This window comes from Variovorax sp. 05N34, assembly GCF_056397405.1.
This window is the reverse complement of sequence record NZ_JBFTNI010000006.1, coordinates 286,050-398,801: the sequence shown is the minus strand read 5'-3', so window position 1 is coordinate 398,801 and position 112,752 is coordinate 286,050. Positions and strand designations below refer to the sequence as shown.

The window sequence follows — 112,752 nt, the reverse complement described above, 5'->3', positions numbered from 1 at the left end:
GTAGAACAGCGCGACCAGCATGCCGAGCTGCTTGAGCGAGCCGATGCCGTACTGCCCGACCGTGAAGGCTATAGCGCCCAGCACGCCCAGCGGCGCCAGCTTGATGATGATGCCCATGATCTTGAACAACACCAGCGAGAGGGCATCGACCACGGCAGAGACCGGCCTGCCGCGTTCGCCGAGCAGCGAAAGCGCGCAGCCGAAGAGCACCGCGAAGAGCAGCACCTGGAGCACGTCGCCCGTCGCGAAGGCGTTGACCACCGTTGTCGGGATCAGCTTCATGATGAACTCGACCGTGCCGCCGCTGGTGAGCTTGTCGGCTGTGGAGGTGTAGGCGCTCATGGCCGCGGCGTCGAGCTTGGACGGGTCGACATTCATGCCGACGCCCGGCTTGAATACGAAGGCCAGCAGCAGCCCCAGCCCGAGCGCGATGGTCGTCAGCACTTCAAAGTAGACGAGCGCCTTGACGCCGACGCGTCCCACGCGCTTCAGGTCGCCCGCACCGGAGATGCCGTGCACCACGACACAGAACACCAGCACGGGGATGATCATCTTGATCAGCTTGATGAAGCCGTCGCCCAAGGGCTTGAGCTTGACGGCGAAGTCGGGAAAGAAGAGTCCGGCCACGACGCCGAGTACCAGCGCAATGACGACCTGACCGAAGAGGGATTTGGCGAAGCGGGGCATGGAAGGTCTCCCAGGGTGGGTAGGTTTGCATGCAAGGCGTCCGCTGTCTTGCATACAAGCAATGTAGGCAAGATTTGAGATTTTGGTTTGCGGGTATTCCCGGGTCCTGCAGCTGCTTCAAACCGGTTGTTCTAGGTAAATAAATGCGTAAACAAGCCAATAGATGCGCAAACAGCCTCCTAGGGACGGAAGGGCATATTCGCCAGCTTCATGGCGTGCAGGGGAGGGGCGGCGGGGTGTCGCGTGCTGCAAACGGACCGCCTGAAGCCACCCTCTGGAGCGGAAACGAACAGCCGCTTCGGAGCAAGCTGTACAGCCGTTCAGGGCCCTGAACAGACGTTCGCCTGAGCCACAAGCGGAAGTTGCCCGCTCTGTGCCAGTCACTCGTGAACGTTGTTGTGCGATCCCCAACCCCAGCTCAGGCAGGAAAGGATGTCGCCTTCAAGACGTCCGCGAACACGCTGTATTGCGTACGGAAGGCCCGCGGGCTGTAGTCTTGGTAGTAGCCCGCCGTGACGACGACTACCAAATCGAGTTCGGGGACGATGCGGATCGCCTGGCCACCCCGGCCGAGCGCACCGATCCAACCTACGGTGCGCCCATGCGCTGCCGAGCGGCCAGTCCACCACAGATAGCCATAGCCCTGGTCATCCGTCGCTTGAACCAGGGGCGCGGTCGAACCATCGATCCACGCTTTGGACACGATCTGGCGACCATTCCACCGCCCGCCATCGAGGACGAGCTGCCCGATCCGGGCCATGTCGCGCGGGCGCAGGCGCAGCCCGCCGCCGGCGTCGGTGTCGCGGCCGAAGCGGTCCCACTGCTCGCCCGCGATGCCGAGTGGTGCAAGGAGGGTCGCCCGTGCGAATTCATCGAGTGGCTGCCCGGTCGCCTTGTGCATGATCGCCGAGACGAGGGCCAGCGCCCCGGTGCTGTAGAAGAACTGCTGCCCGGGCGGGGCGACGGCCGGGCGGCTGAGCACGTAGCGGCAGGCATCACCCGAAAGGTACATGCGCATCTCGTCGTTGGCGGTGCCGGTCGCCGGTGTCGCTTCGATCCATTGGAGACCCATCGTCATGCCGAGCGCATGGCGCAGGAGGAGGCTATCCCTCTCCGGCGTGCGCATGTCTGCCAACTCTGGAAAGAAACCGAGGATCGGCTCGTCGACGCCGTGTATCAGGCCCCGGTCGATCGCGATGCCGACGGCCAGCGACGCGACGCTCTTCGAGACTGATTTCTGCGCGTGGAGCATGTAGGCGTCGAAAGCGACGTTCGCGACGCGGGTGCCAAAAAAGCTGAGCGGGACTTCGTCCTTGCCCGCGAAGTAGCGCTCGAACACCAGGCTACCGCGATGAACGACGAGGACGGAATGGATGTTGGCGCCCGATGCCACGAGCTGGTCCGTCATCGTCCGCAAGGCACCGCTATCGACCAGCCTGTCGCCATCGGCGGCCGGCACCGCCCAGCCGTCGTCGCGGGTCTGCTGCGTTGCGCAACCCGATACGGAGGCGGCGGACCCGGCGAGTGGCCCCAGTACCGTGCCTCCGAGGAGCGAGGTGAACCTGCGTCGTCTCAAGGTCTTTCCCTGGCTGCGTTCACGAATGTCGGCTATTGGCCGGATTCTGCCTCAGCGCTGAGTGACTGCTTCTGGCCGCATTCTGCCTGTCGCTACGGCCGGCAAGCGGCGTAGATGAAGCAGTCACGGGGCTGAGCTGAGATGTTCGGATGGACCGTGTGGCGGGCGAGCCGCCCCTCCAATAGAAAGCCGCTTTTCTCCAACGCCCGGGCGGACGGGCGGTTGTCGACATCGCAGGTCGCTTCAACGCGAAACACCGCTGGCAGATGAAGCGCCAGGGCTGTAAGCGCCTGAATGGCTTCAACCATCAAGCCTTGGCCCCAGTGCTGGCGTGCGAGCACATACCCAATATTGACAATTTGGGCGCTTGGACGAGCTTCGAGCATGCCGATGAGTTCGCCGCTCGACTTCAGGGTGATGATGTACGGGTAAGCCGAGCCGGCGTTCCACTGAGCAACGCAGCCAGTGATGAAATCGCAGGTGGCCTCCAACGAGGCATGCGGTTGCCAAACCATGTACCGCGCGACGTCCGCATCTTGGGTGTACGAGGCGAACATTCCCTCAGCGTCTGAGAGTTTCGGAGCGCGCAGCGCGAGGCGCGGGGTCTCAATGAAGCCGGGAAATGCCGGGGAGGTCTGGTCCATGAGAGGTTACGTCGGAAGGTCTGGTTGTTGACGACTGCCGTCCATCATGGGAGTAACGCTTCATGCACCGTCGAGCGTCGGGGCATGACACGCGACGCACAGCTTGTTCCCGTCCGGGTCGCGAAAGTACGCGCCGTAGTAGTTGTCGTGGTACTGCGGGCGAAGGCCTGGCGGCTCCTCACAGGTTCCGCCATGGTCCAAGGCGGTTTGGTAGGACGCTCGGACGGCCTCCCTGGAGGACCATTTGCCCGTTTCCAGGGTGGTGCAACTGTCCGTCGTAGGGCTTGCAGATAACGAAGAAGGGGCGCGCCCCGTCGGTGCTGTGCCAGCCGGCCCATGGCTTCTCGCGGACCCGCTAACGGCGTCAGCCAGCAAGGCGCGCTGCAAGCTGCCGGGCGGTTCGCGCGCTGGCGCCCTTGCCGGTAATCGCCAGCGCCGGGGGGTTGGCCAGCATCCGCTCGAAGACCGCCCGCACTTCTTCCGCTCCGATGTCGTCGATCACCGCAATCGCTTCGCTCATCGGCGTCACGGTCCCGCTGGCAAAGAGCTCTTCGACGGCATGCTCCATCGTTGCGTAGGTCCGCTCCTCTGCGCGCACGCGGGACACGGTCAACTGATTCTTCGCCCGCTCCAGGTGCACCGGATCGACGGTGGTGGCCTGCGCACGCAGCAGGCCGCCCGTCGCCGTCATCAGCGCATCCAGCTTGTCCGGGGTACTGACCGCATGCACCACGAAGTTGGCCCAGACGTCCCCGCTGTCCATTGTGGAATGCGCCGTGTAGGCCAGGCCGAGCTGTTCACGGACTGTGTCAACCAGGGGCGCCGACATCCCGCCTCCAAACAGGTTGGCCGCAAGCGTTGCCGCAAGGCGCCAGCGCTGCTGCGACATCTCCTCCTGCAGCGCGGGCGCCAGCGGATAGGCAATGTTCAGGAACACCTGCGACACCTGCGTGAAGCGCCGGGCCATGGCATGACCGATGTACTTCGCGGGCACCGGCTGCCGCGACACGAGTAGGTCGGCCGACGGGGGCATCGCTGCAAAGAGTTCCCCTGCGACCGCGACCCAGGCTTCGACGTCGAAATTCCCGGCCGCAGCGACGACGGTCTTTTCCGCGACGTAGTGGGACTGCACGTGGCGGATCAGGTCGTGCCTTGTAAAGCTTTCAATGTTGCCGATGGTGCCGATCACAGGCATGCCCATTGGGTCATCGCCCCAGATCGCGCGGTCGAGCAACTCGTTGGAGCAATCCTGTGGATCCTCCTCGTACTCGATGGCCTCCTGGCGAATCACTTCCAGCTCGCGCTGCAGTTCACTCTCGGGAAATGTGCTGTTCAAAACGATGTCTGCCGTCATGCGCAGCAGCTGCTCCGCGTGCCGTCCCAGGCCGGTCATGAAGTAGCCGGTGGTGTCCTTGCCAGTGAACGCGTTGACATCTGCTCCGAGCCGCTCCGCATCCAGGTTGATGGCCTGAACGGAGCGGGTGGTGGTCCCCTTGAACGCCATGTGCTCCAGGACGTGCCCGATGCCGTTGGTGACCTGCGTCTCGTCCCGGGAGCCGACACGCAGGAACACACCCACACTCGCGCTCTGCACGTGGGGAATGTGAGTGGCGAGCAGCCTCACCCCGTTTGGAAGCGTGTGGAGGACCGTGGTGGTGCGCTCCGCGTTCAGCCGGACCATGGCTCAGCGGCCTTCCGGCTGCTGCAGCCTGATGCCGATGCCGTAGAGCGCGAGCAGGCCCAGCGCGTGCCCGATGGCCACGCCGGGCTCACCCGCTTCAATGCGGCCGATGGTTTGGACATGCACACCAAGGCGCGCGGCCGCGGCTGCCTGGCCCTCGCCGGCCGCCGATCGGGCCAGCCTTGCCGCTGCCCCCAATTCCCGGATTGCATGCAAGGCGTCGTCGCCGATGTCTGCCGATATGCGCTTTCCTTTGGCCATCGGTGCATTGTCGCTGCGCCTTGTCGTGTTTCGTCATTCGAACCTGACCAGGTCCTTGAAGATCAGCCGACCCCAGGTGTTCCCGCGCGCCTGCACAAGCAATCCACCTTCAGATAGTCCGCCAAGGTTGATCGGCGCGAAACCGAGATTCGCCGCCAGCGCACCAACCTCCGTCGCTGCATCGTCATCGTCGCTTGCCAGGAACACGACGCGCCTGCCACCGTGTGCCGCCGGTTCTTGGCCAAGGGCGGCAGCGGCCAAGTGGTTGAAGCCTTTGACCAGTCTTCCACCGCTGAAGGCCTGCGCGACGGCCTTGGATGAAGGTTGTCCTTGCAGGTCCTCCGGAGACACGCCATAGGCATTGGTCACATCGATGATGATCTTCCCTTTCCATGTCGGCAGTGCCTTTGCGACATCTCGGTGCGAGTCGAAACGAACGGCCAAAAAGAGGATGTCCGCCTTGACTGCTTCGGCCAGCGTCTTGGGAATGACTTCGGGACCGATCGCGGCCGCGTCGGCTGCAAAGCTCTTTGGATCGCGCGTCGTTGCAACAGATACTTCGAGCCCGTTGCGGGCAAATGCCTTGGCCAGAGCCTGGCCAATACTGCCGAAACCAATGATTGCGTAGCTCATTCTTGCTTCCTTTGGTCAGAGTTGCGCCAAGCCACCGTCGACGGCGACCTCGCTGGCGGTCATGAAGCTGCTGTCCGACGAGGCGAGGAAGGCGGCCACCGCTCCGATTTCTGCCGGATCGGCCATGCGTTGAAGCGGAGTCATCGCAGCGAAGGCCTTCTGGCCCTCCTCACCCAGCGCTTCCTTCGCGAGGTCGGTCGCCGTCGCTCCGGGCGAGAGCACATTGACTCGGATGCCGCTGCCCTTCAAATCCTCTGCCCAGGTCCGCGCGAGGTTGCGCACTGCCGCCTTGCTCGCGCTGTAGGCACTCATCCCCGCAGCGCCCGTGGTGCCGGCGCTCGATCCGGTCAGGATGATCGACGCGCCCTGGCTCATCAGCGGCAACGCCTTCTGAACTGTGAAGATCGCACCTTTCACGTTGGTGTCGAAGGTCTCGTCGATGTGCTCGGAGGTGATCTTTCCGAGCGCGAGCTGGCTTCCCGCCCCGGCATTGGCGAAGACGATGTCGAGGGTTCCGCGCTCTGCCTTCACAGCCGCGTAGAGTCTGTCGAGGTCTGCCAAATCGGACACCGAGCCCTTTACCGAGCGGGCATTGGGGCCGAGAACGGCCACAGCGGCGTCGAGCGCTTCCTGCCGACGGCCGAAGATGAAAACGAAGGCGCCTTCATCGATAAAGCGCTTTGCCGCGGCGCGGCCGATGCCGGTCGCGCCACCGGTGATCACGGCCGTCTTTCCATTCAGTCTGGTCATGTGATGAATCCTTGCTTGTACATGGCCGAATCTTGAAACGGGCGCTCGGATCTGAGAAGCCGGTATATTGAGATGCAACCCATCTGGCTCAAAGATGGAAGGAGCATTCATGTTGGACGGCGTGTCTCTCGATCAACTTCGAACTTTCGTGGCCGCCGTGGATGAGGGGAGCTTCTCGGCTGCTGCGCGGCGACTCCATCGCGTGCAGTCCGCAGTCAGCAGTTGGGTCGGAAGTCTGGAGGCCCAGATCGGCGTCAAGCTCTTCGATCGGTCGGGCCGCTATCCGAAGCTCACACCCGAAGGCGTCATCCTGTTGGCGGACGCTCGCACGGTTGTTTCGGGAGTCGAAACGCTCAAGGCTCGCGCCAGGCTGTTGTCGGCTGGGCTCGAGGCCGAACTCTCGGTTGTGGTCGATGTGTTCTTCCCGACTGCCGTCTTCAGTGCTGCGGCGAAAGCGTTTGCGAGCCAGTTCCCGCTGACGCCGCTGCGCGTGTTCGTGGAAGGGCTCGGAGCCGGCTATGAACCGGTGATCGATGGTCGCTGCGGCTTGGGCATCCTGGCGCCGCTGTCCCTCGAATTTCCTTCGCTCGTCAGCGAAAGCATCGGTCCGCTGTCCCTGGTGACGGTCGCCGCGCCCGGCCACCCGCTGGCGCGTCTCAAACACCGCATTCCGAAAGCGGTGCTGGCCGATCAGGTGCAACTGGTGCTCACGGACCGCTCCGAACTGAGCGCGGGCCGCGACTATGGGGTGAAGTCGGCTTCGACGTGGCGCCTTGCAGACCTCTCGACAAAGCACGCGTTTCTGCGCGATGGTGTCGGGTGGGGCAACATGCCGCTGCACATGGTGAGCGGCGACCTTGCAGACGGCACGCTGGTGTCAATCGATGTCGAAGACATGCTGCCGAAGGGCTACTCGATGACGATCGCTGCGTTTCACCGGGCATCGCAGCCGCTCGGACCCGCAGCCCGGTGGCTGATCGATGACCTCAAAGTACGCTACGCCGAAGAAGGGCATTCGCAGCCAACCGGCCGGTAAGCCATATCAGTTCGACGAGTGAATAGAGATCCAACTCCTCGACCTCACCTCGACCTCAATGTGTCATGCACTCCAAAGCCCGTATGGAGAGGGCGGTGCGCCCGACTTTCAGGGCCACGACCGGCTTGCCCGCGGCACGCATCGCGGCCACGGCAGCGGCGAGGCGCTCCGGATGGCGAATAGCTTCCAGGAACAGGCATGCCATGCGCGTGTTCGGATCGGCAGCGAACCATATGCGTTCTCAATGCGAGAACGCTTCAGCCGGCGCGGGCTCGCAGCACCTGCTTCGCGAAGTCGATGAAGGCGCGCAGCTTGGGCTGCTGCTGGCTGCGCATCGGAAAGTACAGGTGCAAGCCCGGCCCGCTGATGCAATACGCCGACAGCACGGCGCGCAGGCGCTTGGATTCGATCTCTGGCGCCGCCACCAGGTCGGCCGTGTAGACGAGGCCGGCGCCGGCCTTGGCCAACGCAATCATCGTCAGGTGATCGTTGACGATGATGCCGCCCGCGACGTCGACCGATAGCGGCCGCCCCTTGTTCTGGAACTGCCAACGGTAGACCATCTTGGCGGTCGGAAATCGATAGCCGATGCACTGGTGCTGAAACAGGTCTTCGGGTTTCCTGGGCACGCCGTGTTGCGCCAGGTAGGCCGGTGTGCCGAGCACGCGCCAGCGAAAGCCCGGCAGCACGGGCAGCGCCACCAGATCGAGTGCGATGCGCGGCACCGAAAGGCGCAACACGCCGCTGGGCCGCTGGCGCAGCGCATCGATATCGCCCAGCGCCTCGACGATCTCGCCGGTGGCCGAGCGCAGGCGCCGGTGCAGCTGTGCACCGGCCTCGGTGAGTGCCACGCTGCGTGTGGTGCGCAGGAACAGAGGCATGCCCACTCGTACTTCGAGCACTCTCACGGCTTGGCTTACGGCCGCGGGCGACACGCGCAGTTGCGCAGCCGCAGAGCGAAAGCTGCCCTGGTCGGCCACGGCCATGAACTCGGTCAGGCCAGAGAAGACATCGATGCGTGCCATGTGAGCGCGTCGTCATCCGATGGCGCTATTGCTGGGGTGACGACGACACCCAAACCATCCGCGGCATCAATCTGATGCGGGTCCGCGGCGGGCAAATCGTCGAAGCGATGGGCTACGTCAAAGGGTAGGGGATTGGCACAGCCCTGTACCGGTTGGTCGGGCTGGAGTCTCTTCTGGTAGATAAGGATGGCAGCATCATCACTGACAACCACTTCACAGAGGACTCTCGAGATGACCATCACCATCACCGCCTTTGAACGGTCGCCCGACGGAGGCAGGGGGCTGGCACGCGACACGCGCGTCCGCTGGGCACTGGAAGAAGCCGGCCTGCCCTACGAGGTGCGCCTGGTGTCCTTTCGCTCGATGAAGGAGCCCGCGCATCTGGCGCTGCATCCCTTCGGGCAGATACCCACTTACGAGGAGGGCGACCTCGCGCTGTTTGAGACCGGCTCCATCGTGCTGCATATCGCCGAGCACCATCCCGGCTTGTTTCCCGCCGATGCCAATGCACGGGCGCGTGCCATCACGTGGATGTTCGCGGCGCTCAATACCGTCGAGCCTCCCATCCTCGAACTCGTCACAGCCAGGGTGGTGGAAGGCAGCAGGCCTTGGTCAGCCGAGCGGCTGCCCCTCGTGGAGGACCGCGTGCGCGCCCGTTCGAACCAGTTGGCCGTGCGCCTGGGCAATGGTGACTGGTTGGACGGCGATTTCAGCGCGGGCGACCTGCTGATGGTGTCGGTGCTGCTTCGGCTGAGACCGTCTGGCCTTCTGAACGAGTTTCCCAGCCTCGCCGCCTATGTCTCTCGCGGCGAAGCGCGGCCTGCTTACCAGCGGGCATTCGCAGCGCAGCTGGCAATCAACGCTGGCCCTCTCTGATCTAGGCAATCAGGCCTTTGGCCCGTACCGCCATGGTTCGGTGTTGACCCACGACGAAGTGGTCAATTTGAAGTGGAACCGGTCATTCGTCCGTCCGCTTAGAGGCTCGCGATAAGCCGCGTGGCCACTTGCTCAGTCGGACCGCAGTGCAAGACGCGCCTTCACGGCCTCCACCAGCGGATCGATCGACGAAGGCGGGAAGGGCGAGACGCTGCTGACGTTGACCTCGCAGAGCACGAAGCGTTCGGGATGACCGTCGGCCGGCTCGCCCAACATGAAGTCGCAGTCCCACAGCATCGGCAACTGCGCGCGCGTCAAGCCGAGGCGTTGTTGCAGTTGCGCTATCCATTGCGTTTCGAGCAGACGCTTCAGCGTCTGGAATTGCGGCAGATCGGCGCTGTGATAGTGACGTGGCCCGGGCGTGGGCGCCTCTTCGCCCGCACGTGCCGGGTACAGGGCATTGATGGCCTGGTGGCCGAACCCGGTCACGCGGTCCTCGACCATGTAGGCGCGCACGATGCTGTCGACCAGACGCGGTTGCCAAGCCTGGTCGATCATGTGACCGCCGTTGACAGGTTCAAAATACGGCGCCATGCGCTGGAGCAATATCGGCAGCTCGATGCGCTCTTCCTCGCTGCCGCGTTGCGCATGCCGCACGCGCAGCAGCGGCGAGTCTTCGATACCCTCGACCCGCCACACGCCGATGCCGCTATGCCCTCGATATTGCTTGAGCACGCGCGCTCCGTGGCGCAGGCGATCGGGCAGCCCGGCTGCAAGCTCGTCGAGGGTGTCGACGCGGACCGCATCGCTGCCGAAGGGCAGGTCACGTACGTCAACCAGCACATCTTTTGTGCCCAGGCGCAGGATGGTGTCGGGATGAGTACTGACGAAGACGCCTGCCTGCGCTGCTTCACGCAACACAGCGTCGAGCCGGTCGCGGCGGCGGCCGCCCTCGACCGGATTGCACCAGACGAGCACGGCGTCGACGCGCCGCAGCTGCGCGGCAACCTCATCGGCAAATTCGTCGTGATAGACAGCCGGTTCCGCAGCCACGCCGGCCCTCGCGAAGGCTGCGTACACGGCCGCGAAGCGGCTTTCGGCCGGATCGCTGCGCTCGCGTATCGGGCGATCGCCTGGGTAGAGCAAGGCCACAGATGGCGGGCGAGTAGTTGGCATGATGTTCATCCGCGCGGCTTCAGCCATCTGATAGGAGTGCTCGGCCGACCACGCCACGGGCCGGCCTTTGTGAAACTGCGAAGCTTGCTGAGACTCCGGGGCCGAGTCGTTCTGAGGCTATTCGATGCCCTTTCCCGTTGCTTCGTGCAGGTCGTAGTCGCGCAACATCACCGGCTCGACGGAACCGCCCGAGACGCGCCTGCGCACAGCCGCATCGATTTCCTGCGCGTGATGCTGGTAGGTCGCCAGCGGCTCGTCGTCACTGGCGGTCGGCCGATAGCAGTAATGCAGAGTCTCCTTGCCAATGCTCGCGCCCACCAGCGCGCCATCGATGGGAACCCAAAAGTGGACGGAGCCCGAGGCCTCATGAAAGAAAGGAGGGTACGACATGGGAGGTTCTGGGATTGCTTCTTCGGTCATCGATCCAGAGCGACGCTCTTGCTTCGATGGCATGGATGGCATCGCTGCCATGGGCGAATTGCCTGCACGAGATGATGTGGCACTGGCACGCGTCTTTGAAGTACAGCATCGCGCCTGCGGCCACCGTGCCGCCCAAGGAAACACTGCTGAGGTGGCTGCTTATCTCCCAGCCTTGATAAGAAAGGCGCGTCGAGTCGCGGTCGTATTCCATGGTGCCTTGCTTGAGCAGGGGCTGAGCCCGATGGTCCCTTCTACGCCACGCACGGCCGGTCGTCAGTTCGGTAGCGCACAGACACAATGCATCGGCCGGCGGCTTGGCCGCTCAAGTCGACGCCTATCCTCTGCTTTGATCTTCGAGTCGCGTCGCGGTTACTGTGCGGCACCGCACACAGGCAAGCAGCGACCCCTATACTGGCTTTGTCGGGTGCGCGAGGGGCGCCGCTCCGACTGATCCTAGGTGTCTTCTTTGCTGCGGAGTTTGCGCGATGCCCAAGTCCCCCGACCCGTTGAAGAACCATCTGCTTGCCGCGCTGGCGGACCCCGAGCGGGAGCGCTGGTTCCCAGAACTTGAGGCTGTCGACATGCCGTTGGGGCAGGTACTCTATGAATCGGGCAGAACGCTGAGTCACGTGTACTTTCCGACCACGTCGATCGTGTCGTTGCTGTACGTGATGGAGAACGGCGCCTCGGCCGAGATCGCGGTGGTGGGCAATGAGGGCATCGTCGGCATTTCGCTCTTCATGGGTGGCGAATCGACGCCCAGCCGTGCGGTGGTGCAGAGCGCCGGCCGGGGGTTCCGATTGCAGGCCGATCTCATGAAAGAGGAGTTCAACCGGGCAGGTCCTGTGCTGCACCTGCTGCTGCGCTACACCCAGGCATTGATTACGCAGATGGCCCAGACGGCTGTGTGCAACCGGCACCATTCGCTGGACCAGCAACTGTGTCGCTGGCTCTTGCTGAGCCTCGACCGCCTGCAGGGTAGCGAGCTCGTGATGACGCAGGAGTTGATTGCCAACATGCTCGGTGTTCGGCGCGAAGGCGTGACCGAGGGTGCGCTCAAGCTGCAGCAGGCCGGCCTGATCCGCTATGCGCGCGGCCACATCTCGGTGCTGGATCGCGCGGGGCTGGAGAAGCGCACCTGCGAGTGCTATGCGGTCGTCAAGTCCGAGTACGACCGGCTGCTTCCGGCCGACATTGCGACCTGAGCGTTCGTGCGTGAGCGAGGCGCTGCCGATCACTTGCCGCTGTGTGCGTTGGCAGACAGTCAGGGTGCGCGGCGGCGGGCAGACTATGGCGCCTTACCCTTCGAAAGCGTCAGTTGGCCCCAGAAAACCATCTCATCCAATTGCTGCCCCGCGCAGATCGCAAGCGTTTGCTTGCTGTTTGCCAGCCGGTTCAATTGGTGCTGGGGGATGTGGTGTACGAGTGCGCAGCGCACACCCGCTTTGCCTGGTTTCCGGTCGACGGATTCATTTCACTAGTCGCCCGTATCGATAGCCATCCGGGCCTGGAGGTCGGCATGGTCGGCCGCGAAGGCATGCTCGGAGCGCATCTGGCACTTGGCGTTTCGACCACGCCGTTACGCGCGGTGGTGCAGGGCCCTGGCACCGCCTGGCGCCTCACCGCTGCCAACTTCCGGCGCGAGCTTGAGCATAGCTCCGCGCTGCGGCGCGCAATGGCCCGCTATACGCATGTCCTCATGATGCAGTTGGCCGCGTCCGCTGCATGCCTGCGCTTTCATCTGATCGGGCCGCGCCTGGCGCGCTGGTTGCTGATGAGCCAGGACCGCGCGCATGCCGACAGCTTCGCCATGACGCAGGAATTTCTGGCCTACATGCTAGGCGTGCGTCGTGTTGGCATCACGGCAGCCGCTGGTGCCCTTCAGCGGAAGGAGCTGATCGAGTACCGTCGCGGCACCCTGACAGTACTGGATCGCGAGGGGCTCGAAGCGGTGGCCTGCGCGTGCTACGGCGCAGACCGGAGGGCATATCATGAATTGCTGTGACGTCACGCAAGCCTTCGTCTACTGCCAAGAGTTAAATTCCACACGCGGGGAAATGGCCAAGAAAATCCAGCTCAACGATGCACAGTGGAATAGGTTGCAAAGCCTGGCAAATGAAAATGGGAGGAGCCGGCCCGCCGAAACGACTGGCGTATCACATCGCTTGAGGTCCAATGGCTTGGTGGCATCCGACCCAAGAGGCTGCGAATACCTGACTGATCAAGGGGCGCGTCGATTGAGTCAGGGCCGGTAGCAGTGTGGGCTGCAGACGCTCTGAAAGTCGCCGCCAGCGCCCCGGCTCGGTCCCGAATGGTTCGCGGGCTCGCTGTTGTCGCAGCTTTCTCGCTCTGCCTCCATCACTGAACGAAAGCGCTGCAGGTGGCATTGGTCGTTGTCAAAGGCATACCCGCGCGCAAGCATCACGCTGGGTCCACCTGAACCACCGCTCCTTCCGGCAACGCCGCCCATGCGATCCATTCGCCCACGGCGATGCGGTGCGTCGCTTCGTCCGATTCGACATGGCCGTATCGCAGCACGAACCCGCGTTCCGCCAATTTCAGCGTCAACTCGAAACCCGGCCAGTCCGCCGGCACCCTGGGCGTGACCGAAAGTCGGTCCCCTCGCACCGTCAGCCCCAGCAGGGTCTCGACGGCGGCCCGATGCAACCATCCCGCCGAGCCGGTGTACCAGCTCCAGCCTCCGCGACCGGCGTAGGGGGCCCCGCCGTAGACGTCTCCAGCCATCACGTAGGGCTCGAGCTCATACAGTGGTCCCCTTTGCGGATGTCGCGCGCGATGTGCGGGGCTCAGGCCCTCGAATGTGAGCCAGGCCGCTTCGACATCGCCCTCCAGTGCTTGCGCCATCAGTGCCCACACGGCCGCGTGCGAGTACTGCCCGCCGTTCTCTCGCACGCCGGGGGGATAGGCCTGGATGTATCCGGGGTTGTTCGTCGATTGCACCAGGGGCGGGTGCAGCAAGCGCATCAAGCCGTGGGGCACGTCATGCAGGAGTTCTTTCATCGATGACAGCGCTCTCGACGTGTGTTCCTTGTCCGAGGCACGCGAGATCGTCGCCCACGCTTGGGCGATCAGGTCAATGCGGCATTCCTCATCGCTCGATGAGCCCAGCGGCGCGCCGTTGTCGAAGACGGCGCGCCGGAACCACGCGCCATCCCAGCCCGATGCATGCAAGGCCTCGACCCAGCCCCGCCGAGCCGTCTGCCATCGCTGCGCTCGAACTCGATCGCCGCGCGATTCCGCAAACGGCGCGAAGCGCTCAACCACATCGCAGAGGAACCATGCCAGCCAGACCGACTCCCCGCGGCCCTCATGGCCGACGCGGTTCATACCGTCGTTCCAGTCGCCCGTGCCCATCAGCGGCAATCCGTGTATGCCGGTCGCGAGACTGCGATCGATGGCGCGCGCGCCATGTTCGTACATGCTGGCCGCCCGGGTGCCGATCTGCGGCGCGTAGTACGCGTCCTCGGCCCCAAGTGCAACTTCCGGCCCTTCGATGAAGGGCGCTGTCTCATCGAGCACAGAGCGATCCGCCGTCACGTCGATGTAGTGCGAAACAGCATAGGGCAGCCACAAGAGATCGTCTGAGAAATGCGTGCGCACGCCTGCGCCGCCTGGCATGTGCCACCAGTGCTGTACGTCGCCTTCGGGAAACTGACGCGCCGCATTGATCAGTATCTGGTCGCGAAGACGCGCCGGATCAGTCAGTGCAAAGGCCATTGCATCCTGCAGCTGGTCGCGAAAGCCGAAGGCGCCGCCGGCCTGGTAGAAGCCGGCCTTGGACCAGAGCCTGCATGACAGCGTTTGGTACATCAGCCAACGGTTCACCATCGCATCGAAGAGCGGGTCTGGCGTGCGCACCTGCAGCCGACCCAGCAGTTCGTCCCAGAATGCGCGCGCCTGCGACAACGCTTCGGCACCGCTGCGTTGCTGCCAGCGGCGGGCCATCTGCATAGCGGCCTCCGGATCGTCCGCGTGTCCCAGCATGAAGGTGAAGCTGACGCTCTCGCTGGCCGGCAGGCTGAACTCGCCCGCGATGGCCGCGCAGCTATCGAGGCCGCTGCCGCCGCGCGCGTTCAGTGTCTGAGGCAGTTCGATCGCGCCTTGGCCGCCTGAGAAGAATTCGCCGCGGTCACAGGTCCACTGTGCCGCTGCGTTGAGCCCTGCAAGTTGCACGAAGGCGGTGCTGCCGCCGAAGCCTGCACTCGATTCGCGCTGCTGGCCGAACACCGCTGGCAGATCATTGGCCTTCCACGTATGCACGGTGCGGCGCTCCCCGCGCGCCGCCCCGAGTTGCCACTCCACCATGGCAAGCGCACGTAGCCGGCGCGCACTTGCACCGTCGTTGCGTACTTCGACGTGCACAAGCTTCATCCGCTCGTCACGGTCAACGAAGAATGTCGTTTCCATCATCACGCCGCGGTGCAGGCACTCGAAGACGGTGTAGCCCTGGCCATGGCGCACGCGGTGCGTTGTGGCGGTGGCGGTACTTGATCCCCCAGGCGTCAGCGGTAGCAATTCGCGAGTGTCAAGATCTTCCAGCAGGTAGTGTTCAAACGTCGGGTCGCAGACAGGATCGTTGGACCAGGGTGTGATCTGGTGGAGCCGGCTGTTCACGGCCCATGTGTAGCCGGCGCCCGATTCCGAGACCTGAAAGCCGAACGACGCATTGGCGATGACGTTGATCCAGGGCCGCATCGGGCGACGGTGCATGTCGATATCGAAGCGGAACTCGCCGCTCTCGGGGTCGAAGTCGCCTTGCAACGAGTTCGCTGCTGCATCGACTTGGCGCGCTTGCGGGGCCGCCTGGACCGGCGGAGCCGCCAAGCGCACTACCCTGGGAAGGTTGTTCGGGCTGACTGCGGCCTGGCGCAGCGCTGCCACCTGGGATTCGAGCGCTCTTCCGTCGGCGGTAAAGACCACGCGCGCCAGACTGGACAGCGCCGCTTTTTCCGGAGGCGCCACTTCGGCGTCGCGCAGCAGGTAGAACCCCGCGGCGTCGTTGCGCGGGAAGCTGTTCTGCGTCTGTTGGCCGACACGAGTGCGCAGCGCTTCGATCTCCCGTTGCAGCGGCATCAGGTATGACTGCGGCTCGCTATTGAGCACCACCAGGTCACAAGCCACGCCGCCAAATCCCCACCAAGGTTGCGCGCGCAGCAACGTGTCGACCAGGCCCATTCCAGCGATGGAGTGGATGGTGACCAGAACGATCGGCTTGTCGCCCGAAATTCCGAAGCGCCAGATCTGATGCAGGTCGATCAAGCCGCGATCGCGCATGACACGAGGCGTGGTGTATGTAAGGATCGTGGTGAGGTCCTGCAGCGCCACGTTCGTCGCCGGGTCGATGCTCAGGTCGCGCAATCTCACCTGCGCGAGAGTGGCTGCCATGCGCGTCGCGCGTTGGACGTGCATCGGCTGCGCATACCGATCGATGCGGGGCATCAGTTCCTCCGCGCTGTCGGCGGCAGCGGTCGCAAAGGTCACGCGCGCAGTGGCTCCTGGCGCAATCGAAAGACGCACGCGCAAGCAGGCAATAGGATCGAGGCCATTGATCGGCAAGCCGTCGGCCCCCCGCGGTTGCGGATCGAGCACCGGCGTCGCGAGCGTGCGATTGCGCCCGACGAAGGCGCGCCGGTCGGTCATGCAGTCGACAGCCAGCACCAGAGCATCGACCGCTGCGATGAAGTGCGCGGCCGCCATCATGGGTTCGCCTTGCAGCCGAGGCTTGCGGGACATCCGCAGCGCGCGCCAATCCGGGTCCCAGCGGCTCTCGAGGAAAAGATTGGCGAAAGCCGGGTGCGCCTCATCTGCCTTCGGGTCGGAGAGTACCGGCTCAAAATATGAAAAGAGTTCCATGGTGCGCGTCTCGGCGCCCGTGTTGTGCAGCGATACAGTGCGCAGTTCCGTGTCGTCCTCGGGACTGATAAGCACCGTGATGCGCGCCTGCAATCCCGGCCCGCTCGCGTCGAACTGAACCTGGTCGGCCAGAAAGCGCGCACGGTAGCGCCAGTCTTCGCCCGGGGCAGGCAAGGCTGTCAAGGAGGCCAGCGCGCTGCTGCCTGCATCGCGCACGTAGAAGAACGTGCCGTAGCCGTCGCGCAGCGGATCGTCGCGCCAACGGCTCACGTTGAACGCCCGCCAGCGGCTCACGCCCGCGCCATTGGCGCGCAGCGCCACTGTGTATTGACCATTGGACAGCAAGTGCGTGGGTTGAAAGCCGCGCTCCATCGGATCGACCACCCGTGGTTGATAGATGGGAGGCGCTTCGCCAATTGCCGGCACTGGCGGTGTGCGCGGATCCGCGCTGCCGATGATCTGCCGCGGCGTACGCTCGTGAAGCAACGACTGATGCGCCTGCACGAGGGGTGCGCTGCCGAACCAGCGGCGCGGCGCACCGTTGCGCGCGGCGTTGCAAAGCGCCACGAGCGTCATGCCGTGGTGATGGGCCATGACATTGCGCACGATGGTAAAGGGCTGGCCGGCGGGCTGACGCGAGACGGTGAAATCGACCGCGTCGAAGAAGCCGAACTCGCCGCGTGTGCCGAGCGACTCGAGCAGACGAAGGTTCTCGAAAGCATCGACCGGCCGCAGCAGCGCCGCCATTGCGGTGGCGTAAGGCGCGACTACGCGATCGGTCGGGGGCGTTCTACGCAGCGCAAGGCGGGGCACGCCAAAGGGGGAGTACTGGTAGGCGAGCGAATGGTCCCGCGCGAAGTAGGCCGACTCCGAAACGCCCCATGGCAGGTTCTGCGTCGAGCCGAAGTTCTGCTGCTCACTGATGGCGGCAAGGTTGGCGACTTGCAGCAAACCGCCGACCGGCTCCGCCATCACGAGCGCCGGCATCAAGTATTCGAACATCGAGCCAGACCAGGACTTGAGGCCGGCTCTCACGCCCACCGAGAGAAAGGGCCTGCCGAGTGCCATCCAGTGCCGCTGGGGGACGTCGCCCTTCGCAATGGCAAGGAAGCTCAGGAGGCGCGATTCGGAGGCGAGCAGGTCGTAGTAGCTCGCATCGAGGGCGTTCTCTTCGACCCGCAGGCCGATGTGAAAGAGGTGCCGCTTGACGTCATAGAGCCCTCGGAAATCCATTCCGGCGCACAAGATCTCGCAACGCCGAGCGATCGTCTCCAACTGGATGCTTCCGGAAGAAAAGCTGCGGCACGCCTGCGCAACGGCAATCAGATGGCCCGCCAGGTTGCCGCTGTCCACGCTCGATACATAGGCGGGCGGCAGCATCCGCAGCGTTTGCGTGTCGTACCAGTTGTAGAGATGGCCTTCATGCTTTTCGAGCCGATCGACAGTGTCAAGCGTCGCGGTCAGCCGAGCAGCAAGCGCTGGCGTGTCGATCCACCCGAACTCACGTGCACAGCAGCATGACAGAAGGTACATGCCGATGTTGGTGGGCGAAGTTCGATGGGCAATGATCGGTTCGGGATCGAGTTGCAGGTTGTCAGGCGGCAGATGGTTGTCCTCGGGGCCGACCACGCGCTCGAAGAAGTGCCAGGTGTCGTGTGCCAGGGCCTCGAGATAGCCGTGCTGTTCGCCAGTCAGCGCGCCTTCGATTGGCGTGCGGCTGCTCCACCAAGCGACGAGGGGGGCGAGCATCCACAGCACGAAAAGAACAGCACCCACTTGGGGGTGCGGGCTCCATAGCGACGCCACCGCGAGCGCGATGCACACCGCGCTCGTCAAACCCGCACCTCGCAGGAACGCAGGCAGGTCGTAGCGCGCCTGCATTTGCGCCTGGGCTGCGGTCGTCCATTCGAGCAAATGTCGCCGACTGACTGCGATCCGCCACGCAGCGCGTGCGGAGGCGTCCAGAAGCAGGAGCGTCTGCGCCGCGAGTTGCACGAACTGCCATGCACCGCTGGCCGTGGCGCGAAGCAACTCGACGGAACCGACATCAAAAAAGTGGGGCAGCTCGATCGAGCGCCGCGTCGGCACCAGCCCCGCGAGCGCTCCCAGCAACGGACCGAGAACGAGCGCCGCGCCCACAGCGGTGAGCGCCCAGCTCAAGGGGAATGAATCGGTGAAGACAACCCATGCGAGCAGCGCCGCGGACGCTGGCACTACCATGGCACGCCGCAGGTTATCAGTCATCTTCCACAAGCCGAGTACGTCAATTCCGAAGCGTCGCGCGTGCAACATGAACGGCAACAGCTGCCAGTCGCCGCGCGTCCAGCGGTGAATGCGCGAGGCGGCGACACCGGGATGGTGGGGATGGCCTTCGAGCAGGACCAGGTCGCTCACCATCGCACAGCGGGCAACCGTGCCTTCGAGCAAATCGTGGCTCAGCACGAGGCCATCGGGCACGCGCCGATCCAGCGCGAAATGCACGGCCTGCACATTGAGCAGGCCCTTACCGGTGAAGGAGCCGGTGCCGAAGAAGTCTTGATAGATGTCGAAAGCGCCGTTGCTGTAAGGGTCGAGTCCGCATTGGCCCGCGAACATCCAGTGAAACAACGAGCGCTCGCGCCGCTCGGGAAAGGGTGCGACGACGCGCGGCTGAAAGATGCCAAAGCCAGCAGCGACGCGTCGGCCGACTTGGTCGATCTGCGGCGCATTGAGGGGATGAGCCGCCACCGCGACGAGTTCGCGTAGCGTGCCTGGAGGCAGGCCGGTGTCGCTATCGAGCGTCAATACATAGGGGATTCGTGCCGCAAGCCTAAATCCCGCGGCCATCGGAACAAATCCGCTCGTATCGCCGACCGCGAGCACCCGCAGCAGCATCTCGAGCTTGCCGCGCTTTCTCTCCCAGCCCATCCAGCGCTGTTCGGTGTCGGACCACGTTCGTGGACGATGCAGAAGCGCGAAGCGAGGAGGAGCGGACGCCGGAGCGGGATATACCTCGTTGAGGGCTGAGACGCGCCGGACTGCGTCATCCAGCAAGGCCGAGTCGTCCGGCATCTCGGCGTGCGGCGCATCTTCCCAGTCCGTCAACAGCGCAAATTGCGCATGGTCCTCGCGACTCGCAAGCCAATGGAGCTCGAGGCGATGGACAAGCTGCGCATTGGCTTCGAGCGAATCCAGCATGGACGGAATGACCACGAGTACGGAATGCGCTTGCGGAATGCCCTCCGCAAAATCCAGCCGCGGCAATGCGTTGACATGGGTCGACTCAGCCAAGATGCGGTGCAGCAGCGCAATCACTGCTTCAGAAAGCGGCCAGGCAAGCAGTACCAGCGCCACGATCGACTTCCAAGTTGCGACCTGCCATCCGACGCGATCGAGTTCGTGTACCGCTGCTGCGAGCAGCAGCGCGATGCCGCTGATGATCGTGATCACGTAAAGCGGCAGGCGCCAGTTGCCGGGCGCAGTCTTCGGCTGCGCGAGAGGGCGCGCGCCGCTGCCGCCCGCCGCCAGCGCAGCGATCAATGACGTACGACCTTCACCGAAGAGGTAATAGCCTGCCGTTTGTTGGGCCAGCAACCAAGGGTCCGTGTCGTCCTCTGGCTTGCGCGGCTCGGCCACGGCGTCAGATGCCTGGCGCAATACCTCCCGAGCGACTTCGCTTTCAGGGTGGCGACTTGTGCGCGCGACCTGCTCCATGGCGTGAGTGATCTGCCGTCTGGTGATTTCACTTTCGCGGCTGAAGCTCGGCAGTGTTCGCAGCACGCGCAAAGACCGGCTGACCGGTTCGATCAAGTCGGCCCACTCGAGCTGGCCGATCATGCGCAGCGTCGTGATGATGTTGCCGACGGTGAGATTGGCGGCCGCCTGCGCGGTTTGCGCCTCTGCAATCAGCGCGGGACCATTGGGGCAGTGTTGTTCCGTCCACTTCACGAGCACAGGTAAGTCGTCCCCGTGCTCGACCGGAAGACGCTGCCACAGTTGGGTGAGATAGATCCACTGCATGCCGCGGCTTTGAAGCGCGCGGTACAGCACATCCAGGTCCTGCACGCACAGCGCCCCCGCCGCATCCCACACTGCATGTGCGATCTCCCGTGCGGCCTTGTGCTCGGCGATGCTTTCGGCGACGCGCCGCAGATTTTCCAGCAGCACCACGCGTAGCGTCGTCGGTAAAGCCCACAGTTCACCGAGCGCGAGTTCGTCGACGTCTTGATAGGCGTTGAGGAAGGCGGTGAACAGCTCCTCGTTCAGCACGCTGTCGGTATGGGCCACATAGGCCCAAGCGATACCGTAGACGCGCGGCAGGCCGGTCAAAGGTTCTTCGGAGAGCTTGGGCAGGCGCGCGTAGTAGCTGCGGGGCACGCCCTCGCGAATCTGATGGAGTTGCGCCTCGACCAAATGAAAATTGTCGAGCAGCCATTCGGCCGCCGGCGTCACATAGCGGCCGCTGCGCGAAGTCAGTGCGATGTAGTCGAAGGACTCGCGCAGCGATTCGAGGTTTTTGTCCACCCTCGGGAAAAAAGGAGCGCTGCCGCCGCGAGAGGCGTCGTGCTGCACCACCTGCGCGCGGGCCAGGCTTTGGCCGTGCTGCTCGAAACGTTGCGCACCGAACAGCTCCGCCCGAATCGGGGGTTCTACCTGCGGATGGGGGCCAAAGAGGAGACGGCGTGCATATTCGCTGAGCATGGCGAGCCGGGCGACGACCGCAGCGGCACTCAAGCGACCGCGAACAGTCCGATGCCGAGCACCGCGGCCACGCAGGCCATGGTCACGAGGCGGCCAGCGGCGACTGAACGCACCCGCTGTAGATGGCTCCTGATCGAAAACCATCGCCCTCGTGCCAACGCGCAATGTCGCATGTGGGCAGACAGCGCGTCAAAGTCGCCGGTGATGAATTCGATTTGAGAACCGGCGAGCAATTGGGGGGGCGACATGGCGAAGATTCCTGTGGACGAACCTTGACCACCGCGCAATTGCGAGAGCTGTGAACGTGACTGTCAGGGTACTCTTAATTGCAGACTCTTGTGTCTTCTTTGTCTGGTTTCGACGTAGGAAGCTGCGCCGTGTTCAGCGAATTTGCTTGCGGGAGGTCCTGGATGCGCGCCTACGCGCCCGAACAAGCGGGCGTCTTCGCTTGTCTGCAGAAGACGCCCGCGGCCCCGTCACGCGTGGGGACCACGCGATGCCATGCTCGCTACCTCAAGTTGCGCTGCACTGATAGTTCGCGCCATCGTTGATGTCACCGCTACCCTTGTATTTTGGGTACGCCGGGTATTGGCAGAGCGGGCGCGAAAACAGCGTTGCTCCGGACGAATTCACCTTGGTCGCGGCTGGCGTGCCCGGGTCAGTACCCTTCTCCACCCAGGCCATGGTCGGCGTCAGCAAGTCGAAGGTGTCAGCGCCCGGTCCGCCTCCGCAGTGGTTCACACCAGCAGCAATGTAGAGCCGCGAATTGGCAGCAGCTGCGGCACCTGCCGACGAAGCCACGGGCTCCCATGTTCGGATCGTGTCCCTATGCGACAGCAATGCATCGTCGGAGCCGTGCCAAATCACTATCTTCTTGCCTGCCTTGAGGTAGTCGGAAAGGCCGCTTACCGATGCACTGAAGCCGTAGTAGCCATCAATCACGCCCGCGATGCTAGGGTAGTAGGTGTCTACGCTGAAGCCGGAAGGCGACCAATTCGCGTCGTTGAGGACAATGTTCCTCATATGGCCCACGCCGAGCGAAGCATAGGCCGGGCCCCATTGGGCCATGCTTCCGACGCCGAAGCCCGAGTAAATCGTTCTGCCGTCCACCAGCTTGAGGTCCGTCATGAGCGCCTTGACGGCGGAGGCTTCGTCGGCAGTCAGGCCTGCCGCAGCGGGGACGTCAGTCGTTGGATCGAATTGGCATGCTGACCAGTTCGAGACGATTCCGTCGGCCGCCCCGTCAAGTGCATCGCACTTGGCAACGGCGGCGGCATTGACCGCCGCGAGCTTGGTCGACGAGGGCATTGCAAGTGCCGATGCACGCGTCCACTGCTCGATCTGGCCAGGGAGATTTCGAGTTGGCGCGCCCGCGATAACAGCATCGAAATCCGAGCCGTACTTTGCCGCGGCGTTCAGCGCTCCTCGGCCCCCGTTCGAACAGCCTTGGTAATACGAGTAGCTGGCTGTCTTCGCGTAGTACTTCTCCGCGACTGCCTTGCCAAATTTCGTCGCAACATTGATGGCGGTATGCGCATACAGCTGCACGACAGCAGAGTTATTCAGGAGTACGGCACCGCTCGGGTCGCGGTGGCCACCATTGTTCGCAGTGAGCACCGCGTGCTGCGATAAGGCGACGTTTGTTTTTCCCACGGGAGGAATGGAGCCATCGAACCCTCCTCCACCCTGCTGAACGAACCGCCGCTGCCAGACATCGGGCAGACGGACCTCAATGTCGTGCTGCGTGCCAACCTGCGTTCCATTGACCTTGCAGTACGCTGGCAACGTTGCTGTGGCGGGAACGTTCACGGCGGCCGTAACCTGGACGTTCTCGATGGTTTGCCCCGCCAGCGTGTCGCACGAGATTGCTGGGGCGACGTCAGCGGTAGGTGATTCGCCACCTCCGGTGGGTCCGGGGGCGGTTCCACTCGAAGGTGCGCTACCGCTTGGTGTTCCAGCAATTGGCGGGAGAGCGTACCCGCCGCCGCCGCCGCATCCAGCAATGAGTGCGGCCGCTGCAACAAAGCAAGCCAAGGGCACTCGAAGCGAAGCAGGTTCCGAGGTTTGAACTGAAGGAATCATCACGTTTGTCTCCTGTGGGTTGTTGTGGGTGAAGCGATTCGGAGGCTTAGTCGAGCCTGATGGAATTTGCCTTGATGACCTTCCCCCAGCGCTCTCGCTCCGCTTCCACATAGGCGGTCATCTGTTGTGGTGTGCCAGGCATTCCTTCCAATGCGAGGGTTTGGAAGCGGGCCTTGACCGGTGTCGAGTTGAGCGCGTCCTGCAACGACTTGCTCAGCTTCGAAACCACCTCAGCGGAGGTGCCGGCTGGGACGACCAATCCTTGCCATGCATAGGCAGTGAAGTCCTTCACACCTTGCTCGCTGAGAGTGGGAACGTGAGGCATCGTGGCCAACCGAGACGGGCTCGCGACGCCGAGTGCGCGCAGCTTCCCTGTGGCGATGTATTGCTGCACGCTCGCCGTATCGATGAAGCCGAATGGAATCTGCCCGCCCATCAAGTCCTGAACGGCAGGGGCGGCGCCTCGATATGGCGCGTGCTGCAAGCTCAAGCCGGTGCGCTCCCGAAAGAGCTCTGCTGCCAAGTGGTGGGGACTCCCGACTCCTGCCGATGCATACGCTACCGGTCCATTGGCCTTGGCCCATGCCAGAAACTCTGCAAGGTTCTTCGCCGGCACATTCGGACTGATCACCAGCAGCATGGGGAATCGTGCGAGCATGCCGACAGGTTGAAAGTCCTTCGCAGGGTCGTAGGGCAGCTTCGAAAACAACCACGGATTGACAGCCAAGGTCGCAAAATCCGCAGACAACAAGACGTGCCCGTAGTCCTTGGAATTCGCCACGTAGCCCGCGGCGATATTGGTTGCAGCGCCTGGCTTGTTGTTGATGACAATGGCCTGACCGAGCGACTTGCTCATGGCGTCGCCCACACTTCTTGCCACAACGTCCGAGCCGCCACCGGCAGCGTATCCAACAACCCACTCAATAGGCCGGCTATCCTGAGCGAACGCCGGAAGCGCAGGCATCGCGGCCGCGAGAAGCCCGGTTTGCAGCACGCTGCGACGTGAAAGTTTTATGCGGTTCATCTTGTCTCCGTTGGTAGTTTCAAATTAAGCGGGCTAGCCGCGAGCGGCGCGGAGCGCTTCGCAATGCACGGCGAGTGCACGCTGCAGGGCGGTGCTAAGCCAACCCGGGTCCGAAAGGCTGCCGCGTGCACAAACATGCTGGTCGGGACGCACGAGCAGGACTGAGCCTGGTTGCATCTCGTACCGCTTCGCGACCAGTCCCTGTGCGTCAATGAAATCTGCGTCAGCGACAGCTGGAGTTGCGGCTATTGCGAGCACCTTCAACTGACCCGCTGCCCCTGCTGCGTCGCGAAGCCTCGCCAAATGTCCGCTCTCGTCCCCGTCGGCGAAAGCGAGCGCGGTGAAGTCTGGCCCCAGGTGGCGCAGCAGCCAGGTCGACCTGCCATCAGGATGCCGAACTGGCGCATCACACGCCAGCGCACCAGGGACCATTCGTTCGCAAGCACCATCTGGCACCGGCGTATTCAAGGATGACTCGCGAAGGGTGGATGGGACCGAGAGACGCCCGCTGTTGACAAGCGAGCGCGCGAACGGGTGCTTCCGGGCGAGTTCCAGCACCGCGTCACGGAAAAGCCGACTCACTTCGCTCTTGGGCGTGATGAAGTCGGTCGCTCTGGTCGAGTTGAGGATGTTCTCGTCGGCGGCGTACTCACGTTCCGCTGCATAACTATCCAACAGCGCATCCGGCGCCCGCCTCTGCAAGACAGCTGCAAGCTTCCAGGCCAGGTTCTCGGCATCCTGCACGCCGGAATTCGCGCCGCGCGCTCCGAAGGGCGACACACCATGCGCAGAGTCACCCGCGAAGAAGATGCGCCCATGCCTGAACTTTTCCATGCGCAGGCATGCGAAGGTATAGACGCTTGCCCACTCAAGCTCGAACTCGGCGTCCTTCAGCCAAGTGTGGGCGAGCATCTGCTTGACTCGGGGAACGACGTTCTCCGGCTTCTTCTCCACTTCGGGATCGGCGTCCCATCCCAGTTGGAAGTCAATGCGCCACACGCCGTCAGGCTGCATGTGAAGCAGCACGCTTTGATTGCGATGGAACGGAGGATCGAACCAGAACCACCGCTCGGCGGGCTGTTCCAGCTTCATCTTCACGTCGGCGATGAGAAACCGGTCGCGAAAAATTCGGCCCTTGCTCTCCTCGCCAATGAGTTGGCGAACCGAGGATCTGGATCCGTCGCACGCGACCAGATAGTCGGCTGCCAGTCGGTAAGGACCCTCTGGCGTATCGATGGTCAGCAGAACGTGGTCGGCTTGTTGCTCTACGTTTGACACCTTGTTGTGCCAACGAAGGTCGATGAGCGGCAGATGTGCGGCTCGTTCTGCCAAGTAGCCCTCGACGTAGTACTGCTGCAGGTTGATGAAGGCTGGTCTTTCGTGCCCGTCCTCTGGCAAGAGGTCGAACTCATAGATTTGCTCGGCCCCGAAGAAGACGCGGCCGAAGTTCCAAGACACGCCTTTCTCGACCATCCGGTCGCCACATCCGAGCCGGTCGAAAATCTCAAGGGTGCGCTTGGCAAAGCAGATTGCACGTGAGCCCGTCGAAAGCCTGAAGTCGTTGTCGAGCAAGGCGACGGGCACGCCCCGCTGCGCCAGGTCAATCGCGAGGCTCAAGCCGACAGGCCCAGCGCCAACCACCACCACCGGCTTGCGTGCTGTTTCGGGAATGTCCTGGTCAGGAGACCGCTGAAAGTCGAATTCGAGGGCCTGAAAGTCCAATCCGCTTGTACCTGCATCAGGCAAGTCGGCGAACTTCATTCCTGGCCTCCGTTTGAGGCCGTCTTGCAGGCGGGGGCTTGTCTCATTGGGTCTGCCTTGAAGTAGCGGGCAGACGATACGGCTGGCCTGCAAATGAGACAACGCGATGACGCTCATGCCTAGAATGAGCACGATTCATGCTGCATTGCGGCACGCTTGCCACCCATGGCCCCTACCGACACAAGCCTCAAGCAACTTGACCTCAACCTTCTGGGGGTCCTCGACGCATTGCTGCGCGAACAGAGTGTCACCCGTGCGGCCGAATCACTTGGAACGACCCAGAGCGCTATCAGTCACTCGCTTGGCCGGCTTCGGTTCTTCTTCGACGACGCCCTGTTCGTGAAGTCGTCACAGGGGATGGTCGCCACGCGAAAGGCAGAGCTACTGCGACAGCCTGTCGTCGACATCATGGCCACCGTCCAGCAGCAAGTCTTGGCGGAAGCTGGCTTTCACCCAGCTCGATCGCGCCGAGCATTCGTGTTTGCGATGACGGACGTCGGAGAGTTGGTGTTCCTTCCGCCCCTTCTTACCGAACTGCGGCAGGAGGCGCCTAACTGCACTGTGCGGACGGTGCAGGTGCCCATCGAACAAATTGAAGGTCTACTGGCCTCTGGCGAGGTGGACTTGGCCTTGGGCTCCATCAGGTCGGCCCCAGAAGGCCTCTACCGCCAGCGCCTCTTCCTCAATACGTTCGTCACCGTCGTAAGCTCCCGCAACACTTCGATCAGTGACAGCCTGACGATGGAGCAGTTCCAGCAGATGCCCCAGGTTGTGGTTTCCCTCGAAGGCAAGCTTGGCACTGCCTACGACAAGCTGGTTGAGGAGCAGGGCCTGGAGCGCAACGTCTTCCTGACGACGCCTCATTTTCTCGTTGTGCCACTACTGCTTGAGCGGCATCCAGACCTCATCGCTACCGTTCCGATGGAACTTGCGAGCGCCTTCGCCAGGTACGGCACGCTGCGAATCGTAAAACCGCCGATTGAGCTTCCACAGTTCGCGTTGAGCCAGCACTGGCATCCCCGGTTTCACAACGACCCGGCGGTGTGTTGGTTGCGTGCCCTCGTGAAGCGAACGTTCGAGCACTACCGAGAACCCAACCTTGAACAACTTCCGAAGTAGCCATAAAAGCTTGGGAGGGCGAACTACTTGCGCCAGAATGCCCACCAAGGACCTGCACCTTTGTCTTTGGCGTGCAGGTCCGCCCCGAGCGTAGATTGGGCTCCGCTTCTTCGGCGCAGTTCGCGCTCGAGTTCATGAGCCCGACCATTCGCGTCTCGTTCTCCATGCAACGCGCGAGTCCGCCACTGTGTAGCCAGCGCGGCCAACTGGTCGTTGCTGAGATTCTCAAATTCGGACGGTGAATTCACGCGCTGCTCATCGCCACGCACGGCTGCTTCGGACCCATTGCCGGCGTTCATGTGCTTGTACTCTTCGAAACGTGATCCCTGCAACAGTTGCATGGGCCCGTCCGATGCTGACAGACTCCCCCAATGGCTGGCAACTGCCCTAAAGGGAAGTACCGATGCTGGCCTCGCACGGTGACAGTACTTGCCTATTGGCGCTGGTTCCGGCACACCTCGAGCACGACGCTGCGCAGCCATCGATGCGCCGGATCCCGGTCGTGTCGGGGGTGCCACATCTGGGAGATCGTGATGTGCTCCGTGGGCATCGGCAGTTCGAAGGAGCGCAGCCCGGTGCTTGCCCTCAGGTGCTCGAAGTACGACGCGGGTATCAGCGCCACCATGTCGGTCGCGGCCGCAGTCGACAGCGCGGTGCCGAAGCTGGGCACGACGACCGCGACATTCCGCGTCAAGCCGGAAGCGGCCAGCGCGTCGTCCACGAAACCCGTGATCCGTCTTCCGCGCGATGTGACCACGTGGTCGCATGCGGCATATCGCTCAGGGGTGATTTCGCCTTGCGCCAGGAGCGGATGCGCCTGCCGCACCACGGCAACGAAGCGATCGCGGTAGAGCGCCTGAACGCGCACCTCGGGGCCGGACTCGCCGAGAACACCGACGTCGAGATCGATCAGTCCCTCCCGCAGCGGGCGCACGTCCTTGTCCGGCTTGGGCGCGAAGCGCAGGCGCACGCCCGGCGCCTCGCGGGCGGTGCGCGCGACGAGCAGATGCGCAAAGGCCTCGGTGAAGCCATCGTTGGCCCGCACCGTGAACATGCGCACGAGCGTGCCCAGGTTCAGCCCGGGGCCCTCCGGCCGCAGCACGGCACTGGCTTCTTCGACCAGTTCCTTGACGCGGTCGCGCAGGGCCAGCGCGCGGGGTGTGGGAACCATGGCCCGGCCGGCGCGCACCAGGAGTTCGTCGCCGGTCGCTTCACGCAACCGCGCCAGGGTGCGGCTCATGGCCGACTCGCTCAGGCCCAGGCGCTCGGCCGCTCGCGAGACGCTGGCCTCGGAGAGAAGGGCGTTCAACGCGATCAGAAGGTTGAGGTCGGTGTCGGCCGGCATGCGCCGAAGCTAGCACGGCTTGGGAGCGCAAGGGTGGCGCCGCATGCATCAACAAGATGCGCGCCACGCGCTGGTTGGGCCGACACCCTCGACCTATGCTGACTTGGCGCGATCGAGCGTGCCCAGATGGAATCTACGTATGTTGTCACCTGTCCTCGAACCAGACTCTCCCACCGTCGCCCGCCGCGCCGAATCCGCTGCGGCAAGCGAGCTGGACGGTCTGCCACTGCCCCAGCGCTGCGCGGCGGTCGCCGCGATCCTCGGTGCGGGCGTGCTCGTGGTGCTCGACGGCGCCATCGCCAACGTCGCACTACCGAGCATTGCCCAGCAACTGGGGGCTGCGCCGGCCAACGCTGTCTGGATCGTCACCGCCTATCAGCTCGCGGTGGTGATGTTCCTGCTGCCCGCTTCGGCCATCGGCGAGAGCCTCGGCTATCGACGTGTGTTCGCTGGCGGTGTCGCGCTGTTCACCGCGGCTTCGGTGATGTGCGCGCTGGCGCCGTCATTGCCCTGGCTGCTGGCGGCAAGGTGCCTTCAGGGCCTGGGCGGTGCTGCCGTGATGCCGCTGGGCCTTGCGCTGTTGCGCTTCACCTATCCGCGCCGATTGCTGGGCCAGGCGATCGCATGGAACGCGCTGGCGGTGGCAGGCGCCTCGGCGGCGGGGCCGGCCGTCGGTGCCGCCTTGCTGTCGGTCGCGAGCTGGCCGTGGCTCTTCGCCGTGAACCTGCCGATTGGCGCCCTGGTGCTGGTCGCCTGTGCCGGATTGCCGAACCCGCGAGGCACTGGCCGTCGCATCGACCTCGTGAGCATCGCCCTCAACGCGATCATGTTCGCGGCCGTGGTGCTGGGCAGCGATCGGCTGCCTTCGTCGCCGTGGTGCGGCGCCGCATTGCTCGCTGCGGCTGCCGGTTCGATGGTTCTGCTGGTTCGGCGCGAGAAGCCCAAGGCGGCGCCGCTCATCCCGCTCGACCTTCTGCGGGTGCGATCGTTTCGGCTTTCGATCGTCGCGTCTGTGTGCTGCTTTACCGGCCAAATGATCGGCTACCTGGCGTTGCCCTTCTACTTCCAGCATGAGCTGGGCTTGAGCGCCATGGCGACCGGCGCCTTGATGACGCCGTGGCCTCTGGCAGTGATGGTGGCTGCGCCGTTGTCGGCGCGACTGGCCAAGCGAGTGCCGACGGCGTGGCTTTGCGCAGCCGGAGGTGCGTGCCTCGCGACCGGCCTCGCGTTGTGCGCCGTGTGGCCGCTTCACGGTGATCCTCGGCTGCCGTTGACCATCTTCACGAGCCTGGCAGGACTCGGCTTTGGATTCTTCCAGACGCCCAACAACCAGAACATGCTGCTGGCTGCCCCGAAAGAGCGGAGCGGAGCGGCCGGAGGTGCCCAGGGAACCGCGCGGCTTACGGGATTGACACTCGGCGGCCTATCGATGGGACTCTTGTTCGCGTTGCTGCCATCGGCCGGTGCTGTGCACTGGGGATTGACCCTCGCGGCATTGGCAGCGTTGGCTGGCGGAGTGGTCAGTTTGTTGAGAAGTTGTTCACTTCATAGCGCAGTTCCGCCATGCCAGCACCCATCTGTTGAACGGACACCAGGCGCAGGCTCGGGCTCAGCACTCTCCGCGGGAACAGGGGCTTGCCTTTGCCAAGAGTCGCCGAGCCAATCTGGATGATGAGTTCATCCAGCAGACCGGCATCGTGGAATTGGCCGGCGAGGTCGCCACCTCCAACGATCCATATGTTCTTGCCGCCAGCGGCCGACTGCATTTCCGAGTGGATCGTTTGCACGTCGCCGCTGACGAACCGAATGTCTGCTCCGGCAATTGCCGGAAGATTGCGGCTGGAAAACACCCATGCCGGCTGGGTGTACGGCCACGGCGAGCCGGTCTCGGCAGCAACCGTTTCAGCATTGCGCACCATCCATTCATAGGTCGCAGAGCCCATTGCCAAGGCACCGACTTTCGAGATGAAGTCCGGATAGCTGGAGTTGTCCAGGCTCCCCAGCGGGAAAAGCCACTCGAGTGAGTCGTCCTCGGTCGCCAGGAATCCGTCAAGGCTTGTCGATGTGAAGTACTGGGTTTTCATGGGTATTCATGGGCTTTCTTTGAAATTCTGACGTTAGCAAGTGCGGTGACTCGCATTCCACCGCCCCCGGCATAATCGCGCCCTTTTTCCTCGGGGGCCAGGATGCAGTTCGAAATCGCGCAATCCACTCCAACCGCCGCCAGCATCGCGGTGCTCGTTCAGGAACACTACGCACTGGGAAAGGTCGTCGAGAGCGAATTCCTGCGAAGAAGCTTCAATCAGGTCTACAGACTGGGCTTTGCCAGCGGACAACGTGTCGTGGCGCGACTCTGTGCCGAGCGTCCGCGAGGCGAGCCCAACGTCTTGTTCGAATCAGCCGCGTTGGACCATTGGGCACAGGTCGGATGCGCCGTAGCCCGTTGCTTGCCTACTGCCGATGGGCAAGTCGCCATACAGGTGCCGTTGCCCGAGGGCCCTCGGGCGCTGATGCTCTTCGAGCATCTCGAGGGCGAGTTCACGGGCGAATCGGCCGAAGACATCCAAGCCTTCGCGCAGGGACTGGCCTCCTTGCACATCGGCGGCGAAAGCTATCAAGGGCCGCCGAGCGCCTATTGCCTTGACCTGGACTACCTGCTGTTGCGACCTCTCGAAGGCCTGCTGCGCGCGCCGACGATGACTGCCGAGCTGCGCCCACAGTTCGAGATGCTCGGGCATCGCCTGCACGATGAAATCTCGGCGCTGGGGGATCTCAGCCGCGTGCTTTGCCATGGAGACGCGCACGGCAGCAACAACTTCATCGTGCTCGATGCAAAAGGCCAACGCAAGGCAGTGTTCTTTGACTTCGACGAGGCGGGACCTGGTTTCCTGGCCTACGAGCTGGCGGTTTATCTGTGGAGCCTGTGCCCGCGCACGCCCGACGGCGTACCGAGCGAAAAAGCGAAGACGCAATGGCGGAACTTTATCTCTGCGTACCGCGATACAAACCCCGTCGCCGACGTTGACCTCTTCGCCATCGCTCGCTTCATGGCAGTGCGGCAGTTTTGGCTGCTCGGAGAGTACGCGGGCCGTATTCCCGTCTGGGGCTCTCAGGCAATTCCGACTGACTACCTGCGTCGACAGGTGACCATGTTGCGCAACTGGGAGACTCTGGAGCTGCCGCTGTAGGGCTGCGCAAAAATCAAAGCGCTCATGGCGCGAAGATTTGCCGAGCCGAGCCGAGCCGAGCCGAGCCGAGCCGAGCCGGGCTCAGGTTCGGTCCGGTCCGGTCCGGTTTGGACGGGCTCCCTGCGCATCGCGTTTCGCATTCGATGCGCGTCCTCTCAAGAAGCTGTCTAACCAGCCACGGGCTTGGTGCCCACCAGGACAGGCTGGTAGAACGCGTTGTCGATCCTCTTCACGCTCTCGAACCCAGCCGCCAGCATCAGCTCGCAAAGGCGGGCGACCGAGACTGCGTAGTACCTCGATCGCATCACATGCGTCTTCACCTGACCGGTCGTCGCTTCGTCTTCAACGACGAAAAACGACAGGTCGTAGTGGTCGCCATCAAAGTCCCAGACCTGGAACGGCACGTAGCGTTTGCCGCCCTCGACCCGAGCTCCATAGTGCTTGACCAAGTTCGCGCCACGCTCTTCCTTGTCATAGTCTCTGACCGTGACGACGCATCCGCCGCCCGGCCTTAGGCACGCGAAGAATTGCTGGAATGCCACAAGCAGATCGTCGTCAGTCAACAGGTGCGGCACTGAGTTGTCGCACGACATGACGAGGTCATATCCGGTGCCGTGGTTCTCATGAGCCTTGCGCATGTCACCGACTTTGAAGTCGATAGCCATGCCGCGGGCGTCCGCTTCGCGCCGGGCACGTTCGATCTCCTTGGGCGACAGATCTGACCCAATGACAGAGTAGCCGCGGCCGGCAAGCGCAAAGGTCTGCGTTCCAATACCGCAAGAAACGTCCAGCACCTTCCGATGTCCAGGCCATTCTGATTGGATGACCTGATCGAGTTGCTCGCCCTGCCGCCGGATGCTGTTGCTCCAATCCGGAAATAGCAAGTGGTACAGGGGAGCGAGGTCGTCGTAGAAGTCCATGCTTTTTTGGGTGAGATGGGTGTGCCAGTTTACAAACGCCGTGGACCCGCACTCGAAGCTCGTTCCGGCGCGCACGGTCCGGCTACGAATCCTCACAAATTTTCTTTTGACGCGCGAACCGTACTCGCTAGGCCCTCCGCGACCATGTCAGGCCTGCACCGCAACCGGATGCGCCGAATTTGCGCTGCTATCTTCAATCCTCTGTGCACGGTCGAAAATCGATGCTCGATCCGCCACAATCGCCGTTCCTGCCCCCTGAAAACCCATGCAACCCAAGATCTTCTCCATTCTCCCGCTCGTCTTCGCAATCACCGCGGGCGCCCTGATCCCCCATTCCGTGTCCTTCGCGGCCTCTCACGCCGCCAAGCCTGCAACCCACAAGAAGCCCGTGGCCGAAGCGCCTGCAGTGGCGCCAGCAGCGGGACAAACCGCTGTCGCCGGCGGGCCGCCGGCGCTCCCGGCCAAGGCGTGGCTGCTGATGGACTTCGACTCCGGCGAGGTGCTCGCCTCGTCCAATCCTGACGAGCCGCTCCCGCCCGCATCGCTGACCAAGATGATGACGAGCTTCCTCGTCGAGCAGGCGATTCGCTCGGGCAAGCTCAAAAAGGACGATCTTGTGACCGTCAGCCAGAACGCCTGGTGCCGCGGCTCGAGCACGGAGTCATGCATGTACCTGCCGCTGAACAGCCAGGCGACGGTGGTCGACATCCTGCGCGGCATCATCATCCAGTCGGGCAACGATGCGTCCAAGGCCATTGCCGAGCATATGGCCGGCTCCGAAGAGGGCTTTGCCAAGCTCATGAACGCCGAAGCCCAGCGCCTCGGCATGACGCACACGCATTTCGTGAACGCCACCGGCCTTCCCGACCCGGATCACAAGGCCTCTGCGCGCGACCTCGCGATCCTGGCGCGCGCCATCATCCGCGACAGCGCCGATTTCTATCCGATGTACGCGGAGCGCGAGTTCAAGTTCAACGGTATCAAGCAGGGCAACCGCAATGCGTTGCTCTACACCGACCCGACGGTCGACGGACTGAAGACCGGCCACACGCAAGAGGCGGGCTACTGCCTCGTCACTTCGTCCAAGCGCAACGGGATGCGCCTGATCACGGTGATTCTCAACACCAACAGCGCGCAGGCACGTGCCGACGAGACGCGCGCGCTGCTCGGCTGGGGCTTCAGCAACTTCGAGAAGGCGACGCCCATTCAGCCGAACGCCGTCGTCGCGACGCCCAAGGTGAGCTTCGGCAAGGCCGACACCGTTGCCGCGGCTCTGGCCTCTCCCTGGACGGTGACTGTGCCGCGCGGCCAGCAGGTGCAAACCTCGGTGCAGATCAAGCCGGACCTGGAGGCTCCTGTGGCCAAGGGCGCAGTCATCGGCAAGGTGGTCGCGAACTCGAATGGCAAGCCGGTGGGCGAAGCGCCGCTGGTCGCGCAGGCCGATGTGGAACGCTCGGGCTTGATGCTGCGCTCGTGGCAGCACGTGACCAGGTTGTTCGGCAAATGAGCGATGCCGATGCGTGCTTCGCCCCAGTGGTCTGACGGCACTGTGGGCGAAGTCCGACACAGCTTGCGGGAAATCGAGGGGTAAACGTAGGTCATCCGCGGCCGATCAGCGGCCGCATTCGTTCAACGACAGCTCGTCTGAAGGAATCCGCGATGGCCCACCTACAACACCAGTCTTGTATCGACGCGTGCAACGCTTGCGCCGATGCGTGCGACCACTGCTCGACAGCCTGCCTGCAGGACCCGGACGTCAAGGCCATGGCGCGTTGCATCGCGCTCGACATGGACTGCGCGGCCATTTGCAGGCTCTCGGCTGGCTATATGTCCCGCGGCAGTGATTTCGCCCGCCAACTGTGCCGCTTGTGCGCCGAGGTGTGCCAGGCGTGCGGCGATGAGTGCGCGAGGCATCCGCATGATCACTGCCAAGCCTGTGCAGCGGCCTGCCGGAAGTGCGCGGAAGAGTRCCGAAAGATGGCGGCCCGAACTGCGCCAAGGCGCTCCAAGACACTATCGTGTCAGCGAACGCCGCCACTGTGCAGCGCCCGGGTCCGATGGCCGGCTCAGCACTGTGTGCCGAAAGTGGGGTGTTCCAGACAGCAAAGGAGCAGCCATGAGCAAGGCCAGGAATCCCTCGGAGAGCACGGGCTCGCAGCACAACAAGACCGGTGCGCAGCCATCGACCCAGAAAAACGAAGGCCGGCGTACGACCGACAGCCGCAACGACCGCGAGACGCAAGCCGGAAGTTCCAACCAGTCCCAGCAGCGCAGGGGCAGGACGGGCGCTTGACGCCGGGCAGCCATGTCCACGAGCGCGGCACAGGCAGCGTCCGCGGTGCGCTCCGCAGCGGTGCCGATGGGCACTGAACACGACTGGAGCGCACTGCAGGCATGGATTGGCGATGCGCACTATGTTCTCCTGGGGGAAGCCTCGCACGGCACGCACGATTTCTATGCAGAGCGCGCACGAATCACGCGCCAGCTTCTGGCCTATGGCCAGTTCAACGCGGTGGCGATCGAAGGCGACTGGCCCGACGCCAACCGCGTGAATCGATTCGTGCGCGGTTTGGGCGGCGATGCGTCCGCCGTTGAAGCGCTGGGCGGGTTCAAGCGCTTTCCGACGTGGATGTGGCGCAACACGGTTGTGCAGGAATTCGTCGAATGGCTGCGTGACTTCAATAGCGCTCGTCCGGCCGATCTTCAGTGCGGCTTCTATGGCATGGACATGTACAGCCTCCATGCCTCCATGGACGCCGTCCTGCAATATCTCGACAACGCCCACCCAGAGCTCGCGCAAGCCACGCGTGAACGCTATGCCTGCTTCGATCGATTCGGCGAGGACAGCAACGTCTACGGAATGATGACCGGCCTGCGCGGACTGCCGGGATGCGAAGAGGAAGTCATCAAGACACTTGTCGAGCTGCGGCGGCAGGCGCGTGCCGCCGGAGCTTACGACGATGGCGAGGACGCGTTCGATGCCGAGCAAAACGCCCGTCTCGTGAAGAACGCCGAAGCCTACTACCGCTCGATGTACCTGAGCAATGTTTCGTCATGGAACCTGCGCGACCGGCACATGGTGGAGTCGCTCGACGCCATCGACACGCACCTGAAGAAGGACGGCGTGCGCCCGCGCATCATCGTCTGGGCCCACAACTCGCACCTGGGTGATGCACGGGCTACCGAAATGGGCCGCCGGGGCGAACTCAATGTCGGCCAGCTCATGCGTGAACGACACGCCAGCGATGCAGTCCTCATCGGGTTCACGACGCACACGGGCACGGTCACGGCTGCGTCCGATTGGGGCGCGCCGACGGAGTTCAAGCGTGTGGTTCCCTCAAGGGAGGACAGCGTCGAACATGTGCTCCATTCGACGGGCCTGCCGCGCTTCTTCCTGCCATTGCGCGATGGCGGGCTCCACGCGGATGCCTTGCGCGAGCGACGGTTGGAACGCGCCATCGGCGTCATCTACCGCCCGGAAACCGAGCGCGCGAGCCATTACTTCCTGGCCGAGCCGGCGGACCAGTTCGACGCGATCGTGCACATCGACAGCACTCGGGCATTGCGTCCGCTCGATCACAGTGTCGAATGGCACTCCGCCGAAGTGCCGGAAACCTTCCCTTCCGGAAAGTAGCGACGCAAGCAGCACGGGAGAGGGCCGCTATGCTGGCGGCATGACCTCCAAGACGCTGCTCGTCGTCTATCACACCATGACTGGCGGCACCGAACAGATGGCGCAGGCCGCCGTCCAAGGTGCGCGCGATGAACCCGGCGTTCGTGTGCGCTTGCTGCGCGCGCCGGAGGCCGGCCCCGATGACGTGCTGGGCGCCGATGCCTATCTATTTGCGACACCGGAGAACCTGGCTTCCATGGCGGGGCTGATGAAGGACTTCTTCGATCGCTGCTACTACGCGGCGCTGGACCGCGTGAACGGCCGGCCCTATGCAGCGATGGTGTGCGCCGGCAGCGACGGCCAGAACGCTGTCCGGCAGATCGATCGCATCGCGACGGGCTGGCGGCTGCGCAGCGTCGCCCCGGCGTTGATCGTCTGCACTCACGCGCAGACACCCGAAGCCATTGCGCGGCCCAAGACGATCGGCGTCGAAGATCTCGCGCAATGCCGGGAGCTCGGGGCCGCTCTCGCGACCGGGCTGGCACTGGGCATCTACTGATCGTCGTCTGCGGCAGGCTAGGCGCGACCGCGCTTGCCCGGTCTCTGTCGAGCCAGAGCCAGATTCGCAGTCGTCATCGCCGCGACCAGCGTGACCAGCCACGAGAAGTAGACCCACAGCAAGAACATCGGGAGAGCGGCGAAGGCTCCGTAGAGGGCCTTGTACGTAGGCACCTTGACGAGATACGCCGTGAAGCCCCGCTTGCCGAGCTCGAAGGCGATGCTGGCGATCAAGCCGCCCGCGAGCGCATCGCGCAGCCGGACCTCGGTGTTCGGAACGAGGTAGAACATGCTCGTCAGTGCAGCGACGCCGAGGACGAGCGGCCCCAGATCGAACACGAACGCGAGCGATCGGGGCAACACACCCAGCAGGCCCATGGAGGTGCCCAGCAGATATGAAGTCGCCCAAAGGCTCAGGCCCACGACCGGCGGGCCGATCGCCAACATCAGGAGGTACAGGCCGACTCGCTTGAAGAACGGCCGGTTCTTCTTGACCTTCCACATCTGGTTCAGCGCGTTCTCCACCGTCAACAGCATCGCGACCGCCGTGCCCAGCAGGAACAGCGAGCCGACCCATGTCAGGCTGCTGGCATTGCCGGCGAACTGGTTCAGGTATCTCAACACGGTGCGCGCGATGTCCGTGGGGAGCAGCCTGCTCAGCAACGACTCCTGGAGCGTATTCCTGAGGTGCTTAAAGATCGGGAAATGCGTGAAGAGCGCGAAGCTGGCCGCGAGCAACGGCACGACGGACAGCAAGGTGGTGAAGGTCAGGCTCCCGGCAACCTGAGGCAGGCGCTCGTTCCTTGCGCGCTGGATCGTCAAACGGGTCAGGGTGAACATGTATCGCTGAAGAGAAAGGTCGGCTGGCTTCGCGGGCAAGACTGCCGCGGCGGACGCCGATTGTCCGATGGTCCGATCTTGAGCGCCACGACCGTGCTGGCCGCGCGCTGGCCCTTACAGGTAGGTCGCGCCGGCTTCTTGCTCGAAGCGCCCCGGCGGTCCTTCCCAGACCACGCGCGCATGGTCGAGCACGTAGACGCGATCGGCATGCGGCAGGGCGAAGGTCACGTTCTGCTCTCCGAGCAACACACTGATCGACGTCGTGCTGCGCAGTCGTTCCAGGGCCTTCGACAACACTTCCAGGATCACCGGCGCGAGTCCCAGCGTCGGCTCATCGAGGATCAGCAACCGGGGCTTCATCATCAATGCCCGCGCAATGGCGAGCATCTGCTGCTCGCCGCCGCTCAAGGTGCGCGCCAACTGCGACTGTCGATCGCGCAGGATCGGGAACATCTCGAACATCCAGTCGAGACGCTCCGCGCGCTCGGCCTTGTCGAGCGTGTTGCCGCCGAGATCGAGGTTCTCGCGCACGCTCATGTCGCCGAAGAGTTCGCGCGTCTCCGGACAATGGACGACGCCTCCGCGCGCGATCTCCGCGGCGGTGCGTCCTTGCAATGATTCGCCGGCCCACTTCACCGTGCCGGAATAGGGCACCAGCCCCGAGATCGCGTTGAAGAGCGTGGTTTTGCCGGCACCGTTCAAGCCCACCAACGAGACGAATTCGCCTTCGCGCACGTGCAGCGAAACGTCCTGCAGCGCGAGCGCCTTGCCGTACAGCACGCCGACGTTCTCCACCTGAAGGATCGGCGCGCGATCCGTGGAAACAGTCGACTCACGGCCCGTTCGCGTCAGCGCGCCGCCCAGGTAGACCCGGCGCACGGTCTCGTCTTTCATCACGTCGGCAGCGGCGCCTTCGGCGATTCGCTCGCCCAGGTACATCGCCAGCACGCGGTCCACCAGCGCCGACACGCCCTTGACGTTGTGATCCACCAGCAGGACCGCGCGGCCTTCATCGCGAAACTCGCGGATCAGCTCGGAAAAGGCAGCCACCTCGCGCGTCGTCAGTCCGGCAAAAGGCTCGTCGACCAGCACCAGCTTCGGATGCCGGGCGATCGCCTTCGCCAACTCCAGCCGCCGCAGGTCCGCGAAAGCGAGTGTGGGCGGCTTGCGATCGATGACCGCAGTGAGGCCGACGCGATCGGCAATGGAGCGCGCCTTGGCGTCGACTTCGGTGCCGGCGAACAACTGCGTCAACCGATCGGGCAGCAGCGCGACCTTGATGTTTTCCAGGACCGTCTGGCGTTGCAGCGGGCGCGAATGCTGGAACACCAGACCCACGCCCAGGCGCGCCACCTTGTGCGAGGCCAGTCCGCCGATCTCCACGCCATCGAGCTTGATCGAGCCAGCGGTCGGCTGTTCGACCCCCATGATGGTCTTCATCGCGGTCGACTTGCCCGAGCCGTTGGGCCCGATGAGGCCGAGGATCTCGCCCGGCCGGATCGCAAAGGCGAGCTCCTTCACGGCGACGAGACCGCCGTACCGTTTGGTGAGGCCGGATACCTCCAGCATCGGCGCTGCTTCACGCTCACCCACGGCGCCTGCCTCCGTGCAGCATGCCGAGGAAGCCATCGGGAAAGAACAGGATCACCAGCAGTGCCATGACCGAGACGATCAGCGTCGCCAGTTCACCCAGCGGCCGCAGCAGTTCGCCCATGCCGATCAGGAAGATCGCGCCGATCGCCGCGCCGACCACCGTTCGCCGGCCACCGAGAACGGCCGCGATGATGATCTGCACGCCGACCGAGAGGTTGACGAAGGTGCCGACCGAAGCCGTGCCCATGTAGAAGACCATCAGCGCGCCTGCGAAGCCCGAGAAGAAAGCGCTGACGATGAAGGCCGCCAGCTTGTGCTTGGCCACGTTGAAGCCGAGCGCGCCGGCCTGCACTGCGTCTTGCCCACTCGCTTGGAGGATGAGCCCGGCCGGTGACCGTGAAAGGCCGAAGAGCACCGCGCCGCTGACCGCCATGAAGCCGAAGGCGATCCAGTAATTGGTCGTAGCGCTGATCGACATCACGTCAGGCACCGACAGCCCGATCTCACCGCCGGTCAATCCCGCGAAGACGACGACGAAGTTTTGCAGCATCAGCACGGCGACGAGCGTGGTGAGGCCGAAATACGGGCCCCGCAGGCGCAGTGCAGGCAGTGCGAGCACCACGCCGCCGAGGACAGCCATCGCGGCGCCGGCCAGCACGCACATCCAGATCGATATTTCCGGCGAGAGCCGCGCATCGAGGATGCCGGCCGTGTAGGCGCCCAGCCCGATGAGGAAGGTCGGCCCGAAGTTGACCTCGCCAGCGAAGCCGAACAGCAAATCCCAGGACATCGCGAACACTGCCGTATAGAACGCCACCGTGAGCAGGCCCAGCACATAGCCCGAGGCGAAGCCCGGAAGCACCGCGCCCACCGCGAGCACTGCGATTGCGATCCAGAAGAGCCGGGACGTGAAGACAGGGCGCATGGCTTTGGCTACCTCCGCCCGAACAGCCCCTGGGGCCGCACGTACATGACGATGATCAGCAGGATGAGCGACGGAATGGTTCGGTAGGCGGGCGAGATCATGTAGGCGGTCACGGTCTCCAGGTAGCCGACCACATAGGCGGCAATCAACGAGCCCGAGACGCTGCCGAGGCCTCCGAGCACCACGATCGAAAAGGCGCTCGCCGTGAGTGGACCGACGCTGTATGAACTCACGCCGAGGAACATGCCCAGCAGGATGCCGGCAATGCCAGCCAGCAGCCCATACACCAGCCACACCGTGAGATAGATGCTCGACAACTCGATGCCCAGCAGAGTGACCCCGCGCGCATTCATCGATGCGGCCAGCACTGCCTTGCCGCGCCGCGTCTTGTTGACCAGCAGCCAGAGCAGGCCGATGGCCAGCCAGCAGACGGCTGCCGTAAAGAACTCGTTGGTCGGCGTTCGCACACCCAGAAACGGCACCGTGCCTTCGACGATCGGCAGTACGGTCTTCGCGTTGTCTGTGAAGAGGTAGGCGACCGTTTCCTGCACGATGATTCCCCACAGCAGCGTCGCGGTGAGGATGAAGATTTCTTTCTCGGATTCAGCGATCTTGCGCGAGCGTTGAATGGGCCTCACCGTGATGAAGTAGGTCGCGAAGGCCAGCACCACGCCGACCGCGATGCCGATGAGTGCCGCCGCATAGTTGCCGACGTGCAGCACGCCGGCCGCTGCCCAGGCACCGACCGCGGCGGCGACCATGATGGCACCGTGCGACAGGTTGAGTACGCCAGAGACGCCGAAGATCAGCGTGAAGCCCGTGGCACCCAGGGCGTAGAGCGCGCTGATGGCGAAGCCATCGACCAGGATCTGCCAGAAGATCATGCGCGTGCCACCGCCGGACCTTGCGGTGGGCGGCGCATGGCAGGCGCACGGCTGAGGACGAAGGCCAGGCCCACGCGATCAACTCGCCGGCAGCTTGACAAACGCCGGGAACTTCATCTGGCCGTTGGCCAGGTTCTTCGGCCACATGTTGATCTGTTTGCCGTCCTGCCATTGCAGCATCAGGCCCGTGATGTAGCCGCTGCCGGTCTTCAGGCCATGCACGTGCGGATTACCCTTGGGCAAGAAGGCGATGCGGCCGATGGTGCCGACGTAATCGGTGGCTTCCATCGCGGTCACGAGCTTGTCGCTGTCGGTCGACTTGGCGCGGCGTACCGCGTCGGCAATCATGTAGACCTCGTCATAGGCGGTGTAGCCGGAGTAGGCGGGCGAGTTGCCGTACTTCTTCTCGTAGGCGGCCACGAAGGGCAGCGTCTTCGGCGTCACGGGCACACCGGGACCGGACACCGCATTGAAGAGCACCCCGTCCGTCGCGCCGTTGGTGTCCGCCCAGAAGGTCGAATTGGTGGCTTGCGACGAGATCCCGAGCATCGGCAGCGGCACCTGCTGGCTCTTCCACTGCACCGTCGGCTGCGTGCCGACATGCGAGATGCCGGTGATGATGACGTCCGGCTTCTGCGCCTCGATCTTGTTGAAGATGGGCGTGAAGTCCGTCGTGTCGGGCGAGAAGCGGACATGGTCGAGAACCTTGAGTCCCACCTTGGGCAGGCAGGTTTCGTAGCCCGCGTCCAGCGGTGTCGTCCATGCGGCGTCTTCGCTCATGATGACCGCGGTCTTCATCTTGTGCGGCTCGACCAGCAGGTCCTTGGCGGCGTCGCAGACCAGCCCCGCGAGCGCGCTCGAAGTCAGATAGCCATGGAACGTGTACTTGTTGTGCTCGTAGTCCTTGGCGATGTTCTGCGTGATCACGTCGGACGCCGCGCCCGGCGTGATCATGAGCGTCTTGAGCCGCCCGGCCCAAGGCTCCAGCGCCAGCACGACTTCGGAAACATAGCTGGCGATGACGGCGTTGACCTTGTCTTCGCTGACTGCTCGCTGGAAGGCACGCACGGCCTCCGCCGATGAGGAGTGGTCGTCGTAGACGACGATCTCGACTTTGCGGCCGTCCACGCCGCCTTTGGCGTTGATCTCTTCGGCCGCGAGCTGGGCCGCCGGTGCAATCGAAGAGCCGGCAACAGCCTGCGCCTCCGCGATCACACCGATCTTGATCGGATCGGCGGCAAACGCCGCGCTGAACGTCGCCAGTGTGCCGCTCGCGATCATTGCAGCGGCGCCGACACGGCTGAGGCCACCAAGGAAGTACCTTTTCATGATGTCTCCTTATGTGTTTCGAGCCGACACAATCTTGCATATCGCTGGTTGATTGGCAAGCGGACGAGCTCGCGAAGGGACTCGATGATTACCCTCATGCCTCCGCCGCCGAAGCCACTTCAGCCCAGCGCAAGGGATCGACGCCGCCTCTGTATGTAGGTTGGGTCCTACCGCACGCATCGGTTGTCGTACGTTACAGACGAAGTCGGCGTACGCAATAGTGGGCGGTTTCCCACAAAGACAGGCGCCGCCGGCGAAGCCCGGGGCGAGGGGATCCGTGTGCAGAGAGAGGACAAGAATGAATGCTCCAGAAACACTTTCGATCGCGGCTCCCCAGGAGGAATTCGAGCTGTTGCTCGACGCTCTCGCACGGCTGCGAATCGGAGACGCGAAGGTCCGCTTGCCCATGCACTGGACCGGCATCGCCGGCAAAGTCGCCGAGGTCTTCAACGACGTGGTCGAACAGAACGCGAACCTCGCCGCTGAACTCACCCGGCTGCGCAGAGTCGTCGGTCGCGAAGGCAAGCTCAAGCAGCGCGCGCTCCTGACGGAAAGCCGCGGCTTCTGGGGGCAGTCGGTCGAATGCGTCAATGCGCTGATCGACGATCTCGTCCACCCGACCACTGAGGTGGCACGCGTCATCGGCGCCGTCGCACAGGGCGATCTCTCCAAGAGCATGGCGCTCGAAGTCGACGGCCGCGAACTGGAAGGCGAGTTCCTGCGCACCGCCAAGACCATCAACAAGATGGTCGAGCAGCTCGGCAACTTCTCGGCGGAAGTGACGCGGGTCGCGCGCGAGGTGGGCACCGAAGGCAAGCTCGGCGGGCAGGCCAAGGTGAAGGGCGTGGCGGGCACGTGGAAGGACCTCACCGACTCSGTCAACTCSATGGCSGGCAACCTGACCGATCAGGTGCGCAACATCGCCGACGTGACGACCGCGGTGGCAAAGGGCGACCTCTCGAAGAAGATCGATGTGGACGTGAAGGGCGAGTTCCTGACGCTGAAGAACACCATCAACACGATGGTCGATCAGCTTCGATCCTTCGCATCCGAAGTCACCCGTGTTGCGCGGGAGGTGGGCACCGAAGGCTCTCTGGGCGGGCAGGCGCGGGTCGAAGGTGTGTCGGGCACGTGGAAGGACCTGACCGATTCCGTGAACTCGATGGCGGGCAATCTGACCAGCCAGGTGCGCAACATCGCCGACGTGACGAAGGCCGTGGCTGCCGGCGACCTGTCGAAGAAGATCACCGTCGACGTCAAGGGCGAAATCTCGGAACTGAAGAACACCATCAACACGATGGTCGACCAGCTGCGTTCCTTCGCCGCCGAAGTGACCCGCGTGGCGCGCGAAGTGGGCACAGAAGGCAAGCTCGGTGGGCAGGCCGACGTGCAAGGCGTCGCGGGCACGTGGAAGGATTTGACCGACTCGGTGAACTCGATGGCGGGCAACCTGACGAGCCAGGTGCGCAACATCGCCGACGTGACCAAGGCGGTCGCCGCGGGCGATCTGTCGAAGAAGATCACGGTCGACGTGAAGGGCGAAATCCTCGAACTGAAAGCGACCATCAACACGATGGTCGATCAGCTGCGCTCCTTCGCCGCCGAAGTGACGCGCGTGGCGCGCGAAGTGGGCACCGAAGGCAAGCTCGGTGGGCAAGCGGACGTGCAGGGTGTTGCGGGGACATGGAAGGACCTCACCGAGTCGGTCAACTTCATGGCCGGCAACCTGACCTCGCAAGTGCGCAACATCGCGGAAGTGACGACTGCGGTGGCCGCGGGCGACCTCTCGAAGAAGATCACCGTTGATGTGAAGGGCGAGATATCGGAACTGAAGAACACCATCAACACGATGGTGGATCAGCTCTCGTCGTTCGCAGCCGAGGTGACGCGCGTTGCGCGCGAGGTCGGCACTGAAGGAAAGCTGGGTGGCCAGGCGGATGTGCAAGGCGTTGCCGGCACATGGAAGGACTTGACCGAATCGGTCAACTCGATGGCGGGCAATCTGACTTCGCAGGTGCGCAACATCGCGGAAGTCACGACCGCGGTGGCGGCGGGCGATCTGTCGAAGAAGATCACGGTGGATGTGAAGGGCGAGATCTCGGAGCTCAAGAACACCGTCAACACCATGGTCGACCAGCTCCGGTCGTTCGCCGCCGAAGTGACGCGCGTGGCGCTCGAAGTGGGCACCGAAGGCATCCTGGGTGGCCAGGCCGATGTGCAAGGCGTGGCGGGCACGTGGAAGGACCTGACCGATTCAGTGAACCTGATGGCGTCGAACCTGACTTCGCAGGTTCGCAACATCGCCGACGTGACGAAGGCTGTTGCGGCGGGCGACCTATCGAAGAAGATCACCGTCGACGTGAAGGGCGAGATCCTGGAGCTCAAGGCGACCATCAACACAATGGTGGACCAGCTCTCGTCCTTTGCCGCCGAAGTGACGCGTGTGGCCCGGGAGGTGGGCACCGAAGGCCGGCTCGGCGGACAGGCGCAGGTGCGCGACGTGTCGGGCACGTGGAAGGACCTGACGGACAACGTGAACTTCATGGCCGGCAATCTCACCGGGCAGGTGCGCGGGATTGCGAAGGTGGTTACCGCCGTCGCCACGGGCGACTTGAAGCAGAAGCTCACCGTGGAGGCGAAGGGCGAGATCGCGGCGCTCGCAGAGACGATCAACAGCATGACGGACACGCTCGCGACCTTCGCCGATCAAGTGACTTCGGTCGCGCGCGAAGTCGGCGTGGAAGGCAAGCTGGGCGGGCAGGCCAAGGTCCCCGGTGCGGCCGGCACGTGGAAGGGGCTCACGGAGAACGTCAATCAGCTAGCGGCCAACCTCACGACACAGGTGCGTGCCATCGCCGAGGTGGCCACCGCGGTGACGCAGGGCGACCTGACCCGTTCGATCACCGTGAAGGCGCAGGGCGAAGTCGCGGCGCTCAAGGACACGATCAACGAGATGATCCGAAACCTGAAGGACACGACGCAGAAGAACACCGAGCAGGATTGGCTCAAGACCAATCTGGCGAAGTTCAGTCGAATGCTGCAGGGTCAGAAGGATCTGCTGACGGTCGGCCAGCTGATCCTGTCGGAACTGGCGCCGGTGGTCGGTGCGCAGCAGGCGGAGTTCTATGTGCTGACCGGTGGCCACGGTGCCGCCAGGCTCAAGCTCTTCGGCAGCTATGCGTCGGGCGGGCTGAATACGCACGGCAAGGAGATCGAGCTCGGGCAGGGTCTCGTGGGCCAGTGCGCCGTCGAGAAGTCGAAGATCTTGCTCACCAATGTGCCGAGCGGTGCATTCCGCGTTGCAACCGGCTTGAGCGAGAGCGCGGCCATGGACGTGATCGTGCTGCCGATCGTCTTCGAAGGCGAAGTGCGCGGCGTGATGGAGTTGGCTTCGCTGGAGCGGTTCAATCCTTCCCACCAGGCTTTCCTGGACCAGCTTACGGAATCGATCGGCATCGTGATCAACACGATCTCGGCCAACATGCGCACGGAGGGCTTGCTCAAGCAGTCGCAGTCGCTCGCCGAAGAACTCCAGAGCCGTCAGCAGGAACTGCAACAGACCAATGAGGAGTTGCAGGAAAAGGCCCGCTTGCTGGTGCACCAGAACCAGGAGGTCGAGCGCAAGAACCGCGAAGTCGAACAAGCGCGCCAGGCGTTGGAAGAGAAGGCCGAGCAGCTGGCGTTGACGTCCAAGTACAAGTCCGAATTCCTGGCGAACATGTCGCACGAGCTGCGCACCCCGCTCAACAGCCTGTTGATCCTGTCGGACCAGCTCTGCAAGAACAGCGACGGCAATCTCACGGCCAAGCAGCTCGAATTCGCCAAGACCATTCACTTGTCCGGCAACGACCTGCTGATGCTGATCAACGACATCCTGGACCTGTCGAAGATCGAGTCCGGCACCGTGGCGGTCGAAGTGAGCGAACTGCGGTTGGATGACCTGGAGCGTTCCGTCGAACGCAGCTTCAGGCACGTGGCCGAAGCCAAGCACGTCGGCTTCGAGATCCGCGCACAGGATGTGTTGCCCGAGACCATCGTGACCGACGTGAAGCGGCTGCAGCAGATCCTGAAGAATCTGCTGTCGAATGCGTTCAAGTTCACCCATCGCGGCTCGGTCGTCTTGTCGGTCGCCACTGCGAGCTCCGGCTGGAGCGCGGGCAATGAGGAGCTCAATCGCGCCATCCGCGTCATCAAGTTCTCGGTGTCCGACACGGGCATCGGCATTTCCGCTGACAAGCAGCAGATCGTGTTCGAAGCCTTCCAGCAGGCGGACGGATCGACTTCGCGCAAATACGGCGGAACCGGCCTGGGCCTCGCCATCAGCCGGGAGCTCGCGCGGCTGCTGGGTGGCGAGATCGGCCTGATCAGCGCTCCGACCGAAGGCAGCACGTTCACGCTGTATCTGCCTCAGAGCTACAGCCCGTCGCGCAGCCTGCGTTCCGGCCGCAGCGCATTGCTCGAGCCGGGGCCGACACCCGCCGCGGAGCGGCGGCCTGCGTTGCAGCTCGTGCGACCTTCCGTTCGAAGCGAGGCCATGGAGCCCAGCGAGGAACCGGCTTCGGCTGCCCTGAACGTGGCCGGTGATGACCGCGACAACATCCTGCCCGGCGAGATGGTTCTGCTCATCGTGGAGAACGACCTCGCGTTCGCGAAGATGCTGCTCCAGGCGGGCCACAACTGCGGGTTCAAGGGCCTCGTGAGCCCGAGCGGCGCGGGCTCTCTGGCGCTGATTCGCGACTACCGCCCCGCGCTCATCACGCTCGACATCCATCTGCCCGACATGCTGGGCTTGCGGATTCTCGACAGGCTCAAGGCCGATCTGGCGACGCGGCATATTCCGATCTGCGTGGTGTCGACGGATGATTCACGCGAACGCGCGCTCGATTCAGGCGCCATCGCCTTCATCGCCAAGCCCTTGCAGTCGATCGACGAAGTGGAAGTCGCGCTGCGGCAGCTGCATGAATCGGTGCTCACGACGACCAAGCGCCTGGTGGTTGCGTTGCAGCCGTCGCCGGTGCGCGAGCAGTACATCTCCGCCATCCGGTGCGGCGACCTGCAGCCTGTGGTGGTCGAGACGGGCGAGGCGTTGCGCCAGGAGTTCGCGGCGGGACGCATCGACTGCCTCGTCACAGACGGCGCGCTGCCGGACTTCAGTTCGGATGATCTGGCCGAATACCTCGACAACAGATCGTCGCCGCGTCAGTTGCCGATCCTGCTGTATCGAACCTCCCCGGCGGCGCCGAAGCCTCCGTGGGACTACTTCCATCATGATGCGACGCTCCGCACGGCGGACTCTCTCGAACGGCTGATCGATGCGACGGCGTTCCTGCTGCATCGCGGCATCGCGTCCATGACCGACCAGGAGCGCGCAGCCGTCGAAGTGGCGAACGATACGTCGAAGATCCTGACCGGCAAGAAGGTCCTGATCGTCGACGACGACATCCGCAACATCTTCGCGCTCGCCACGGTGCTGGAAGAGCGGGGGATGGTCGTGGTGTCGGCCGAGAACGGACGCGATGCCATCCAGCTCGTGCAGGAGGACCCCGGAATCGATGCCGTGCTGATGGACATCATGATGCCGGAGATGGACGGCATGCAGACCATGCGCGAGCTGCGCAAGCTCCAGTGCGCAAGGCATTTGCCGCTCATCGCGGTGACGGCCAAGGCCATGAAGGGCGATCGCGAGAAGTGCATCGAGGCGGGTGCGTGGGACTATCTGTCCAAGCCCGTGGACACGGCGCACCTTTTCGTCGTGCTGAGAGGCTGGCTATGCAAATAGCCCAAGTCACTCAAATAGCCCAAATAGCCAAAGGGGAAGATGCAATGCTGGACGAACGCTTCCCGGACCCCACGGACGAGAGGGCGGCGATCCTCATCGTCGATGACCTGCCCGAGAAGCTGCTCGTGTTCCGTACGGTGCTCGAAGACCTCGGGCAGGAACTGGTTCAGGTCCAGTCCGGTGCTGCCGCGCTGCGTGAGGTCCTCAAGCGCGAGTTCGCGGTCATCCTGCTGGACGTGAACATGCCCGACATCGACGGCTTCGAGACCGCGACGCTCATCCGCAAGCACCCCCGTTCGATGCACACGCCGATCATCTTCGTGACTTCGTACGCGGACGAGTTGCAGACGGCGCGCGGTTATTCGCTCGGTGCCGTCGACTACATCCTCTCGCCGGTCGTGCCCGAGATGCTGCGCAGCAAGGTGGGCGTCTTCGTCTCGCTCTACCTCATGAACCGCCAGATCCGGCGGCAGGCGGACAGCCGCGCGGCGGTGCTCGCGGCCGAAGCGGCGCGGCGCGTTGCCGAGGAGAACGACAGGAGATCCGCTTTTCTCGCGAAGGCGAGCCGCGTGCTCAACGGCTCGTTGCAAGTCGATGCCGCCGCTCGCCAGTGCGCCGAACTGCTGGCATCGGAGCTCGGTACGCTGGGCCTCGTGCAACTCGTCGACGCCGACCTCGGCCCGCGCGAAGTGGTCGTTGCGGTCGCTGCCGGCGGCCAACTGCACGTTGAAGGCGGCCGGCAGGAGCGACTTGACCCGCGGGTTTGCGAACTGCTGGACGAAGTTCTCGAATCGCGCGGCGGCCGGGTCGTCAGTCAATGCGCCTTGCAAAAGCTCGGGCCCGGCGCCTTTGGATTGGATTCGAGCCTGCCTTGGACCGCGCCCGACCTGGCGATCGCAATGCCCGTGTGCTTCGGTGACCGGGTGCTTGGCGCATTGCTGGTTCTCGCGCCCGCATCAGGCGGTGCCTGGGAGCCCCCGGTGCTCGCGGCGCTGCTGGAGGAAACCTCCGCGCGCGCGGCAAGCGCCTTCGAGAATGCGCGTCTGTTTCGCGTGCTGCAGCACGAGGCGATCGAACGCATGGCTGCGCAGGAGGCACTCCAGGCGTCCAATCAACGCAAGGATGAATTTCTCGCGATGATGTCGCACGAGCTGCGCAATCCGCTTGCGCCCATTCACATGGCGGTGGAGGTGGTGCGTCGCACCGCGGCCCCGCACCCGAAGGTCAACTGGGCGCTCGACATTGCCACCCGGCAGCTGCGCCAACTGACGCGCCTGATCGAGGAACTGCTCGACGTGAGCCGCATCAGCCAGGGCAAGTTCGCGTTGAAGCGCGAACGCATCGATCTCAGGCAGGTGATCGCGCAAAGCGTGGAGACCGTCCATGGCCTTTTCGACAGCCATCGGCAGAAGCTCACCATCGACGTGCCGGCCGAGCCCGTGTGGCTGAACGGCGACTTCGCCCGGCTGACGCAGGTCTTCGCCAACCTGCTGCACAACGCATCCAAGTACAGCCCCGACGAGACCTCCGTGGTGCTGCATTGCAGGGCGGAGAAGAACGTGGCCGTCGTCTCGGTGCGCGATCACGGCATGGGCATCGACCCCGAACTGCTGCCGCGGATCTTCGAACTCTTCGAGCAGGGCAAGCGCGGCCTGGACCGCTCGCAGGGTGGACTGGGAGTCGGGCTGACACTGGCCCGCCGTCTCGCGCTGATGCACGGCGGCGACATCGACGTCTCCAGCGAGGGGCAGGACAAGGGCTCCGTCTTCACGGTGCGGCTGCCAGCGGTGCGGGCACCGGCGCCGGAAGCCATCGTCATTGAAACGACAACCGAGCCGGTGCCGTTCAAGCGGTTGGAGCGCATTCTGGTGGTGGACGACAACCGCGATGCGGCCGAGGTGGTCGCTGCCATTCTTCAACTGGACGGGCACCAGATTCGGGTCGCGTCCGACGGCGAGCGGGCGCTGATCGAAGCGCGCGAGTTTCGGCCCGCGGTGGCCATCGTGGATATCGGGCTGCCCTTGATCGACGGCTACGAGGTCGCGCGCCGACTTCGGACCTTGCCTGTCGGAGACGGCTTGCTGCTGATCGCGCTGACCGGCTACGGCCAGCACGACGATCGGCAGGCCGCCCGCGAGGCGGGGTTTGACCATCACTTCGTCAAGCCCGCCGATCCGGACGTCTTGCTCGCCTGCATCCACGAATGGCAGGCGATTCGGGGTGAGGCTGCCGCGCCCGGATTGTCCGGCGCGGCGGGCGGCGCCGAAGGCCTGCGCCTTGAATGAATCCGACTGGCCTGTACGCCCCGTCCGATTGCGCCTTGGTGCAAGACCCGGTAGTGTTTCTTGAGTCCCCTCTTGTTTTATGAAACAGCCTATCGAACGCGCCTCGGCTCCCACGAACTCATCCGACTTGCAAACGGTCAGCGACCGCGACTATCGCCTGATGGTTGATGCGCTGGCGGATTTCGCATTTTTCATGCTCGATGCGGAAGGCCACGTCCTCTCCTGGAACGAAGGGGCGCGGCTGTTGCACGGGTATGAGCGGGACGAGGTCATCGGGCGGCATTTCGGTTTTTTCTATCCGGCCGATCTGGTTGTGCGAAACCGGCCGCAGGTCGAATTGGCGGTGGCTCTCGAACACGGCCGCTTCGAAGACGAAGGCTGGCGAACCCGCAACGACGGCAGCCGCTTTCTTTCCAGCTTCGTCATCACGAAGGTGGTCGACGACGAGGGCGAGCTCCGCGGCTTTTCCCACGTCGCCCGTGACCTCACGGAGCACCGCCGGCAAGAGGACTTGCTGCGATCGAGCGAGGAACGCTTCCGGCTGCTGGTGGAGGGCGTGAAGGACTACGCGATCTTCATGCTGGACCCGGAAGGCCGGGTCATCAGCTGGAATCTCGGCGCACAGGTCAACAAGGGCTACGCCGCGACCGAGATCATTGGCAAGCACTTCTCGATCTTCTATCCGGAAGAGGTGGTTGCCCGAGGATGGCCGGCCCAGGAACTCAAGATCGCGATGCGCGACGGCCGCCTCGAAGACGAAGGTTGGCGAATTCGCAAGGACGGCTCCCGCTTCTGGGCGAGCGTCGTCATCACGGCGCTGCATGATCCTTCGGGGCGGCACATCGGCTTCGCGAAGGTCACGCGAGACCTCACCGAGCGGCGAAGGATCATCACGCTCGAAGACGAGGGAAAGCGCGTCACGAACTTCCTGGCGATGCTGGGCCATGAGCTTCGCAACCCGCTCGCGCCCATCTCCAACGCGATGGCGCTCCTGGCGAGGGAGAAGACGGAGTCCAGGCTGGTGGAGAAAACGCAGGACATCGTTTCGCGCCAGCTCAAGCAGTTGACTCGGCTCGTGGATGACCTGCTGGACGTCAGCCGAATCACCAGCGGCAAGATCCACCTGGAGGCGAAGCCGGTGCGGCTGCGCGATGTCCTCGACCAGGCCGCCGAAGCCGCGCGGCCGCTGTGCGAGGCGAAGTCGCAGGCATTCAAGGTGGACATGGGCGATACCGACCCGTGGGTGATTGGCGACCACGCCCGCATCGTCCAGATCGTTTCCAACTTGCTCACCAACGCGGCGAAGTTCACCCCGCCGCTTGGGCACGTCGATTTGCGGCTCTCCGACCTCGGGAACTCGGTGGAAATCTCGGTGCGCGACGACGGCCCCGGCATCCTCGAGAAGGACCAGAAGCAGATCTTCGACCTGTTCGTGCAAGGGGAAGATGACCTGGCCCGCACCAAGGGCGGCCTCGGGCTGGGACTCAGCCTCGTGCAGCAACTGGTGACGCTTCAGGGCGGGGTCGTCAGCGCCTTCAGCAGCGGCAAGCCGGGCGAGGGGGCCGAATTCGTCGTGCAGTTTCCAAGCGTCGCTGCGCCGCACATTGCCGATGATGAGGATGATTCCGGAAAGCGAAGATCGCGGATATTGGTCGTCGACGACAACCGCGACGCCGCCGAGACGATGCACATGCTGCTCGAAGCCATCGGCTATGACGCGAGCCTGGCACACGACGGCAATCAGGCGCTCGAGTCAATCAAGACGCACTCGCCGGACGTCGTGCTGCTGGACATCGGCCTGCCGGGGCTCAGCGGCATCGAAGTCGCAAGGCGGGTCAAGACCGAGATCCTCAAGCAGCCGGCGTTGATCGCGGTGACCGGCTACGGGCAGGAGCGGGACCGCGAGGCGAGCTACGACGCCGGCTTCATCGCTCACCTCACCAAGCCTGTCGACATCGACAAGCTCACTGCATTGCTCCAGCGGGTTGCACCGCCCTGAATGCTGCGGAGCGTCAGGCCGGATCCATGCCGCGACGGCGCTTTGCTTCGGCGCTGTCAGGCGACACCAGGAACTCGAGCAGTGCTCGCGCCGCATCGGGCTGCGCCGCGCCGATGCTCAACGCGGCGGAGAAGATCGTGTTGATCTGAACTTCGGGCGGCAGCGGGCCGAGCAGGTCGATGCCTTGCACGCCGATGAGTTCGCTCATCTGCTGAAAGCCCAGTGCAGCCTCTCCGCGTGCCACGAGCGACCCGACCGCCACACCCGGCGGCGCCTGCACCAATCGCCCTTGCAGCGCATCGGCGATGCCCCAGCGTTCGAACATCGCGACGAGTGCGACACCGCTCGGGCCAGTCGAGTAGCCGACCGTGGCCGCCCCTTCCACTGCGCGGCGCAGGGCCGCCTCGCTGGCGATGTCCGGCCGGGTGGCGCCCGCACGCACCGCCACACCCGCGCCTGAGCGCACGAGGTCGACCTTGGTGGCCGGATCGATCTTGCCTTCGTCGCCCAGCTTGGCAATGGCATCCGAAGCGAGCGCTACGACGTCGAAGCTTTCACCGGCGCGGACGCGTCGCGCGGCGTCGACACCACCGACCGCCTCGAACGAAACGGGCATGCCGGTGCGCGTCGAATACATCGCCGCGAGCTCGTCCAGCAGGCCGCGCGTGGCCATCGAGCAGATTCCCTTGATCGGATGTTTCATGGTGGTGGAGTCGGACTGGGCCATGGCGCCGTGCATAGTGAGCATCGCCGCACCGCCGAGTGCCCAGAGGCAGGCTTGTCGGCGTGTGATTCCCGGATTCATGAAAGGCCCGCGCGCGTTCGTTCAATCGAGCTTGATGTTTGCTTCGCGGATGAGCTTGCCGTAGCGGGCGGCGTCGCTCTTGAGCAGCTTGTCGAAGTCTTCCGGCGAACCCGACAGCGTTGTGCCACCGGCCGCAGCGAGCTGGGCACGCACTTCCGGCGACTGGAGCGCCTTCTGCACCGTCTCATGAAGCTTGGCGAGGATCGGCTTGGGCAAGTCCGCCGGGGCGACAAAGCCGTACCAGACGCTGGCCTCGAAGCTGGGGTAGCCCGATTCGGCCACCGTCGGAACGCCGGGCAGCACCGATGAGCGCTCCGGGCTCATCACCGCGAGCACGCGCAAGGTGCCAGCCTTGGCGAGCGGCAAGACCTCCAGCGCATTCACCGCGACCACTTCGACGTGCCCGCCGAGCGTGTCCGTGAGCGCCTGCGCACCGCCTTTGTAGGGCACGTGGCGCATCGAGAGGCCGGCGGTGTGCTGGAACAGTTCGATCGCCAGGTGTGGCGTCGATCCGTTGCCGGGCGTCGCGACGGTGATGCTTCCGGGCTTGGCCTTGGCGGTGGCCACGAGTTGCTGCAGCGTCTTGATCTCCGAGGCCTCGCGCACGGCAAGCACCACCGGCACGCGCCCGACCATCGCCACTGGCGTCAGGTCGTGCTGGAGGTCGTAAGGCGCGGGCTGGAAGAGGGAAGGATTCACCGCCAGTGCGTTGGCCGCCAGCAGAAGCGTGTAGCCGTCGGGCGGGCTCGCGATGAGCGCCTTCACCGCGATGTTGGTGCCGGCGCCCGGCTTGTTCTCGACGATGACGGGCTGGCCGAGCGTCGCCGCCATCCGTTGGCCGACCGAACGCGCGATCGCATCCACCGCGCCGCCTGCACTGTAGCCGACGAGGATCTTGATCTGTTTCGAAGGAAATGCATCCGCGGCGGCCGCGCCGAAAGAGATGCAGAAGGCGAGCGATCCCGCGAGGGCAAGGAAGTGGCGTCGGCCGAAGAATTTCATGAGAGGGGTCCAGGTTTCGAGATTCGAGCCGTGGTCAGCGCGGGTCGGCCGCAGCGGCCTTGTCCCAGGCTTGCGGTGCGGCTTCCTTGCCGGCCACGGAATACAGCGCACCGGGCGCGTTGCGCGTCTGCTGGAAATCCTCCAGCGACTGGCCGCGCATTGCGGCGTAGATGTGCAGGTTCGACACGCCGATGACGGCGCCGAGCTTTTCGAGCATGAAGAAGATGACGCCGTAGTGGATGAGCCCACGCCAGTCGCGGCGGCGCACGAGGTCGCGTTCGCGTTCGGTCAGTGCCGCGGCTTCGAAGGCCGCTTCCTCGTCCGCCACGAAGCGCGCGCGATGATCAGGGCGCGTCATCGCCTGCAGGAACTTGTTGAGCCGATAAGCCCGCACGCTGCTCTCCAGCGAGAAGGGATAGGTGCCCTCCAGTGCCTCGACGCCTGCCAGTTGCGTCTCCATGTGCCGCCGATGCCGTTCGACTTCGCCTGCGATCGGCGGACTTGCAAGGTTTTCATAGATGGCCGTGGCAATGCCGGTCATCGAAGGCAGGTAGTAGCTCTGGTGCGTCTTGCGAATGTTGGACGACATGGCGCCCCGCATCACCAGCCACATGATCACTTCTGCGCCTTCGAGCCCACCCAGCGTAGCGAGTTCGGCCTGCGTCATCTCGGTGAGCCGTACCGGGTCGTTTTCGATGAGGTCGAGGAACTGCGCGTCCCACGCTGTGTTGTTGAAGCCGGCGCGCTCGCCGTGAACCTGATGCGACAGGCCGCCCGTTGCGACGATGGCCACCTTCAGGTCTTCGGGGTAGCTTTCGATCGCGCGCCGGAGGGCCTGGCCCAGCCGATAGCAGCGGCGAGCCGAAGGCACCGGCGACTGCAGCACGCCGACCTGCAACGGCACCACGGGAGTCGGCCATGAAGGCTTGTGAGGGCACAGGAGCGACATGGGCGAGAAAACGCCATGGTCGAGCGGCCGGTCCTGGAAGAAGGACATGTCGAATTCGTCCGCCACCAGCGAGTTGCCGATGTGCCGCGCCAGCGCCGGATGACCTGCGAGTGCGGGCAAGTCGCGCGGGCCGCCGCCTTCGTCCGCCACCTCGTGCCGTTCGCCCACGCCCAGCGCAAAGGCGGAGTAGTGGTCGAAGAAGAAGGAGCTGACGTGGTCGTTGTAGATGAAGAACAGCACATCCGGCTTCTGCTCGGTGAGCCATTGCTGCACGGGTGCGAACGCCTCGAAGATGGGCGCCCAGACGGGGTCCTGTTGCTTGTTCTTGTCGAAGGCAAAGCCGATGGTGGGCGTGTGCGAGCACGCGACGGCGCCAATGATGCGAGCCATGGTTTGTCTCCGATCAGTCGATGTAGCGCAGGCCGGCCTTGGCGAGCGGTTCGCGCATGGCGTACATGTCCAGGCCGAGTTCGCCTGCGGCAAAGCGTGCGCGCTTGCTGGTTTCGTTGGCTTCGCGCGCCTGGGCCGCGTCGGCCACCTGCTGCGCCATCGCCGCCGGCACCACGACCACGCCGTCGATGTCGGCGACGATCACATCGCCGGGATGGACCAACGCGCCTGCGCACACCACCGGCACGTTGACCGAACCGAGAGTGGCCTTGATGCACCCCTTGGCGTGGATCGCGCGGCTGAACACCGGGAAGTTCATCTCGGTCAGGTCCCGGACGTCACGCACCCCGCCGTCGATGATCAGGCCCAGGCAGCCGCGCGCCTTGAAGGAGGTCGCGAGCAGGTCGCCGAAGAAGCCGTCGGTGCTGTCCGTCGTGCACGCCGCCACGACCACGTCGCCCGGTTGGATCTGCTCGGCGGCCACGTGCATCATCCAGTTGTCGCCCGGCTGCAGCAGCACGGTGACAGCTGTGCCGCAGCAGCGCGCCTGCGGATAGATCGGCCGGATGCGCGGCTGCATGAGTCCGAGCCGCCCCATGGCCTCGTGCACTGTCGACACCCCGAAGCGCGACAGTTGCTCCACAGCCGCCGGGTCGGCGCGCTGGATGTTTCGATGGACGGTGCCCAGCGCCTGGAAGTGATTCACGGCATTCGCGGACATGGTCAAAACCCCTTGCTCTTGAGCGCACGGTCCAGGCGCGGATATACCCTGCGTGCGTTGCCTTCGTAGATCTTGTGCCGCGTGGCGTCGTCGAGCGTCTGTGCGGCGTCGATGTAGCGGCGCGTGTCGTCGAAGTAGTGGCCTGTTTCCGGATCGATGCCGCGCACTGCGCCGATCATTTCGCTGGCGAAGAGGATGTTGTCGGCGGGGATCACCTTCGTGAGCAGGTCGATGCCCGGCTGGTGATAGACGCAGGTGTCGAAGAAGATGTTGTTCAGCAGGTGGTCCTTCAGCAGTGGCTTCTTCATCTCCTGCGCCAGGCCGCGGAACCGGCCCCAGTGATAGGGCACTGCGCCGCCGCCGTGCGGAATCACGAAGCGCAGGTCCGGAAAGTCCTTGAACAGATCGGACGTGAGGCATTGCATGAACGCCGTTGTGTCCGCGTTCAGGTAGTGCGCGCCGGTGGTGTGAAAGCACGCGTTGCAGCTCGTGCTGACATGCACCATGGCCGGGATGTCGTGCTCCACCATCTTTTCGTAGATCGGGTACCAGTGGCGGTCGGAAAGCGGGGGGGAAGTCCAGTGCCCGCCCGATGGATCGGGGTTCAGGTTAATGCCCACGAAGCCGTACTGCGTGACGCACTTCTCCAACTCGGCGATGCAGGTTTTTGGATCGACGCCCGGCGACTGCGGCAGCATCGCCGCGCCGATGAAGTGATCGGGAAACAGTTCGCTCACTCGAAAGCAGAGCTCGTTGCAGATGGCGGCCCACGTGGACGACACCTCGAAGTCGCCGATGTGATGCGCCATGAAGCTCGCACGTGGCGAAAAGATGGTCAGGTCGCTGCCGCGCTCTTTCATGAGGCGCAACTGGTTGTTCTCGATCGACTCGCGAAGCTCGTCGTCGCTGATCTTGAGATCGGACGGGCGGGGCTTCAGCGATGGATCGGCAATGCCTGCGATCTGCTGGTTGCGCCAGCTCTCGAGCGCCTTGGGCGCGGTGGTGTAGTGGCCGTGGCAGTCGATGATCATGTTCAGGAGTATGGCGCTCGCCCTTGATCCCATGCGTGAATTCGGGTTGAAGTGCCGTCAGAGTTTTTTATCGGACGGGGTTTATGCCGGGCTTCGAGACACCGCCCCACAGGAGTAGATTCGCGACGTGAATTCTGAATCTCCGCAGCCACGCAAAGTTATCGACAGCACGCATTCTGGGGCGCTCGGCATCAACCTTCGGCATCTGCGCGCGTTCTCTGCCGTGGCCGCGGCCGGCAGCATCGCCGGCGCGGCCGAGGGGCTGTACCGGGTGCCGTCAGGGGTCACGCGGTCGATCCTCGAACTGGAGGCAGGACTCGGCAGGCCGCTGTTCGATCGTCGCGCGCGCGGCATGGCGCTCAACTCATATGGTGAACTGGTGCTGGCGCGGGCCCGCCGCATCGAGCGCGAATTCGAGGACGCGCGTGCCCAGCTCGCGGCGCGCGGCGGCATTCCGCCGTCGGCCGACGTTCGCTCGCTGTTCACGTCGCTCCTCAACGGCCGAAGGCTCGCGGTGGTCGCGAGCCTTGCGGAAAAGCGCAACATGCCCGCGGTGGCTCGCCAATTCGGAATCACCCAGCCGGCTGTCAGCGGCGCATTGAAAGATCTCGAAGACGGCCTCGGCGTTGCATTGTTCGACCGCTCGGCGCGCGGGTTGTCGCCGACGCCGCCGGGCGAGATCGTTGCTTTCCATTTCAAGCGGGTGCTGGCGGAATTGCGGCACATCGGCCCCGACATCGCGGCCAGCGAAGGGACGCTGCAAGGCAACGTGGTCGTCGGCGCGCTGCCCCTCGGGCGTACCCAGGTCCTGCCGTTCTCGATCGCATCATTGCTCGCCCGCTATCCGAAACTGCACGTGGCGACAGTCGAAAGCCCCTATGACGTGCTGGCGGCATCGCTTCGCAGTGGTGACATCGACTTCATCCTCGGCGCGCTGCGCAGTGCCGAAGAGGCAAAGGGACTGCAACAGGAGGCGCTCTTCGAGGACCGCATTTCGGTGATCGCGCGTGCAGGGCATCCGCTGCGGCGCGCGAAGCGCATCGACTTCGACGATCTTCGCCTGGCGTGCTGGGTGCTGTCGCGGCCTGGATCGCCGTCGCGCGAACTTCTGGAGCGCTTCTTCTCGGAGGCGAAACAAGCGCCCCCGGTGCCCGCCGTGGAAACGGGCGACCTCGCCGTGTTGCGCGGCCTGCTGCTGGAGAGCGACATGCTGACCGCGATTTCCGCGCACCAGTTGCGCTACGAAATACGCAACGCAAGCCTCGTGGTGCTCGACTTCCCTTTAAACCGGACGAGGCGCGAAATCGGGCTGACTCAGCGCCTGGGCGCTTTCCCGTCGCCCGGCGCGCGGGCGTTGATGGAAGAAATCCGCGTCATGGTGGCAAAGTCGCCCGATTTCCGCGCGGGTGCTTGAAAGCGGTCGCTCAACCAATCCATCGAGCGATTCCGTCGAGGATCTCGACGAGCACCGCCGCGTCGTCGCGACCTGAACGCTTGAGCACATSGAACGAGTGGTCGGCCTGGTCGATGGCCATCAGCGTGGCGCGCGAGCCCAGCGAGGTGACGATCGGACCCAGCAGATCAAGATCCGCCAACTTGTCCTTTGTGCCTTGGATGAAGAGCATCGGCACCTGAACCTTGGACAAATGATCCGCCCGCGAACTGGAAGGTTCACCGGCCGGATGCAGCGGAAAGCCTACGAAGATCAACCCTTCGACCTGCGGCAGAGGCTGGATCGCCTGAGCTTGCGAAGTCATCCGCGCGCCGAACGATTTGCCACCCGCGAACAGCCGCAGAGGCCCGAACAGTTGCGCCGCATGCGCGACAGCCGCCCGAACCGCCGCATGCGCGGTCGGCGGCGTGTCGGTGCGCTTCTTGCCCAGTTCCATGTACGGAAACTGATAACGCAACGTGGCGATGTTGCGTTGCTCCAGGCCATCGGCAATGGCGGCCATGAACGGATGAGTCATCCCAGCGCCCGCGCCATGCGCGAAGACGTAACAAGCGCGGGGGTCGCTCGGCGCCTGCACGATGCCCGAGACGCTCGTGTCGTCGTCGATCCGAATGGTCAGCTTCTGCATTTCGCCGCCAATGTACTGCGAGCCGGCCGGCGACGGCACAAAATGCACCCAAGGAGCACCACCCCATGCGATCTCTCAACCTCAAGGGCGCAGCCGCGATGCCCGTTCTCGGCCTCGGCACCTGGAACATGGGCGAATCCGCCGCGAGGCGCACTGCCGAAGTAGCCGCTGTCCGCACAGCCATCGACATGGGCTACCGACTCATCGACACCGCGGAAATGTATGGCGAAGGCGGCGCCGAAGAAGTCGTCGGCCAGGCTGTGGCAGAGGCCCTGCGCGCTGGCGACGTCAAGCGCGAAGACCTGTTCATCGTCAGCAAGGTTTATCCCCACAACGCCAGCCGAAAGGGCACACCGGCAGCATGCGCCCGAAGCCTGCAGCGGCTCGGCCTGGACCACATCGACCTCTACCTGCTCCACTGGCGCGGCGAGCATCCGCTCGCACACACCCGCGACGCCATGCGCGCGCTCGTCGACCAGGGCCGCATCCGCCACTGGGGTGTCAGCAACTTCGACACCGACGACATGGAAGAGCTCGCCACGATCTCCGGCGGTGACCTCGACTGCGCAACCAACCAGGTCTATTTCTCAGTCGCCGAACGCGGCCCCGAATTCAGCCTGCTCCCCTGGCTGCGTGACCGCCAAATCCCGTTGATGGCCTACAGCCCCATCGACCAGGGCGCCCTGGCCACCGACACCGCCCTGGCCCAACTCGCGCAGCGCCTCAACGCCACCCCCGCCCAACTCGCACTGGCGTGGCTGCTCTCCCGCCAAGGCGTGGCCGTCATCCCCAAAGCAGTCAGCGAGTCCCACCAGCGCGAAAACCTCGCAGCCGCAGCCCTGAAACTGCCCCCCGAAGTCCTCACAGAAATCGACCACCTACACCCACCCCCCCAACGCAAGAAACCCCTGGCAATGATCTAAGCAAAGGCCAGCGCAGCAAGGCCGGCGCAGCCAGGCCCCTTCGCGAAACACCGCGGAACCGGCTTTGCCGGGCCGCCGGTGTTGCCCCCGGTAGGGGGTGGAGAGCGACACGAAGTGCGCGAGCCTGGGGGCGAGCTCAGCTAGCCTGCTTCGGCTTGCTTGGCCGCCGCGATGATTGCCGATTCGTCGTGCTTCGCACCATTGAGGAACAGGTTCAAGAGCACCGCGCTCACGGACGCCAGCAGAATGCCCGACTCCACCAGCGAGTGAATCGCATGCGGCATCCACTGCTTGAAGTTGGGCGCAATCAGCGGGATCATGCCGATGCCGATCGACACCGCGACGATCATCGCGTTGTGGCGATTGGTCTTGAAGTCCACTCCCGCGAGGATGCGGATGCCCGTGGCGGCCACCATCCCGAACATCACCAGCCCGGCCCCGCCGAGCACGACCGTCGGCAAGGACTCGACCAGCGCCGCCATCTTCGGCAGCAAGCCGAGCACGATCAAGATCACCCCGCCGGCCACGCAGACGAAGCGGCTCTTGATGCCGGTGACGGCCACGAGACCCACGTTCTGCGAAAAGCTGGTGTACGGGAAGGTGTTGAAGATGCCGCCGATGAGTGTGCCGAGGCCGTCCGTGCGCAAACCGCGCGCCAGGTCCTGCTGCGTGATCTTGCGGTCGGTCATCTCGCCGAGCGCCAGGAACATGCCGGTCGATTCAATCATCACCACCACCATGATCAGCGACATGGTGAGGATCAGGATCGGATCGAACTGCGGCATGCCGAAGTGAAAGGGCAGCACGATGTCGAACCAAGCCGCTTGGCCGACTTTCTCGAAAGTCATGAAGCCGAACAAAGCCGCGACAACCGCGCCGATCGTGATGCCGAGCAGCACCGAGATATTGGCAATGAAGCCGGTGGCGTACTTCACGATCAAGAGGATCGACACCAGCACCAGTGCTGCGATACCGAGGCCGCCGAGATCGGCGTATCTCGGGTTGGGCATCGAAGGCACGATGGAGAGGCCCTTGGGCAGGGGCGGCACGGCGGAGCCAGGCGATGTCACGTCGGCCAGCCACTTCGCATAGACCGGATCGACCAGCGCCGGCGCCGTCGGGCCCACAGGGTTGCCGAAGATCCAGTTGATGCCCACGCGCATCAGGCTGATGCCGATGACGGCAATGATGGTGCCGGTCACCACAGGCGGAAAGAAGCGCAGCATGCGCGAGACCAGCGGCGCGATCAGTATCGAAACGATACCGGCGCCGATGATGGAGCCGAAGAGCAGTTGCGCGCCGGCCTGTCCGGGGTTCGTGTTGGCCATGGAGACCATCGGCGCGACCGACGCGAAGGTCACGCCCATCATCACGGGCAGCTTGATGCCGAACCATTGCGTGGCGCCCAGCGACTGGATGAGCGTCGCAACGCCGCAGCAGAAGAGGTCGGCCGAAATCAGCAACGCGACCTCTTGCGGACTGAGCTTGAGCGCACGTCCCACGATGAGCGGGACCGCGACGGCGCCGGCATACATCACGAGCACATGCTGCAGGCCCAGGGCGGTGAGTTTGCCCGCTGGCAGGCGCTGATCGACGGGGTGGATGGAAGTGGCGACAGCCGTCATTGCAGGGTCTCCTGGGGCGCGGGGGATGAAGATAGGACAGTTTCAGGAATCGTGCCGCGACTGCGGTTCACGGGTATGTACGCGAAACTGTATACAGTCTGACCGCCCATCCGTATGGCGGAAAACCCGGGTTCCGACACACGGTCTTTTCCGGTGCCGCGCGCGGAGGTATCTTGCACGACCGCTGCTCTGCAGGAGCCCGCCATGCTCGAATCACTTCGTACCGATCCGACCTTCTATCCGTCGCCGCGCCTGGCGATGGAGGCCGAACCGGAGCGCATTGCCTACACCGCCTTGCTGTCGACCGATGCTTCGCGCCCTGATGCGCTGGCGGTCGTGGATGTCGATCCGGGCTCCGCCACGTACGGCACGGTGCTGCATCGGCTCGATATGCCGAACCGCGGCGATGAGTTTCATCACTTCGGCTGGAATGCCTGCAGTTCGGCGCTGGCGCCGATGTCGGGCCATGCCTTCCTGAAGCGGCGCTATCTCGTCATTCCGGGCATTCGATCGTCGCGCATCTATGTCGTCGATACGCAACCCGACCCGGCGCGGCCGACCATCAGCCATGTTATCGAACCCGAAGAGGTCATGCGCAAGACGGGATATTCACGCCCGCATACGGTGCATTGCGGCCCCGAGGGGCTCTACATCAGCACGCTCGGCGGGGCTGGACCGGACGGCACCGAAGGTCCGCCCGGCATCTTCCTGATGGATTGCGAGAGCTTCGAGGTGCTCGGCAAGTGGGAAATCGAGCGCGGACCGCAGAAGCTGCACTATGACTTCTGGTGGAATCTGCCGCGCGACTACATGGTGTCCAGCGAATGGGGCCTGCCGCCGCAGTTCGAGAACGGCATCGTGCCCGAAGACCTGCTCGGCAATCGCTACGGGCACCAGCTTCATTTCTGGGATTTGCGCGCGCGCCGGCATGTGCAGAGCATCGATCTCGGCGCGAACCATCAGATGGCGCTGGAGATTCGGCCCGCGCACGATCCAACTCGCGAATATGGTTTTGTTGGCGTGGTGGTCGACACCACCAACCTCGAAGGGTCGATCTGGACGTGGTGGCGCGAAGGCGGCAAGTTCCACGCGAAGAAGACCGCCGTCGTGCCTCCAGAGCCGGCCGACGCCTCGCTCTTGCCCGACCTGCTGAAGGGCTTCGGCGCAGTGCCGCCGTTGATCACGGACATCGATCTTTCAATGGACGACCGCTTTCTCTATGTCGCGTGCTGGGGTACCGGCGAACTGCGGCAGTACGACGTGACCGATCCGATGAACCTGCGCCTGTCGGGCAGCGTGCGCATTGGCGGCGTTGCCAATCGCACGCCGCATCCCAATGGATCGAGCTTCGGCGGCGGCCCACAAATGACCGAGATCAGCCGCGATGGCAAGCGCGTGTATTTCACCAACTCGCTCTACAGCCGATGGGACCAGCAGTTCTATCCCCATGGCATCCCCGGACGACAGGTGATGTGCCACGTCGGTGCGAACGGCGGCATCGAACTCGACAAGAAGTTCGTCGTCGACTTCGGCGCGGACTACGGCGCTCACCAGGTCCGGCTGCAGGGCGGCGACTGCTCCACGGATTCGTTCTGCTATCCGTCGGCGTGAAGTCGGCCGTTTAAGGTTTACCGTGAATTCCGCCGCCACCGCGTCCTTGTGGTTCGGCGTGGTGGCGTTCGGTATCTTCCACGGGCTGAACCCGGCGATGGGATGGCCGCTTGCAGTGGCGAACGGCCTCGGCGAAAAGCGCGACACGGCCGTCTTTGCGACCTGGTTGCCGTTGGGCACGGGCCATCTGCTGGCGATGGCGCTTGTGCTCGTGCCTTTCGCAGTGCTGACGTGGATGCTGCAGTGGGGCCAGCAGATCCGTCTTGGCGCCGGGCTGCTCGTGATGGCCTTCGGGCTGTCACGGCTGGTCTTGCGCCATCGCCATCGGTGGTTGGCGCGTATTCGGCCCTCGCAGGTGGTGCTGTGGTCTTTCCTGATGGCCACCGCGCATGGAGCTGCGTTGATGCTGTTGCCGATTCTGCTGGGGCTCTGCGAGTCGCCTGCCGCGGCGGGCAACGTGCAGTCCGCGCCGATCGATGAAGGGACAGTGATGGCGCTGATGCGCTCCAGCGTGGGGACGGCGGTCATGGTGTCGCTGGTTCACACCGCAGCGATGATCGGCGCGGGCCTGGGCGCCGCGTGGATCGTCTATCGCTATCTGGGGCTGCGGGCACTGAGGGCCACCTGGCTCGATCTGGACGTGGCGTGGTCGCTGGGGCTCGTCGCGTCGGGCGCTGCGGGCGTGGCTACGGCATTGCTCCATCCTTGATTGCGCGGGTCAGGGGTTGAACGGGGGCGTTGCAGAATGGCCCGCATGAAACTCAAAAGTCTCGTTGCGGTTCTTGTCGTCGTCATGTTGGCGCTTGCGGCGTACTGGTATTGGTCGCCGTTCCTGGCTGTTCGCGAGCTCCAGAGCGCGGCGCAGAAAGGTGACGCGGAGACCTTCAATCGGCACGTCGACTACCCGAAAGTCAGGGAGAGCCTCAAAGGCCAGTTTTCTGCGCTGCTGGCCCGGAAGATGGGTGCGCAGAAGGATTCGGACAATCCGTTTGCCGCACTGGGGAGCCTCATCGGCCTTGGTGTCGTCAATCAACTGGTGGATGCAATGGTCCGGCCGGAGACGGTCATGGCGGCGATGAGCCACGGCAAGCTGGCCCAACCTGCACCCGGTCCTGCGCGGGCACCAGAGAGTGCCCCGGCTCCGCCGGCTGGAGGCGGCGCGCCGGAAAAAGCAGAAAGCAAGCCCAACTGGATCATCGACCGCGAAGGCGCGAACAAGATGACCGCCTATGCGGTGGATCCCGGCAAGCGCGACCAACCGAATGCCGAACGGCTCGGACTTGTGTTCGAGCGCAGTGGGTTTGTCGACTGGAAGCTCACTGAAATCAGGATGCCCATGGCGGTCGCCCAAAAGTAGGAGGACGGCAGTTGTCTTCGGCTGCACAGCCCAATCCGTCCCGAAGCCGTCTGCGCGGCGGCTGGCGCATCGCAGCCATCTTGCTTGCGGTTGTCGCCGTGTTGCTGGCCGCGGCGGCTTTCGCGCTCAGGCAGGCGTACCCGCCGGCGCGCATTTCGGCGATGCTCGCCGAGCAGATCAGCACTGCGACGGGGCGCGCTTTTCGCATCGACGGTGATCTGTCGATTCATCTGTTTCCGACCATTGCCGTGCGCGCGAACGATGTGGCGCTTGCCAATGCGGACTGGGGTTCGCAGCCCGACATGCTGCGGTTTCGCAAGGCGGCTTTCGAGATTTCGCTACGGGATCTGCTCGACCGGCGGATTCGCATCCTGAGCGTTGAAGTGGAAGACGCCGAGATCCTGCTCGAAGGCGACGGCGCCGGCCGCTACAACTGGCAATTCGCGCCGCATCCTCGCGATGGGGCAAAGGCTGCACCGTCATTGGAGATGGACCGCTTCCTGCTGTCAGGCGCCCACGTCACGTACCGCGATGCGCGCAAGGGGGCTTCGCGCGACGTCGAAGTAGCGATCGACTCCATCGGATTGCACGCCAACGGCGATCGGGATCAACTCTCGGGCGTCTTCAAGCTGGGCCCGCAAGAGTGGAAGGCGGAAGGCGAGGTCGGCCGTGTGGCGCGCATGCTCGCCGGGGCCGAGGACTGGCCGTTCGATATTGCCTTGAGCACCGATGGCGCGACAGTCTCTGCGGCAGGCAACTTGGGAACGGGTCCGCGTGCAGGGAGCCTGGAAGCCGCGCTGAAGCTTCAGGTGAGCGATGCAAAGGTATTGCGAAATATCTCGGCGGCGGCGAGTGCGCTGCCGATGCCTGTTGAAGCCACAGCGACGCTGCGGCGTGCGCCGGACGAGTGGCGCTTCGACGAACTGAAGCTGTCCATCGCGGGGCAGGCGCTGAACGGTCGCGTCACCCTGCAGACCCGTCCGCCCAGACCGCGCGTGGACGCGGAGTTGTCGTCCGCGGCGATCGATCTGAAGAAGTGGCTCACGGCCGAGCCTGCGGCAGCGGCAAAGACGCCCCGGGCGCCGCTGTTCGGCGACAAGCCGCTGTTCACCTTCGATGCCTTGCCGGAGATCCCGCTGCAGATCCAGGTCAACGTCGATCGCCTGAACGTGCCCGGAATGCCCGCGGTGTCCGGACTGCAGGCCCGTTTGATATCAGACCAGGGCCGGCTGACGATCGAGCCTCTGTCTTTTGCTGCCGTCGGCGGCTCCGTGCATGGACGGGTCGGGCTCACGCTCCGAATGGGCGAGGCGCCGCGCACCGACTTGCAACTGACTGCGCGGTCGCTTTCCGTGGAGGACCTGGACGCCCAACGGGGCGGCAAGCATTTCAAGGGAGGGCGCGCGAACCTCGACCTCAAGCTGGGGATGACGGGTCGCACGCCAAGGAGTCTGGCGGGGACGTCCCATGGAGACGTGCAGTTGTCGGTGCGAGATGTCGGGTTGACTGGGCGCGCGGCAACGCTGGACCAGGACATCCTCGCGCGCCTGCTCGATACGCTGCTCCCCAAGCAGGCATCCAGCAAGGACCTGGTCGTGCAGTGCCTCGTCGCACGGCTCCCGCTGCGCAACGGCGTGGCGGCGATCGACCGATCGATCGTCATGGAAACCCCGCAGATCGCTGTCGCTGCAAGCGGCGAGATCAACCTGGCGAAGCAGACGATCCAGTTGGCTTTCTTGCCGAGGGTGAAGAAGGGGCTGGATCTCAACCCGGGGAGCCTGGTTCAGCTGCTGTTGCTGAAGGGCTCGCTCGAAAACCCCGAGTTCACCATCGACCCGAAAGGCACCGTACGTCAGGCAGCGACGTTCGGCGTTGCGGCGGCGACCGGCGGGATTTCGCTGCTGGCGCCAGCGCTCTTCGGTCACGCGGGCACTGCCAAGGATTGCGGCTTGCCGTCGTCAACAGGCGGACAGGGCACCAAGTCCAAGCCGCAGCAAGAGGGAGGTGGGCGCAAGTTCAAGGCGCCTCATCCCTTCGGACTGATCGGGCGCTGAGTGGTTACCGTGACGCTTTTGCAAAAGTAAGAAGAAAGTTAAGGAAATATCTTGTTACCTTGAGAATCACTAGGCACAATGTATTACATGCATTCGCAACACCCCTCCAAACCGCAATGGACCACCGCTGGTCTGCTCGGCCTGTTGCGCTCGACCCTGCCTCCTGCAGACAGGAGGCGGGCGCTGACCGCGTCGCAGGATGCCTGCCCCCCGCCGGCGCCGCTCAGCAACCGCCAGCTCATCGACATCGCCGACGAATGGCGTGACCGAACCTGCGAAGGCGACGCCGGCGCCGAATCCGTGGCGCAGGCGCTCGAACTGGTGGCAATGAACCGCGCCGCCGGAAAGCAGAAACGGATTCAGGAAATGGGCAAGCGCCTGTCAGACCTGATGAGGTTGTCTTGAGTTGTCTGCAAGCTCGCCGCGTCCTGCGGCGCCTTGCCCGCAAGGCCCGAATGCGTTGCCCGGCGATGCAGACGGGGTATTGGCATCTTCAATCTACTTTCAACGCCATGAAAACCCAGACCGAAGCGATTCGTGAAGGCTACAACGTCGACTTGTCGGGCCCAGGCAGGCCCTTGGGCGCGCGCGGCAAGTACCCGGAGTTCGAGGTGATCCCTCTGCTGACCGACATGGAAGCGGAGTTGCTCAACACGCTCGGCCTCATCCGCAAGCTGCTGACCGAAGGCACGCCGACCAAGGACGCCCAGGAAGGTGTGGTTCTCGCGATCGACAGCCTTCTGTCCGTCGCCCGTGCCTGAGTCGAACTGTCGAGGAGTGAAAAGATGAACAGCTACCAGACCGCTTCCCAGGCAACCGGCGTCGCGCGCACTCTCAGCAAGACCTCGGCCTGCACGATCGTCGTGTATCAGGCCGGTGCCGGCAAATACGTCACGGCCCGCCCGACGGACTCCGTCAGCGGCCTCGTGATCGGCATCTACCGCAACGGCTATCTGCTGCCGAGCGGCCAACGCGCTGCCTGAGCAGCGACGCAGGCCTTCGACCAAGCCGCTCGAAGCCGCTCGCCATGGCGGCTCGATTCAGCCTCAGGCGAGCAGGTCGCTCAAGGTCCGCGCGATCACCTTGGTTGCGCGCCGCAAGTCTTCGAGTACCACCCGCTCGTCGTTGCGCTTGGCGTGCGATTCGAGCACGGTGCGCGGGCCGGCGCCGTAGATCACGCCCGGAATGCCGGCTTCACCGTACAGCCGTACATCGGTGTAGAGCGGCGTTCCCATCGCCTTGATCGGCTCCCCGAAAATCGCCTCGCCGTGCTTCTGGATCGCGTCCACCAGCGGCTTGTTGCCTGGCATCGGCTTCATCGAATTGGCCAGGAGCAGTCGCTTGATGTCGACGCTGATGCCCGGCATCTGCGCCGCGCTGTCGGTGATCACCTTGCGGATGGTGGCTTCGACTTCGACGGGGTTCTCCTCGGGGATCATGCGGCGGTCGAGCTTGAACACCACCTTGCCGGGGACCACGTTGGTGTTGGTGCCACCTTCGATGCGGCCGACGTTGAGGTACGGATGCGTGATGCCTTCGACCTTCGAAGTCACTTGCTGATAGAGCGTGTTCTGCGCATAGAGCGCATTGAGGATGTGCACCGCGCCCTGTAGTGCGTCGACGCCGGTGGTCGGGATGGCGGCGTGGGCCATCTTGCCGTGCACGGTGATTTCCATCTGCAGGCAGCCGTTGTGCGCGGTGACCACTTCATAGCTGAATCCGGCGGCGATCATCAAGTCAGGCTTGGTCAGCCCCTGCTTGAGCAACCAGCCGGGACCAAGGATGCCGCCGAACTCCTCGTCATACGTGAAGTGCAGTTCGACGCTGCCTCGGGTCGGCTTGGCGACGGCTTCGAGCGCGCGCAGCGCAAAGGTGAAGCTCGCGAAATCGCTCTTGCTCACTGCCGCGGCACGGCCATAGAGGCTGTCGTTGTCGATTTCGCCGCCATAGGGGTCGTGTGTCCATCCTTCGCCGGGCGGGACCACATCGCCGTGGGCGTTCAGTGCCACGGTGATGCCGCCACCGCCAGCATTGCCGTACTTGCGTCGCACGATCAGGTTGGTGATCGATTCGAGACCGTAGTCCTTCACCTCCTGCGCTGGCACTGCGTGCTTTTCAGCCTCAAAGCCGAAGGCCTGGATCAGCTCCGCGGTTCTATCTGCGTGCGGCGCGTTGTTGCCGGGCGGCGTGTCGGTGGGCACGCGCACGAGTTCCTGCAGAAAGCGCACTTCCTCGTCGAAGTGGGCATCGATCCAGGCGTCGAGTTTGTTGTAGTCGGTCATGATGTTCAGGTGGCTTGTGCGGTGGCGAGGTCATCGAGCAGCAGCTGAAAGGCTTGCACCGCCAGCTGGATGTCGTCGTTGGTGCTCGATTCGAGCGGGTTGTGGCTGATGCCCGAATTGATGCCGCGCACGAAGAGCATGGCCTGCGGCATGACCTCGTGCAGCTTCATCGCGTCGTGGCCCGCGCCGCTGGGCATGCGAAAGAGCGGCACGCCCAATGCGTCCACGGCCTTTTCCCAGAGCTTCTGCCACTCGGGGGCGCTCGGCGCCGCTGCGGCGCGCATGGTCTCCTCGAGCGTGTGGCGCACGCCGCGGCGCTCGCAGATTTCCTTCAGCGCATTCAGCACGTCTTCAGCCAATGCGTCGCGCTGCGCGTTGTTCGGCGCACGCAGGTCCAGACTGAACTTGCAACGGCCCGGTACCACGTTGATGGAGCCGTTCGGCACTTCGAGCATGCCGACGGTTGCGACAGAATCGCCATCCTTTGCCGCCCGCTTTTCCGCGAACAGAATGAGTTCCGCCACCGCCGCAGCAGCATCGCGCCGGCGGTCCATGGGCGTCGTGCCGGCGTGGCTCGCCATGCCGATCACCTCGCCGACATAGCGCACACTGCCGTTGATCGAGGTGACGATACCCAGTGGCAGATCCAGTTCGGTCAGCACGGGGCCTTGCTCGATATGCACTTCGACGAAACCGAGGTACTTCGACGGATCGCGCTGGATCTTCAGGATGTCCTCGTCCTTAAGCCCGGCATGCTGGCGCGCTTCGCGCATGGTGATGCCGTCGGCGTCCTTCTGGTCGAGCCAGCTCGGATCGAAATGCCCGATCAGCGCACCAGAACCGAGAAAGGTCGCCTTGTAGCGCTGGCCTTCTTCTTCGGCAAACCCGACCACTTCGAAGCCGAAGGGCAGCCGGCGGTTTTGGCGCTTGAGTTCGCGAACGCAGGCCATGGGCACGAAGATGCCGAGCCGGCCGTCGTACTTGCCCCCGTTGCGAACGGTGTCGTAGTGGGAGCCGGTCAGCAGGGTCTTGGCGCCGGGTGTGCTGCCTTCGTAGCGGCCGACCACATTGCCGACCGCATCGATGTTCACGCTGTCGAAGCCGGCATCGCGCATGTTCTGCGCGATCTGCTGCGCGCAGGCGCGGTGCGCATCAGTGAGATAGGTGACGGTGAGTTGTCCCTTTTCCGCATAGCCGGGATCGGTGTGTACCGCGAGCTTTTCATGCCAGTCCCACACGTCATTGCCCAATGTGGGTTCGACGCCGAATTTATCGTCGAGCCGGATCTCGGCGATGCGATGGATGTTGCGCAGCGCCTCGCCGATTTCGAAGTCGGGATGGTGATGCAGCCGGCGCTCGAAGGTGTCGATGATTTCCCGCTTGAGAAGGCCGGTGCCGCGCGGCCCGCGCACGGCAAGGATGAACGGAAAACCGAATTTGGCGTTGTAGTCGGCATTGAGCTGCTGGATCTTGGCGAACTCTTCAGGCGTGCAGTTGGTGAGGCCCGCCTTGTTCTGCTCGTTCGTCGATTCAGCGGTGAGGCTCTTGCTGACCATCGCCTTGCCGGCGAGTTCAGGGTGGGCACGGATGAGGCCCAGTTGTTCGTCGCGCGATGCCGCGGTGACGACTTGGACCAACGCATGTTTCAGGTGCGCCAGCGAACGAAAGGGGCGCGCCTTGGCTGCGCGTTCGGCGATCCATGGCGAGTGCTCGTAGACGCCGTCGAGCAGCGAAACCAACGCTTCGGTGGATGCGGCATTGAGCTGGTCAATGGTGAGAGTGCCGAGAGTTGCGGGTGCGGTGGTGGCCATGGAATCAGTCTCCGTTCGTGGCGACATAGGGATGCGTCGCCTTCCAGTGCCGCGCGATGTCGAGTCGGCGGCACACCCAGACGCGGTCGTGCGCAGCGATGTGGTCGAGAAAGCGTTGCAGCGCGGTGATGCGGCCAGGTCGTCCGAGCAGGCGGCAGTGCATGCCGATGCTCATCATCTTCGGCGCCTCGTCGCCTTCGGCATACAGCGCGTCGAAGCTGTCCTTCATGTACTGGAAGAAGGGGTCGGCGTGCGAGTAGCCCTGCGGCAGTGCAAAGCGCATGTCATTGCAATCGAGCGTGTAAGGCACGATCAGCTGGGGCACGACATTGCCATCGGTCTTGCGCACCTTCATCCAGAAAGGGAGATCGTCGCCGTAGTAGTCGCTGTCGTACTCGAAGCCGCCGTAGTCGGCCACCAGACGGCGGGTGCGCGGGCTGTCGCGGCCCGTATACCAGCCGAGCGCACGCTCGCCGGTGAGCTGTTCGATGGCCTGCATGCCCAGGCGCATGTGCTCGCGCTCGGTGGCTTCGTCCAGGCCCTGGTAGTGAATCCAGCGCCAGCCGTGGCAGGCGATCTCGTGGCCCAGTTCCTTGAAGGCAACGGCCAGTTCGGGATAGCGCTCCAGGGCCATGCCGACGCCGAAGACCGTCAGCGGCAAGCTTCGCTTCTCGAATTCGCGCAGGATGCGCCACACGCCGGCGCGCGAACCGTACTCGTAGATGCCTTCCATGCTGATGTGGCGGTCCGGAAAGCTCGCGGGATTGAACATCTCCGAGAGGAATTGCTCGGAGCCCGCGTCGCCATGCAGCACGCAGTTCTCGCCGCCTTCTTCATAGTTCAGCACGAACTGCACGGCAATGCGCGCGTTGCCGGGCCATTGCGCATGCGGCGGATTGCGGCCGTAGCCGACGAGATCGCGCGGATAGGGCAGGGTGGTGTCGTAAATCATTGCTCGCCCCCAGGTTGCCCGCACTTCGTGTCGGGCGCCCACCCCCTGCCGGGGGCGCCGCCGATGGCCCGGCGAAGCCGGTTCCATGGCTGCCTCCGAACCGGCGCGCTTCGCGCAGCCGGCACAGCCAGGCTCGTTGGTGAAACACGAACTGAGCAAGCAACGGGGGTGTTTTTCATGCCAATGCCAGGCTGATGTCGTGGGTGGGGACCTTGCGGTCGAAGGTGAGGTTGGCTTCGACGTGCTCGAGGTGTTCAGTCATCAAGCGCACGGCGCGTTCTTCGTCCTTGGCGGCCAGCGCCTTCACGATGTCGGCGTGCTCGTCGTTCGAATGCTCGGCGGCGCTCGCGCTTTGGTACATGAGCGTGATCAGCGCGCAGCGCGAGATCAGTTCACCGAGGATCTGCGCCAACACCGCGTTGCCCATGAGCTCGGCCATGCGAACGTGAAAATCGCCGAGCAGTTCGGTGCGGCCGGAAATATCCTCGCCGGAAACTGCGGCCTTTTCGAGCGCCACGTGCTCCTTGAGCGCCTTGATCTTGGCCGGCGTCACGCTGCGGACGAAGGCGCGCGTCATTTCGGCTTCGAGCATGCGGCGCACTGCGAACACCTGCTTGGCCTCGTCGACCTCGGGTGCGGCGACGAATGCGCCACGCGCCGGTTCGAGGCGGATCAGCTTGTTCTGCGAAAGCTGAAAGAGCGCCTGGCGCACCAGCGTCCGCGACACGCCGAAGTGGTCCGCCAGCTTCTGTTCGGCGAGCTTGCTGCCGGGTTGAAGCCGGTGTTCCACAATGGCCTTGGTGAGTGCGTCGACGATGGCGCGGGTCGTGGTCGAGTCCATGTTTTTCATGATAGACCCAAAGCCAGGAACTGTATACACTTTTGTCGACCGCAGTTTCCCCAATGCACTAAGGAGCACATCCATGGGCCTGAGCACCCACGTACTGGACACGATGCACGGCACGCCAGCCGCCGGCATGGAGGTCGCCTTGTTCACCACCGACGGCACCGGCGAAGACGCGCGTGCCACGCTCGTCAGGCGCTTCACGCTGAATGCCGATGGGCGCAGCGATGGCCCGCTCTACGACAACAACTCGTTGAAGGCCGGCACTTACCGCCTTGTTTTCGATGTCGCCGGTTATTTCAAGGCGCGCGGCGTGGATCTGCCGGAGCCGAATTTCCTGAATCGCGTGGCGCTCGATTTTGGTGTTGCGCGTACCGACCAGCACTATCACGTGCCACTGCTGGTGAGCCCCTGGAGCTACTCGACTTACAGAGGCTCTTGACCGGAGCCGTGAGAGTCTTGAAAGCCCTGCAATTGCCCTTCGGTCAAGGTGTCGAGCTGGAAATGACCCCCTTCGTCCCACAGCCAGGTATCGGTCCACGTCACCTTGCCCATTCGGGTCGGGGCCGGAAAGGGCGCTGCCGAAAGCACGGTGCGCTCGATCTCGGCAATCACCTCGGGCGCATGCTGCGGTGCGCGCATCCAGTGCATCGAAACGACGTTGCCGCTCGCGTCGAGATCGACCTGCAACGTGCCGACCGCATAGAGCAGCGGCGGCAACTGGCCTTCATAGATGCGGCGCTTGTTGATGTCATAGACGTGGCGTGCGGCATCGCGCCGGTAGTCGCGGGCGGTCGCCGCGGTCGATGCGCGCGGCCGGGGGCGGCTGCTGTCGCCCGGGTCGGGCTTGGCGTTGCTGAGCTGGCCTGGGACGGCCCCAGTCAGCGGGGCGGTACCGCAACCGACCAGCCACAGGCTGGAGGCAAGGGCGGCCGCCAGTGCGAGGCGGCGCGACGTGATCTGCATTTTCATCGGCGCGGTTATACCGTGACTAGGTCTGGCTTCCGCAACGTGAGGTTTCGTCCATGACCGGCGCCGTGGACGAACTGCTTGCGCGCTTGCAGGGTGAATCCGGCATTCTTGTGCGCGTCGAATCAACCCAGGGATCCGTGCCGCGCGAGGCGGGCACGTGGATGGCTGTGTGGGCTGATGGCCTGACCGCCACCATCGGCGGCGGCCAACTCGAATTCCAGGCGGCCGATGAAGCGCGCGCCTGGCTCGCGGGCGGCCCGCCCATCGAAGGCGTGCGGCGCTATCCGCTGGGCCCGAGTCTCGGCCAGTGTTGCGGCGGTGTCGTGTTTCTGTCGTACCGCCGCATCGACGCATCCGGCGCGAAGGCGCTGCAATCCGACCTGCTGGCCCATCTCGAGCCGGTGGCCTTGTTCGGGGGCGGTCACGTCGGCGCGGCACTGGCGCGGCTGCTCGCGACCTTGCCGTTTGCCGTGCGCTGGATCGACAGCCGCGACGGCATCTTCCCCGAAGACCTTCCGGCGCAGATCGACACCGAATATTCCGAACCCGTGCAGCAAGCGGTGGCGCAGCTCGCGCCGGGCTCGCGCGTGCTGATCATGAGCTTCAGCCATGCCGAAGATCTGGATATCGTGATCGCCTGCTTGAAGCGCCTTCGCGAGCGCGACGATCTCCCTTACATCGGCTTGATCGGCAGCAAGACGAAATGGGCGACCTTTCGTCATCGTCTCGAGGCGCGCGGTTTTACGGCCGAAGAGATGGACCGCGTGACTTGCCCGATCGGCGTGCCCGGCATCACGGGCAAAGAGCCCGAAGTGATCGCGGTGGCCGTGGCGGCACAGTTGTTGCAATCGCTTCCGTCCGCATGAGGCGCTCAGGGTTTTCCAGCACGTCGCGTCGCGCAAAACCCGAAACTTCCCTCGCAAGAGTGTATACACTTCAGTCCACAAGCCGCAGCGGAGCGAGGCCCATTCGATGGCCTGCGTTCGCGGCACTATTTCTGCTTACAGCGCCCGCAGTGGTGAGCAGGCCTGAACACCACGGCGTCCTCACACGCCGACAAGGTTGAGAGTCAATGGAAAGCTATTACCTCGACTGGGCCAATCTGCTGCTGCGCTGGGTCCACGTCATCACCGCCATCGCATGGATCGGCGCTTCCTTCTACTTCGTGATGCTGGACAACAGCCTCGAAAAGCCGGAAGACCAGGAATCGCTGGACAAGGGGGTCGGCGGCGAGCAATGGGCGGTGCATGGCGGCGGCTTCTACAACATGCAGAAGTACGCGCTGGCGCCCAAGCGGCTGCCGGACCATCTGCACTGGTCGTACTGGGAGAGCTATTCGACGTGGCTCACGGGCTTCGGGCTCTTCACGATGTCCTACCTGTGGAATGCCAGCACCTACCTCATCGACAAATCGAAGATGGACTGGCAGCCCGGCGCCGCCATCGCCGTGGCAGTGGCCTTCTTCGTGGTTTTCTGGATGGTGTACGACAGCATCTGCCAGGTCTTTGGTCAACGCAAGAACGGCGACACCATCGTTGGTGTGCTGGTGGCGATCTTCATCGCGTTTGCCGCATGGCTCGCATGCCACTGGTTCGCCGGCCGCGCTGCGTTCCTGCTGGTCGGCGCCATGATGGCGACCACCATGAGCGGCAATGTCTTCTTCTGGATCATCCCTGGCCAGCGCAAAAACGTCGCGGCACTGCGCGAAGGCAGGCCTGTCGATCCGATCCACGGGCAGCGCGGCAAGCAGCGCAGCGTGCACAACACCTACTTCACGCTGCCGGTGCTGTTCGCGATGCTGAGCAACCACTACAGCTTTACGTACACGCACAAGTACAACTGGATCGTGCTGCTGCTGATCATGCTCGGTGGCGCGGGGATCCGGCAGTTCTTCGTGGTGCGCCATCGGTTCAAGCTGGGCAACGCGCGCAATCCCGCTCCGTATGCGCTCTTCGGTGTTGCGGTGCTCGGCCTGAGCATTGTGTGGATGAAGCCGGAGCCCGCTGCTGAGCCGGTGGCTGGCGCAGCGTCGCAAAAGGTGTCGTTCGCCCAAATCCAGAAGGTGCTCGAGCAACGTTGCTACATGTGCCACGGCGCGCAGGTGCAGATGAAAAACGTGCGGCTCGACGCGCCCGATCAGGTCGCGGCGCACGCCCAGGCGGTCTATCAGCAGGTGGTCGTGACGAAGATCATGCCGATGAACAATGCGACCGGCATCACCGATGCCGAGCGTGGGCTGATCGCCAAGTGGTTCGAGGGCGGAGCAAGTACCAAGTAGCCCCCAGGCTGCGCGCACTGCGTGTCGCTTCGCCCAGCCGAGCGCGGCGGCCCTCTGGCAGGTGGTGGCGGGCGGTGGCTGGCAGTGGGTTGAGACAATGTGGGGAGACAAGGAAAGATCATGAGCTCTTTGAACACTTCGCCCATTCCCGACGCTCAGGGCGCGCCGCGTCAATTTCTTGAACATCTCTATCGGGTGGCGGTCGAACGCGCGCTGCCGCTTGCGAGCATGGGCCCTTGTCTTCCGGAGCCGCCGAAGGGGCGCACTCTGGTCCTTGGCGCGGGCAAGGCCGGCGCATCGATGGCGCAGGCGCTGGAGGCACTCTGGCCGGCCGAGGCGCCGCTGTCGGGGCTGGTGGTGACGCGCTACGGTCATGTTCCGCCGCGTCCCGAAGGGTTGGCGCAGCGCGTCGAGGTTGTCGAGGCAGCGCATCCCGTGCCCGACGAAGCAGGGATGAAGGCGGCCGAGCGCATCCTGGCCCTGACCCAGGGGCTCACGGCCGATGACCTGGTGCTGTGCCTGATTTCGGGCGGCGGCTCGTCGTTGCTGACGTTGCCGGCCGAAGGACTGACCTTGGCGGACAAGCAGCGCATCAACACGCAGTTGCTCGAATCGGGCGCTCACATCGGCGAAATGAACTGCGTGCGCAAGCACCTGTCGCGCATCAAGGGCGGGCGCCTGGCGGCTGCCTGCGGATCGGCGCAGGTCGTGACGCTCACGATCAGCGATGTTCCCGGCGATGACACTGCCGTCATCGCCAGCGGTCCGACGGTGCCCGATGCAAGCACGTGCGCGGAAGCGCTGGCAATTCTCGACCGCTACCGCATCGAAGTGCCGGCGCCCGTGCGCGCCCGGCTCGAAAGCGGGGCCCTCGAAACGCCCAAGCCCGACGACGCCGTGTTCAAGAACCACGTGACGCACCTGATCGCCACGCCCCAGCAATCGCTGGAAGCCGCTGCGGCGGCGGCACGCGCGGCGGGCGTCGCGGCGCACATCCTCAGCGACGAAATGGAAGGCGAATCACGCGAAGTCGGCAAGGTGCATGGCGCGCTGGCACGCTCGGTGTCCTTGCGCGGAGAGCCCTTTGCCCGGCCATGCGTCATTCTCTCGGGCGGAGAAACCACCGTCACGATCCGCCCGCGCCAGCCCGGGCAAGCCAAAGGCCGAGGCGGCCGCGCGGGCGAGTTCTGCATGGGCCTGGCTGGTGCGCTCGCGGCCCGCGACAACATCTGGGCACTCGCCGCCGACACCGACGGCATCGACGGCGTCGAAGACAACGCCGGTGCCTTCGTCACGCCCGACACGCTCGGCCGCGCCGAGGCCGCGGGCCGAAAGCTCAACGATCACCTCGACCGCAACGACGCCTACGGCTACTTCGACGCGATCGGCGATTTGCTGGTCACTGGACCGACACACACCAACGTCAATGACTTTCGGGCATTGTTGATTCTGTAATCAGGTTTGCGGTTCGAGCGGGCAACAGGCATGCTTCGCCCCCGGGAAAACCGAAAACACCGACTGCATGAATCAAAGCCATCTGGGCCTCGTGTCCTATCCAGCCCATCGCTGGACCGCCGACATCGGCCTGCGGATTCGTCGGCATCTGCTCTTGAAAGTGGCCGGAACCACGGCCTTTACCTGGGTCTTCTTTCTCGGATACTTTCATCTCCTGCGCGAGCCAGTCAATCCGGTCACGGTGATGCCTTTGACGGCGCTCGACCATCTGATCCCATTCCAGCCGCAAGCGCTCATTGCCTATTTTTCGTTGTGGGTCTACGTGGGCGTGGCACCGGGGCTTCAACTCACTTTCAAGGAGTTGGTCTCGTATGGCCTGTGGGTGGGCGCCCTCTGCCTGACCGGCCTGGGCCTCTTCTATCTCTGGCCGACCCAGATCCCGCCGATCTCCACCGACACCTCCGACTTCCCGGGCTTTGCCATCCTCCAGGGCGTCGACGCTGCGGGCAACGCCTGCCCATCGATGCACGTGGCGATCGCGATCTTTACCGCCATCTGGGTCGAACACATTCTGCGTGGAGCGCAGGCGCCGGTTTGGCTTCGGCTGATCAACTGGGCGTGGTTTGCCGCGATTGCGTATTCGACCCTGGCCGTGAGGCAACACGTCGTGCTCGATGCCGTTGCCGGCGCGCTGCTTGGGGTTGCCTTCGCGCTTCCGTCATTGCATTGGCGCCCGGGACGAGGCGAATGGGCGCAAAGGCGGAGCGGATATCATGGAATTTCACTGCCCAGGAGGGGTTGAGTTGCGGGCAGGCACAACCAACATTGCCGTCGGCCGGTCGACGGCCAGAGTATGACGACAGACACCGCATCACAGAGTTCGCTCAAGGAACTGCAGGATCTCATCCACGAGAAGTACGGCATCGAAGCGTCGGGACTCGACCCCAACGCCTCCATGCGCGAGAAAGGCTTCGATTCGTTGGCTTTGGTCGAATTCGTTTTCGCGATCGAAGACCACTTCGGCATCACGATGCCGGACGACGACCCGAACATCGACACCTTGGCCGAGCTGGCCGCCGTGGTCGACAAGGCGCGAGCGTCGCAGACGACGTGAACCCGATAGCGGTCACCGGCCTGGGCGTCGTGGCGCCGCACGGCGAAGATCCTGATGCGATGTTCTTGGCGCTGCTGCGAGGCGAGTCCGCGCTCAGGCCTGTTTTCCCGGACCTGCCAAAAGCCGCCGCGGCAGCCACCGTGGCGTTCGACGAATCCCGTTGGTTTACGAAGCTTCAGCTTGCCGGGGTCGACCGCGTCAGCCAACTTGCGGTTGCAGCAGCGGACATGGCAATGAGCGACGCTGGCATTGCGGGCGCGGCCGCCGGACTCGATCCTGAGCGTGTCGGCGTGTTCGCTGGCTGCGGAATGGGCGGCGCGGCGTCCCTGGATGCTGCCTACCGTGGCAACGGCCGCGTGCCGCCCTTGACCATTCCCGCCTATATGCCCAATGCGCCGGCCTCGCATATCGCGATGCGCCATCGAGTTCATGGGCCGGTGTTGACCTATTCGGTTGCTTGCGCGTCATCGAGCATCGCCATCGCCGAAGCCGCGAAGGCGATCCAGCGCGGAGACGTGGACCTGGCGATCGCCRGCGGCAGCGAGGCTCTCATCGTGCCCGGCGTCATCATGGCGTGGCAGGCCATGCAGACACTCGCCAGCTTCGCGCCTGGCGAAGAGGCGACGGCCATTCGACCGTTCGCGAGCGATCGCAAGGGTTTCGCGCTGGGCGAGGGCGCCGCTTTTCTAGTCCTTGAATCCGCCGAACGCGCTCGCGCACGTGGCGCGCGCATTCGCGCCATGCTCGCCGGCTGGGGTCAGAGCTGCGATGCCTCGCACCTGACCAAGCCCGATTCGCACGGCCAGGCACGGGCCGTTCGGCAAGCCTTGCGGCAGGCTGGATTGCAAGCGCGTGACGTCGGTTACTGCAACGCGCACGGCACGGCCACGCGCATCGGCGACTTGGTCGAGAGCGCAGCCCTGGCCGAAGTGTGGGGTGACGACCTCGACCAGTTGAGTGTCAGCTCGACCAAGGCCTTGCACGGCCACTTGCTTGGAGCTGCCGGTGCGCTGGAGGCGGCTGTGACCGTGCTGGCCTTGCAAGCGCGCGAACTGCCTCCCAACGCCCATTGCGCCGCGCAGGATCCGGACTGCAGGCTGAACCTGACACCGGCATCAGGCATGGCGGCGCCCGGGCTCCAAGCTGCGATCAGCAATTCATTTGCGTTCGGCGGCACGAACTCGGTGCTTCTGTTCACGCGCACCTGAGCCTCATGGCGCGGTGATCAGCCGCCCAGATCCCGGCCGATTTGCCGGGCGGAACCGAAGGCCAGGGTGAACCCCAACGCACCGTGGCCCGTATTGAAGAGCATGTTCCGCGGAGCGCTTGCCAGCCGGCCGACCATCGGCACGCCGGTAGGCGTTGCCGGGCGCATGCCAGTCCACGGATGCAGTGAATCGAACCGGCCCGCCCGCGGAAACACCGAGCGGGTCGCTTCTGCGAGCGTTTCGATGCGCGTGGCAGGAATGCTGGCGTCATGGCCCACGAGCTCGGCCATGCCGGCCACGCGCAGCCGAGAACCGATGCGCGCGAACACCACTTTGCGGGCACTGTCGGTCACGTTCACACGGGGCGCCGCGCCGGGCGATGAATCGACGTCGACCGTGATGCTGTAGCCCTTGAGCGGGTAGACGGGCAAATAAGCGCCCAACTGCCGACCTAGCCGGTTCGACGCGGTCCCGAGCGCCATCACGAACGCATCGGCCGCGACATCGCCGCTCCCCGTTTGGACGGCGACGACCTTGCCGCTGCGAATGTCGAAGCCGTTGATCTCGGTGTTCAGGAGAAACCGCACCCCGCGCGCCTGCAGGGCGCGCACGAGCTCAGAGCAGACCTTGAGACAGTCCGCCGCGCACTCGCTGGGCGTGTGGATCGCGCCCACCATCTGGTCGCGGTAGTCCGCCAACGCAGGTTCGATCGCGATGCATTCGTCGGGCGTGACCAGACGCTGCTCGCTTCCCATCGTGCGTTGGAGCTCGAGTTGCCGGCGTGCGCCTTCGAGCGACGTTTCGCTTGAATACAGCACGAGCTTGCCGGTGGCCGAGAAATCGCAGTCGGGATCGATGTCGGCGCGCATCTGCTCGAACGCATCGCGACTCTCGGCGGCCAGCGCGAGAAGGTGGGCCGTCGTCTCGCGCGAGGTCTGCGCATTGCAAGCCGCGAGAAAAGCCAAGCCCCAACGCCACTGCAGCGGATCGAGTTTCGGCTTCAGTTTGAGCGGGGAGGCGGGTGACAGCAGCAGCTTTGGCAACTGCCGCCAGATCGATGGATCGGCCAGCGGTTGCACGTACGAATAGCTCAGCTGCGCGCCATTGCCGCCACTCGCGCCGGCGCCGGGTATTGCGCGGTCGATCACGCTGACTTCGAAGCCCTGGCGGTTCAACTGCCATGCGGTGGCCAGCCCCACGACGCCGGCGCCCAACACGCACACGTGCATCACGTCATTCCTCTTGTTGTTTGGAGCGGTCGACTCTAGGGCCATGCAGCGTGGCCGGGAAATGCCGAAAGCGCCGCGGGCCATAGCCAAAGCTCATGGGATGCGGCATCCATAACATTTGGACATGGGCATGCGTGCAAAAGGAATTGTGACGCTCGCAGGAATGCTTCCTACACTCCGTTGCATCTTCCTCATCGTTCTAGTCACTGAAAGGGCTCGCATGAAAGTTTCCGCCTTGATGGCCACCGTCTTGCTCGCTGGCATCGCGACCGGCGCGCAAGCTGCCGACACTCTCGCGAAGATCGGCGAAACCGGCAAGATCACGCTGGCATACCGCGAGTCCTCCGTGCCTTTCAGCTATCTCGACGGCAACAAGCCGATCGGCTTCTCGGTCGAGCTTTCGAATGCGGTCGTCGAGGCGGTCAAGAAGAAGCTCAATAAACCCAATCTCGAAGTCGCGATGATGCCGGTCACGTCGGCCAATCGCATTCCTTTGCTGCAGAACGGCACGATCGATCTCGAATGCGGATCGACCACCAACAACACTGCGCGCGGCAAGGATGTCGCGTTTGCGATCAATCACTTCTACACGGGCACGCGACTGCTGGTGAAGAAGTCCTCGAAGATCAAGAACTACCCGGACCTGGCGAAGAAGAACGTGGCCACCACCACCGGCACCACCAACGCGATGGTCATGCGCAAGTACAACACCGAGAAGAACCTCGACATGGACATCGTGCTTGCGAAGGACCATGCCGATGCCTTCCTGCTGGTGGAATCCGATCGCGCGGCGGCATTTGCCATGGACGACATCCTTCTCTTCGGGCAGATCGCCAACGCCAAGAACCCGGGCGACTTCGAAGTCGTGGGCGATGCGCTGCAGGTCGAGCCCTACGGTTGCATGCTGCCGAAGGACGATCCTGCTTTCAAGAAGGTGGTCGACGACACCATCATCGGTCTCATGAAGAGCGGTGCGTTCGAAAAACTGTACGACAAGTGGTTCATGCAGCCGATCCCGCCGCGCGGTACGGCGCTGGGCCTGCCGATGAGCCCTCAGCTGCGCGAAAACATCAAGACGCCCAGCGACAAGCCCGCCACTTGAGTTCGCCCCCAGGCTTGCCCACTTCGTGTGGCCTCCTACCCCCTGCCGGGGGCAACACCGGCGGCCCGGCTAAGCCGGTCCGCGGTGTTCCTGGAATTCGGCTGGAAGGGGCGGGGCGCGGGTGACTGACTATTGGAAGGTGTGAAGTGACACGGACTGTGGGCATTCTTGGCGGGATGGGGCCTGCGGCTGGGGCGGACTTTGTTCGGCTGTTTGTGGAGGCCTGTGCGCGGCTGATGCGGGCGCGAGGCGTGGCCGTGAGTGACCAGGGCTTTCCGGAGCACTGGCTGGCGCAGGTGCCGGTGCCGGATCGCAGCGGTGCGCTGGACTCGTCCGATCTGGGCGCGCATCAGCCGCTCGAACCGATGCTCCAGGCGCTGGGGCGTCTTGCTGCGCTGGGCAGTCGCGCAGTGGCGATTGCGTGCAACACGGCACATGCCTGGCACGGCGCTTTGCAGACACGCTTTCCGAACGTCGAGATCCTGCACGTGGCGCGCGAAGTGTCGGGCCATCTTGCTGCGCAGGGCGTGAGAGACGTGGCGCTTATGGCGACCGAAGGGACCTATCGGGTGGGGCTCTATGAAAAGGCGATGGCCGATGCGGGGATGGCGTGTCATCTGCCGACGACGGACGAGCGCCAGATCCTGATGCGGGGTATTTATGACGGCGTGAAGGCCGGCAACATGGCGCTGGCGGAATCGTGTTTTGCCGATGTGGCCGTGCAGTTGGCGAAGCGTCATGGACAGGTCGCCATCGTCATGGGCTGCACCGAGATCCCGCTGGGGCTGCATGGCTCGGCCGCGGTTGAAGGCTTGCGGCTCGTGGATCCTGCATGGGTGCTGGCGTCGGCGCTGGCCGTGCGGGCCTATGACGCAGCGACTGCAAATGAACGTGACGCGCAGGAGCCGCGCCGACAGGCTCGACACGATTGATAAGATGAACCCGCTCCGAGCCGTCCGATGGACGGCTTTTGTTTTGACAACAACGCGCAAGTAGTCATGAATTTGCTAGCCATCATCGCCGCGACCCTGGTTTCCGGCATCGGAAGTGTGTGGATCGCTGCCCTGTTGCTGCGCGTCGGGGTCAGGGGAAGAAGCGGCGCGGGTGGCGTGAATCCGCAGCACCTGTTGAGCCTGGCTGCGGGCGCGCTGCTGGCCACTGCGTTCATGCACTTGCTGCCGGAAGCCTTTGAAAGCCGGATCGAGCCCGGCGTGCTGTTCGGCGTGCTGCTGTTCGGACTGGTTTTCTTCTTCCTGCTCGACAAGGCGGAACTCTGGCACCACGGGCATGAACATCACCATGGTCACGGCCATTCCCATGCACACGATCATTCGCACGGTCATGCGGACCATCATGCGCAAGCCGGCAGCGGCAAGGGCGGTGGCTGGGCCGTCTTGACGGGGGACAGCGTTCATTGCTTCGGCGACGGAATCCTGATCGCTTCCGCATTCATCGCCGACCTTCGCCTGGGCTTGGTCGCCGCCGTCGCGGTGCTGGCGCACGAGGTGCCTCATCACATCGGCGACCTGATCGTCCTTCGCCAGAGTTCGGCGAATCAGCGGGCCGCGCTGGTGAAAGTGTCGCTGGCCGGCACGATGACCGCGCTCGGCGGTGTGGTCGGGTGGTGGTTGGTCGACCGACTTCACGCATGGCTGCCTTATTTCCTCGTTCTGGCTGCCAGCAGTTTCGTGTACGTCGCGCTCGCGGACCTCAYTCCCCAACTGCAGAAGCGCTTGCCATCCCGCCAGACGGCCATGCAGATCGTGTGGCTGGCCATCGGTATCGCGCTCGTGACGCTGGTGAGTCGCCTCGCGCACGGCGAGCACGGCCATGAACACGGCAGCGACGGTGCGGGCGCCGCGCACGAGGCGCATGACCATCAGCAGTGAATGGACACATAACGCACGTTCTGAAACGCTTGTTGCCGCTTTGTTCAAGCGGCTGGTTCGACCGGGGCTCACACTTGGGGTGCATCATGCGCAATATCAGTCAGCCAGGAGTCAGATCATGAGCAGCGCCGACCCCCTTCTGCGTCCCGGAGAAGCCGCAGATGAACCTGAGATCGACGAAACCGAAGACACCTTGCCGGAGGACGCGGAAGACGGCGAATTCGAGGACTCCGAACTGGAGGCCGAAGGACCTGACGACCTTTCGGAAGAAACGGGCATCGACCTTACGGATGCGAGCGAACTGGATGCCGACAACGTGCCGGCTGACGAGGAATTCGATCGGGTGATTCAGGCGCCTGATTGACTGGGCTCGCCCCCAGGCTGCGCGCACTTCGTGTCGCTTCGCCTACCCCCTACCGGGGGCAACACCGGCGGCCTGGCAAAGCCAGTTCCGCGGTGTTTCTGGTGCTCGCCCCCAAGGGGAACGGGCGCGCTTCGCGCGGCCCTGTTTTCCTTACGCTTCCAGGGTGAAGCCTACTTTGATGGTTACTTGCCAGTGGGCGACTTCGCCGTTGACTACGTGGCCACGGGTTTCTGTGACTTGGAACCACTGGATGTTGCGGACGGATTCGCTGGCCTTGGCGATGGCGGCCTTGACGGCGTCGTCGCTGCTGGTGGGGGAGGAGCCGGTGAGCTCGATGAGCTTGTAGACGTGGTTGGACATGGCGTTTTCCTTGGCGATGGATTGCGTCATGGTGGCACATCAGGGGCGTTCGGGCTGGAATATCCTCTCTGGTCATGCAAGTCAGAGTTGACGATCTCTCAGGTCCGCAGATCCACGCATTGCTCGGCGAGCACCTCCGCAGCATGCATGAGGTTTCGCCGCCGGGCAGCGTGCACGCGCTGGACATCGAGAAGCTGCGACATCCGGACGTCACCTTCTGGACGGCGTGGGACGGCGACCAGCTTCTTGGTTGCGGCGCGCTTCGGGAGCTTTCGCCGGAGCACGGTGAAATCAAGTCGATGCGAACGGCGGAGGCACATCGCGAGCGTGGGGTCGCCCGCGCCGTTGTTCACCGCATCATCGAAGAGGCGAAAGCGCGCGGCTATGCCCGCTTGAGCCTCGAAACCGGCGGATCGAAGGCTTTCGCGCCAGCGCACAAGCTGTACGAATCGTTCGGGTTCACGCGCTGTGGTCCGTTCGCGGATTACGTCGATGACCCGCACAGCGTCTTCATGACGATGCCTCTGTAGTCGCCGCCGCAGTCGAAATCCCGGTCGCCGCTACTTCGCGCCGCCGGTGTATTTGCTGACGTCGTCAGCGGTGATGTGATAGCCGCTCACGCCCATCATCGAATCGTTGCGCACGGTCTGCAGCTTGCCGCTGACCCACACGGTGTCCATGGCGCGGAACTTGGCTCCTTGCTTGGGGCGAACATGCAGGATCTGGTTGGCCGGCGGCGGCGGTGTGTGGATGCAGGCCCCGAAGTACGGCACCAGCAGGAACTCGGTGACCTCGCCCTTGTTTTCTTCGAGCGGCACGATGAAGCCCGGGATCTTCACGTCGACGCCGTTCATGGCGGCGTTGGTCGGCGCGTTGTTCGATGCTTCCTGGAGCTTCATCAGCATCTCGTTGGCGCGCGGGTCGCTGTCGTCGAGCTTGCTCAGGTCCATGCCCTTGAGATCCTTCATGGGATCCCAATCCTTGGGCACCAGTTCTTCCCACGAGATGATTCGCGGCTGGCCCGGCAAAGTCTTGGCATCGGCAGGCTTGCCGCCGAGCGGCTTCGTGGGCGAGGTGGCCTGCGGCGAAGGCTCTGCCGCCAGTGCGCCGCTGGCAACAATGACCGCCAGAAGAAAGGAGACAGGAAGACGCAGTGTCATGTTCAGATCCTTGGAGACAGTCCGTCGGCAAGCGACAGACGGTAGGCGCGAATGCCCGGCAGCAGACTGGCGATCCAGCCGGCCGCGATCAGGCTCGCGAGCAATGTCCATTCGTTCAGTGTAGGTTCGGACAAGTGCAGGGCAAGTCCGAACTGCGACTGCAACCAGGGTGAGAGAAGGGCAATGCCGAATGCGGTGAACACGACGCCGATCGCCACGCCCAGCAGGGTGACCAGAGCGCCTTCGAGTGCGAGCAGCGCCATCACATGCCAAAGGCTCGCGCCGACCGCGCGCAGCACGGCCAGCTCTCTGCGGCGCTCGTTCAGGCTTGCCATCACCACTGAAACCAGGCCTGCGAGGCTCACCAGCGCCACGAGCGCCGACATCAGCAGCAGCGCGTTTTCTCCGATGCCGATCACGCTCCACAACTCGTCCAGCGCAACGCCGGGCAAGATGGCCATCAGGGGTTCGCCGGCATAGGTCGAGACCCAGCGCTGCACCGAGAAGACGGCGGCACGATTCTTCAGGCCCACCAGTGCAGCGGTCACGTTCTTGGGCGTGAGATCGAACTTGCGCACCTGCTCCGCCGGGATCTTCACACCCGGCATGGGCGCGCCACCGATCCATTCGAGATGGATCGCTTCCATCGCCGGAAGGCCGATGTGCACCGTGCGGTCGACCGAGGTTCCGGTGCGTTCGAGGACACCGACTACCGTGAAAGGCTTGTCCGCATGATCGGACAGGTCGAGTTCACCGCCGCCATGCGCGAGCGTGATCTTCTGGCCAATGTGGTAGCCGAGCTTGTCGGCCACTTCGGCACCGACCACGGCATCGAACAGATCACCGAATGGCTTGCCTTCGCGCATGCGCAGCGGTTGCCGATTGCCATAGTGAAAGTGTTCGAAATATCCAGGCGTGGTCGCCAGCACCGCGAAGCCGCGGTGCGAGTCGCCGAGCGACAACGGAACCACCCAATCCACCGCGGGTTGCGCGACGAGCGCTTGCACGCTCTTCCATTGCACGTTGTTGGTGGCCGTGCCGATGCGGAAGACCGAGTACAGCAGCAACTGCGTGGAGCCCGTGCGTGCCCCGACGATCAGGTCGGTGCCGGACACCGACGAGGAAAAGTTCTCTCGCATCTCCGTTCGAATGCGTTCGACGCCCAGCAGCAGAAACGTCGACAACGCGATCGAGAGCACGGTGAGCGCCAGCGTGAAGCGGCGGTTCCAGGCGCTGTGCCAGGCGATGCCGAAGAGTGCCGTCATGGCCGCTGGCCGGTCATGCGGCCTCCGTGGATGCGGCCCGGTTGATGTCGGGCAGCAGCACGTGGCGCGAGAAGCGGTCTGCGATGCGCTGGTCGTGGCTCACGAAAACGAGCGCGCTGTGGTTCGTCTTGCAAGCTGCCAGCAAGACGTCGAGAAAGGCTTCGCGCCGGTCTTCGTCGAGCGCGGAGGTCGGCTCGTCGGCGATCACGATCTCAGGGTGGCCGATCAACGCCCGCGCGGCGGCCACGCGCTGCTGTTGCCCGACCGACAACTGCACGGCTTGCCGACGCCACAGGCTGGCATCCAGGCCCATCTGCGTGAGCAAATCTTCTGCCTGCGCCCGCGCGGCGCCGTCGCGCGTGGCTTGCGCCATGCGCCGCGCCGAAAACCGGCACGGCAGCAGTACGTTGTCCAGGACGCTGAGATAGGGCAGCAGATTGAACTGCTGAAAGACGTAGCCGACATGCGCCACCCGCAGGCGATCGCGCGTGGCGCCCGACAAGGCGGACCAGTCGTGCCCGAGCAGCGTGACCCGCCCTGCATCGGCCACCAGCACGCCCGCCAGCAAGGACAGCAGCGTGCTTTTGCCGCAACCGCTCGGGCCATGGAGGAACACGGCTTCGCCCGCGGCAATGTCGAGCCGCTCGATGTCGATGCAGGGAGACTTGGACTTGGCCCCTGGCCAGCCGAAGCGCAGCGATTCTGCCGAGAGGATGAAGCTCACGGGCTCGGTCACTTGCTCCAGACCAGGCGTTCGGCTGGGCGCTTCAGCGTTCGCTTGAACTGGCCCTGCGGCGATGCGATCTGGGCTTCGATCTGTCGTGGGCCCTTGAAGGCATCGAAGAGGCCGATGTCGATGAATTTCGCCGCTGAGGCGTTGGTGCAATTGAAGGCGAAGGTGCCGTCGAGATCCGCGTGGCCCTCGGCTGCGTCGCCCTCCGTCTTGCCCAGGCCGAGGGCAGCGGATCGCAGCGTCACGGGACCGAGCTTGCAATTGGCGGTGGGGTCGATCTTGAAGAGCTGATCGGCGGCGCGCAATTGGGCGATCGCACTGTTGGCGGCCAGCTTTTCGACGTCGGATCGGGGGGCACGCTCGAAGCCGACGAAGTTGTCGAGCGGCGAATCCATGTTGATGACGACGGTGGGGCCGTCGATCACGACGTCAAGCTTGACCTGCCCATGCACGTGCGCACGTTGCGCCTGGGCGAGGGCGGCGAATGGAGTCGCGAGGAAAGCGGCCAGGGTGAGCGAAAGCAGTCGCGAAAAAAGCGCCGAAACAGTTGGCCGGCTCATCGATGTCATGGTTGCGCGCCTTGCCGGGTCGGCAGCCCCGGCGTGTTGCTCCACTCGCTCCAGCTGCCGGCATAGAGCGCGGTCGGACCGAGTCCCGCGATCTGCATCGCGAGCAGGTTGGGCACCGCACTGACGCCGCTGCCGCATTGGTGGACGACCGTCGAGGGGTCCCGGCCCGCCAGCAATGATTCGAACTCGGCGCGCAATTGCGCGGCCGGCTTGAACTTCCCGTCAGGACCGAGGTTCTCGGCAAAGGGCCGGTTCAAGGCCCCGGGGATGTGACCGGCGATCGGGTCCAGTGGTTCCACCTCTCCGCGATAGCGTTGCGCCGCGCGTGCATCGATCACCGTCTGGTCAGATTGCTCGAGCCGGCTTGCCACCTTCTTTGTATCGACCAGCGCGAGCAGCGGCCGGCCGGCGACGAAATTCGACTGGAAGTGCGAAGGTTCCTCGCGGTTGGTGACCGCGCCCCCCGCCGCCTGCCAAGCCTGCAGCCCGCCGTCGAGCACCGCCGCCGCATCGTGACCCATCCACTTGAGCATCCACCAGAGCCTGCCGCAGTAGTTGGCGCCGTTGCGGTCATAGACCACCGCTTGCATGTCGTTGGCAAATCCGACGCTCGACAGCCACGCAGCGAACTTTTCGCGGCTCGGCAAGGGATGGCGGCCCCCCGAGGCTGGCGGGCCTTCGTCCTGCGCCACCAATATGCCGTGTGCGCCCGGCACGCCGTGCTTGGCGCTGAGATCGGAGTCGAGGTTCGCGTACACGGCGCCCGGGATGTGCGCAGCGCGATATTGCAGCGCCCCGGACTCGGGGTTCATCAGGTCGAAACTGCAGTCGAACACCATCATGCGCGCATCGTTTGATTGCAGCCCGATCAGTTGTTCAACAGTGATGAGGGTGGTGTACATGCGAACTCCTTCAATGTTCCTCAGCGGGCGCCTTCGGCAGTTGGCGCTGGCGAAGCGCCGTGGCCGCAATTCCGCTCGCGACGATCAGGCCCATGCCGTACCAGCCCGTCGCATCGATCCGATCGCCGAAAAGCAGCACGCTGTACATCGCTGCGAAGACGATGCCCGAATACTGGAGATTGGCAACCAGGAGCGTACCGCTTTGCGTCTTGGCCGTGGCATAGGCGCGCGTCATGCACAACTGGCCCAAGGCCGCGAGCACGCCGACGGGCAAGAGCCAGATCGCATGGCTCCAGGTCCATTCGCTCAGGGGGGTGAACGGGCCTAGCAACGTGCCGAGGCCGCCTGCCACTGCGGACCCCACGGCGAAGTAGAAGACGGTGCGTGCCTCTGGCTCGCCGAGCCGCGACAGTGCGACCACCTGCATGTAGGCGAATGCGGCAGTGAGCCCCGACAAAAGGCCCAGCAGACCTGCAAAGCCCTCGTTGTCGTTGACAGTGGGCTTGAGCATCAGCACGACGCCGCCGAAGCCCGCGAGCACCGTGAGCACCAAGGGGCCCTGCAGTGGCGGACGCGGTACGCTGCCGTCGCGGCGCGGCACCGGCACCCACGCGAGCAGCGACCCGCCGACCAGGAATGCTGCGATCCAGACGCTGCTCATGTAGTTGAGTGTCATCGCCGTGGCCAGCGGCATGTGCGCAATCGCGAAAAACCACGCGCCGAGCGAAACCACCCCGACCAAGCTGCGCCATGCGTGCATGCCCGGGTAGCGGGTGCCCAAGGTGACGCCGCGACTGCGCGCGAGCACCCAGAGAAACAGGATGCCGATCAGGCCCCGGTAGAACACCAGCTCGGCGCTGGAGAACCACGCCGACGCAAACTTCACGCACACGCCCATCGTGGCGAAGATCAGCGCGCCCAGCACCATCCAGAGCGCTTGCACTAGGCCATCTCGCGGCGGTACCACTCGTGGAATTGCTGCATGCCATCTTCCATGGGGCTCTGATACGGACCGCTCTCATCGTCGCCGCGGAGCATCAGCGCGCGGCGGCCGGCGTCCATGCGCTCGGCGATTTCATCGTCCTCGGCGCAGGTTTCCATGTAGGCGGCCTGTTGTGCTTCGACGAATTCGCGCTCGAAGGCGACGATCTCTTCGGGATAGAAGAACTCGACCATGTTGAGCGTCTTCTGCGGCCCGATCGGGTGCAGCGTCGAGACGGTGAGCACGTGCGGATACCACTCGACCATCACGTGCGGGTAGTAGGTGAGCCAGATCGCGCCGTGCCTCGGTGGCTTGCCTTCGCGGTACTTCAGCAGTTGTTCCTGCCAGCGCTGGTAGACCGGACTGCCGGCGCGGCCGAGCCGGTTGGCAACGCCGACCGTTTGCACCGAGTAATGCCGGCCGAATTCCCAGCGTAAGTCTTCGCAGGTGACGAAGCTGCCGAGGCCTGGGTGGAAGGGGCCGACGTGGTAGTCCTCGAGGTAGACCTCGATGAAGGTCTTCCAGTTGTAGTTGCACTCGTGCAGTTCCACGCGATCGAGCGCGTAGCCCTCGAAGTCGAGGTCCGCGCGGGCGCCGAGGTTTGCCAGGTCCGATGCGACATCGCGGCTTTCGGCGATTCCGCTCTTCTCGAACAAAAGGCCGTTCCATTCCGTCAACGGGTAGTTCTGGAGATTGAGGCAGGGGTCGTGCTGGAAGTGCGGAGCACCGATCAATGTGCCGGTCGTGCGCGGGTCCGCCGCGGCATAGGTCCAGCGGTGCAAGGGGCAGACGATGTTTCCGCCGCTCTGTGCGTCGAGTTGGCCGCGATCCTGGAGGATCAGCGCCTGGCGATGGCGGCACACGTTCGAAATCAGCTCGACGCCCTTCGGCGTATGAACGAGCGCGCGGCCCTGATGTTCCTGGGGCAAGGTGTGGAAGTTGCCCGGTTCGGGCACCGCGAGCYGGTGACCGACATAGCGCGGACCAGCGGCGAAAAGCGTTTGCAGCTCGCGGGCGTAGAGCGCCTCGTCGAAGTACGCGGAAACCGGAAGTTGGCTTGAAGCCTGCTGCAGTTGAAGACTTAAATCAGACATGGGTGACCTGACCAAGCTCCCCACAGGGAGAGAAGAAAAAAGGAACGGAAGGCTGCCGTCTGGTAATGCTAAAGCTTGCGACGGCCCGAAGAAATGGGCCGGCAATTGCCGGCCCTCAAAGTGTCGGGGATTGTACCCCTCGAGATTCAAATCAGCCCCCCGCCCTAAAATGGCGGGTTTCATCCACGAACGCCGCATGCCCAAGGTGCCTTCTTCGCCTTCTTCGCCTTCTTCGTCTGAGCCGGCGTCGCCGACCGCGCCCGATACCGGAGCACTGCCGGCGTCTTACGAGGCGGGTCTCCAGGAACTCGAACAACTCGTCACCGAGCTCGAATCGGGGCAGTTGCCGCTCGACCAGTTGCTCGGCAGCTACCAGAGAGGTGCCGCGCTGCTCGCCTTCTGCCGCGACAAGCTGCAGGCCGTCGAAGACCAGATCAAGGTGCTCGATGCGGGCAGCCTGAAGGTCTGGGCGTCCGAATGAAGGTGGCCGAAACCCTCCGGTGGGACGCCGTTCGGCTTGCAGCGTGGAGCGAACCTCTACTCGCGCGCGTTGAATCCGCACTGTCTGAATGGGTCGGCGTCGACGCGCCGGTTCAGTTGGGCGACGCGATGCGCTATGCCGTGCTCGACGGTGGCAAGCGTCTGCGCCCGCTGCTCGTCCTCGCTGCGAGCGAATCCGTCGGCGGCAGCCCCGAGGCCGCACTCCGAGCCGCCTGTTCAGTTGAATTGATCCACGCCTATTCGCTCGTGCACGACGATCTTCCGTGCATGGACAACGACGTCCTTCGTCGCGGCAAGCCGACCGTGCACGTCAAGTACGGCGAGGCCGATGCGCTGCTGGCCGGCGATGCCTTGCAGGCGCTGGCCTTCGAATTGCTGACGCCAGAAGGAAATCGGATCCCTGCCGAAGTGCAGGCCAACCTTTGCCGCTTGCTGGCGCGCGCCGCAGGCAGCCAGGGCATGGCGGGAGGCCAGGCGATCGATCTTGCGAGCGTCGGCGTGGCGCTCGACGAAGCGCAGTTGCGCAACATGCATCGCCTGAAGACCGGCGCGTTGCTGCAAGGCAGCGTGGAAATGGGCGCCGCGTGCGGCGAGGTCATCGCACCTGAAAGCCTCGCAGCATTGCGCGACTACGGCGCCGCGGTGGGTCTGGCTTTTCAGGTGATCGACGACATCCTCGACGTCGTCGCCGATTCAGAGACGCTGGGCAAGACCGCCGGCAAGGACGCCGCGAGCGACAAGCCCACCTATGTTTCATTGCTCGGCCTCGACAGCGCCCGTGCAGAGGCGCGTCAACTGTTGACTCAGGCTCTTGACGCGCTGGATCGCAGCGCACTGGCTGACACCGCAGCGCTCCGCGCTCTGGCCTACATGGTCGTCGACCGCGATCGATAACGACAAGAATACTCAATGGCTCCGCTGCTTCCTACCATCAACGACCCCTCCCTGCTGCGGCAGTTGGACCGCGCTCAACTCAAGCAATTGGCCGACGAGGTACGCAGCTGCGTGCTCGACAACGTGTCGCGCACAGGCGGACACCTGAGTTCGAATCTCGGCACGGTCGAACTCACGGTCGCGCTGCACCACGTCTTCAACACGCCGCACGACCGGCTGGTGTGGGACGTGGGTCATCAAACCTATCCGCACAAGATCCTGACGGGCCGGCGCGAACGCATGCCGACGCTGCGTCAGCTCGGCGGCATTTCGGGCTTTCCGCAACGTACCGAGAGCGAGTACGACACCTTCGGCACCGCGCATTCTTCGACCAGCATTTCGGCCGCGCTCGGCATGGCGATGGCCGCCCGGCAAAAAGGCGAGGACCGCCATTCCGTCGCGATCATCGGCGATGGCGCGCTGACGGCCGGAATGGCCTTCGAAGCGCTCAACAACGCCGGCGTGTGCGACGACTGCAAGCTGCTCGTCATCCTGAACGACAACGACATGTCGATCAGCCCGCCGGTCGGTGCGCTCAATCGCTACCTTGCGCAGTTGATGAGCGGCAACTTCTACGCCGCCGCCAAGAACGTCGGCAAGAGCGTGCTGCGCGCGGCCCCGCCTCTGTTCGAGCTGGCCAAGCGATTCGAGCAGCATGCCAAAGGCATGGTGGTGCCCGCCACGCTCTTCGAGCAGTTCGGCTTCAACTATGTCGGACCGATCGACGGACACGACCTTGATTCGCTCGTGCCCACGCTCGAGAATCTCAAGCACTTGCGCGGGCCGCAATTCCTGCACGTGGTCACCAAGAAGGGGCAGGGCTACAAGCTGGCCGAGGCCGACCCTGTTGCTTATCACGGCCCTTCCAAGTTCGACCCGGCCGTTGGCCTGGTCAAACCTGCGACCGCGCCCAAGCAGACGTTTACGCAGGTCTTCGGCAACTGGCTTTGCGACATGGCTGCCCAGGACGGGCGGCTGGTCGGAATCACACCGGCGATGCGCGAGGGCTCGGGGCTGGTCGAATTCGAAAAACGCTTTCCTGAGCGCTACTACGACGTGGGCATTGCCGAGCAGCATTCGGTCACTTTCGCCGCCGGGCTCGCCTGCGAGGGCCTCAAGCCTGTGGTCGCGATCTATTCCACGTTTCTGCAGCGCGCCTACGACCAGCTCATTCACGACGTGGCGATTCAAAATCTTCCCGTCGTGTTCGCACTCGATCGCGCAGGCCTCGTGGGTGCCGACGGGGCGACGCATGCGGGTGCCTACGACATCTCGTTCTTGCGCTGCATTCCGAACATGAGCGTGGCTTGCCCGGCCGACGAGGCCGAATGCCGACAACTGCTGACCACTGCCTACCAGCAGAGCCATCCGGTGGCGGTGCGATATCCGCGCGGTTCGGGCGCCGGTGTCGTGCCGCACCAAACGCTGGAAGCGCTGCCGTACGGCAAAGGTGAAATCCGCCGCGAAGGCAAACGCATCGCGATCCTCGCTTTCGGCACCTTGCTCTATCCGGCCCTGCAGGCGGCTGAAGCGCTCGATGCCACCGTCGTCAACATGCGCTGGGCCAAGCCGCTCGATGTCGAACTGCTGCTGAAAGTCGCGGGCTCGCACGATGCCGTCGTGACTGTCGAGGAAGGCGCCATCATGGGCGGCGCCGGCAGTGCCGTGCTCGAGGCGCTGCAGGCGGCGCAACTGCAAAAGCCGGTGCTTCAGCTCGGCTTGCCCGACCGCTTCATCGAACACGGCGACCCGGCCAAGCTGCTCGCCGGCATCGGACTCGATGCGGCGGGCATCGAGCAGTCGATCCGCGCGCGCTTCGAGCCTGCGCCCTGACTTGGCTCAACCGCCCAGGTAGGCGTCCTGCACCTTTGGGTTGCCGAGCAGTTCGCGGCCGCTGCCTGCCAGCACGATCTTTCCCGTTTCGATGACATAGGCGCGTTCGGCGATCTTGAGTGCTTGCCGCACGTTCTGCTCGACCAGGAAGATCGTCAGTCCCGCCTTGTTGATCTCGCGCAGCGTACGGAAGATGTCCTGCACGATGATCGGCGCAAGGCCCATCGATGGTTCATCGAGCAGCAGCACGCGTGGCTTGGCCATCAGCGCGCGGCCGATCGCGAGCATCTGCTGTTCACCTCCCGACAGATTGCCCGCCAGGCCGTCGGCCCGCTCCTTCAGCCGAGGAAAGAGCGAGTAGATGTGGTCCAGATCGTCAGCGCGTTGCGCGCGGCCATCGCGCCGCGTATAGGCCCCGAGTTCGAGGTTTTCGCGCACCGTCAGCGTCGTGAGCGTGGCGCGCCCTTCGGCCACCTGCACCATGCCCGCGCCGACGATCTTGTGAGGCGAGAGATTGGTGAGGTCCTGCCCATCGAGCACGACGCGTCCCGCGGCCTTCTTCACGAGGCCCGACAGCGCCAGCAGCGTCGTCGACTTGCCCGCGCCATTGGCGCCGACCAGCGTTGTGATCTGGCCTTCATGCAACTCGAAGTCGATGCCCTTGACGGCCTCGATGTGGCCGTACGCGACATTGAGCCCTTCGACCTTCAGCAGAGGTGTCGCGCTCATGGAGAGACTCCCTCGTTCGTCGCTTCGTCCTCTTCGCGTCCGAGGTAGGCCTCGATCACCTGGGGGTCGTTGCGGATGTGGTCGGGGTCGCCACGCGAAATGATGCGGCCGAAGTTCAGCACGGCGATGTGCTCGCAAAGTCCCATCACGAAACGCATGTCGTGTTCGATCATGAAGATGGTGTAGCCGCGGGCCGAGATATTGCGGATCTCGTGCATCAGGTCGGTTTTCTCGGTGCTGTTCATGCCGGCGACAGGCTCGTCCAGCAGCAGCAGCTTGGGGTCCGTCGCAAGCGCGCGTGCGAGTTCGAGCTTGCGCTGGTCGCCGTACGAAAGGTTGTCGGCCACGTCTTCGCCCTTGTGGTCGAGCTTGACCCATGAGAGCAATTCGCGAGCTCTGTCGCGCGCGCGCCGTTCTTCGCTGCGGAAGAGGCCCGACGATGCGAGCAGGCCGAAGGGCCCATAGCGCAAGTTCGCATGCATCCCAACCATCACGTTTTCGAGCAGCGACATCTCCTTGAAGATGCGGATGTTCTGAAAAGTRCGAGCGATGCCGCCGCGCGTGATCTGGTAGGGCTTGAGCCCGGCGAGATCGCGTCCTTCGAACCGGATCGTGCCGCCCGTGGTGGGCAGCAGTCCCGTCGTGAGATTGAACACGGTGGTCTTGCCGGCGCCGTTGGGACCGATGAGTCCGAACACGCCGCCTTCTGGGATTTCGAGGTTCACGTCCTGCAGAACCTTGAGTCCCCCGAAGTGACGTGAAACGCCATCGAGCGTAAGCAGCGGCGCCGTCATGCTGTAACCCCCTTGCGTCCAAACCATTGGCGGAAGCGCGCGGGGTCCCAGATGCCCTTGGGCAGGAACAGCACGATCAGCACCAGGATCACGCCGTTCAGCACGAGCCGGAAATCGCCGAATGCACGCAGCGCTTCGGGCAAGATCGTCAGGATCACGCCGCCGAGCACGGGCCCGGTCAGGCCGTTGATGCCGCCCAGCACCGTCATCGTCAGGATGTCGACTCCGCGGTCGAAGCCGTATTCGTTCGGTCCGATGAAGAAGGTGAGGTGCGCGTTGAGCACGCCCGCCAGGCCGGCGATCGCGGCGCCCAGCACGAAGGCCAGCATCTTGTGCCCGCCGACGTCGATGCCCATCAGGCCGGCGGCGGTTTCGTCTTCCTTGATGGCTTCGAAGGCGCGGCCGATTCTTGAGCGGCGCATGCGCCATAGGCCCAGCAGCACGAGCACCACCGCCAAGCCGACATGCCACCATTGCGTGGATTGAGGGATGCCATTCAGGCCCAGCGCACCGCCCGTGAGCGATTCAGCATTGAGCACGATGATGCGCACCACTTCGCCGAAGGCCAGCGTGGCCATGGCGAGGTAGACGCCAGACAGCCGCAGCGTCGGCTTGCCGATGACGAACGCCGTGAGGGCTGGCGCCGCCATGCCTGCTGCGATAGCAACGGGGAAGGGCACGCCGTAGGTCATGGTGAGGATCGCCGAGGTGTAGGCGCCGATTCCCATGAATGCGGCATTGGCCATCGCGAGCATGCCGCACGAAAGCGTGAGCCAGATCGACAATGCCAGCAGCGCGTTCGTGCCCAGCGTGAGAACCAGATTGCTGTAGACCGACCAGAGATTGTCCAAAGCGCTCATTTGGAAACCTCCGCGCTGCGCGCTGCGGAGCGAGCTTGCTTGAAGCGGTTCGGCGCGGCGCTCATACCTTGCGCTCCTGCACGGTGCCGAAGAGGCCCTTCGGCCGCACGAGCAGCACCAGGAAAAGCAGGCCGAAAGCGACCGCGTCGCGCATGGTCGAACCGATGTAGGCCACCGACAGCACTTCTGCGAAGCCGAGGAAGAGCCCGCCGAGCATTGCGCCTCGAATATCGCCCATGCCGCCCAGGATGATCACTGCAATGCCCTTGTGCAGCATCGGCTGCCCCATGAGCGGAAACACGGCATTTGAATAGAGGCCAATCAGCACGCCAGCAAGTCCGCCGAGCGCGGCCGCCGCGAACGAGGTCAGATAGAACAGCCCTTCGACATTGATGCCGAGTAGGTGGGCCGCCTTGGGCGATTCGGCGATGGCGCGCAGGGCGCGGCCGAGCTGCGTGCGCTTGAGCGCGACCATGAGCACCGCCATCAGCACGAAGGACAGCAGGATGATGCCGAGCTCCAGCGCGGTGAGATGGATGCCGGCGAGATCCAGCGATTCACCCGACACCACACCTGCCGGAAAGCGCACGTTCTGCGCACCGAACAGGCCCTGTGTGCCGTTGTTGAGAATGATGGCCACCCCAATCGTCGCGATCATGGGAATCAGGTGAGGTGCGTTGCGAGCCCGAAGCGGCCTGAGCACCAGGAAGTCGATCAGCAGCCCGAGAAGCCCGCAAAACACGAACGCAAACAGCAGCCCGGCCCAAAGAGGCAAATCGAATCGCGCCATGGCCTGCACGGCCGCATAAGCGCCCACCATGAAAACCGCGCCGTGCGAAAGATTGATGACGCCAAGCACCCCGAAAATCAGCGTGAAGCCCAGCGCAAAAAGCGCATAGACACACCCCAGGGAAAGTGCATTGACAAGTTGCTGTTCAAGCATGGAATTTCTATCCAGAAGAAAGCGGGGCCGCCCAAAGGCGGAGATCCCCGCTATTCGTGAAACACCGCGGAACCGGCTATGCCGGGCCGCTGGTGTTGCCCCCGGCAGGGGGTAGGCGAAGCGACACGAAGTGCGCGAAGCCTGGGGGCGAGCTCTACTTCGTGATGACGAACTCGTTGCCCTTCGTCACGCTGACGATCGGCAACTGCTGCGCGTCATAGCCTGCGGGCTTGCCGCTCTTGTCGTTGGCACGGCGGAACTGGAATGCGCCAGTCGCACCGGTCCACTTCACGGCAGGCAGTGCGTCGCGCACGGCGGCACGGTCGGCCGGGAGGTTGCCCGTGACCTTGACGTTCTTGAGCGCCTGGGCGGCGATGTACATCGCGTCGTACGCTTGGGCGGCGAACTGGTCCGGCGCCGTCTTGTACTTCTCGGTGTAAGCCTTGATGAACTTGGTGTTCTCCGGCGTCGCATTGCTGGCCGACCATGGGCTGCCCACGTACAGGTTGTCGGATTGGCCCTTGGCCAGTTCGAAGACCTTGACCGAATTCATGCCGTTGCCGCCGATGATCGGCACGTTGAGCCCCAGTTGGCGGGCCTGCACCATGATCGGCGCGCCCTCGGCGAGCAGTGCGGACAGCACGATCGCATCGGCGCCGCTGGCCTTGATCTTCGTCAGCTGTGCCTTGAAGTCGACGTCGCCCTTGGCGAAGGTTTCGGTCGTTGTGACGGGGATCTTCAGGTCATCGAGCGCCTTCTTGAAGTTGTCATAGCCGCTCTTGGTGAACACGTCGTCGTTGCCATAGAGCACGGCGACCTTCTTGATGCCGGCGTTCTTCACGGCGGTCTTGATGGTCTCGGGCAGCACGTCGGCTTCGGTTACCGAGTTGCGGAAGACGTAGTCGCCGATGGAGGTAATGCCGTCAGCCGTGTTGGACGTGCCGAAAGCCACCGTCTTTCCAGCCTGGGCGATCGGGTCGGCGGCTTGCGCGGAGTTCGACAGCGTCGGGCCGAAGACCATCAGGACCTGGTCCTGGAAGATCAGCTTCTTGAAGACGTTGATGGCCTCTTCTTTCTTGCCCTGCTCGTCGGCGACGACGAGATCGATCTTGTTGCCATTGATGCCACCGGCAGCGTTGATTTCTGCGGCAGCGAGTTCGAAGCCGTTGCGAATGGCGACGCCGTACTGGGCTGCGCCGCCCGACAGGGCTTCGGCCACGCCGATCTTCAGGTCGGCGGCCTGGGCGGCCGTGCCAAAAGCGGCAAAGGCAGCAAGCGCGGCGCCTGCGAGCAGCGAAGTCTTGAACGAGAGTTGTCTCATCAGATGGTTCTTTCAGGGAACGGGTGGAACGGGGGCGGCCATTTTAAAGGCCGCTGGTAACCAGTTCCTACAATTGGCCCCCTTGTTTGTCTCTCGTTTTCCTGGAGTCTCGTTCGATGCGGCGTCGTTTTCTGATTCAACGTGGAGGGATCGCCGGTGTGCTGGCAGCCGGCATCGCGCCAGCGGTGCATGCGCAGGCCGTGACACGTTGGCGCCTTGCGTCGAGCTTCGCGCCGCCCTTCGACATCCTCCTGGGTGCGGCCCAGAGCTTTGCCCGCAAGGTCGGCGAAATGAGCGGCGGCAGATTCCAGATCGACGTTCATGCCGCAGGCGAACTGATGTCGCCGCTGGGCGTGCTCGATGGCGTGGAGCGAGGAGCGATCGAGGCTTGCCATACGTCGGGAGCCAATTTCTTCGCAAAAAACCCGGCGTTTGCATTCGGCGCGGCGATCCCGTTCGGCATGAACGTACGGCAGCTCGCTGCCTGGATGAATGAAGGCAACGGTCTGAAGCTCACACGTGAATTTCATGCCGGGTTCAACGCGATCAACTTTCCATGCGGGAGTGCCGGCGCGCAGCAGCTCGGCTGGTTTCGCAAGGAGATCAGGGATGTGCAGGACTTCAGGGGCCTGAAGGTCCGCGCGGGCGGTTTGGCCGGGCGAATCTTCGCGCGGCTTGGAGCCAGCCCTCAGGAGCAGGCCGGCGCCGCCGTCGGCGCGGCCATAGGAACGAGCCCTTATGACGACCAGAAAAGCGGCGTTGCCAAGGGGGTGCGCCATGCCTATTTCCCCGGCTGGTGGGCTGGCGCCTTGCAGCTCGACCTGCTGGTCAATCAGAAGGCATTCGATGCGCTGTCTGCCGATCACAAAGCCATCGTGCAGGCGGCGAGCGCATCGGTAAATTCCGAGGTCCTCGCCAAGTACGATGCGCGAAACCCGGCGGCGATCCGGCAGTTGACCGGGGCCGGGGCATTGTTCAAGCCCTTTCCGCGGCGCGTGATCGACGCAGCATTCAAGGCATCGATGGATGTCTGCAGCGAACTCAGTGGCTCGGATGCCTTCTGGAAGAAGATCCACGGCGACTACCGCGCATTCCAGAAGGAGCAACTCTTCGGAGACCGCTTCCTCGCGTCACCGTTCGACACCTATATGCAATCCGCGAAGCTGTAGGTCGAAGCACGGTGTCGCCATAATGGCAGATGCCTTCGAGCCTGCCGCCAAGTACGCCATTCAGCGCCTCGGGCGTGCCGCATTCGATCGACTCCCCGGCCATGCGCAGTGCGGGCCGTGAATTGCTATCCCTTGCGCTGATCGACGCGCGAAACCATACGCTGCATCTCCTGTCGCTGTACGAACAGGCGCTCGGCTCCGCGGCGCTCGTGGTGCCGCAGGAAGAGGGCATCGATCCGCCCGTCTGGCTCGCGGGTCACATCGGCTGGTTCGCGGAATGGTGGATCGCGCGCAATACGCAGCGCGCTTTCGGCCTCCAGTGTCCGGTGCGTCCCACGCGGCTCGCGGCCATCGAACCGAACGCCGACGCGTGGTGGAATCCTTCGCAGATCGATGGGTCGGAGCGTTGGTCCGCCGACATGCCCGACTTGGCGCAGACCAAGTCCTATCTGCTCGAAACGCTCGAAAGCACTCTGGAGTTGCTCGAGCACGCGGCTGAGACGGATGCGGGTCTTTATTTTTATCGGCTCGCATTGTTCCATGAGGATCTTCGCGGCGAGCAACTCGTGGTGATGGCGCAGACGCTCGGGCTGCCCCTGGGCGTCGAATTTCCGGCCTCTGCCGTGACTCGTGAACCGCTGCTCGTTCCGGCGACTTCGTGGGAACTCGGACAACCGGATGCGGGCTTCATCTTCGCGCAGGAAGGCGGCATGCAGCGCGTCGACGTTCCTGAATTCGAGATTGACGCCCAGCCATTGACGTGGAGCCAGTACGTCGAGTTCGTCGATGACGGCGGCTACGACCGGCCGGAGTTCTGGCGCCCGGAGGGCCTGCAATGGCTCGCAGCCCAGACCGAAGGCCGGCGCGGCCCGCGGCACGTCGAGCAGATCGGCGCCGCGCACCACGGCAGCGGTGGCTCTGTGCTGCGGCAGCATTTCGGCAGGACCATGCGTGCGGCAGGCAGCCACAGCGTGGTGCATGTGAGTTGGTGGGAGGCCGACGCCTATGCGCGATGGGCGGGTCGGAGGATCGCGACCGAAGTCGAATGGGAGATTGCCGCTCACACTGCGACGCGCCGCGGCTTCCGCTGGTCGGACGTGCACGAGTGGACCGCGGGCACGCTCCAGCCATGGCCCGGCTTTCACGTCGATCCTTGGAGCGAAGGCGGTCCGTTCGATCCGCGGCCTGCATTCGGCAAGGCCAGAGTGCTGCGCGGCGCTTCGTTCGCGACCCGGGCGCGAATGCGATCGCCGAAGCGAAGGGGCTTCGCGCTGCCGGACCGCGACGATGGATTTTTCGGTTTCAGGACTTGCGCCATCTGACCCACTCACAGGAGTCTCCAACCATGAAAGCAGCCGTGCTCGGCGAATTCGGCAAGCCCCTCGTCATCGAGGACATTCCCGTGCCCGAGCCGCAGGCCGGTGAGGTGCTTATTGAAGTGCTTGCCTGCGGCGTGTGCCATTCCGATCTGCACATCGTCGAAGGCGACCAGCCCGGATTCCGTGCGCACACCAAGCCGCGCGTCGTGCCCGGGCATGAGGTCGTCGGAAGGGTCGTGCGCATCGGGGACGGAGTGACGGAGCTTCGCGAAGGCGATCGCATCGGCGTTCCATGGCTCTACCGCGCTTGCGGCAAATGCGAGCAATGCCTGGAAGGCAATGAGAACCTGTGTCGCAAGGGATCGGCAGTGACCGGCATGTCCGTCGACGGCGGCTTTGCGCAATTCATGTGCGCGAATGCGGCCTACGCGGTCCGCATCCCCGATGCATTGAGCGACGAGCAGGCAGCGCCGCTGCTCTGCGCCGGCGTGACGAGCTATCGCGCGCTCAAGAAAGCAAATATCGCTCCGAAGCAGCGCGTGGCGGTGTTCGGTATTGGGGGGCTCGGGCATTTGGCCGTTCAGATCGCGCGTTCGATGGGCGCCGAGGTCTTCGCGCTCAATGTGAGCGACGCCAAGCTCGACCTGGCTCGCGAACTGGGCGCGGACCATGCGCTGAACGCAGCGGATCCCGAAGCGCTGGCGATGATCCGCAAAAAGGGCGGGGCGCATGTGGCTGCCGTCACCTCGGCCGCTCATCCGGCTTATGACGCGGCGATGACGATCCTTCGCCCGGGCGGCACTGTTTGCGTCATCGGCCTGCCGTCGGATCCTCTGCGATTCCACGCTCTGGCGCTTGTCGGCAGCGAAGCGCACATCGTCGGGTCGGCTGTCGGCACGCGCGAAGATCTGCGCGCGGTGCTTGATCTCGCAGCCCGGGGCGAATTGCATTGCCGCGTGGAAACGAGCCCGCTTTCGAGGGTCAATGAAGTCTTTGACGCCATGCGCAGCGGCAGCATTGCGGGTCGCGTCGTGCTGGACCCACGAAGCTAGAGCTAAAGCGCCCGCACTCAACGGTCCATGGGCAAGTAAAGGCTTTCCTTCACTTCTTCCATCACGACGTAGCTGCGTGATTCGGCAGTCACCGGCAGTTTCTTCAGCAGGCTGCCGAGCAGGTCGCGATAGTCGCTCATGGCCCGAAGGCGCGCCTTGATGAGGTAGTCGAAGCCACCCGACACCAGATGGCATTCCATGACCTCCGGCACCAGCAGCAGCTCCTGCCTGACCTTGTCGAACACGTCGCCTGACTTTGAAGAAAGCGTGACTTCGACGAACACCAGAAGCGTCTTTCCGATCGCTTGAGGATTCACGCGGGCGTAGTAGCCGGTGATCACGCCTCCGCGCTCCAGGCGGCGAACGCGCTCGGAGCAAGGGGAGGTGGAGAGGCCGATCTGCTCCGCCAGATCCGTCATGGAGATTCGGCCCTGCCGCTGCAGCACGTCCAGAATTTTCCTGTCGGTACGGTCGAGTTCCATCATTCACTCCTTGCAGGCCCCTGGACGATCTTCGGCGGCAAAAATCGCTGCGTTGGTGCCAAATTTCAGCGAAGTTTATGGCAAATGAAGCAATAAGCTTTCAGCCTATCCTGCATGAATGAGGTCTCGCAATGAAAGTGATCGTTCTCGGCGGTGGCGTGATTGGCGTCACGACAGCCTATTACCTTGCGCGCTCCGGCGCCGAGGTGACGCTCGTCGATCGCCAGGACGGCCCGGCGCAGGAAACCAGCTTTGCCAACGCCGGCCAGGTATCCCCCGGCTACTCGACACCTTGGGCGGCGCCGGGCATTCCCCTCAAGGCGCTGAAGTGGATGTTCCAGAAGCACGCACCGCTGTCGATTCGGCCCGATGGCTCGCTGTTTCAACTCCGCTGGATGGCCGCGATGCTGAAGAACTGCTCGCCCGAGCGCTATGCCGTCAACAAGGAACGCATGATGCGCGTGGCCGAATACAGCCGCGATTGCCTGCGTGAGCTGCGCGCGGAGACGGGCGTGAGTTACGAGCACCGCACGCAGGGCACCCTTCAGCTATTCCGCACCCAGGCGCAACTCGATGCCGTGCAGCGCGACCTGGCAGTGCTCGAGGAATGCGGCGTGCCTTATCAATTGCTCGACCGAAGCCAACTGACCAGCGTCGAACCAGCGCTGGCGCGCACGGGCGATCTGCTCGCGGGTGGCCTGCGCCTGCCGAACGATGAAACTGGCGACTGCAATCTCTTCACGCAAGGACTGGCTGCGGTTGCGCGCGGGCTGGGCGTGAATTTTCGCTTCGGCCAGTCGGTTGAAGGGCTCGCCACCGAAAGCGGGCGCATCACTGGCGTACGCCTTGCTGGCGCGAACCCGGAAGTCCTCACGGCCGACCGCTATGTGCTCGCCTTCGGCAGCTATTCGCGTGACTTCATCGCGCCGCTCGGCCTGGACCTTCCCGTTTACCCGGTCAAAGGTTATTCGCTGACAGTGCCACTGGTCGATCCCGCGCTGGCGCCGCAATCCACCGTGCTCGACGAGACCTACAAGGTCGCGGTCACACGTTTCGACGATCGAATTCGCGTCGGCGGAATGGCCGAGCTGGGCGGGTTCGACTTGCGGCTGAATCCAAACCGCCGCGAGACGCTGGAGCGCGTGATCACTGATCTCTTCCCTTGTGGCGATCTGCCCCGCGCCACCTTCTGGACAGGGCTCCGGCCAATGACGCCCGACAGCACGCCCATCATCGGCGGCACGCCGTACATGAACCTGTTTCTCAATACGGGCCACGGCACGCTGGGCTGGACCATGGCCTGCGGCTCCGGCAAGCTCGTGGCCGACCAGGTGATGGGCCGCCGCCCGGACATCCGCACGGATGGTCTGTCGGTCGATCGCTACCTGGCGCCTCATTCGCGCGGCGGGCGTATTGCGCATCCTGCGGGCTTGCCTGCCTGACATCACGCCGTGACAGGATTGAAGTACAACCAGTCGCATGAGCCTCACCGTTCCAGACATCGTCGCCCTGTTCGAATCCAAGGGCCATGCCCAATATGACGGCGAGCCCGTGACACAGCTCCAGCATGCGTTGCAGACAGCCCATCTGGCCGAGCAGGCGGGGTCGGACAGCGCCTTGATCACCGGGGCGCTGCTTCACGATCTGGGGCATCTTCTGCACGACTTCGGCGGCACACCCACGCGACAAGGGTTGGACGATCTGCATCAATACCGTTGCTTGCCCTTTCTCCGCTCGCTGTTCAGTCCTGCAACGCTCGAGCCGATCCGGTTGCACGTGGACGCCAAGCGATTCCTGTGCGCAAGGTTCGAGGGCTATCACGCGTCGCTGTCTGCCGACTCCCGGCGCAGCCTGGTGCTGCAGGGTGGCGTCTTCGATGATGCTCAAGCGCGAGCCTTCGAGGCACTGCCGTATGCCGGCGACGCCGTGCGCCTGAGGCAGTGGGACGACGCTGCCAAGTCGGCAGATGCCGAAGCGCCTTCGTTGGCGCACTTCGTTCGTCACATGGAATCCTGCTCGACCGAGCATCGGAGCGCGCCGCCGCGCACATGACCTCCCAGGTCATCGACCGCCTGCGCTGTCACGGCGACCATTCCTTCACCCCGCGACGTTGCGGGTGTTGAACACCGAAAGGAATCGCCATGAACACCGCCATCCCTGATGCCCAACATGTGGCCGAGAACTACATCGCCGTATGGAACGAAACGGACGAATCACGTCGCCTGAATCTGCTCGAGACGCATTGGAACGACGATGCGCGTTACGTTGACCCTGTCGCACGAGGGAGCGGACTCGCGCAGATCAGCGCCTTGATCGGCGTGGTACATCAGCGCTATCCGGGCTTTCGTTTTGCGCTCAAGGGCCGGCCCGATGGCCACGGCGATCAAATGCGTTTTTCGTGGACGCTCGGCCCGAGCGGCGCGGACGACCTGATCGAAGGCACTGACTTCGTGCAACTCGAAGCAGGCAGGCTGCAAGCGGTCACCGGCTTCCTGGACAAGGTGCCCGCGGCCGCTTGAGTCGCTAGACGCCGGCCGAGGTCGCCTGCTCGAGTTCTCGCCGGATCGCCGCTGCGCTTTCGGGGCGCACGAGTCTGGCGAGTTCCTTGCCTTCGCGCATGAAGATCAGCGTGGGCCAGAGCTTGACCCGGAACGAGCGCCCCAGGGGTCGCCCGCTGCCGTCTTCGATCTTGAGGTGGCGCAGCGGTGGCGCCCCGGTGAGGGCTTCCGAAATCAGAGGCTGCGCTGCCTTGCAGAAGCCGCACCAATCGGTGCCGAATTCGACCAAGGTCAGGCCAGGGAGTGCGTCGACTTCAGCGCGTGAAGGTGCAACGGTCGCATAGCTTTGGTTCATTCGTGTGATTCTGCTTGACCGGCAAAAACCGCGCTCACGGCATCGCTGGCGGGCAAGGATCAGCTCAGCAGTCTTCCGTTGGCGCTGATCACGGCAACGTCCACGAACTGATTGCCTTCTCGGTTGCTGCGTCCGAAGTTGATCTTCACGCCGCCGAGGTCGTAGCTCTCGATGTGCTCCAGCCCCGCGATCACGGCTGCGCGCGTGGGCGAAGGACCGGCACGGCGCAGGCCTTCGGCCAGTACGGCAGCGTCCATGTAGCCTTCGAGGCTTGGCAGCGAAAACTCTTTGGAGCCGTTGGCCAGCATGTCCGCCTGATAGCGGCGGACGATTTCGAACTTGGTCGCGAAGGGCGAGGGCACCACCATGGCAAAGCCCAAGCCGTGCGCAAGTTCGCCCATGGCGCCGAGCGAGCCTGCGGTGATCGATAGGCCATAGGCGCTGCTCTTGCCGCCGGCGGCGCGCAGGGCGCGGACAAAGGCGGGCGCGGTGCCTGCGAGGCCGATGATGACGATCTGCGGCGCCGCTTCGGCGATCTGCTTGGCGGCGGGGTCGACTTCCATGCTGGTCGTGCTCGGCGTGCTGGCGATCACGGCAGGTTCGATCTTGGCCTTGGCGAGCGCCGCCTTGAAGCCCGCGAGCAGCGACTGGCCCAGCGGATCGTTCGAATACACGAGGCCGATGCGTGACTGCCCGAGCACGGCCGCGGTGGCCACGAGCTTATCGATCTCCTGGTCATAGTTCGCGCGGACCCAGAAGGTGTTCGGCGCCGCTTTCTTGCGCAGCGAGACGGTGCCTGTGTTGGGGCCGACAACGGCCATGCCGGGGACGGCGTCGCTCACTTCGGCCGTCTGGCGCGTGCCGAGCGGATGCACCATCGCGAGCACCGAGCTGTCCGCCGCGAAGGCGAGGGCGTTGGCCTTCGCGTTCTCGGGCTTGAACTGGTCGTCGGCCATCACCAGTTCCACCTTCGTGCCGTTGATCCCGCCAGCGCGGTTCAGTGCATTGAAGTAGGCGCTCGACCCGAGGAAAAGTCCTGTTCCGTTCGCCTTTTCGACGCTGCTGTTGTCGAAAGTCGCTCCGACACGGATGGCCTTCGCCTGTGCAAATGCGGGAAAGCCGAGCCCGACTGCAACCGCAGCGCCACTCAGGCGGCCAAGCACTTGGCGTCGCGTGGACTTTGGCGACACGGAAAAGGTACGGGCCTCGGATGCGCTCATGGTCAACTTCCCAGTCGTGCCGCCGGAAGGCGTGCAATTGTTTTTAACAACTGCTGACAATAGCAACTAAATGTAAAGCGGTCACTACCTCGGGTAGGTTGAACCTGCGCCGGTGTGGCAAACAACACGAAGTCTGCCCAGGTGGGCTGAGCGTGTTTCAGCGGCTGCCTTTTCAGCTCAAGCGGCGGCTGCGTGTCAGCTTGCGGTAGACGGTCGCGCGACTGATGCCCAGTGCACGGGCCGCTTCGGCGACGTTGCCGCGCGCCTCGTCCACTGCCTTGCGGATCAGCGCGGTTTCGACGTCGCGCAGCCGCGGTCGGCTCGTTCCGCCCGGCGCATGAAGCGTGCGCGCGCTCGTCAGCTGAGCCCGAGCCTGCACGCGCAAACCCGACCAGAGCGGCACTTCAAGCATCGCTTCGCCACGTCGTGCCGCGTCAAAAAGCATTTGCGGCGGCAGCGCGAAGAGATCGTGGCAGTTCAAGAGCGGCCCGGCCGCCAGTGGCCGATGCAGCATGTGGCGGGCGGCAGCATTGGCGCCGGTCACGTTTCCGTCGGCATCGATGCACAAGAGCCCTTCGGTGTCGGCGCCCGTGGGACACCCCGGCCAGCCGATATGAAGCAGCAGCTCGCAAGGATGATGCTGCAGCAGCCCGTTCTCAATGCTGCGCGCCGACAGCGCCGCCAAATGCCGAAGCTCCGGCCGCTCGACGACCTGCACGCCTGTCAGATCCAACATGCCGATGCATTCGCCCTGTGGCCCGAACAGCGGCGCACCCGCGCAGCTGTAGATGCTGGTGTCTTCGAAGAAGTGTTCGCCGCGATGCAGCCAGACAGACTCATGCTCGGCCAACGCGGCGCCGATGGCTGTGGTGCCCACGGCGCGTTCAGAAAGATCGACCCCGATGCGGGCGATGTCACGGGCGCGGCGGGCGGATTCGTCGCTGCCGCCGGGAAGATCGCCGACGTCGACAACGATGCCATCCGCATCGGTGAGGATCGCGAAATACCGCGTGTCCGCAATGGCGCGCGACAGCCGATCGAGTACCGGCCGTGCCGCGGCGACCAGGGCGCAATTGCGTTCTGCCACTCGACGCGCTGCCGGTGCGGAGACGGGATCGAAACTCACACGTTGCCGCGGCTGGTGCCCGGCGTCCAGGCAGCGCTGCCATGATCGCAAAAGCCACGGCTCGATGCGCGTTGCGGGCGAGCTGGAACTCGGCATCGGCTCACGATCGATCCATTCGCGTCTCGCCTGGGCGATGGAAAGGGAACGCTCGGGTGCGGGCGAAGCGGCTTGGACGGTCATCGTGTGGGGCGGGCTGAATCGGCCCAGGTTGCGGATTCGCCGGAGAGGCGAGAGGGGCGAGCTGTTTCATTTTGAGAATTTCAGGGAGATCGTGCAAGCGCATAGGGTTTTGCCTAGGGTTGCGGTCAGGTCCGACGTCCAAGATTCGGTGGCTGAAAACAGCCATCACCTTCCAACGGAGACAGCCAAATGCAGGTTTCATTCACGGTCAACGGGCGCGAGGTCACGGTCGACGCTCCCCCCAACACGTTCCTCGTCCAGGCGATCCGCGAGCACCTTCATCTGACCGGCACGCATGTCGGTTGCGACACGGCCCAATGCGGCGCATGCACGATCCACGTGAACGGCCGGGCCGTCAAGTCGTGCAACGTGCTGGTTGCCCAGGTGGCGGGCGCCCAACTCACGACCATCGAAGGGATTGCCCAGCCCGATGGCACGATGCATCCCATGCAGGCCGCCTTCAAGGAGTGCCACGGCCTGCAATGCGGCTTCTGCACCCCCGGCATGGTGATGAGCGCCATCGACCTGTGCACTTACCACCCCAACTCCAGCGAGGCGGAAATCCGCGAACTGCTCGACGGCAATCTCTGCCGCTGTACGGGCTACCAGAACATCGTCAAGGCGGTGCAGATGGGCGGCGAGGCCATGGCGGCCGCACCCGCCAAGGCAACGGTCACCGCCTGAGGAGAACGACATGGGTGCATCCGACTTCTCCAACCTGCCGCACATCGGCGAGGCACTTCGGCGCAAGGAAGACTATCGCTTTCTGACCGGCGCCGGCCAATACACCGATGACGTGACCATGGCCAACCAGGCCCACGCCGTGTTCCTGCGTTCGCCGCATGCGCACGCGAAGATCACGTCCATCGACATCGATGCCGCTTCGAAGATGCCCGGTGTGGTCGGCATCTTCAGCGGCAAGGACATTGACGGAAAGATGGGCGGACTGCCCTGCGGTTGGCTCATCAACAACCCCGACGGCACGCCGATGAAGGAGCCACCGCATCCGATCCTCGCGATCGGCAAGGTGCGCTACGTCGGCGACCACGTTGCGATGATCGTGGCCGAGACGGTCGAGCAGGCCAAGAATGCCGCCGAGGCGATCGTGGTCGAGTACGAGGAGTTGCCGGCACTCGTGAGCGTGGGCGACGCCGCCAAAAAGCAGAGTGGCGTGACCATTCATGAACAGGCGCCCGACAACCAGTGCTACAAGTGGGCGATCGGTGACAAGGCGGGCGTCGACGCGGCATTTGCGAATGCAGCGCACGTCACCAAGCTTGATCTCATCAACAACCGGCTCGTGCCCAATCCGATCGAGCCGCGCGTCGCCATCGGCAATTACAGCCGCGCGAACGAGGAATACACGCTATACGTCTCCAACCAGAATCCACATGTCGAGCGGCTGCTGATGACGGCTTTCGTGCTGGGCTTGCCCGAGCACAAGGTGCGCGTGATTGCGCCGGACGTGGGCGGAGGCTTCGGCTCCAAGATCTATCTGTATGCCGAGGACGTGTGCCTCACCTGGGCCGCGAAGCAACTCAATCGCAGCATCAAGTGGACGGGTGAGCGTTCGGAATGCTTCCTGTCCGACGCGCATGGTCGCGACCATGTCAGCCACGCCGAAATGGCAATGGACGCGCAAGGCAAATTCCTGGCGATGCGGGTGCACACGGATGCCAACCTGGGTGCCTACCTGTCGACGTTCTCGACGGCCGTGCCCACCATCCTTTACGCGACGCTGCTCGCGGGCCAATACACGACGCCGCAGATTTACGTCGAAGTCGATGCGTGGTTCACCAACACGGCGCCGGTCGATGCCTATCGCGGAGCGGGCCGGCCCGAGGCCACCTACCTGCTCGAACGATTGGTGTCGCGCTGCGCCTGGGAAATGAACCTGGGACAGGACGAGATCCGCAAGCGCAACTTCATCACGAGCTTTCCCTACCAGACGCCAGTGGCGCTTCAGTACGACACGGGCGACTTCCATGCCTGCATGGACAAGGCGAAGACGCTGGCCGACGTCGCCGGTTTCGCGCAGCGCAAGTCCGCCAGCGAGGCGAAGGGCAAGCTGCGGGGCATCGGCTATTCAAGCTACATCGAAGCTTGCGGCATCGCGCCTTCGAACATCGCCGGTGCGCTCGGCGCACGCGCGGGGCTGTTCGAGTGTGGCGAGATCCGCGTGCATCCCACCGGCAGCGTGACGGTCTTCACCGGCTCGCACAGCCACGGGCAGGGCCATGAGACCACGTTCGCCCAGGTGGTCGCGGCTCGCCTGGGCATCGCGGTCGATGCGGTCGATGTGGTGCACGGCGACACGGGCCGCGTGCCCTTCGGCATGGGCACCTACGGCTCGCGCTCGATCTCGGTCGGCGGCGCCGCGATCATGAAGGCGCTCGACAAGATCGAAACCAAGGCCAAGAAGATCGCGGCGCACCTCATGGAAGCGAGCGACGCCGACATCGAGTTCGCCAACGGTGAGTTCACCGTCAAGGGCACCGACAAGAAGATCCCCTTCGGGCAAGTGGCGCTGACCGCCTACGTGCCGCACAACTATCCGCTGGACAAGCTCGAGCCCGGCCTCAACGAAACCGCGTTCTACGACCCGACCAACTTCACCTTCCCCGGAGGCACCTACATCTGCGAAGTCGAGATCGACAAGCAGACCGGCGAGGTCAAGGTCGACCGCTTCACGGCCGTGGACGATTTCGGCACCATCATCAATCCGATGATTGTCGAAGGGCAGGTGCTCGGCGGACTCGTACAGGGCATCGGGCAGGCGCTGATGGAAAACTGCGTCTACGACAACGAGACGGGCCAGTTGCTGACGGGCAGCTTCATGGACTACGCCATGCCCCGTGCGGAAGACTTTCCGACTTTCAAGCTCGACACCGTGTGCACGCCTTGCACGCACAACCCGTTGGGCACCAAAGGCTGCGGCGAGGCCGGCGCGATCGGCTCGCCACCGGCGGTGATCAATGCGGTGCTCGACGCGCTGGCGCCGCTCGGCGTCAAGGACTTCGACATGCCGGCTTCGCCCCATCGAGTCTGGGAAGCAATGCAGAAGGGCAGCGTGAGCCCGACCCAGCAGCCTCAGCAACCCTCGCTCGCCGCCAGCACGCAAGGCCGTCCGGCCCCCTGATCACAGAAGGAAAAAAACACCATGTATGCCTTCACACTCGAACGCCCCACGACTCTGGCGGATGCGGTCAAGCTCGCAGCCGCGGGTGCCAAGCCGCTGGCCGGCGGGCAGACTCTGCTTGCTTCGATGAAGCTGCGCCTTTCGGCGCCGGAGCAACTCGCCGACCTGAGCGGCGTCCAGGAACTCACCGGCATCAGCAAGGCTGGCGATGCCCTGGTGATCGGTGCGATGTCACGTCACCTGGATGTGGCGAACAACGCCGACGTCCGGGCTTCCTTCCCGGCGCTGGCTTGGCTGGCCGCGCACATCGGCGACCGGCAGGTGCGTGCCATGGGCACCATCGGCGGCTCGGTCGCCAACAACGATCCGGCCGCGTGTTATCCCGCGGCGGTGCTGGCGACGGGCGCCACTGTCGTCACCACGCAGCGCGAGATTGCGGCGGACGACTTCTTCCAGGGCCTCTTCACCACTGCACTGACGGACGGCGAGCTGATCAAGGCGATCCGTTTTCCGATCCCGAAGCGCGCGGCCTATGAAAAGATCCGCCAGAAGGCATCGAACTTCCCGCTCGTCGGCATCTTCGTCGCGCAGTACGACGCCGGCGTGCGCGTCGCGGTGACC

At 64.1% G+C, this 112,752-nt stretch carries 102 protein-coding genes and 3 pseudogenes (2 of these 105 running past the window's edge); 48 read left to right on the top strand and 57 right to left on the bottom strand.

Going from position 1 to position 112,752, the window contains the following annotated elements; translation table 11 throughout:
- The 8 genes and pseudogenes from AC1DMA_RS18880 to AC1DMA_RS18845 form a co-directional block, all read right to left on the bottom strand.
- Nucleotides 1-687: the 5' portion of a C4-dicarboxylate transporter DctA gene (locus AC1DMA_RS18880; RefSeq protein WP_478145168.1), read on the bottom strand. Its footprint begins 654 nt before the window's first position; the window shows 687 of its 1,341 coding nt (coding positions 1-687); the start codon lies at nt 685-687; the stop codon falls past the left edge of the window.
- A gap of 418 nt (nt 688-1,105) precedes the next feature.
- Entirely contained in the window at nt 1,106-2,263 is a 1,158-nt protein-coding gene (locus AC1DMA_RS18875) for a serine hydrolase domain-containing protein (protein ID WP_478145167.1), read from the bottom strand.
- A 92-nt stretch (nt 2,264-2,355) separates the two neighbouring features.
- Nucleotides 2,356-2,907 (bottom strand): GNAT family N-acetyltransferase, encoded by a 552-nt coding sequence (locus AC1DMA_RS18870; protein WP_478125639.1) that lies wholly within the window; start codon nt 2,905-2,907, stop codon nt 2,356-2,358.
- 60 nt (nt 2,908-2,967) lie between these two features.
- Nucleotides 2,968-3,253: pseudogene (locus AC1DMA_RS18865) on the bottom strand (VOC family protein); the annotation flags it as partial.
- Nucleotides 3,254-3,271: 18 nt separating this feature from the next.
- Nucleotides 3,272-4,588, bottom strand: a complete 1,317-nt coding sequence (locus AC1DMA_RS18860; protein ID WP_478145166.1) for a M16 family metallopeptidase — start codon at nt 4,586-4,588, stop codon at nt 3,272-3,274.
- Between the two features lie 3 nt (nt 4,589-4,591).
- Nucleotides 4,592-4,849, bottom strand: coding sequence for a helix-turn-helix domain-containing protein (locus AC1DMA_RS18855; protein WP_478145165.1), 258 nt, complete (start codon nt 4,847-4,849; stop codon nt 4,592-4,594).
- A gap of 33 nt (nt 4,850-4,882) precedes the next feature.
- Nucleotides 4,883-5,482, bottom strand: coding sequence for an NADPH-dependent F420 reductase (locus AC1DMA_RS18850; RefSeq protein ID WP_478145164.1), 600 nt, complete (start codon nt 5,480-5,482; stop codon nt 4,883-4,885).
- Nucleotides 5,483-5,497: 15 nt separating this feature from the next.
- On the bottom strand, nt 5,498-6,232 hold the full coding sequence (locus AC1DMA_RS18845) for an SDR family NAD(P)-dependent oxidoreductase (RefSeq protein ID WP_478145163.1): 735 nt from the start codon (nt 6,230-6,232) through the stop codon (nt 5,498-5,500).
- A gap of 109 nt (nt 6,233-6,341) precedes the next feature.
- On the opposite strand from AC1DMA_RS18845, the gene AC1DMA_RS18840 reads away from it, so the two are divergent.
- Nucleotides 6,342-7,268: a LysR family transcriptional regulator gene (locus tag AC1DMA_RS18840; protein WP_478145162.1), complete on the top strand. Its 927-nt coding sequence runs from the start codon at nt 6,342-6,344 to the stop codon at nt 7,266-7,268.
- Nucleotides 7,269-7,323: 55 nt separating this feature from the next.
- On the opposite strand, the gene AC1DMA_RS18835 is transcribed toward AC1DMA_RS18840, so the two are convergent.
- Both AC1DMA_RS18835 and AC1DMA_RS18830 read right to left on the bottom strand, forming a co-directional pair.
- On the bottom strand, nt 7,324-7,503 hold the full coding sequence (locus tag AC1DMA_RS18835; RefSeq protein WP_478125847.1) for a hypothetical protein: 180 nt from the start codon (nt 7,501-7,503) through the stop codon (nt 7,324-7,326).
- Between the two features lie 22 nt (nt 7,504-7,525).
- Nucleotides 7,526-8,293, bottom strand: a complete 768-nt coding sequence (locus AC1DMA_RS18830) for a LysR family transcriptional regulator (RefSeq protein WP_478145161.1) — start codon at nt 8,291-8,293, stop codon at nt 7,526-7,528.
- A 231-nt stretch (nt 8,294-8,524) separates the two neighbouring features.
- Between AC1DMA_RS18830 and AC1DMA_RS18825 the strand changes: the two genes are divergently transcribed.
- Nucleotides 8,525-9,169, top strand: coding sequence for a glutathione S-transferase family protein (locus AC1DMA_RS18825; RefSeq protein ID WP_478125646.1), 645 nt, complete (start codon nt 8,525-8,527; stop codon nt 9,167-9,169).
- 132 nt (nt 9,170-9,301) lie between these two features.
- On the opposite strand, the gene AC1DMA_RS18820 is transcribed toward AC1DMA_RS18825, so the two are convergent.
- From AC1DMA_RS18820 to AC1DMA_RS18810, 3 genes are all read right to left on the bottom strand, one after another.
- The gene (locus AC1DMA_RS18820; protein ID WP_478145160.1) at nt 9,302-10,345 is read right to left on the bottom strand and encodes a Cj0069 family protein; all 1,044 of its coding nucleotides are present in this window, start codon (nt 10,343-10,345) and stop codon (nt 9,302-9,304) included.
- 117 nt (nt 10,346-10,462) lie between these two features.
- Nucleotides 10,463-10,735, bottom strand: coding sequence for a DUF1488 family protein (locus AC1DMA_RS18815; RefSeq protein ID WP_478125648.1), 273 nt, complete (start codon nt 10,733-10,735; stop codon nt 10,463-10,465).
- Nucleotides 10,710-10,976 carry a hypothetical protein gene (locus AC1DMA_RS18810; protein WP_478125649.1) on the bottom strand — a complete coding sequence of 89 codons (267 nt, stop codon included), beginning with the start codon at nt 10,974-10,976 and terminating at the stop codon, nt 10,710-10,712. Before AC1DMA_RS18810 ends, AC1DMA_RS18815 begins: the two co-directional genes overlap by 26 nt.
- A 274-nt stretch (nt 10,977-11,250) precedes the next feature.
- Here AC1DMA_RS18810 and AC1DMA_RS18805 point away from each other — a divergent pair, with 274 nt between their 5' ends.
- Together AC1DMA_RS18805 and AC1DMA_RS18800 are read left to right on the top strand one after the other, a co-directional pair.
- A complete protein-coding gene (locus AC1DMA_RS18805) occupies nt 11,251-11,970 on the top strand; it encodes a Crp/Fnr family transcriptional regulator (protein WP_478125650.1) in 720 nt (239 codons plus the stop codon).
- A 113-nt stretch (nt 11,971-12,083) separates the two neighbouring features.
- A complete protein-coding gene (locus tag AC1DMA_RS18800) occupies nt 12,084-12,770 on the top strand; it encodes a Crp/Fnr family transcriptional regulator (RefSeq protein ID WP_478145159.1) in 687 nt (228 codons plus the stop codon).
- A gap of 416 nt (nt 12,771-13,186) precedes the next feature.
- Here AC1DMA_RS18800 and AC1DMA_RS18795 read toward each other — a convergent pair whose 3' ends face one another.
- From AC1DMA_RS18795 to AC1DMA_RS18775, 5 genes are all read right to left on the bottom strand, one after another.
- A complete protein-coding gene (locus tag AC1DMA_RS18795) occupies nt 13,187-21,352 on the bottom strand; it encodes a glycoside hydrolase family 94 protein (protein WP_478145158.1) in 8,166 nt (2,721 codons plus the stop codon).
- Nucleotides 21,349-21,567 (bottom strand): hypothetical protein, encoded by a 219-nt coding sequence (locus AC1DMA_RS18790; protein WP_478125653.1) that lies wholly within the window; start codon nt 21,565-21,567, stop codon nt 21,349-21,351. The genes AC1DMA_RS18795 and AC1DMA_RS18790 overlap by 4 nt, the downstream gene beginning before the upstream one ends.
- Before the next feature lie 265 nt (nt 21,568-21,832).
- Nucleotides 21,833-23,128 (bottom strand): tannase/feruloyl esterase family alpha/beta hydrolase, encoded by a 1,296-nt coding sequence (locus AC1DMA_RS18785; RefSeq protein ID WP_478145157.1) that lies wholly within the window; start codon nt 23,126-23,128, stop codon nt 21,833-21,835.
- A 319-nt stretch (nt 23,129-23,447) separates the two neighbouring features.
- A complete protein-coding gene (locus AC1DMA_RS18780) occupies nt 23,448-24,425 on the bottom strand; it encodes a Bug family tripartite tricarboxylate transporter substrate binding protein (protein WP_478145156.1) in 978 nt (325 codons plus the stop codon).
- A gap of 33 nt (nt 24,426-24,458) precedes the next feature.
- Entirely contained in the window at nt 24,459-26,186 is a 1,728-nt protein-coding gene (locus AC1DMA_RS18775) for an FAD-dependent oxidoreductase (protein WP_478145155.1), read from the bottom strand.
- Between the two features lie 165 nt (nt 26,187-26,351).
- On the opposite strand from AC1DMA_RS18775, the gene AC1DMA_RS18770 reads away from it, so the two are divergent.
- Nucleotides 26,352-27,305 (top strand): LysR family transcriptional regulator, encoded by a 954-nt coding sequence (locus AC1DMA_RS18770; protein WP_478145154.1) that lies wholly within the window; start codon nt 26,352-26,354, stop codon nt 27,303-27,305.
- 23 nt (nt 27,306-27,328) lie between these two features.
- On the opposite strand, the gene AC1DMA_RS18765 is transcribed toward AC1DMA_RS18770, so the two are convergent.
- Nucleotides 27,329-27,646 carry a hypothetical protein gene (locus tag AC1DMA_RS18765; RefSeq protein ID WP_478125658.1) on the bottom strand — a complete coding sequence of 106 codons (318 nt, stop codon included), beginning with the start codon at nt 27,644-27,646 and terminating at the stop codon, nt 27,329-27,331.
- Between the two features lie 92 nt (nt 27,647-27,738).
- Nucleotides 27,739-28,650: a LysR family transcriptional regulator gene (locus AC1DMA_RS18760; RefSeq protein WP_478145153.1), complete on the bottom strand. Its 912-nt coding sequence runs from the start codon at nt 28,648-28,650 to the stop codon at nt 27,739-27,741.
- Nucleotides 28,651-28,693: 43 nt separating this feature from the next.
- Between AC1DMA_RS18760 and AC1DMA_RS18755 the strand changes: the two are divergent.
- Nucleotides 28,694-30,058, top strand: a pseudogene (locus AC1DMA_RS18755) (MFS transporter); the annotation flags it as partial.
- A gap of 112 nt (nt 30,059-30,170) precedes the next feature.
- Here the strand turns inward: AC1DMA_RS18755 and AC1DMA_RS18750 are convergent.
- Nucleotides 30,171-30,734, bottom strand: coding sequence for a dihydrofolate reductase family protein (locus AC1DMA_RS18750; protein ID WP_478125660.1), 564 nt, complete (start codon nt 30,732-30,734; stop codon nt 30,171-30,173).
- A gap of 102 nt (nt 30,735-30,836) precedes the next feature.
- On the opposite strand from AC1DMA_RS18750, the gene AC1DMA_RS18745 reads away from it, so the two are divergent.
- The gene (locus AC1DMA_RS18745; protein WP_478145152.1) at nt 30,837-31,838 is read left to right on the top strand and encodes a phosphotransferase enzyme family protein; all 1,002 of its coding nucleotides are present in this window, start codon (nt 30,837-30,839) and stop codon (nt 31,836-31,838) included.
- Between the two features lie 167 nt (nt 31,839-32,005).
- Here the strand turns inward: AC1DMA_RS18745 and AC1DMA_RS18740 are convergent, their stop codons facing one another.
- Nucleotides 32,006-32,833: a class I SAM-dependent methyltransferase gene (locus tag AC1DMA_RS18740; RefSeq protein ID WP_478145151.1), complete on the bottom strand. Its 828-nt coding sequence runs from the start codon at nt 32,831-32,833 to the stop codon at nt 32,006-32,008.
- A gap of 190 nt (nt 32,834-33,023) precedes the next feature.
- On the opposite strand from AC1DMA_RS18740, the gene AC1DMA_RS18735 reads away from it, so the two are divergent.
- The 5 genes and pseudogenes from AC1DMA_RS18735 to AC1DMA_RS18715 all read left to right on the top strand — a co-directional run bounded on the left by AC1DMA_RS18735 (nt 33,024) and on the right by AC1DMA_RS18715 (nt 36,930).
- A complete protein-coding gene (locus AC1DMA_RS18735; RefSeq protein ID WP_478145150.1) occupies nt 33,024-34,265 on the top strand; it encodes a D-alanyl-D-alanine carboxypeptidase family protein in 1,242 nt (413 codons plus the stop codon).
- Nucleotides 34,266-34,417: 152 nt separating this feature from the next.
- Nucleotides 34,418-34,681, top strand: a pseudogene (locus AC1DMA_RS18730) (four-helix bundle copper-binding protein); the annotation flags it as partial.
- 193 nt (nt 34,682-34,874) lie between these two features.
- On the top strand, nt 34,875-35,051 hold the full coding sequence (locus AC1DMA_RS18725) for a hypothetical protein (RefSeq protein WP_478125664.1): 177 nt from the start codon (nt 34,875-34,877) through the stop codon (nt 35,049-35,051).
- A 12-nt stretch (nt 35,052-35,063) separates the two neighbouring features.
- Entirely contained in the window at nt 35,064-36,392 is a 1,329-nt protein-coding gene (locus tag AC1DMA_RS18720; protein ID WP_478145149.1) for an erythromycin esterase family protein, read from the top strand.
- Nucleotides 36,393-36,432: 40 nt separating this feature from the next.
- A complete protein-coding gene (locus AC1DMA_RS18715; protein WP_478145148.1) occupies nt 36,433-36,930 on the top strand; it encodes a flavodoxin family protein in 498 nt (165 codons plus the stop codon).
- 17 nt (nt 36,931-36,947) lie between these two features.
- Here the strand turns inward: AC1DMA_RS18715 and AC1DMA_RS18710 are convergent, their stop codons facing one another.
- The 5 genes from AC1DMA_RS18710 to AC1DMA_RS18690 form a co-directional block, all read right to left on the bottom strand.
- Nucleotides 36,948-37,769 (bottom strand): YihY family inner membrane protein, encoded by an 822-nt coding sequence (locus tag AC1DMA_RS18710; protein WP_478145147.1) that lies wholly within the window; start codon nt 37,767-37,769, stop codon nt 36,948-36,950.
- Between the two features lie 114 nt (nt 37,770-37,883).
- A complete protein-coding gene (locus tag AC1DMA_RS18705; RefSeq protein WP_478145201.1) occupies nt 37,884-39,338 on the bottom strand; it encodes an ATP-binding cassette domain-containing protein in 1,455 nt (484 codons plus the stop codon).
- 16 nt (nt 39,339-39,354) lie between these two features.
- Nucleotides 39,355-40,287 carry a branched-chain amino acid ABC transporter permease gene (locus AC1DMA_RS18700; RefSeq protein WP_478125668.1) on the bottom strand — a complete coding sequence of 311 codons (933 nt, stop codon included), beginning with the start codon at nt 40,285-40,287 and terminating at the stop codon, nt 39,355-39,357.
- An 8-nt stretch (nt 40,288-40,295) separates the two neighbouring features.
- The gene (locus AC1DMA_RS18695; RefSeq protein WP_478145146.1) at nt 40,296-41,171 is read right to left on the bottom strand and encodes a branched-chain amino acid ABC transporter permease; all 876 of its coding nucleotides are present in this window, start codon (nt 41,169-41,171) and stop codon (nt 40,296-40,298) included.
- A 78-nt stretch (nt 41,172-41,249) separates the two neighbouring features.
- Entirely contained in the window at nt 41,250-42,500 is a 1,251-nt protein-coding gene (locus AC1DMA_RS18690) for an ABC transporter substrate-binding protein (RefSeq protein WP_478125670.1), read from the bottom strand.
- Between the two features lie 298 nt (nt 42,501-42,798).
- On the opposite strand from AC1DMA_RS18690, the gene AC1DMA_RS18685 reads away from it, so the two are divergent.
- The 3 genes from AC1DMA_RS18685 (at nt 42,799) to AC1DMA_RS18675 (ending at nt 52,563) form a co-directional block, all read left to right on the top strand.
- Nucleotides 42,799-48,279, top strand: coding sequence for a HAMP domain-containing protein (locus tag AC1DMA_RS18685; protein WP_478145145.1), 5,481 nt, complete (start codon nt 42,799-42,801; stop codon nt 48,277-48,279).
- A 44-nt stretch (nt 48,280-48,323) separates the two neighbouring features.
- Nucleotides 48,324-50,564, top strand: coding sequence for a response regulator (locus AC1DMA_RS18680; RefSeq protein WP_478145144.1), 2,241 nt, complete (start codon nt 48,324-48,326; stop codon nt 50,562-50,564).
- 79 nt (nt 50,565-50,643) lie between these two features.
- Nucleotides 50,644-52,563: a PAS domain-containing hybrid sensor histidine kinase/response regulator gene (locus AC1DMA_RS18675; protein ID WP_478145143.1), complete on the top strand. Its 1,920-nt coding sequence runs from the start codon at nt 50,644-50,646 to the stop codon at nt 52,561-52,563.
- 13 nt (nt 52,564-52,576) lie between these two features.
- On the opposite strand, the gene AC1DMA_RS18670 is transcribed toward AC1DMA_RS18675, so the two are convergent.
- The 5 genes from AC1DMA_RS18670 to AC1DMA_RS18650 form a co-directional block, all read right to left on the bottom strand.
- Nucleotides 52,577-53,290, bottom strand: coding sequence for a substrate-binding domain-containing protein (locus tag AC1DMA_RS18670; RefSeq protein ID WP_478145142.1), 714 nt, complete (start codon nt 53,288-53,290; stop codon nt 52,577-52,579).
- A gap of 99 nt (nt 53,291-53,389) precedes the next feature.
- Nucleotides 53,390-54,370, bottom strand: coding sequence for a Bug family tripartite tricarboxylate transporter substrate binding protein (locus tag AC1DMA_RS18665; protein ID WP_478145141.1), 981 nt, complete (start codon nt 54,368-54,370; stop codon nt 53,390-53,392).
- Nucleotides 54,371-54,404: 34 nt separating this feature from the next.
- Nucleotides 54,405-55,709, bottom strand: coding sequence for a gallate dioxygenase (locus AC1DMA_RS18660; protein WP_478145140.1), 1,305 nt, complete (start codon nt 55,707-55,709; stop codon nt 54,405-54,407).
- 13 nt (nt 55,710-55,722) lie between these two features.
- The gene (ligK, locus tag AC1DMA_RS18655) at nt 55,723-56,430 is read right to left on the bottom strand and encodes a 4-carboxy-4-hydroxy-2-oxoadipate aldolase/oxaloacetate decarboxylase (RefSeq protein WP_478145139.1); all 708 of its coding nucleotides are present in this window, start codon (nt 56,428-56,430) and stop codon (nt 55,723-55,725) included.
- A gap of 2 nt (nt 56,431-56,432) precedes the next feature.
- Nucleotides 56,433-57,461, bottom strand: a complete 1,029-nt coding sequence (locus AC1DMA_RS18650; protein WP_478145200.1) for an amidohydrolase family protein — start codon at nt 57,459-57,461, stop codon at nt 56,433-56,435.
- A 127-nt stretch (nt 57,462-57,588) separates the two neighbouring features.
- Here AC1DMA_RS18650 and AC1DMA_RS18645 point away from each other — a divergent pair, with 127 nt between their 5' ends.
- Nucleotides 57,589-58,875 carry a LysR family transcriptional regulator gene (locus AC1DMA_RS18645; RefSeq protein ID WP_478145138.1) on the top strand — a complete coding sequence of 429 codons (1,287 nt, stop codon included), beginning with the start codon at nt 57,589-57,591 and terminating at the stop codon, nt 58,873-58,875.
- A 10-nt stretch (nt 58,876-58,885) separates the two neighbouring features.
- Here AC1DMA_RS18645 and AC1DMA_RS18640 read toward each other — a convergent pair whose 3' ends face one another.
- Nucleotides 58,886-59,542 (bottom strand): alpha/beta hydrolase family protein, encoded by a 657-nt coding sequence (locus AC1DMA_RS18640; RefSeq protein ID WP_478145137.1) that lies wholly within the window; start codon nt 59,540-59,542, stop codon nt 58,886-58,888.
- Between the two features lie 65 nt (nt 59,543-59,607).
- Here AC1DMA_RS18640 and AC1DMA_RS18635 point away from each other — a divergent pair, with 65 nt between their 5' ends.
- Entirely contained in the window at nt 59,608-60,465 is an 858-nt protein-coding gene (locus tag AC1DMA_RS18635) for an aldo/keto reductase (protein ID WP_478145136.1), read from the top strand.
- 140 nt (nt 60,466-60,605) lie between these two features.
- Here AC1DMA_RS18635 and AC1DMA_RS18630 read toward each other — a convergent pair whose 3' ends face one another.
- A complete protein-coding gene (locus AC1DMA_RS18630) occupies nt 60,606-62,090 on the bottom strand; it encodes a nucleobase:cation symporter-2 family protein (RefSeq protein WP_478125681.1) in 1,485 nt (494 codons plus the stop codon).
- A gap of 204 nt (nt 62,091-62,294) precedes the next feature.
- On the opposite strand from AC1DMA_RS18630, the gene AC1DMA_RS18625 reads away from it, so the two are divergent.
- From AC1DMA_RS18625 to AC1DMA_RS18595, 7 genes are all read left to right on the top strand, one after another.
- Complete coding sequence (locus tag AC1DMA_RS18625; RefSeq protein ID WP_478145135.1) at nt 62,295-63,701, top strand: selenium-binding protein SBP56-related protein; 1,407 nt, start codon at nt 62,295-62,297, stop codon at nt 63,699-63,701.
- A 22-nt stretch (nt 63,702-63,723) separates the two neighbouring features.
- Nucleotides 63,724-64,410 (top strand): hypothetical protein, encoded by a 687-nt coding sequence (locus AC1DMA_RS18620; RefSeq protein ID WP_478145134.1) that lies wholly within the window; start codon nt 63,724-63,726, stop codon nt 64,408-64,410.
- Nucleotides 64,411-64,455: 45 nt separating this feature from the next.
- The gene (locus tag AC1DMA_RS18615) at nt 64,456-65,058 is read left to right on the top strand and encodes a DUF2939 domain-containing protein (protein WP_478145133.1); all 603 of its coding nucleotides are present in this window, start codon (nt 64,456-64,458) and stop codon (nt 65,056-65,058) included.
- A gap of 11 nt (nt 65,059-65,069) precedes the next feature.
- Complete coding sequence (locus tag AC1DMA_RS18610) at nt 65,070-67,112, top strand: AsmA family protein (RefSeq protein ID WP_478145132.1); 2,043 nt, start codon at nt 65,070-65,072, stop codon at nt 67,110-67,112.
- A gap of 87 nt (nt 67,113-67,199) precedes the next feature.
- Complete coding sequence (locus tag AC1DMA_RS18605) at nt 67,200-67,517, top strand: hypothetical protein (RefSeq protein WP_478125686.1); 318 nt, start codon at nt 67,200-67,202, stop codon at nt 67,515-67,517.
- A 107-nt stretch (nt 67,518-67,624) separates the two neighbouring features.
- Nucleotides 67,625-67,873, top strand: coding sequence for a hypothetical protein (locus AC1DMA_RS18600; RefSeq protein WP_478125687.1), 249 nt, complete (start codon nt 67,625-67,627; stop codon nt 67,871-67,873).
- Between the two features lie 24 nt (nt 67,874-67,897).
- Nucleotides 67,898-68,095, top strand: a complete 198-nt coding sequence (locus AC1DMA_RS18595) for a hypothetical protein (RefSeq protein WP_478125688.1) — start codon at nt 67,898-67,900, stop codon at nt 68,093-68,095.
- A gap of 63 nt (nt 68,096-68,158) precedes the next feature.
- Here AC1DMA_RS18595 and AC1DMA_RS18590 read toward each other — a convergent pair whose 3' ends face one another.
- From AC1DMA_RS18590 to AC1DMA_RS18575, 4 genes are all read right to left on the bottom strand, one after another.
- A complete protein-coding gene (locus AC1DMA_RS18590; protein WP_478145131.1) occupies nt 68,159-69,394 on the bottom strand; it encodes a M20 family metallopeptidase in 1,236 nt (411 codons plus the stop codon).
- Between the two features lie 5 nt (nt 69,395-69,399).
- Nucleotides 69,400-71,205, bottom strand: a complete 1,806-nt coding sequence (uraD, locus tag AC1DMA_RS18585) for a 2-oxo-4-hydroxy-4-carboxy-5-ureidoimidazoline decarboxylase (protein ID WP_478145130.1) — start codon at nt 71,203-71,205, stop codon at nt 69,400-69,402.
- A 4-nt stretch (nt 71,206-71,209) separates the two neighbouring features.
- Nucleotides 71,210-72,157 (bottom strand): allantoinase PuuE, encoded by a 948-nt coding sequence (puuE, locus tag AC1DMA_RS18580; RefSeq protein ID WP_478125691.1) that lies wholly within the window; start codon nt 72,155-72,157, stop codon nt 71,210-71,212.
- Between the two features lie 175 nt (nt 72,158-72,332).
- Nucleotides 72,333-73,007 (bottom strand): GntR family transcriptional regulator, encoded by a 675-nt coding sequence (locus AC1DMA_RS18575; RefSeq protein ID WP_478125692.1) that lies wholly within the window; start codon nt 73,005-73,007, stop codon nt 72,333-72,335.
- A gap of 73 nt (nt 73,008-73,080) precedes the next feature.
- On the opposite strand from AC1DMA_RS18575, the gene uraH reads away from it, so the two are divergent.
- Nucleotides 73,081-73,443, top strand: a complete 363-nt coding sequence (gene uraH / locus AC1DMA_RS18570; protein WP_478145129.1) for a hydroxyisourate hydrolase — start codon at nt 73,081-73,083, stop codon at nt 73,441-73,443.
- Here uraH and AC1DMA_RS18565 read toward each other — a convergent pair.
- Nucleotides 73,428-73,973, bottom strand: coding sequence for a hypothetical protein (locus AC1DMA_RS18565; protein ID WP_478145128.1), 546 nt, complete (start codon nt 73,971-73,973; stop codon nt 73,428-73,430). The two genes, uraH and AC1DMA_RS18565, sit on opposite strands and share 16 nt — an antisense overlap.
- A gap of 53 nt (nt 73,974-74,026) precedes the next feature.
- Between AC1DMA_RS18565 and xdhC the strand changes: the two genes are divergently transcribed.
- The 6 genes from xdhC (at nt 74,027) to AC1DMA_RS18535 (ending at nt 80,028) form a co-directional block, all read left to right on the top strand.
- Nucleotides 74,027-74,839, top strand: a complete 813-nt coding sequence (gene xdhC / locus AC1DMA_RS18560; protein WP_478145127.1) for a xanthine dehydrogenase accessory protein XdhC — start codon at nt 74,027-74,029, stop codon at nt 74,837-74,839.
- A 206-nt stretch (nt 74,840-75,045) separates the two neighbouring features.
- Nucleotides 75,046-76,251, top strand: coding sequence for a urate hydroxylase PuuD (locus tag AC1DMA_RS18555; protein WP_478145126.1), 1,206 nt, complete (start codon nt 75,046-75,048; stop codon nt 76,249-76,251).
- Between the two features lie 120 nt (nt 76,252-76,371).
- Nucleotides 76,372-77,706, top strand: a complete 1,335-nt coding sequence (locus tag AC1DMA_RS18550) for a glycerate kinase type-2 family protein (protein WP_478145125.1) — start codon at nt 76,372-76,374, stop codon at nt 77,704-77,706.
- Nucleotides 77,707-77,773: 67 nt separating this feature from the next.
- A complete protein-coding gene (locus AC1DMA_RS18545) occupies nt 77,774-78,508 on the top strand; it encodes a phosphatase PAP2 family protein (RefSeq protein WP_478145124.1) in 735 nt (244 codons plus the stop codon).
- 51 nt (nt 78,509-78,559) lie between these two features.
- Nucleotides 78,560-78,820 carry an acyl carrier protein gene (locus AC1DMA_RS18540; RefSeq protein WP_478125699.1) on the top strand — a complete coding sequence of 87 codons (261 nt, stop codon included), beginning with the start codon at nt 78,560-78,562 and terminating at the stop codon, nt 78,818-78,820.
- A complete protein-coding gene (locus tag AC1DMA_RS18535) occupies nt 78,817-80,028 on the top strand; it encodes a beta-ketoacyl-[acyl-carrier-protein] synthase family protein (protein ID WP_478145123.1) in 1,212 nt (403 codons plus the stop codon). The genes AC1DMA_RS18540 and AC1DMA_RS18535 overlap by 4 nt, the downstream gene beginning before the upstream one ends.
- 17 nt (nt 80,029-80,045) lie before the next feature.
- On the opposite strand, the gene AC1DMA_RS18530 is transcribed toward AC1DMA_RS18535, so the two are convergent.
- Nucleotides 80,046-81,257: a D-amino acid dehydrogenase gene (locus AC1DMA_RS18530; protein ID WP_478145199.1), complete on the bottom strand. Its 1,212-nt coding sequence runs from the start codon at nt 81,255-81,257 to the stop codon at nt 80,046-80,048.
- Between the two features lie 220 nt (nt 81,258-81,477).
- Here AC1DMA_RS18530 and AC1DMA_RS18525 point away from each other — a divergent pair, with 220 nt between their 5' ends.
- The 4 genes from AC1DMA_RS18525 (at nt 81,478) to AC1DMA_RS18510 (ending at nt 84,612) form a co-directional block, all read left to right on the top strand.
- Complete coding sequence (locus AC1DMA_RS18525; RefSeq protein ID WP_478145122.1) at nt 81,478-82,359, top strand: transporter substrate-binding domain-containing protein; 882 nt, start codon at nt 81,478-81,480, stop codon at nt 82,357-82,359.
- A gap of 146 nt (nt 82,360-82,505) precedes the next feature.
- Entirely contained in the window at nt 82,506-83,291 is a 786-nt protein-coding gene (locus AC1DMA_RS18520; protein WP_478145121.1) for an aspartate/glutamate racemase family protein, read from the top strand.
- Nucleotides 83,292-83,357: 66 nt separating this feature from the next.
- Nucleotides 83,358-84,248, top strand: a complete 891-nt coding sequence (locus AC1DMA_RS18515; RefSeq protein WP_478145120.1) for a ZIP family metal transporter — start codon at nt 83,358-83,360, stop codon at nt 84,246-84,248.
- A 118-nt stretch (nt 84,249-84,366) separates the two neighbouring features.
- Nucleotides 84,367-84,612, top strand: a complete 246-nt coding sequence (locus AC1DMA_RS18510; protein ID WP_478125704.1) for a hypothetical protein — start codon at nt 84,367-84,369, stop codon at nt 84,610-84,612.
- A 150-nt stretch (nt 84,613-84,762) separates the two neighbouring features.
- On the opposite strand, the gene AC1DMA_RS18505 is transcribed toward AC1DMA_RS18510, so the two are convergent.
- Nucleotides 84,763-84,972, bottom strand: coding sequence for a dodecin (locus tag AC1DMA_RS18505; RefSeq protein ID WP_478125851.1), 210 nt, complete (start codon nt 84,970-84,972; stop codon nt 84,763-84,765).
- Nucleotides 84,973-85,046: 74 nt separating this feature from the next.
- Here AC1DMA_RS18505 and AC1DMA_RS18500 point away from each other — a divergent pair, with 74 nt between their 5' ends.
- Nucleotides 85,047-85,502, top strand: a complete 456-nt coding sequence (locus AC1DMA_RS18500) for a GNAT family N-acetyltransferase (RefSeq protein ID WP_478145119.1) — start codon at nt 85,047-85,049, stop codon at nt 85,500-85,502.
- A 30-nt stretch (nt 85,503-85,532) separates the two neighbouring features.
- Here the strand turns inward: AC1DMA_RS18500 and AC1DMA_RS18495 are convergent, their stop codons facing one another.
- From AC1DMA_RS18495 to AC1DMA_RS18465, 7 genes are read right to left on the bottom strand one after another with little or no spacing between them, the layout of a single operon-like run.
- A complete protein-coding gene (locus AC1DMA_RS18495; RefSeq protein ID WP_478125706.1) occupies nt 85,533-86,132 on the bottom strand; it encodes a DUF3299 domain-containing protein in 600 nt (199 codons plus the stop codon).
- Between the two features lie 2 nt (nt 86,133-86,134).
- Nucleotides 86,135-87,397 carry an ABC transporter permease gene (locus AC1DMA_RS18490; RefSeq protein ID WP_478145118.1) on the bottom strand — a complete coding sequence of 421 codons (1,263 nt, stop codon included), beginning with the start codon at nt 87,395-87,397 and terminating at the stop codon, nt 86,135-86,137.
- 13 nt (nt 87,398-87,410) lie between these two features.
- On the bottom strand, nt 87,411-88,133 hold the full coding sequence (locus AC1DMA_RS18485; protein ID WP_478145117.1) for an ABC transporter ATP-binding protein: 723 nt from the start codon (nt 88,131-88,133) through the stop codon (nt 87,411-87,413).
- A complete protein-coding gene (locus AC1DMA_RS18480; protein ID WP_478145116.1) occupies nt 88,130-88,699 on the bottom strand; it encodes a DUF2796 domain-containing protein in 570 nt (189 codons plus the stop codon). Before AC1DMA_RS18480 ends, AC1DMA_RS18485 begins: the two co-directional genes overlap by 4 nt.
- On the bottom strand, nt 88,696-89,601 hold the full coding sequence (locus AC1DMA_RS18475; protein ID WP_478145115.1) for a sulfurtransferase: 906 nt from the start codon (nt 89,599-89,601) through the stop codon (nt 88,696-88,698). The genes AC1DMA_RS18480 and AC1DMA_RS18475 overlap by 4 nt, the downstream gene beginning before the upstream one ends.
- Nucleotides 89,602-89,611: 10 nt before the next feature.
- Nucleotides 89,612-90,529, bottom strand: coding sequence for a DMT family transporter (locus AC1DMA_RS18470; protein WP_478125852.1), 918 nt, complete (start codon nt 90,527-90,529; stop codon nt 89,612-89,614).
- Between the two features lie 14 nt (nt 90,530-90,543).
- Nucleotides 90,544-91,677 (bottom strand): aromatic ring-hydroxylating oxygenase subunit alpha, encoded by a 1,134-nt coding sequence (locus AC1DMA_RS18465; RefSeq protein ID WP_478145114.1) that lies wholly within the window; start codon nt 91,675-91,677, stop codon nt 90,544-90,546.
- Nucleotides 91,678-91,873: 196 nt separating this feature from the next.
- On the opposite strand from AC1DMA_RS18465, the gene xseB reads away from it, so the two are divergent.
- From xseB to dxs, 3 genes are read left to right on the top strand one after another with little or no spacing between them, the layout of a single operon-like run.
- Nucleotides 91,874-92,158, top strand: a complete 285-nt coding sequence (gene xseB / locus AC1DMA_RS18460; RefSeq protein WP_478125712.1) for an exodeoxyribonuclease VII small subunit — start codon at nt 91,874-91,876, stop codon at nt 92,156-92,158.
- On the top strand, nt 92,155-93,072 hold the full coding sequence (locus AC1DMA_RS18455; RefSeq protein ID WP_478125713.1) for a polyprenyl synthetase family protein: 918 nt from the start codon (nt 92,155-92,157) through the stop codon (nt 93,070-93,072). Before xseB ends, AC1DMA_RS18455 begins: the two co-directional genes overlap by 4 nt.
- Before the next feature lie 15 nt (nt 93,073-93,087).
- On the top strand, nt 93,088-94,944 hold the full coding sequence (dxs, locus tag AC1DMA_RS18450) for a 1-deoxy-D-xylulose-5-phosphate synthase (protein WP_478145113.1): 1,857 nt from the start codon (nt 93,088-93,090) through the stop codon (nt 94,942-94,944).
- Between the two features lie 6 nt (nt 94,945-94,950).
- Here the strand turns inward: dxs and AC1DMA_RS18445 are convergent, their stop codons facing one another.
- The 5 genes from AC1DMA_RS18445 to AC1DMA_RS18425 form a co-directional block, all read right to left on the bottom strand.
- Nucleotides 94,951-95,673 carry an ABC transporter ATP-binding protein gene (locus tag AC1DMA_RS18445; protein ID WP_478125715.1) on the bottom strand — a complete coding sequence of 241 codons (723 nt, stop codon included), beginning with the start codon at nt 95,671-95,673 and terminating at the stop codon, nt 94,951-94,953.
- Entirely contained in the window at nt 95,670-96,467 is a 798-nt protein-coding gene (locus AC1DMA_RS18440; protein ID WP_478125716.1) for an ABC transporter ATP-binding protein, read from the bottom strand. Before AC1DMA_RS18440 ends, AC1DMA_RS18445 begins: the two co-directional genes overlap by 4 nt.
- Complete coding sequence (locus AC1DMA_RS18435; protein ID WP_478145112.1) at nt 96,464-97,327, bottom strand: branched-chain amino acid ABC transporter permease; 864 nt, start codon at nt 97,325-97,327, stop codon at nt 96,464-96,466. The genes AC1DMA_RS18440 and AC1DMA_RS18435 overlap by 4 nt, the downstream gene beginning before the upstream one ends.
- 61 nt (nt 97,328-97,388) lie before the next feature.
- Entirely contained in the window at nt 97,389-98,270 is an 882-nt protein-coding gene (locus AC1DMA_RS18430; protein ID WP_478125718.1) for a branched-chain amino acid ABC transporter permease, read from the bottom strand.
- A 154-nt stretch (nt 98,271-98,424) separates the two neighbouring features.
- Entirely contained in the window at nt 98,425-99,591 is a 1,167-nt protein-coding gene (locus tag AC1DMA_RS18425; protein WP_478125719.1) for an ABC transporter substrate-binding protein, read from the bottom strand.
- 116 nt (nt 99,592-99,707) lie between these two features.
- Between AC1DMA_RS18425 and AC1DMA_RS18420 the strand changes: the two genes are divergently transcribed.
- The 3 genes from AC1DMA_RS18420 to AC1DMA_RS18410 are packed head-to-tail and all read left to right on the top strand — an operon-like array spanning nt 99,708 to nt 103,131.
- The gene (locus AC1DMA_RS18420) at nt 99,708-100,760 is read left to right on the top strand and encodes a TRAP transporter substrate-binding protein (RefSeq protein ID WP_478145111.1); all 1,053 of its coding nucleotides are present in this window, start codon (nt 99,708-99,710) and stop codon (nt 100,758-100,760) included.
- 29 nt (nt 100,761-100,789) lie between these two features.
- A complete protein-coding gene (locus AC1DMA_RS18415) occupies nt 100,790-102,082 on the top strand; it encodes an SUMF1/EgtB/PvdO family nonheme iron enzyme (RefSeq protein ID WP_478145110.1) in 1,293 nt (430 codons plus the stop codon).
- Between the two features lie 23 nt (nt 102,083-102,105).
- A complete protein-coding gene (locus AC1DMA_RS18410) occupies nt 102,106-103,131 on the top strand; it encodes an alcohol dehydrogenase catalytic domain-containing protein (RefSeq protein ID WP_478145109.1) in 1,026 nt (341 codons plus the stop codon).
- Between the two features lie 17 nt (nt 103,132-103,148).
- Here AC1DMA_RS18410 and AC1DMA_RS18405 read toward each other — a convergent pair whose 3' ends face one another.
- Nucleotides 103,149-103,616, bottom strand: coding sequence for a winged helix-turn-helix transcriptional regulator (locus tag AC1DMA_RS18405; RefSeq protein ID WP_478125723.1), 468 nt, complete (start codon nt 103,614-103,616; stop codon nt 103,149-103,151).
- Between the two features lie 128 nt (nt 103,617-103,744).
- Between AC1DMA_RS18405 and AC1DMA_RS18400 the strand changes: the two genes are divergently transcribed.
- The 3 genes from AC1DMA_RS18400 to AC1DMA_RS18390 all read left to right on the top strand — a co-directional run bounded on the left by AC1DMA_RS18400 (nt 103,745) and on the right by AC1DMA_RS18390 (nt 106,132).
- Nucleotides 103,745-105,055, top strand: coding sequence for a D-amino acid dehydrogenase (locus AC1DMA_RS18400; RefSeq protein ID WP_478145108.1), 1,311 nt, complete (start codon nt 103,745-103,747; stop codon nt 105,053-105,055).
- 37 nt (nt 105,056-105,092) lie between these two features.
- Complete coding sequence (locus AC1DMA_RS18395) at nt 105,093-105,665, top strand: phosphonate degradation HD-domain oxygenase (RefSeq protein WP_478145107.1); 573 nt, start codon at nt 105,093-105,095, stop codon at nt 105,663-105,665.
- An 89-nt stretch (nt 105,666-105,754) separates the two neighbouring features.
- Nucleotides 105,755-106,132, top strand: coding sequence for a nuclear transport factor 2 family protein (locus AC1DMA_RS18390; RefSeq protein ID WP_478145106.1), 378 nt, complete (start codon nt 105,755-105,757; stop codon nt 106,130-106,132).
- Between the two features lie 4 nt (nt 106,133-106,136).
- On the opposite strand, the gene AC1DMA_RS18385 is transcribed toward AC1DMA_RS18390, so the two are convergent.
- The 3 genes from AC1DMA_RS18385 to AC1DMA_RS18375 form a co-directional block, all read right to left on the bottom strand.
- The gene (locus AC1DMA_RS18385) at nt 106,137-106,466 is read right to left on the bottom strand and encodes a thioredoxin family protein (RefSeq protein WP_478125727.1); all 330 of its coding nucleotides are present in this window, start codon (nt 106,464-106,466) and stop codon (nt 106,137-106,139) included.
- Between the two features lie 59 nt (nt 106,467-106,525).
- Nucleotides 106,526-107,686, bottom strand: coding sequence for an ABC transporter substrate-binding protein (locus AC1DMA_RS18380; RefSeq protein WP_478145105.1), 1,161 nt, complete (start codon nt 107,684-107,686; stop codon nt 106,526-106,528).
- Between the two features lie 172 nt (nt 107,687-107,858).
- Nucleotides 107,859-108,992, bottom strand: a complete 1,134-nt coding sequence (locus AC1DMA_RS18375; RefSeq protein WP_478125729.1) for a helix-turn-helix domain-containing protein — start codon at nt 108,990-108,992, stop codon at nt 107,859-107,861.
- Between the two features lie 189 nt (nt 108,993-109,181).
- Between AC1DMA_RS18375 and AC1DMA_RS18370 the strand changes: the two genes are divergently transcribed.
- The 3 genes in view from AC1DMA_RS18370 to AC1DMA_RS18360 are tightly spaced (at most 21 nt apart) and all read left to right on the top strand, a layout consistent with a single transcriptional unit that may run on beyond the window.
- Complete coding sequence (locus AC1DMA_RS18370) at nt 109,182-109,676, top strand: (2Fe-2S)-binding protein (RefSeq protein WP_478125730.1); 495 nt, start codon at nt 109,182-109,184, stop codon at nt 109,674-109,676.
- A gap of 10 nt (nt 109,677-109,686) precedes the next feature.
- Entirely contained in the window at nt 109,687-112,131 is a 2,445-nt protein-coding gene (locus AC1DMA_RS18365; RefSeq protein WP_478145104.1) for a xanthine dehydrogenase family protein molybdopterin-binding subunit, read from the top strand.
- Nucleotides 112,132-112,152: 21 nt separating this feature from the next.
- On the top strand, nt 112,153-112,752 hold the 5' portion of the coding sequence (locus AC1DMA_RS18360) for an FAD binding domain-containing protein (RefSeq protein WP_478125732.1). Its footprint extends 192 nt past the window's final position; only the first 600 of its 792 coding nucleotides appear in the window; it begins with the start codon at nt 112,153-112,155; its stop codon lies off the right edge, out of view.

Bases quoted from the DNA above. Each gene is read 5' to 3' on its own strand.
- AC1DMA_RS18455 (WP_478125713.1), top strand. From the start codon at position 92,155: ATGAAGGTGGCCGAAACCCTCCGGTGGGACGCCGTTCGGCTTGCAGCG.
- AC1DMA_RS18595 (WP_478125688.1), top strand. From the start codon at position 67,898: ATGAACAGCTACCAGACCGCTTCCCAGGCAACCGGCGTCGCGCGCACT.
- AC1DMA_RS18375 (WP_478125729.1), bottom strand. From the start codon at position 108,992: ATGACCGTCCAAGCCGCTTCGCCCGCACCCGAGCGTTCCCTTTCCATC.
- AC1DMA_RS18635 (WP_478145136.1), top strand. From the start codon at position 59,608: ATGCGATCTCTCAACCTCAAGGGCGCAGCCGCGATGCCCGTTCTCGGC.
- AC1DMA_RS18735 (WP_478145150.1), top strand. From the start codon at position 33,024: ATGCAACCCAAGATCTTCTCCATTCTCCCGCTCGTCTTCGCAATCACC.
- dxs (WP_478145113.1), top strand. From the start codon at position 93,088: ATGGCTCCGCTGCTTCCTACCATCAACGACCCCTCCCTGCTGCGGCAG.
- AC1DMA_RS18435 (WP_478145112.1), bottom strand. From the start codon at position 97,327: ATGAGCGCTTTGGACAATCTCTGGTCGGTCTACAGCAATCTGGTTCTC.
- AC1DMA_RS18705 (WP_478145201.1), bottom strand. From the start codon at position 39,338: ATGCTGGAGGTATCCGGCCTCACCAAACGGTACGGCGGTCTCGTCGCC.
- AC1DMA_RS18390 (WP_478145106.1), top strand. From the start codon at position 105,755: ATGAACACCGCCATCCCTGATGCCCAACATGTGGCCGAGAACTACATC.
- AC1DMA_RS18615 (WP_478145133.1), top strand. From the start codon at position 64,456: ATGAAACTCAAAAGTCTCGTTGCGGTTCTTGTCGTCGTCATGTTGGCG.
- AC1DMA_RS18725 (WP_478125664.1), top strand. From the start codon at position 34,875: ATGAGCAAGGCCAGGAATCCCTCGGAGAGCACGGGCTCGCAGCACAAC.
- AC1DMA_RS18650 (WP_478145200.1), bottom strand. From the start codon at position 57,461: ATGATCATCGACTGCCACGGCCACTACACCACCGCGCCCAAGGCGCTC.
- AC1DMA_RS18715 (WP_478145148.1), top strand. From the start codon at position 36,433: ATGACCTCCAAGACGCTGCTCGTCGTCTATCACACCATGACTGGCGGC.
- AC1DMA_RS18415 (WP_478145110.1), top strand. From the start codon at position 100,790: ATGCCTTCGAGCCTGCCGCCAAGTACGCCATTCAGCGCCTCGGGCGTG.
- AC1DMA_RS18545 (WP_478145124.1), top strand. From the start codon at position 77,774: ATGAATCAAAGCCATCTGGGCCTCGTGTCCTATCCAGCCCATCGCTGG.
- AC1DMA_RS18555 (WP_478145126.1), top strand. From the start codon at position 75,046: ATGGAAAGCTATTACCTCGACTGGGCCAATCTGCTGCTGCGCTGGGTC.
- AC1DMA_RS18860 (WP_478145166.1), bottom strand. From the start codon at position 4,588: ATGGTCCGGCTGAACGCGGAGCGCACCACCACGGTCCTCCACACGCTT.
- ligK (WP_478145139.1), bottom strand. From the start codon at position 56,430: ATGTCCGCGAATGCCGTGAATCACTTCCAGGCGCTGGGCACCGTCCAT.
- AC1DMA_RS18720 (WP_478145149.1), top strand. From the start codon at position 35,064: ATGTCCACGAGCGCGGCACAGGCAGCGTCCGCGGTGCGCTCCGCAGCG.
- AC1DMA_RS18400 (WP_478145108.1), top strand. From the start codon at position 103,745: ATGAAAGTGATCGTTCTCGGCGGTGGCGTGATTGGCGTCACGACAGCC.
- AC1DMA_RS18445 (WP_478125715.1), bottom strand. From the start codon at position 95,673: ATGAGCGCGACACCTCTGCTGAAGGTCGAAGGGCTCAATGTCGCGTAC.
- AC1DMA_RS18665 (WP_478145141.1), bottom strand. From the start codon at position 54,370: ATGAAATTCTTCGGCCGACGCCACTTCCTTGCCCTCGCGGGATCGCTC.
- AC1DMA_RS18470 (WP_478125852.1), bottom strand. From the start codon at position 90,529: ATGGTGCTGGGCGCGCTGATCTTCGCCACGATGGGCGTGTGCGTGAAG.
- AC1DMA_RS18425 (WP_478125719.1), bottom strand. From the start codon at position 99,591: ATGAGACAACTCTCGTTCAAGACTTCGCTGCTCGCAGGCGCCGCGCTT.
- AC1DMA_RS18670 (WP_478145142.1), bottom strand. From the start codon at position 53,290: ATGGCCCAGTCCGACTCCACCACCATGAAACATCCGATCAAGGGAATC.
- AC1DMA_RS18490 (WP_478145118.1), bottom strand. From the start codon at position 87,397: ATGACGGCACTCTTCGGCATCGCCTGGCACAGCGCCTGGAACCGCCGC.
- xseB (WP_478125712.1), top strand. From the start codon at position 91,874: ATGCCCAAGGTGCCTTCTTCGCCTTCTTCGCCTTCTTCGTCTGAGCCG.
- puuE (WP_478125691.1), bottom strand. From the start codon at position 72,157: ATGATTTACGACACCACCCTGCCCTATCCGCGCGATCTCGTCGGCTAC.
- AC1DMA_RS18565 (WP_478145128.1), bottom strand. From the start codon at position 73,973: ATGAAAATGCAGATCACGTCGCGCCGCCTCGCACTGGCGGCCGCCCTT.
- AC1DMA_RS18660 (WP_478145140.1), bottom strand. From the start codon at position 55,709: ATGGCTCGCATCATTGGCGCCGTCGCGTGCTCGCACACGCCCACCATC.
- AC1DMA_RS18395 (WP_478145107.1), top strand. From the start codon at position 105,093: ATGAGCCTCACCGTTCCAGACATCGTCGCCCTGTTCGAATCCAAGGGC.
- AC1DMA_RS18770 (WP_478145154.1), top strand. From the start codon at position 26,352: ATGGCCCCTACCGACACAAGCCTCAAGCAACTTGACCTCAACCTTCTG.
- AC1DMA_RS18380 (WP_478145105.1), bottom strand. From the start codon at position 107,686: ATGAGCGCATCCGAGGCCCGTACCTTTTCCGTGTCGCCAAAGTCCACG.
- AC1DMA_RS18820 (WP_478145160.1), bottom strand. From the start codon at position 10,345: ATGCCAACTACTCGCCCGCCATCTGTGGCCTTGCTCTACCCAGGCGAT.
- AC1DMA_RS18840 (WP_478145162.1), top strand. From the start codon at position 6,342: ATGTTGGACGGCGTGTCTCTCGATCAACTTCGAACTTTCGTGGCCGCC.
- AC1DMA_RS18750 (WP_478125660.1), bottom strand. From the start codon at position 30,734: ATGAAAACCCAGTACTTCACATCGACAAGCCTTGACGGATTCCTGGCG.
- AC1DMA_RS18815 (WP_478125648.1), bottom strand. From the start codon at position 10,735: ATGTCGTACCCTCCTTTCTTTCATGAGGCCTCGGGCTCCGTCCACTTT.
- AC1DMA_RS18690 (WP_478125670.1), bottom strand. From the start codon at position 42,500: ATGAAAAGGTACTTCCTTGGTGGCCTCAGCCGTGTCGGCGCCGCTGCA.
- AC1DMA_RS18775 (WP_478145155.1), bottom strand. From the start codon at position 26,186: ATGAAGTTCGCCGACTTGCCTGATGCAGGTACAAGCGGATTGGACTTT.
- AC1DMA_RS18780 (WP_478145156.1), bottom strand. From the start codon at position 24,425: ATGAACCGCATAAAACTTTCACGTCGCAGCGTGCTGCAAACCGGGCTT.
- AC1DMA_RS18505 (WP_478125851.1), bottom strand. From the start codon at position 84,972: ATGTCCAACCACGTCTACAAGCTCATCGAGCTCACCGGCTCCTCCCCC.
- AC1DMA_RS18870 (WP_478125639.1), bottom strand. From the start codon at position 2,907: ATGGACCAGACCTCCCCGGCATTTCCCGGCTTCATTGAGACCCCGCGC.
- xdhC (WP_478145127.1), top strand. From the start codon at position 74,027: ATGACCGGCGCCGTGGACGAACTGCTTGCGCGCTTGCAGGGTGAATCC.
- uraH (WP_478145129.1), top strand. From the start codon at position 73,081: ATGGGCCTGAGCACCCACGTACTGGACACGATGCACGGCACGCCAGCC.
- AC1DMA_RS18600 (WP_478125687.1), top strand. From the start codon at position 67,625: ATGAAAACCCAGACCGAAGCGATTCGTGAAGGCTACAACGTCGACTTG.
- AC1DMA_RS18845 (WP_478145163.1), bottom strand. From the start codon at position 6,232: ATGACCAGACTGAATGGAAAGACGGCCGTGATCACCGGTGGCGCGACC.
- AC1DMA_RS18510 (WP_478125704.1), top strand. From the start codon at position 84,367: ATGAGCAGCGCCGACCCCCTTCTGCGTCCCGGAGAAGCCGCAGATGAA.
- uraD (WP_478145130.1), bottom strand. From the start codon at position 71,205: ATGGCCACCACCGCACCCGCAACTCTCGGCACTCTCACCATTGACCAG.
- AC1DMA_RS18480 (WP_478145116.1), bottom strand. From the start codon at position 88,699: ATGACATCGATGAGCCGGCCAACTGTTTCGGCGCTTTTTTCGCGACTG.
- AC1DMA_RS18805 (WP_478125650.1), top strand. From the start codon at position 11,251: ATGCCCAAGTCCCCCGACCCGTTGAAGAACCATCTGCTTGCCGCGCTG.
- AC1DMA_RS18575 (WP_478125692.1), bottom strand. From the start codon at position 73,007: ATGAAAAACATGGACTCGACCACGACCCGCGCCATCGTCGACGCACTC.
- AC1DMA_RS18695 (WP_478145146.1), bottom strand. From the start codon at position 41,171: ATGATCTTCTGGCAGATCCTGGTCGATGGCTTCGCCATCAGCGCGCTC.
- AC1DMA_RS18625 (WP_478145135.1), top strand. From the start codon at position 62,295: ATGCTCGAATCACTTCGTACCGATCCGACCTTCTATCCGTCGCCGCGC.
- AC1DMA_RS18760 (WP_478145153.1), bottom strand. From the start codon at position 28,650: ATGCCGGCCGACACCGACCTCAACCTTCTGATCGCGTTGAACGCCCTT.
- AC1DMA_RS18525 (WP_478145122.1), top strand. From the start codon at position 81,478: ATGAAAGTTTCCGCCTTGATGGCCACCGTCTTGCTCGCTGGCATCGCG.
- AC1DMA_RS18630 (WP_478125681.1), bottom strand. From the start codon at position 62,090: ATGACGGCTGTCGCCACTTCCATCCACCCCGTCGATCAGCGCCTGCCA.
- AC1DMA_RS18700 (WP_478125668.1), bottom strand. From the start codon at position 40,287: ATGCGCCCTGTCTTCACGTCCCGGCTCTTCTGGATCGCAATCGCAGTG.
- AC1DMA_RS18385 (WP_478125727.1), bottom strand. From the start codon at position 106,466: ATGAACCAAAGCTATGCGACCGTTGCACCTTCACGCGCTGAAGTCGAC.
- AC1DMA_RS18420 (WP_478145111.1), top strand. From the start codon at position 99,708: ATGCGGCGTCGTTTTCTGATTCAACGTGGAGGGATCGCCGGTGTGCTG.
- AC1DMA_RS18365 (WP_478145104.1), top strand. From the start codon at position 109,687: ATGGGTGCATCCGACTTCTCCAACCTGCCGCACATCGGCGAGGCACTT.
- AC1DMA_RS18765 (WP_478125658.1), bottom strand. From the start codon at position 27,646: ATGCAACTGTTGCAGGGATCACGTTTCGAAGAGTACAAGCACATGAAC.
- AC1DMA_RS18850 (WP_478145164.1), bottom strand. From the start codon at position 5,482: ATGAGCTACGCAATCATTGGTTTCGGCAGTATTGGCCAGGCTCTGGCC.
- AC1DMA_RS18810 (WP_478125649.1), bottom strand. From the start codon at position 10,976: ATGGAATACGACCGCGACTCGACGCGCCTTTCTTATCAAGGCTGGGAG.
- AC1DMA_RS18605 (WP_478125686.1), top strand. From the start codon at position 67,200: ATGCATTCGCAACACCCCTCCAAACCGCAATGGACCACCGCTGGTCTG.
- AC1DMA_RS18675 (WP_478145143.1), top strand. From the start codon at position 50,644: ATGAAACAGCCTATCGAACGCGCCTCGGCTCCCACGAACTCATCCGAC.
- AC1DMA_RS18370 (WP_478125730.1), top strand. From the start codon at position 109,182: ATGCAGGTTTCATTCACGGTCAACGGGCGCGAGGTCACGGTCGACGCT.
- AC1DMA_RS18680 (WP_478145144.1), top strand. From the start codon at position 48,324: ATGCTGGACGAACGCTTCCCGGACCCCACGGACGAGAGGGCGGCGATC.
- AC1DMA_RS18475 (WP_478145115.1), bottom strand. From the start codon at position 89,601: ATGTACACCACCCTCATCACTGTTGAACAACTGATCGGGCTGCAATCA.
- AC1DMA_RS18405 (WP_478125723.1), bottom strand. From the start codon at position 103,616: ATGATGGAACTCGACCGTACCGACAGGAAAATTCTGGACGTGCTGCAG.
- AC1DMA_RS18500 (WP_478145119.1), top strand. From the start codon at position 85,047: ATGCAAGTCAGAGTTGACGATCTCTCAGGTCCGCAGATCCACGCATTG.
- AC1DMA_RS18855 (WP_478145165.1), bottom strand. From the start codon at position 4,849: ATGGCCAAAGGAAAGCGCATATCGGCAGACATCGGCGACGACGCCTTG.
- AC1DMA_RS18530 (WP_478145199.1), bottom strand. From the start codon at position 81,257: ATGCACGTGTGCGTGTTGGGCGCCGGCGTCGTGGGGCTGGCCACCGCA.
- AC1DMA_RS18710 (WP_478145147.1), bottom strand. From the start codon at position 37,769: ATGTTCACCCTGACCCGTTTGACGATCCAGCGCGCAAGGAACGAGCGC.
- AC1DMA_RS18825 (WP_478125646.1), top strand. From the start codon at position 8,525: ATGACCATCACCATCACCGCCTTTGAACGGTCGCCCGACGGAGGCAGG.
- AC1DMA_RS18540 (WP_478125699.1), top strand. From the start codon at position 78,560: ATGACGACAGACACCGCATCACAGAGTTCGCTCAAGGAACTGCAGGAT.
- AC1DMA_RS18495 (WP_478125706.1), bottom strand. From the start codon at position 86,132: ATGACACTGCGTCTTCCTGTCTCCTTTCTTCTGGCGGTCATTGTTGCC.
- AC1DMA_RS18430 (WP_478125718.1), bottom strand. From the start codon at position 98,270: ATGCTTGAACAGCAACTTGTCAATGCACTTTCCCTGGGGTGTGTCTAT.
- AC1DMA_RS18410 (WP_478145109.1), top strand. From the start codon at position 102,106: ATGAAAGCAGCCGTGCTCGGCGAATTCGGCAAGCCCCTCGTCATCGAG.
- AC1DMA_RS18790 (WP_478125653.1), bottom strand. From the start codon at position 21,567: ATGTCGCCCCCCCAATTGCTCGCCGGTTCTCAAATCGAATTCATCACC.
- AC1DMA_RS18745 (WP_478145152.1), top strand. From the start codon at position 30,837: ATGCAGTTCGAAATCGCGCAATCCACTCCAACCGCCGCCAGCATCGCG.
- AC1DMA_RS18590 (WP_478145131.1), bottom strand. From the start codon at position 69,394: ATGACCGACTACAACAAACTCGACGCCTGGATCGATGCCCACTTCGAC.
- AC1DMA_RS18830 (WP_478145161.1), bottom strand. From the start codon at position 8,293: ATGGCACGCATCGATGTCTTCTCTGGCCTGACCGAGTTCATGGCCGTG.
- AC1DMA_RS18550 (WP_478145125.1), top strand. From the start codon at position 76,372: ATGAGCTCTTTGAACACTTCGCCCATTCCCGACGCTCAGGGCGCGCCG.